Raw genomic sequence first — 115,343 nt, 5'->3', positions numbered from 1 at the left:
GCAGGAACACGATTCGTTCTTCGGCCGGGTAGCGCCTGTAGGTATCGAGCAATGCCTGTGCGAGCCACAACCGGTAAGAGTCGCCTTCCGTATTGACGTGCACAAGTGCACGCGAGCCATAGCGCGGGGTATTGTCCCAAGGCAGCATCACGGTGCGGAACCGGCGGTACTCCGGCGCGGGCCTACTCATGTGGAATCGCGCAAATCTGTCATAGTCAACGATTCGACCCGTGAAATTCTCCGGCAGGTCGAGCGAATCGGTCTCGCGACTGAGCACGTCGGGCGGCACAACATTCGAAGGAATCTCGTAGCTCGCATCGAAACCAAGTTGTCGCGGTTGCGGCGGCTCAGGCGTCCAGTCGTCGACCATCACCAGATAGATTCCAGGGAATCCGCGCCGAGCCATCTCGTCGCGCCAGATCTCGGTTGTGCTGAGAATGTCCGGGAACAAATGCGCCTTGTAAATGCACAGCACCGGCTTGCCGTTCACCTTCGTGTATCGGTCATCCTCAAAAACGGGCATCAGTTCCCGGATGAACGCAAGGTCGTCTTCCTTCGAGTGCTGCTGGGCAATGATGACCTCGTTGTCGCCGCCATCCCAGCGCTTGCTCCAGTTCTCGTTTGCCCAAAGGAAAAAGAACGGCATTTTCAGATCGGAATTGATGTAATTCTCGATCGGCTTGTAAAGCAGCTTCTTGCCATGGAAATAGTAGTAATAGAAGCACAGGCCCGAAATGCCGTACTCCGTCGCCAGTTCGACCTGCTGGCGCACGACGTCGAACGAGCGCAAATCGTAGTAGCCGAGTTCCCCGGGAATCTTCGGCTGGTAATGCCCCTTGAACAGCGGCTTTGCCTTGATGACATTGTTCCACTCGGTAAAACCGGGGCCGTGCGCCCAATTGTTCTCGGGAATCGGGTGGAATTGCGGCAGATAAAAAGCGAACGTGCGAGGCAGTTCGGCATCCGGCACCTGGGCCTCTCGCGACGACAGCACGATGGCGGGTTGCTCCAGGGCGTCCGAAAGGCGCGGCGGATCGGCGTACAGTGACCGGCCATTGCTCTCGAGCTTGAGGTCGTGATGCCCACCTGCCGGTTGCGTCTGCACTGCGCCAGCGCGCCCCTCGAGTTCGCCGAAACGAATGTAATGTAGCACCGGGTTCATGCCCGAGGCGGCTACATCCTCATTGCGCTTCAGGTACTGCTTCACATCGAATTCCGGGCCGGGGCGATATCCGAGCGCGCCGCCGATGGTCAGATAATGCTCGGCGGGATCCATTTTCGACGCCTCGACTTCTGGGTGGTGCAGCATGTACCAAGCCGCATCGTAAAGCGAAGACTGGCGCAGCAGCGCGATATCCGTGTCGTCAAAGGCAATAGATTTTGGTGGCGCCTTGGGCACCACCGGGCTGCTTTCCGAATTCTCGCCTCGTCCGTCAAGGATATTGGCCACATAGCGCGTGGCCTCGATGACATCCTGAGCCGGCAACTCGTGCGCGGGACCGAGCAGATTGCGGGCGAGCTTAACCTCCGGCGCGTCGCTGCCATAGAGGCCCGTATACGGCGTGTACTGACGAAATGCGCCCATACGGCCGAGCAGGACGACGCCAGGCGTGCATACGGCGTTCGCGAGATGCGACGGGCCGCTGTCGACGCCGATAAAGAAACGCGCACGGCGAATGATCTCTGCCGTTGCGAGGATGCTCGTACGGCTTCTCAGGTCGGTAGCCAGTGCGGCCAGCGGGGACGGTTCGCCCTCCTTGCTCACACCGACCTCCACGATCGGCAGCTTCAGCTCCGTCGCAATCCAGCGCGCCAGTGCCTGCCAGTTTTCACTGGTCCAGTCTTTGTCGACATTGTTCGACTCGCGGTGGATCACACAGTACTGCGCCGGAAGCCCCAGCGCGTCAACCGCACGGCGGTCTGCATCGCCGATGTAGAGCCGTGGAGCCGCCGAGAGCTTCGGCAGCCCGGCGCCCATCGAGAACGCTTCGAGCAACGCGCCATAGTCCAGCCACTCGTAGGCGTTAATGAATGGATTGCCGTGATCCTTGATCAGCGGAACCCGGCAATGCGAACAGACACGGTAGTTGACGTGCAGATCGACGACCTTGTCGTATCCCCCATGCCGGGAGATCTTGATCCAGTCCGTCAGGCAATCGACGGCCACCGTCTCATCGACGTGAGGATTCGAATCAATAAGCTCGCGATAGGCTTTGTTGACAACCCATGCCACCGTGCTGTCGGGGTGCCTCATCTTCAGGTAACGGGCAACCGGCTCACACGCGACGATGTCGCCGATATGCTCTACCAGACCGATAACGATTCTCATCCTTTCATCGCCTCAAAAACGTTCCTGCCAGCCCGAAGGCCCCGATGTATCTCTCAATCCCGCGATCGCATTCGGTCAGCGATCTGTATTCTTTTTACCTAACGCGCGTAGCGGTGCCGTTATGCGCCAGATCATCGACTGCGTGATCTGGTCGGTAGCCCTCTGTAGTTCCGCGGTGGCCTCCCGCGCCGAACGCTCCGACTCCATTGCGCGAGCTACTTCTGCCCGAAGTCGGTCCACCTCGGCCCGCAGTTTGCTGTTTTCTTCCTCCGCCGCAGCAATCTTGCGTTCACGGTCGTCGAGTTCTTGCGCGTGCTGCTCTTTCAACTCTCGCACAATTCGCTCTTCCTTCTCCGCTGCCTGCCGCGCCGACTCCCTCAATGCGACCGCAGCGTCCAGCACAGCAGTGCCACCTGAACGCGCCGCCGCGCTGGCGCGCAGCACCTCGTGGTCGTACTGCGGCTTGTTCAGCAGGGCAAGCGCCAGATCGTCAGCAGTTTCAATATCGAGCAACAGTTCGCACTGACGAACCTCGTAACCTTCGAGCGGATCCGACGCCTCAGGCGTTCCCACCAGAGCCACTTCGCGCGCGCCCATGAAAACGTTCTGACTGCAGTGCAGAAAGTTATCCTCATTGAAGGCTAGTACGACATGTGCCCGAACCCGATAACCGTATTCTCTCAACAGCCTGAAACAGCGCAGCCCGTCTTCGAGCGAGTTGCACTCCGCATAAATGGCAGGTCCATGGCGGCGTATCAATTCCCCGGCACCGCGCAAGACCATGTCCTCCATGCCCTCCACGTCGATCTTGATGAGCGCACAGGAAGCGACGGGCAGCTCGTCGAGGGCGATCGACTTCACGCGGAATTCCGATGCGCCGCTGGATTCGTGCTGCCGTGCCCCCGGTACGAAAACGTCCCGCAACGACGCGCTGCCGTAACTCGCCGGCGTTTTGATATCGATGGCAGGAATGTGTTCTTCCTTAGCCACCGCCGAAGCGATCGCATTTTCCGCGCGGACATTGGCGAGGCCGTTGTCGCGGATGTTTCGGCTCAACAAATCAAAACTGCGTGCCTGCGCCTCGATCGTAACGACCTGTCCATGTTCCCCAACGTGACGGGCGAACGCCAGGGTGTGCGTACCGATATAGCCACCCACATCGATCACAGTGTCGCCCGGATGCACCATGGACAACATGAAACTTAATTCGTTTTGCGCCCATTCGCCATACAGGCGTAACGAATCGCTGATAGCCCCCGTATCGTTAGCGAATAGTGTTACCTGCCCGTGACGGGTATCAACAGTTTCGAACAAATTGTCCGATTGCATCAGCTTCTCCAACACTTCTCTCGGCAAATTGTTTGCCTGTTATTTAAATACTCTGATTGCGCCACTGCGCAGCGGCGCAAATCAGGCTCACTCTTGCGCGAGCCAACGTACGTAACGATCCACGCCTTCCTGCACGGTCAGGAACGGCGCGTCGTAGCCCGCCGCGCGCAGCTTCGACTGGTCCGCTTGCGTGAAGCACTGATACTTGCCGCGCAGCGCGTCCGGGAACGGGATGTACTCGATCAGCCCTTCCTTGACCTGCTCCGCGAGCGAGAGCGCAGGCTTGCCTTCCATCGCACGCAGCGTGTTCACCACGGTCGTGGCGATGTCGTTGAACGGCTGGGCACGGCCGCTGCCCAGATTGAAGATGCCCGTCTTCTCCGGATGATCGAAGAAGAACAGGTTCACCTTCACCACGTCCTCGACGGAGACGAAGTCGCGCGTCTGCTCGCCAGGCGCATAACCGTTGTATTCGCCGAACAGCTTCACGCGGCCTTCGGCGCGGAACTGGTTGAAGTTGTGGAACGCCACCGACGCCATGCGCGCCTTGTGCGTTTCGCGCGCACCATACACGTTGAAGTAGCGAAAGCCCGCAATCTGGCTTTGCGCCGTGGGCAGCACGCGGCGGATCACCTGGTCGAACAGGAACTTCGAATAGCCGTACACGTTCAGCGGCGCTTCCACGTCGCGCTCCTCGACGAAGCGCGTCGAGCCGCCATAGATCGCCGCCGACGACGCATACAGAAACTGCACGCGCTGCGCGAGGCACGCGTCGAGCACGGCGCGGCTATAGCGGAAGTTGTTGTCCATCATGTAGCGGCCGTCGGTTTTCATCGTGTCCGAACAGGCGCCTTCGTGGAACACCGCGCGCACGTCGCCGAAATCGCCGCGCGTGAAACGCTCGACGAACTCGGTCTTGTCGATGTAGTCGTCAATCTCGCAATCGACGAGATTCCTGAACTTGTCCGCGCGGGTGAGATTGTCGACGGCGATGATGCGGTCTTCGCCGCGTTCGTTCAGCGCCTTGACGATGTTGCTGCCGATGAAGCCGGCCGCGCCGGTGACGATGAGGGTCATGATTGAGTCTCCAGCGCGGTGTCCTGCATATCGGTCACCGCATCGGGAAAGAGTTCGTTAAATTCGACTGTTGCCGTGCCCAGTTTCCCGACCACGATACCGGCCGCCCGGTTCGCAACGGAGACAGCATCGGCCAGCGACGCGCCGGCGCCGAGCATCGCCGCAAGCGTGGCAATAACCGTGTCCCCGGCGCCCGACACGTCATAGACTTCGCGTGCACGCGCCGACTCGTGCATCGCACCCGCATCGGTAAAGAGCGTCATGCCCTCCTCCGATCTCGTCAGAAGCAGCGCCTCAAGCTCGAGTTCCTCGCGCAAGCGTGCGACGCGTGCATGAAGATCGTCCTCAGACTTCCACTGACCAACGACTTGTTTGAGTTCGGCGCGATTCGGCGTAATCAGCGTCGCTCCCCGGTAGCGCTCCCAGTCGTCACCTTTCGGATCGATCAGCACTGGCTTGCCCGCCTCGCGCGCAGCGGCAATCATCTTCGTGACGTGCGTAAGGCCGCCCTTTGCGTAGTCGGACATGAGAATCACGTCGTGCGACGGCAACAGCGCCTCGAAGCGTGCCAGCACGGCAAGCAGCACCTCATGGGCCGGCGCGCTCTCAAAGTCCACCCTAAGCAATTGCTGATGACGCGACAGCACACGCAGCTTGATGGTGGTAGGCAACGAAGGATCGCGCTCAAGATGCGCCTGCACACGACTGTCGCGCAGCAAGGAAACGATCTGTTCGCCAGCCTCGTCAGTACCGACCACGCACAGCAGCCCCGACCGCGCATTCAGCGCAGCGATATTGCGGGCTACGTTTGCTGCTCCGCCGAGGCGATCCTCGGTGCTGGAAACATGCACGACGGGCACCGGCGCTTCTGGCGATATGCGATGAACGTCACCGAACCAGTACCGGTCCAGCATGACGTCTCCGACAACCAGTACGCGCGCCGCGGAGAGGTCGTCCGACAGCCGGGTCCTCGTCACTGCATTCATGGTCCCTTCGCGATCTGTGCTATTGCCCCGAATCGATGTCATCGTCATTCCGTTACTAGTTGCCCTTACGCCTGTTCCTCAAGCGCCGAGCGAAGCGCCAACAACGACGCGCCAGCGGTTTCATGCCCGGTACACGCAGCACGCGTTCTACGCCCGCCTCGACTCTCATGCCAACCCACTTCCCGGGGGTCGGCGCAACAGTGCCACCGCCGCTGATCGCGAGTCGAAGCTGGTCGAACTGGCGCAGGCGATCTACAAGCGTACCGTACCTCACAGTTCGTCGCGCCTCTTCCATCGTGGCGAATACCTCCCGCGCCGAGCGGTCCCAGCCTCCGCGTTCACCCGTCGTTTCCGGCGTCTTCCAATGCACACCGTTTTCGCGGATATCCGAGATCAGATCTTCGATCGTGCAAAAGAAATGAATGTTCTCCGCGCCTTCGGTACCTGCGGCCAACTCGCGATATAGCGCAGAATCCCGCACGTAAATTGGCCGTCTGCGTGCCAGCGCGTGCAGAACCGGAAAGCCGAAGCCTTCGTAGTGACTGGGGAACACAACTGCGCGGGCGTTTGAATAAAACTTCTCGAACGCCTCGTCCGAGAGATGTCCGGCCTGAAAAGCCTCGACGTTTGCGTACGGTGACGGCTTATCGCCATAGCCCACAGCAACAATGCGCTCGCCGGGAAACGCGGCAGCGATAGCGTCCACTGTCGGGCGTACGAACTTATGGTTGAAGTGGTTGCCAATCACGAAAATGTGCGACTTGTCCTCATCGCGCTTTTCGCTCGGCGAACCGTATTCGGTGATGTCAAGCGAGTGCGCCGACACCTTTTGGATCACCGTCGGTCCTATCTCGAAGCGGTTCGTAATGCGATCGAGGGTGAAGCGCGAGTTCGTGAACAGCACGTCGATATGGCGAAGTGCGAAGTGCCAGATACGCGCATCGAAGTTCAACGACAGATAGCCACAGTCATATGCGATCGTGTCCAGCATGAAGATGCCGACTACCGGGGCTCGGTTCACGAGCCGTGACATGGCATCGACATCGAACGGCTGCCCAATACGCACGATGGCGGTGACCTTTTCCGATTGTCCGTCGACTTCCAGCCGTGCCACGCCTTCCAGACGTGAGAGACCGTGGAAGTCCCACGCCGCCTTCTGCATGTACACGGCGATCTTGCAATGCGTGGGCCAGGTGCGTACGGCCGCCTCGAGCAGCTTGATGCCCGATTCGAAGGTTCCGTTGAAGTACGGACCAAAGCTGGAAAAATCGAACGCGTAGACGAGTTGTCCGTTCGTGCCGCCAGCGTATTCAATCAACGTTTCCGCCCGGAATTCCGGCGACGCGAAATACGAATGGATGAGTTGCGGATACTCCGGATAACGCGCATGAAGAACTGGCGCGTTTTTCGCCTCACGAGCGGCCTTGGCCCGCGAGGACTCGGCGAACGATTGCTCACCCATGTGCCAGACGAAGGCCCGATTCGCGAGAACCGCACGATAGCCGCAGCGGTTCGCGCGCATGACCAGATCGTTTTCTTCGTTGTATCCGGTTCCGTAGACAGGATCGAAACCACCCAGCTCGCTATGGACAGTCCACTTGATCAACAGACAAAAACCAACCGCCGTGGGTACGAATGAGTAACGCGGCAAAGTCGGTGCAGTCTGCACGAATGCCGCGTAACCCCGCTGCGGAGTCACGTCCTGATCGAGAAATGAATAAGGCAGCGTTGCGATGGTTGCATTGTTGCTCCGCGGCGAAACGAAGCCGATCATCGGATCGAGCGCACTTACATCGAGCAGTTCGCTCAACGCTCCAGGGAACACGATCGTGTCCGAGTTCAGCAGAACGACCTCCGCACGTGCCGCCTTCGCGCGCGCGAACGCCCGGTTGCAGGTTCCGATGAAGCCCAGGTTATTCTCATTCGTGACCACCTCGAAACTAATCGCGGGGTCATCGAAACGACAGATCTCGAGTGCTGCCTGGAGGGGTGCGTAGTCTGGACTGTCGTTGTAGAAGAAGACCTTTGCTCCGAGCCGGCGCAGTTCGTCGCCGATCGCATTGAGCGAACCGAACAGTTGCGGAACGAGTTCCTCTTTCTTGTAGAAAGGGACAACGATGTGCAATTCGCTCTTTGAGCAGACTGCCTCGTAAGGCGGAGAAAGACCGTCGTTGGCTGCTCCCGCGGCAGTCTCGCGCATCCCGGTCCAGGGCGTGAGGTGCCCGGCAAAGGTTGTCGAGCGTATACCGTTTGTTTGCGCCACCGCGTCCTGCACCCACGCGCGCAGATCCTCGAGGGATGTGACCGGGCGCAAATCCAGAGTAAGGAAACGCTCACCCTGCTCGTCCGGCACGAGGATCAGCATGCAATCGCGTGCGTCGCCATATATATTCTCGGTACAACGACGATAGTTTTCCGGATTGAACGCGAACGCGGCGTGTCCGAATACCGTGTAGCGCTCGCGCTTCGCAGCAACAAGCCAAGCCTCGCTATCCTGCACAGTAGTGGGATCGACGCATATGACCGGCCGGCATCGGCCGATGGTCCCTGTCGCCGAATCGAACAGCGCCGTCGGCGATACGGCCACTCCGCGACCGATGTGGACGAGATCGACGCTCGGTAGCGCCAGCGACTCGAACGCCCCCCAAAGCGCGTCGCCCGACGAAGCGTTTGCCCCACCGTCAACCTCGCGCGTCAGCACTACGTCCTGCAAGAAATTGCGCTCAACGTTGGCCTTCAACGCATCGGCTGTGGCGCCTCGCATCTCAAGTGCGTGAATGCGCCCCGTGTCCTGGGCGTCACGTGCGAACGCTACCGCGCACGCGCCAACATCGGCCCCGATGTCTGCGACGACGCTGCCCGGCGCCAAGAAGCGCTGCATCATGACGAGTTGACGCTCGGCGAACTCTCCGTATAGCCGTAGCGAATCCACCGCGAGTCCGCGGTTGCCGGATACCTCGAAGAAGCCGTACTTACATTGCATTTGCGCCATCGGACAGACTTTCAGATTGAGTCACATCGAAGGTAATGGAAAGCGACGGTGCACCGAACTTGCCATGTACGAGATTGCTTCCGAGGGCGGTCAGCACCATGACGTCATGCATCAGGTGGTGCTGCACGTGATCGTTACCCGGCCCTTCCGCGAAGGCGACGTCGATCGGGTATTCGCCTCGGATGAGCGCTGGGAAGCACATGGAAAACGTCGCCTCGATTTCCGAGCCTGCACTAGCGAAGATCGCGCGCTCGCGCAGATAACTGTCGGTACTCTCGGCGATCAGCTTTTGCCCATGGTTGTCTTTAACTACGAATCCGATCGCTGGATAAGTCATATCCGACTTCACGGCAGCCCGGATCACGAGGCTAAGCATTTCGTCGGAGTGGAATTCGCTGACTACCTCTCCGTCGCCATTCCGGAAGAAGACCGCGGTGATGGTCGCGCCACCGATACCGAAGCTCTCCGCCTCGGCCCGGAACTGCGATGCGTGGTAGCGCACGGGCGCAACGGATTCGACCTCATACCTGCGTGCCTGCCCTGCCCGCTCGCCCGACGAAGCAGCAGCCAGCAACGCGCCAGCGGATCCGCTCGATGCTCCGATTTCACCGACCTGCGAAGCAGCCTTCTCCGAGTAGAGATCGCGCAAATAGATCATTGCGATCTCTTTCGGCGTTCCCGTTTCGTAGTGGTATTGCGTTCCTTCGCGGCGCAACAGGATCGCATGCTCACAAAGCGCGTTCACCGCGCTCATGTCGTGGCTGACAAACAGCAACGTGCCGCCGTTCGCCTTGAAGTCGAGCAGGAAGCGCATGCACTTCTGCTGAAAGAACGCGTCACCTACGCTCAGCGCTTCGTCGACGATCAGGATATCGGCGTCGACGTGTGCGATCACGGCGAATGCGAGTCGTACGAACATGCCGCTCGAGTACGTCTTGACCGGTTGGTCCACATAGTCGCCAATACCTGCGAAGGCTGTGATCGCCTCAAACCGCGCATTGGTTTGCTCCCGGCTCAAACCGTGCAGCGAAGCCGCCAGATACACGTTCTCCCGGCCCGTGAATTCGGGATTGAAGCCTGCGCCAAGCTCCAGCAATGCCGCAACCCTGCCGCGAACTTCAATATTTCCCTCAGTAGGCGAGAGAGTGCCGCAGATCATCTGCAACAGTGTCGACTTGCCTGCGCCATTGCGCCCGATGATCGCTACCGTCGTACCGCGCTCCACCGTGAACGAAACATCGTGCACGGCCCAGAACTCGCGAAAGTAGGTGCGTCTGCCGCGAAACAGCATCTGCAGCAAGCGGTCCCGAGGACGATCGTAGATGTGATAGCACTTGCTCAGATTGTCGATCTTGATGGCGTAATCAGAGGACATCGGCGAATCCTTTTCGTGTCTTCTCGAACCACCAGAAGCCGCCCAGCAAAACGACGATCGACAGCACCAGCACTGGCACATACGCACGAAAGTCAAGGCCTTCATGCCACATCAAAACCCGGCGGACCTGCTCGATGAGTGGAACGAGCGGATTCAACTCTGCGACAGGGCGAAATCGCGGCGGGATGGAGTCTGCCGAATAGAAGATGGGCGAGAGAAACATCAACACGGTCGTGAACAGGCCAGTGATCTGCGCGGTATCGCGAATGAAAACACCAAGCGCGGAGAAAAACCAGGCGATACCGAGCGACAGGAAAACTAGCGGAAGCAGAGCAACGGGAAACAGCAGCACGGTGATAGACGGCACGCCAATCGCAATCAGATAAAACACCAGCCACACCAGGAAGCTGATGAAGAGATGAAAAAGCGCAACTGCGACGGCCACGAGTGGCAGGATTTCCAGTGGAAACACCACGCGCTTTACGTAGTTCACATTCGACAGGATGATGCTCGGCGCACGGTTCAAACATTCGGCAAACATGTTGAACACGAGCAGACCGGAGAACAGCACGAGCGCGAATTCAGCGCGCGACCCTGTGCCGCCCGGCCAACGCGAACGGAAAATCACGCCGAACACGAACGTGTACACGGCGAGCATGAGGACGGGTTGAAAGACCGCCCAGAACATGCCAAGCATCGAGCCACGGTAGCGGCCCAGCACTTCACGAACCGTCAGCGCGGCGATAAGGCCACGGTTCGTGACGATCATGCGGAGCATGCGTTTCGGATAGTCAATTAGACGCAGCATATTTCTTCAGGAAAAGACTGTCGGCTCCCCAGCGCGCAGACATGCTGACGGTGAAGGGAGCCGCGCAAAATCAGCGGTTGTGCATCCGGCCATAGTTATCTTCGAATCGGACGATATCGTCTTCCCCAAGATAGGCGCCGGATTGGACCTCGATCATCTCCAGGGGCACCTTTCCGGGGTTTTCCAGGCGATGCTGGGTTCCAAGCGGAATGTAGGTCGACTGGTTTTCCGAGAGAAGCAGGGTGGTGTCGCCGTTCACGACACGTGCAGTGCCTCGCACGACGATCCAGTGCTCTGCACGGTGGTAATGCATCTGCAGCGACAACGACGCCCCCGGATTAACGACGATCCTTTTCACCTGGAATCGATCACCGCTATCCACACCTTCGTAAGTGCCCCAAGGGCGTGCCACCTTACGATGCAATTCGGATTCGACGCGGCCAGCCGCATTGAGCCGGTCGACGATCTTCTTGACGTCCTGCGCCCGCTCCTTGCTCGCGACCAGCACAGCGTCGGCAGTCTCGACGACGACCAGGTCGTCGACGCCGAGTACGGCGACCATCCGGGACTCGCTACGCACGAACGTGTTGGTCGCATCGAACGCGATCACATCCCCCTGCAGGGTGTTGCCTTGGTCGTCCCGCGGACTGATTGCAGCAAGTGCGCTCCACGTACCTACGTCGCTCCAGCCAATCCCGGCCGCCGCGACTACCACGGCGTGAGAGGTACGCTCCATCACGAGATAGTCAATCGAGTCCGAACGGCTTGCGGCAAACGCGTCGCGATCGAGACGCAGGAAATCGAGATCCTGCTTCGCGAGGCCAACTGCCTGCGTGACCTGTTCGAGCACGTCCGGCGCATGCAGAGCCAGTTCGCGCAGGTACGCGTCGGCGCGGAACAGGAACATGCCACTGTTCCAGTAGTAGCCGCCTTCCGCCAGGAAGGCCCTGGCCCGCGCCTCGTCCGGCTTTTCGACGAACGAATCGACCTCGAAAACATTGCCGCTTGCTCCGCGAGCCGCTGCACGCCGGATGTAACCGTAGCCAGTGTGAGGCTCGGTGGGCTCGATGCCGAACGTGACCAGCTTTCCTTCGGCCGCCTGCGGCAGCGCCTTCTCGACAACCGCGCGGAACACATCGTCGTTTTCGATCATGTGATCCGACGGCAGCACCAGCAGGACCGCGTCAGCGTCGTCCTTCGATGCAATCAACGCGGCGGCTGCGATCGCGGGTCCCGTGTTGCGGGCGACGGGCTCGAGCGCCACACAACCCTGCACACCGATCTCGCGCAACTGTTCCGCAACGAGAAACCGTTGCTGCTCGTTCGAAATGACCAGCGGCGCTGCAGTGTCAGCGAGACCGTCAAGTCTCCTGGCCGTTTGCTGCAACAAGGTCAAATCGCCACAAAGGGACAGGAACTGTTTCGGATATCCACTGCGGGACAACGGCCACATGCGTGTACCGGAGCCGCCACAAAGAATGACCGGGGTAATCGTCATAGTCGTTACTGTTGAGCGTACGAGGGCACCGCCCGTGATGTTGTGGTCAAGGGCGGTAAACAGGTCATTATTACATGTACAAACGTCGCTCCCACCGCCCGTGGGTCCGAGTCGCGACAGCGAACCTCACCCTTGTCGGCAGCGGCGGAAGCAAATTGAGTCGGTCAACGTGCCGCCATACACAAACGCAATGCCTCCCGCCATTCCGGCGCCCGTACACCGAACACCTGCGCAAGCTTGTCGTTCGAGAGTTGGGAGTTGCGGGGGCGTTTGGCGGGCGTCGGATACGCAGACGCCGGAATCGCCTTGACTGTGGGCTTCTTCGGCAAGCCTGACGCCTCGAAGATAGCCTCGGCGAAGCCATGCCAGGAGGTCGTGCCGTCGGCCGTAAGGTGATAGACGCCAGAATGCCGCGCCCACCACTCGGCCCCATCTGGAGCAGCAATCAACTGTGCCAGCACATTCGCGGTCACTGCCGCTATCGTGCTCGACCAGGTCGGTGAGCCGATCTGGTCCGCTACGACACTCAGTTCATCGCGTTCAGCGCCAAGGCGCAGCATCGTCAGCAGAAAATTCTTGCCTCGCGTGCCATACACCCAGCTCGTGCGGAAGATGAGATGCGCGCAGCCCGACGCCACAATCGCCTGCTCGCCCGCAAGCTTGCTCTTCCCATACACGTTCTGCGGGTTGGCCTCATCCGTTTCGACGTACGCACCATCCTTCGTACCGTCAAAAACATAGTCGGTCGAGTAATGCACGAGGCCCGCACCGAGCTGTTTTGCTGCTTCGGCGAGCACGACGGGCGCGTGGGCGTTCAGGCGCATCGCTGCGTCCGGTTCGCTCTCGGCTTTGTCAACCGCGGTGTGTGCGGCCGGATTCACGATGAGTTGCGGCTTCACTTCCAGCACGACACGCCGCACTGCGTCCAGATCGGATAGGTCGAGCATGTTGCGATCGGCCGCGACGACTCGACCAAGCCCCTGTAGGCTGCGCGCCAGTTCGAATCCGACCTGGCCGTGCACGCCGGTGAGCAGAATGGTGGGTTGTTTGCGTAGCGCCATCGCACCCTCACGCAAACACTTCGGCTTCGGCAAGCCGCTTGCCCGCCGCGTCCTTCGCCGCCAGCAGCGGTTCGAAGTCGACTGGCCATTCGATGCCGATATCAGCGTCATTCCACACGATGCTGCGCTCGTGCTCGGGGAACCAGTAGTCGGTCGTCTTGTAGAGGAACTGCGCGGACTCCGACAGCACGACGAAGCCGTGCGCAAAGCCAGGCGGCACCCACAACTGACGGTGATTCTCAGCCGAGAGGTGCACACCCACCCACTTGCCGAAATTCGGCGAGCTGCGGCGTATGTCGACGGCCACGTCGAACACTTCACCTTCAACCACGCGCACGAGCTTGCCCTGCGCATGCTGGATCTGATAGTGCAAGCCGCGCAACACGCCCTTCGCGGAACGCGAATGGTTGTCCTGGACGAACACAACGCCAGGTTCGACCAGCTCTTCGAACTCGCAGCCGTTGAAGCTCTCGTAAAAATAGCCGCGCGCATCGCCGAAGACTTTCGGCTCGATGATCTTGACTTCCGGGAGTGCCGTTTCGGTTACCGTGATGGCCATGCGACCTGATCCATAAGAATGTTCAGCAAATATTTTCCGTAGCCGTTCTTGGCGAGCGGCTTGGCCAGCGCCTGAAGTTGCTCCGCGTCGATCCACGACTGCCGATACGCGATTTCCTCAGGACATGCGACCACGAGCCCCTGACGCTTTTGCAGCGTCGCAATGAACGTCGCCGCTTCGATAAGCGAGTCGTGCGTGCCGGTATCGAGCCACGCGTAGCCCCGGCCCATGATCTCGACATTCAGCGCGCCATCGCTCAAGTAGCGCGAATTGACGTCGGTAATTTCCAGTTCGCCGCGTGCGGACGGTTTGATGTCCGCCGCGATGTCGCACACACGGTTGTCGTAGAAGTACAGGCCAGTGACCGCGTAGTTCGAGCGCGGCTGTGCGGGCTTCTCTTCGATCGACAGCGCGCGAAAGCCCTTGTCGAACTCGACCACACCATAGCGCTCCGGATCGTGCACGTGGTACGCGAACACCGTCGCGCCCGACTCCTGCGAGCTGGCACGTTCCAGCTGCTTGGCGAGATCGTGGCCGTAAAAAATATTGTCACCAAGGATGAGCGCCGACGGATCGTTGCCGACGAATTCCTTGCCGATTATGAACGCCTGCGCGAGACCATCCGGCGACGGCTGCACCGCGTACTGGATGTTCATGCCCCATTGGCTGCCGTCGCCAAGCATCGACTCGAAACGCGGCGTATCCTGCGGCGTCGAGATGATGAGCACGTCGCGAATACCCGCGATCATCAGCGTCGAGAGCGGGTAGTAGATCATCGGCTTGTCGTACACCGGCAGCAGCTGTTTCGAGACTGCATGGGTGATCGGATAAAGCCGCGTGCCGGAGCCACCGGCGAGAATAATGCCTTTGCGCGCCATGTCTACCGCCCTTACGCGCGCCGCGCGTAGTTCGTTTCAACCCACTTGCGATAGTCGCCCGAGGCAACTTCGTCAGCCCACGCCTGATTGTCGAGATACCAGCGCACCGTCTTCGCAAGACCGGTCTCGAAGGTTTCTGCGGGCTTCCAGCCGAGTTCGCGCTCGAGCTTGCGGGCGTCGATCGCGTAACGCCGGTCATGGCCGGGCCGATCGGTCACGTAGGTGATCTGGTCGCGGTACGAACCGGCCGCCTTCGGACGCAGTTCGTCGAGCAGGTCGCACAGCGTGTGCACGACTTCGAGATTCTTCTTCTCGTTCCAGCCGCCGACGTTATACGTTTCGCCGCTCTTGCCGCGCGCGAGCACTTCGCGGATCGCGCTGCAATGGTCGCCCACGTACAGCCAGTCGCGCACGTTCTGGCCGTCGCCGTACACGGGTAGCGGCTTGCCGGCGAGCGCATTGGCAATCATCAGCGGAATGAGCTTTTCAGGGAACTGGTACGGGCCGTAGTTATTCGAGCAATTCGTGGTGAGCGTGGGCAGGCCATACGTGTGGTGATACGCACGCACGAGATGGTCCGAGCCTGCCTTGGTCGCCGAGTACGGGCTGTTGGGCGCGTACGGCGTAGTCTCCGAGAACTGCGGATCGGTTGCGGAGAGTGAGCCGAATACCTCGTCGGTGGACACGTGCAGGAAGCGGAATGCCGCCTTTTCTGCTTCGGGCAGACCGTTCCAGTACTGGCGAGCCGCTTCGAGCAGCGTAAAGGTGCCGACCACATTCGTCTGAACAAAATCGGCCGGACCATGAATCGAACGATCGACGTGGCTTTCTGCCGCGAAATGCAGCACCGCACGCGGCTTGTGTACAGCGAAGAGCGCGTCGAGCGCCGCACGGTCGCAGATGTCCACGCGCGAAAACACGTGCTTCGGATTGCCTTGCAGCGACTGCAATGTTCCCAGATTGCCCGCGTAGGTCAGCTTGTCTACGTTCAGAACGGCTTCATCCGATTGACGCAGCCAGTCAAGCACAAAGTTGGCGCCGATAAAGCCGGCACCGCCCGTCACGAGAATCATGGAACTCCTTTATAGCTCTGTTTGATAGCAACTCTGGCCTAACGCCCCCGGACGCAGAGTGCTCGAAAGAATGCTGTAAAAATGGCTGTTTGGCGAGCAAATGTCCGTCTTTTAACCACTTTGCATACTCTGGCTCTGATTTTATGCCCGACAATTATAAGGCCAGCGAGAGCGAAAACCATACCGCTAACATCTTGAAACAGCTTGACAAATTCCGATTCGACACTGTCAAGGGCATGTGCCTCCGGTTAATGCTTGCGCCTGTCGCGCGATAGCGACAAATCGGCCGCATCTCCGATGGTCACTTCGGGCCGCATCGATGACTCGCGTCACCTACTCTTCACACCACACGGCAAAACTATTCCTGTGATACCGTCATTCTCTCTTCCTGCGCCGTTCTGCAACTGATTCCGATTTAATGACCAAGCAAGCGCCGTTCACCGCTCCCCTCGCCTTCGGCGATCTCCAGGGCTGCCTCACACCGTTTCGCGAACTGCTCGCCAAGGCCGCGCCGTCGGCCCACACGCCGCTGTGGTTCGCGGGCGACCTGATCAATCGCGGACCCGAATCACTCGAGACGCTGCGCCAGGTCATCGCGCTCGGAGAGCGCGGTGTTGCCGTGCTGGGCAATCACGACCTGCATCTGCTTTCGGTGTCGGCGGGCATCCGCAAGTCGAAAAAGGGCGACACCATCGACGACATCCTGAACGCGCCCGACGCCGATGACCTGTTGCGCTGGGTGCGCCACCGTCCAGTCGCGCACTACGAGAGCGGCATGCTGATGGTGCACGCGGGCGTGCTGCCGCAATGGGATGTCGATCTCACGATGGAACTCGCGCACGAGCTTGAGAAAGCCTTGCGGCGCGACAACTGGAAGGAGACGCTCGCGGGCCTCTACGGTAACGAGCCGAACCGCTGGTCGAAGGACCTGAAGGGTATTGATCGGCTACGAGTGACCTGCAGCGCACTCACGCGCATGCGTTTTTGCGATCGCGATGGCACCATGGACTTCACCACGAGCGGCGGCCTCGATTCGGCACCGCCGGGTTATATGCCGTGGTTCGACGTGCCCGGGCGTAAGACCGCCGACGTCACGGTCGTCTTCGGCCATTGGGCGGCGCTCGGCCTCACCTTGCGCAAGAACGTGGTCGGGCTCGATTCGGGCTGCGTTTGGGGCGAACAGCTTTCAGCGGTGCACCTCCACGCAGATCCGTCCCAGCGCCTCCTCACCCAGGTGCCGTGCGAGAGCTGCCGCGCGACGAGCGGCTGAATCTCGCGCCGCCGCGTCCCTTCAGCGCTTCTTGTTGTACACGTGCGTGGTGCTCTTCACACCTTTGGGAAAGACGCGGCGTACGAGTCCGCGCGCCGCGGCGTCGGCCTGCAGCACGACGTCGCGTACAGGCTCGTCGGGTCGCCCCCGAAACGAGGTCGGGTGAAAGTATTCGGCGTCGCCCACCGGGTGATCCGAGAAGTAGTAGTTCGACACGCAGCAGCGCTGCTCCGCGCTCGCGTTCCTCGATACTGAATGCCACGAGTGCTGGTTGGTCACCATTACGGCAAGGCGGTTGAAGCGGCTCACGATCGTCGTCGGCTCGGCTTTCGTGCCCTGCGGCCAGACTTCCAGGTTGCCGCCCTTCTCCAGCGACCAGTCCGGCGAAACGTAATAGAGCAGATTCAGCACGCGATAACGTTCGCGGTCCTTGTCGTGCGAATTGTCGAGATGCGGGTTGAGAAAATGGCCCGGCCCCATCATTGAGATGCCGCCTGCGTAGAGATGCTCGTCTGGATAGAGCGAGCGCAGGCCGGTGATCTCTTTGACGAGTTCGACCACACGCGGCATCTGGAACGCGAAGATGATCTCTTCAAGCAGCGGCGCGTGCGCGTCCATTTGCGCCGACACGTACTTAAGCTCGCGCAAACTCTTGCGCAGCATCATCTTCGACGTGTCGGGAAAGGCCGCGCGAATTGCACGTGCAACGTCCTCCGGAAGTACGTCGTCGATATGGAAGTGGTTGACGGGCGCCGTCTGCGTCCATTGTTCGCGCAATCGCGTGCGTTCTGCTTCGAGGCGCTCCGCGACACGCGCGCCGAGTTCCGTGCGATCCATGATGACTGTCCTGCTTTCGATGTTTTATTTTCGATAACGCGTCGAGGCGTCACGATACCTGAACGGCCCCGGGCCCTTGCACATGCGCCGCCTCACCCCGCATCGTCTCCAACGCCTGCCCCACAGCCTCCTGCGCCCGCGCCGCCAGCTTGCGCCGGTCATCCCCCGCTTCGATCGCCTCGCCCACATAAACGTGAGCGGTCAGCGGCCCGGACTTAAGCATCGCGTCGAGCGAATCCTTGAGCGAGAGGTCGTCGATATACGCCGGCGCCACCGACTGCCGCCCCTGCGCATCCTCATACAAAATGCACAGCGGCTGCACCGGCCTCCCAGCCGATACCGCCGCCTGGAACATGTTCGAGTGAAACGGCTTGAGCGCGAGGCCATCCGAGGTCGTGCCTTCGGGAAACACGCACATCAACTCGCCGCGCTCGAGCCGCGCCGCCAGCTCATGCATGATGCGTTTCGCATCGCTTCGCTTCTCGCGCTCGACGAACACCGTGTCGAGATTCTGCGCGAACCAGCCAATGAGGGGCCAGTTGCGGATCTCGGCCTTCGAGACGAACGGCGTGGGCCGCCACGCGTTGATCACGTAGATGTCGATCCACGAGATATGGTTGCTCACGACGAGCGCGCCGGCATCGAGCCGAGCCGCGTCGTTGTGCACGACGAGCTTCAGGCCGCACAGCTCGAGCATCTTGAGGGACCATGCGCGGTTCATGGCGTGGCGCTGATCGGCGCTCGCGCGCGGAAAACGCAATGCGACGGTCAGGGCGCCGCGCAGCAGATGCGCGAGCAGGCGGGTCTTGCGGATGAAAAGGCTCATGTTTGACGATAGGCTGAATCGCGAAATCCTAGCAGACCTGCATGACACAAATCTGTCATGCGCTTGCAACTCGATCCAACCCGCGCTCAAAGCCCACCCGCCCCGCCACGAGCGTTGCGCGCACCACGGCGGGCAGTTCATAGCCGAGGAACGGCGTGTTGTGTCCCTGACTCTTGAGCGCGCGAGGCTCGACGCGCCAATGCGCATGGGGATCGAACACGCAGAGGTCCGCGCTCGCGCCCACGGCGAGCCGTCCCGCCGGGCTTGCCAGATCATGTTGCATCACGGCTGCGGGCGCCGACGTCACATGGGCGAGCGCTTTCGCGAGCGGCACGCGCGCTTCCTGCGCCCATTTCACCGTGAGCGAGAGAAGCAGTTCGAGGCCCGTCGCGCCCGGCGTCGCTTCGGCGAAGGGCAGCAGCTTCTCGTCGTCGTCCACGGGCGTGTGCTGCGAGCAGATCGCGTCGATCGTGCCGTCGGCGAGGCCCGCGCGAAGCGCCTCGCGATCGCGCTGCTGGCGCAGCGGCGGGTCGAGCCGGAACTGCGCGTCGAAATAGCCGATGTCCATGTCGATCAGATGGAGATGGTTGGCCGTCACGTCGCAGGTCACGGGCAAGCCCTCGGCCTTCGCCGCACGCACGAGCGCCACGCCCGCCGCAGACGAAAGATGCTGCACGTGCACGCGCGCACCGGTCACGCGCATCAGTTCGAACAGCGTATGCAGCGCGATCGTCTCCGCGCTCACCGGCACGCCGGAGAGGCCGAGGCGCGAAGCCAGCGCGCCGCTCGCGGCCACGCCGCCCTTCGAGAGATACGCGTCCTGCGGCCGCAGCCACACGGCGTAGCCATAGGTGCTCGCGTACTGCAGCGCGCGCAGCAGGACCTGGGTGTCGGCGATCGGCGTGTCGGCCTGCGTGAAGCCGATGCAGCCCGCCTCGGTCAGCGACACCATCTCGGTGATCACCTGCCCTTTCAGGCCCACGGTCAGCGCGCCCAGCGGATGCACGTGTGCCCGCGCGAGCTTCCCCGCACGGTACTTGAGCATTTCGACGAGGCCAGCCTCGTCGAGCACTGGGTCGGTATCGGGCGGGCACACGAGGCTCGTCACGCCGCCCGCAAGCGCCGCATTCATCTCCGAGTCGAGCGTAGCCTTGTGCTCGTAACCCGGTTCGCGCAGGCGCGCGCTCAGGTCGACAAGACCAGGCGCGATGACGAGGCCGCGCGCATCCAGCGTGCGGTCCGCCTGAAAGCCCGCGGGCGCCGCGCCAAGCGCCGCGATCTTGCCCGCTTCGATGTACACGTCCTGCTGCTGTTCCGTCCCAGCTACCGGATCGATCAGCGTGCCGCCTTGAATATGGATCTTCATCTGTTGCCCTGTCCTTCTCGCGGCTTCAATCGTTGTTACCGGCGACGATGCCCATCACCGCCATGCGCACCGCAATGCCGAAGCTCACCTGGTCGAGGATCACCGACTGCGGACCATCGGCGACCTGCGAGTCGATCTCGACGCCGCGATTCATCGGCCCCGGATGCATGACGATCGCGTCGGGCGCGGCGAGCGCGAGGCGCTCGGGCGTCAAACCCCAGCTCTTGAAGTACTCCTGCGCGGAGGGCAGCAGCGCGCCGCTCATGCGCTCGTTCTGCAGACGCAGCATGATGATGACGTCGACATCCTTGAGGCCTTCATCGAGGTTATGAAACACCCGCACGCCCATCTGCTCGAGGCCGCCCGGCAGCAGCGTGCGCGGGCCGATGGCGCGCACCTCGGGCACGCCGAGCGTGGTCAGCGCGTGGATGTCCGAGCGCGCCACACGCGAATGCAGAATGTCGCCGACGATCGCCACGCGCAGGTTCGTGAAGTCGCGCTTGTAGTGGCGGATCGTGTACATATCGAGCAGGCCTTGCGTCGGGTGCGCGTGGCGGCCGTCGCCGGCGTTGATCACGTGCACGTGCGGCGCGCAGTGCTCGGCGATCAGGTACGGCGCGCCGCTCGACGCGTGGCGCACGACGAACATGTCGGCGTGCATCGCCGAAAGATTGCCGATGGTGTCGAGCAGCGACTCGCCCTTGCTCGTCGATGAAGCGTTGATGTTCAGGTTGAGCACATCGGCCGAAAGACGCGTGGCCGCGATCTCGAACGTGGTTCGCGTGCGCGTGGAGTTCTCGAAAAACAGGTTGAACACCGACTTGCCGCGCAGCAGCGGCACCTTCTTCACGTCGCGGTCGGTCACGCTCACGAACTGCGTGGCGGTATCGAGCACATGCGTGAGGATCGCGCGCGACAGGCCCTCGATCGACAGCAGGTGTTTAAGCTCGCCATTCTTCGTGAGCTGCGGATTGCCCTTGAGGAAGCCGTAGCGAAAACGCGTGTCGTCCGCTGGGGACGCCGCGGGCGTGGGCTGGGTGTTCATCGCGTAAATCCTGGGTGTGATGGGCCGTGTGTGGCCGGCGTGCATGCCTGTGCTTCTGCCGTCGCTGCCGCCGAATGTATTCGATGCGCGCGTCAGCTACCGCTGCTCTGCTCGACTTCAAAAGCGAAGCGGCCGTCGGGGTTGTGTGCAAGCACGAGCGTTTCGTGTGCACCGACGCTCACCGCGCCGCCGGTGAAACGCGCAGACACCGGCAGTTCGCGCCCGCCGCGCTCGGCGAGCACCGCGAGTTCGACGGAGGCCGGCCGCCCGTAGTCATAAAGTTCGTTGAGTGCGGCGCGCACCGTGCGGCCCGTGTACAGCACGTCGTCGACGAGCAGAATGTGGCGGCCTTCCACCGCGAACGGCAGCGCCGTTGGGCTCGCCTTGCTGTGCAGGCCCTTTTTCGCGTAGTCGTCCCGGTGCAGCGCGACGTTGAGCACGCCCCATTCGTGCGTCCCAACGTCCTGCGCGAGCCGCTCGGCGATCCACGCGCCGCCGCTATGGATGCCGACGATCGCCACGCCGCCGGGCGCGCCGAACGCATCGGCGTGATACGCCGCGCGGATCTCGTCGAGAAGGGCGAAGTACAGCGCTTCAGCGTCGGAAATGATCATCGGGCAACTCGCGGGCAGGTCAGAGCGGGAGTTCGTCGAGGTACTGCTGGAGAATCACGGAGGCCGCTTCGGCGTCGACGTGTTCGACGCGTGCGCCGCGCTCGCGCAGCCGTGCTTCGGCATCGACAGACGAATAGCGCTCGTCCACCCACACCACCCGCAAACCGAAGCGGCCGTTGAGTTGGTTGCCAAAGCGCTTCGCGTGCTGCGTCATGATGTGTGGCGTGCCATCCGGATGACACGGCAAGCCGACCACGAGCACATCAGGCTGCCATTCGCGCAGCAATTCGCCTATCGCTTCGAAGCGATAGGCGCGACTCTTGTTGGGAATGACGGTGAGCGCCCGGGCGCTGCGCGTGAGCGCATTGCCGAGCGCCACGCCGATGCGCTTTTCGCCGTAATCGAACGCAAGCAAGGTGGCCTCGCCGGCCCCTCGCCCAGCGGCCACGCTCATGCGTGGCCCGCCTCGCCCGACAGCATCGTCGAGGAAATGCCGAGCAGCGCGAGCGCCGCCTCGAAACGCTCTTCGGCGGGCACGTCGAACACGATCTTCGGATCGGCCTCGACCGTGAGCCAGCCGTTCTTCGAGATTTCGTCCTCGAGCTGACCCGCGCCCCAGCCGGCATGGCCGAGCGTGAGCAGGAAGCGTTCGGGGCCGCTGCCGTTGGCGACGGCTTCGAGCACGTCCTTCGACGTGGTCATCTCGAGCCCGCCCGGTACCGACATCGAAGACGTATAGCTCGTTCCCTCGGCGGGCGCGTGCAGCACGAAGCCCCGCTCGGTCTGCACCGGGCCGCCGAAATAGACGGGCACGTGCAGGAGCGGCTCGATTTCGAGCTTCAGGTCGATGCGGGAAAAGAGTGCCTCGAGATCGATGTCGGTGGGCCGATTGATGACGAGACCGAGCGCGCCGCGCTCCGAATGATCGCAAAGGTAGACCACCGTTCCTGAAAACGTGGGGTCCGCCATGTTCGGCATGGCGATCAGGAACTGGTTGGTCAGATTGATGCGATCGGTACTCTTGGACATGGTTTGAATTCTAGCAAAGACGATGCTCAATGGCGGCGCGCTGCCAGGCCGGAAGTCGGGCGCCCGATGGCCGCCTCGCACTTTGCCAGCCGCTACGCGTCGCGCATTGCAGGGAATGGCTCACTCTAACACGCGCGCGCTGCGCCCTTGCAAGGCAATGGGCCAACGGCGCAAGGCCGGTGCCCGGCGCCTGGGCGGCCAGACGCGCGCCGCCGATCCGCCCGCCCGGTGCATTCAGTGCGCAATGGATTGCACTGCGGGCTGCGCTGCGGTTTGCGCCACGCCGCCAACGATCGCCGCCCCAAGCGCACGCACCGCGGGCGTGGCGTCGGGCTGCGCGATGCCCGCCGCGACCTTGTGCAGCATGGCGCGCAGCGCCTCACTGGCATGCTCGATCGCCTCGGCGCCGGGCGCCTGAACCGACGGCGCGCCGTGCGCCTCGAGCGTCGCGAGCGTTGCCGCGTGCGCGGTGCGCCGCCAGGCGAGGCCCAGCGCATCCGCGAGCTGGCCGACGTGACCGAGCCCGAGCGCCCAGGCCGCCGCACCGATGCGGTACGCCGCCTCGGCTGCGACCAGCGCGTCGGCAGGCTCCGGGCCCGCGCCCGCGCCCGCGCCGCGCAACGTCAGCGTGCGCGAATGCGTGCCGAGCGCGATCATCGCCGCATCGGCAGTCTGCAGAAAATCTTCATACGCGTTGCCGTTCACGACGAGCGCACCCAGCTCGCGCGTGGGCGCCACGCGCGCCGCGAGCGCGCCGGCCTGCGCGCTACCGGCTTCCCACAGCGCTTCCGAGGCTTGCGTGCCGGCGATATGCCATTCGACGGTCAAGCCGTAGTCGTGCAGCAAATCGACGTCGGCGGTGTCTTCCGCGGCGGCCCCGAAGAGCGCGTAGTCGCGCCATAGCAACGCCAGCGTCGAGCGCACGAGCGTTTGCGGCGCGAAGCGCAGGCCGCGCGCGTGCTCGCCGATCAGCAGATTGCAGCGCGCGTAAAGCCGCCGCACGCCCTCGTCGCCCCATGACGCCGCGCCGCGCCGCAGCGCGCGGCCGCACGCGGCGGCAAGTCGCCAGAAGTCGTAGGGATCGGGACTCGATAGCTCGGCCATGCAGGCATCCATCTCGTCGAATGCCGCGAGCGCGAGCGCGTCGGCCGCGCGGCTGCCGTTGCCGAACTGCGATTTGAGCGCATGCAGCAGCGCCTGCTCGAAGCGCGCGCGCACCTGGCCAAAGCGTTGCGCCGGCTGCGGATGCAGCGAAGCGGGCGCGAGCGGCCTGCCCTGCAGCGCCACGTCCTCGTAGGCGAGCGCGATGCCCGGCACGTGCTCCGCCAGTGCGGCCAAGAGCGCGTGCTGCCGCGCGAAAAGCGCAGGCGAACACGCCAGCTCGCGCAGATTACGGCGTTCGAGCGCGGCGACGAGATCTTCGAGCGCCTCGCTGAACAACGCGCGGATTTCAGCGCCCTGCACTTCCTCGGGTACATGAAGCGGCCGCGCGGGCAAGCCCGGCGGCGGTGCGACGGGCACCGGCGCGGCGAGCGCGAGCGGGGAAGCGAGGAGCAGCGTGTCGGCAAAGCGCGCGGCGGCAAGCCAGCCGGCGTCGTGCAGCGTGCGGGCAGCCTGGCGCAGCGGCCGGGCCACATCACGCTGCTCATCGAGCGCGGCAAGCGCCTGGGCGAGCGCGCCATGCGCGAACGGCACCGTGCCGCCGCGCGGATTCGGCAACGCTTCGAACCGCACATCAGAGCTTGAAGGATGACTCATAGGGCAGCGCCGAAAACGTTAGCGGGCCGACCAGGCGGGCAATCTCGACAATGGCGTCGACGAGAGCATCAACAACCGCGACGGCAAGCGCAAATACGGTGCCCGCTGTTGCGACACCGCACTCCGCACCCGCCACACTTCTGGAATCTGCAGCCAGACTGCGCGCCGGCTATCGCCAGCTATCCGGGCAACGCGCTCAGATCTGGACCATCTCGAAGTCTTCCTTGCGCGCACCGCACTCAGGACAGGTCCAGTTGATCGGGACATCCTCCCAGCGCGTGCCGGGGGCAATGCCTTCGTCTGGCAAACCGGCTTCTTCGTCGTAAATCCAGCCGCAGATCAGGCACATCCAGCTTCTATATTCCATTCTTATGCCGCGTCGAAAAGTCCGAAACCAGTCGGAAAAAAAATCGGGGAAACGAGAGCCATGATGGTACCTTGTTGCCGTTTCCATGCCTAGCAAGAGGAAATCTGGCCTGCACGGGATCAAACAGAATGCGTTGCCGCTAGCGGCTCGTGCAGCGCGGAAAAATCCTCGCGCGCGCCGGGGTCATCCGTCCCCCGGATTCGTCGATAAGCCGCATAATTGAAGCATTCTCTTATGACGGCGCGGTACGCCGCGCCCGAAGTCCAATCCATCTCGCCACGTTCATGCCCAGCGACACCCCTCCCATCGTCCTCACCTTCGGCCTCTCCGACCCGACCGGCGGCGGCGGCCTCCAGGCCGACCTGCTCACGCTCGCCAGCATGGGCTGCCACGGCGTCACCGCGCTGACCGGCTACACGGTGCGCGACTCCGCGGGCTGCGACGAAGTGACCGGCCTCGACCCGGAAACCGTCGCCACCCAGGCGCGCATGCTGCTCGAAGACATGCCCATCGCGGCGTTCAAGGTCGGCGCGGGTGCGCGCGCCGAGGTCGTGAGCGCGATCGCCGAAGTGGTCGCCGACTATGACGACTTGCCGCTCATCCTCGCCCCCGACTTCACGCTCGACGACGAGCACGTCCTCGCCGCCGACGAACTGCGTGAAGCGATGGCCGACCTGCTCGTGCCGCAGACCACGCTGCTCGTGGCCGACTCCGCCACGCTGATCGCGCTCGCACAGCCGGACGGCGACGCGGAAGCGCCCAGCGTCGACGCCGCCATCGCGCACCTGCTCGCCACCGGTTGCGAGTACATCCTGGCGATGGAAACGGGCACGCATCGCGTGGTCAACACGCTGTATTGCGAAGACGGCCAGTTGCGCCAGGATCTGTGGGACCGCTCCACCCAGCCGATGATGGGCGTGACGGACACGCTTGGCGCCGCCATTGCCGCGCTGCTTGCCAATGGGCAGGAGCCGCCCGAGGCCGTGCGCGAAGCGCAGGAATATGTGTATCAGGCCGTGCAGAACGCGTTCAGGCCGGGCATGGGCGCGTGGCTGCCCGACCGGTTCTTCTGGGCGCGCAGCAATGACACGGACGCGGACGAAGGCTCGCCGGGCGAAGCGAAGCAATAAATCTGCGGTTTGGCCTTCCACCCGGAGGCCAGCCGCGCAAACCGCACAGACGAAAAAAAGCCCGCATCGCTGCGGGCTCTTCTTTTCGGGCTAGGGGCACACGCCTCACGGCGCGTCCCCTGCACTTCTGAACTTCGATGTAATTTCGGCGTGAGCCTGGCTCTGCATGAGACCGGAGTAGGAGCTTTGCATGGGACCAAAGTAAGCGCTGAAGCGCTAACTCTGGTCGACAGCTGAAGCACCAACTCCGGATCGCAATTACATGTCCATGCCCATGCCGCCCATGCCGCCGGGCATGCCGCCAGGCATCGGAGCATCTTCCTTCGGCACTTCAGCAACAGCTGCGTCCGTCGTCAGAAGCAGGCCAGCAACCGAAGCTGCGTTTTGCAGCGCGGTGCGCGTGACCTTCGTCGGGTCGACCACGCCAGCTTCGACCATGTCGACGTACTCGCCGGTCGCTGCGTTGTAGCCGTAGTTGCCTTGACCAGCAGCAACTGCTGCCACGACGACCGAAGCTTCTTCGCCGCCGTTCGTGACGATCTGGCGCAGCGGCTCTTCCATTGCGCGCAGGACGATCTTGATGCCTGCGTCCTGGTCTGCGTTGGCGCCCTTCACGCTGGCGATTGCCGTGCGTGCACGGATCAGCGCAACGCCGCCGCCCGGGACGATGCCTTCTTCAACGGCAGCGCGGGTTGCGTGCAGCGCGTCTTCCACGCGTGCCTTCTTTTCCTTCATTTCGACTTCGGTCGCAGCGCCAACCTTGATCACTGCCACGCCGCCTGCCAGCTTGGCAACGCGCTCTTGCAGCTTTTCACGGTCGTAGTCCGACGTCGCTTCTTCGATCTGCGTGCGGATTTGCTTCACGCGCGCTTCGATGTTCACGGCTTCGCCTGCGCCGTCGATGATCGTCGTGTTTTCCTTGCCCACTTCGATGCGCTTGGCTTGACCGAGTTCGGCCAGCGTTGCCTTTTCGAGCGTGAGGCCGGTTTCTTCCGCGATGACTTGACCGCCGGTCAGGATCGCGATGTCTTCCAGCATGGCCTTGCGACGGTCGCCGAAGCCCGGAGCCTTGACGGCGACGGTCTTCAGGATGCCGCGGATGTTGTTGACGACCAGCGTTGCGAGCGCTTCGCCTTCGACGTCTTCAGCGATGATCAGCAGCGGACGGCCAGCCTTCGCGACTTGTTCCAGAACCGGCAGCAGATCACGGATGTTCGAGATCTTCTTGTCGAACAGCAGGACGAACGGGCTTTCCAGCACGGCGACTTGCTTGTCCGGGTTGTTGATGAAGTACGGCGAGAGGTAGCCGCGGTCGAACTGCATACCTTCGACGACTTCCAGCTCGTCTTGCAGCGACTTGCCGTCTTCGACGGTGATCACGCCTTCCTTGCCAACCTTGTCCATCGCTTCAGCGATACGGTCGCCGATCGACGTGTCGCTGTTTGCCGAGATCGAGCCGACTTGAGCGATTTCCTTGTTGGTCGTGCAGGGCTTGCTGACCTTGCGCAGTTCTTCGATTGCTGCTGCGACGGCCTTGTCGATGCCGCGCTTCAGGTCCATCGGGTTCATGCCCGATGCGACGTACTTCATGCCTTCGCGGACGATCGACTGGGCCAGAACCGTAGCCGTCGTCGTGCCGTCACCGGCGTTGTCGCTGGTCTTGGAAGCCACTTCCTTGACCATTTGCGCGCCCATGTTCTGGAGCTTGTCCTTGAGCTCGATTTCCTTTGCGACCGAGACACCGTCCTTGGTGACCGTCGGGCCGCCGAACGAGCGCTCGAGCACCACGTTGCGGCCCTTCGGACCCAGCGTGACCTTCACTGCGTTGGCGAGAATGTTCACGCCTTCAACCATCTTGGAACGGGCGGAATCGCCGAACACGACGTCTTTAGCTGCCATCTTCTAACTCCTTGAATTCTTGAATAGTGAGCGGTGGAATGAACTTACTTGTTCACCACGGCCATGATGTCTTCTTCGCGCATCACGAGCAGTTCGTTGCCATCGACCTTGACGGTCTGGCCAGCGTACTTGCCGAACAGAACGCGATCGCCGACCTTCACGTCGAGCGCGATCAGGGCGCCCTTGTCGTCGCGCTTGCCCGGGCCGATGGCCAGGACTTCGCCTTGATCCGGCTTTTCTGCCGCTGCGTCCGGGATCACGATGCCCGAAGCGGTCTTGGTTTCTTGATCCAGGCGCTTGACGATCACGCGATCATGCAAAGGACGAAGGTTCATGGATAGATCCTCTCTTGATTAGGACTTGAAGCGACTCAAGAAAACCTGGCTGCCGGTAGCCGCCAGCCAGAGATGTTGTTAGCACCAGAGTTGTTAGCACTCTCATGCGGTGAGTGCTAATTATATGGACGGGGAGTGACAAATTCAAGAAGGGGCGGAATGGGGAATTTCCGTTGAGATTGGTTCGACCCCGGAGGCACTTCTCCTAGTTCAGGTTAGAACCATTGGATGTCGGATTTAAGTGCCATATAAAAATATTCTTCAATATAAACAATAGGATAGATGAACTCAATACCCTATCCGACAAGAAACCGCATGACGCTGGAAGCAACGGCGTCCAGCAAGCGGGCCCCGGCCTCCCGAGTCATCCGGGACGCCTCTCGGGGAAATCCCCGATCTTGCCATGATCCGGTGCGATTTATACACACAACCGGTTTGTTGGCGCCCTACTGCTCGCAGGCAGCGCATATGTGCGGTAGGCAACACCGGCAATTAACGGATGAACGGAAAATCACTCATATGATCTTTCGAGCGGCTGCGCCCCGTCAGGCACCGCCGCTCTCCTGCGCATGCAGATCGTGGGTTCCGCGAGGCTTCGCCGATCGCTTCAACGACGATCCTGAACATGCCGAAATGGCGTCGCCATGACGGTGGAACGACAGCATGTCAGTTCAGATGACTCGCAACCAGAGTTTCCCCACACCATGCAAGTTCTGTGGCGGGACGCTCTATCAGTACGCCGATTCCTGTCCTTACTGCGGCACGGATCGCCCGCTCGACGCGCCTGCGCACGCGCGCCCGAAAGCCACCTTGAGAGTCATCGGTTCCGCGGCAGCGCCTATGCCTGCCGTTGCAAAGGTGTCGCTTGCCGGCGCGGCCGCATTCCATCGCCCGTCGGTGCACGCAGACTATTTGCACCACTATCAACTCAAGGAACACCGCCCGTTCTGGCGCACCGGTAAAGGGCTCTTCGTGAAGGGCGTTTTGCTCGCCTGGTTCATTGTAGCAATCGCATACGCTGCGTTTCTGCTGTACGGCGAAAGGCGCGGCCAGGAAAGAGAAGTTCGTGCCACGCGCGCGAGCCTCGCCGAGAAAAGCTTGCTAAACACGAATGCCACACTTCCACGTGGCGCGAACAATCAGGCGGCGCGCGAGATACAGCGCTACAGCGCACCAGCGGAGCAACGCTGCGATAACGCGCTGCAAAGCGCGGACCGATGTGCCTCGGAACGTGCCTGGGATTGCGTGCGAGAACAGGCATCGGAGGCGCTCGCGATTGATCCGGGCAGCCTGCGCGCGCGCTCGCTGATGGAGCGCGCCATCCTCGCGACGGGCTGGTCGCCGCTACGTACGCCGAACGGCCCCGCCCAATCGGACGCGGCTGTGCCGCGGCCGCGCGATGCAAGCAGCGTTCCGCTGCCGTCGTCGCGGGATTGGGGCGCCACCGCGCCGGCCGCGCCGAACGCCCCGGCCACAGTCGCGTCACCTCCCCCGCTGCCGAGCGCGACCAGCACGCCAGCTAACGGACGTCCAACGGACGTCGAAAGTGCGGATACGAGCGTCACGTCGGCAGCTGCGAATCAATCCGCTGCCGCCGGCGCCACCGTCCCTGGCAGCAACGACGACGGCGTCGATACCCAGGAGCGCGCGATTCGCCAACTTGGGTGGAAGGACAGCCCATCCTCCGAAGGCACGCATTGAAAACGATTACAGATTAAATCGAAGTCTGCCGTAGAACGTATCCAAGGCGGGAGAGAGACCATGCTGAAAACGATGCTCGCAGGACTGGCGGCGCTGATTGCCCTGCTCTTTTCGACACTCGCGCTCGCCGCTGCCGCAGACGCGAACTACAAGATCGTGACCGGCCAGGAGCGCGGCACCTACATTCAGATCGGCCAGGACCTCGCGAAATGGGTCGCGCAGCCGGCGGGCATCGATCTCGAAGTGATCCCATCGAAAGGCTCGGCCGAAAACGTGCAGCGTATGCGTTTCGAGCCCGGCGTGAAGCTCGCGCTCGTGCAGTCCGACGTCTACCAGGCCTACGTCGACATGGCCAATTCCGGCAACGAAGAGGCCGGCACGCTGATACGGCCGCTGCGGCTCATCATGCCGCTCTACGACGAAGAGATTTACTTCGTGGTGCGTAACGACTCACCGATGAAGACGATCAACGAGATCAAGGACAAGGTAATGAGCGTCGGGCTGATCGGCAGCGGCACCGCGCAGTCGGCGACGACGCTGTACCGACTCATGTTCGGCCAGCCGATTCCGGAGCAGTACGCGCAGCACCTGAGCAACGAGGACGCACTTGCTGCGCTCATCGTCAAGAAGATCGATGTCGCTATCATCGTTGCCGGGCAACCCGCCAAGCTCTTCACCGACATGAACCCCGAACTGCTGCAGCAGATCCGCTTCCTGCGCGTCGATCCGAACGCGCCGGAAACGGCGCGCGCGAAGCAGACTTACTACCCCGCGACGATCCACGTGTCGAGCTACCCGAACTGGCTCAAGGAAGACGTGCCGACGTGGACGGTCAAGGCCTTTCTCGTCACCTATGACTACAACCTGCGTGATACGGTCGGCAACCTGAAGCGTTTTGCCGATTCGCTCTGCGCGAACTTCGACAACCTGCAGGAGCACGGCCATCCGAAGTGGAAGCAGGTGAAGCTCGAACTGCCGGGCCTCGGCAAAGGCTGGCAGTACTACCCGCCTGTTGAGCGACGTCTGAAGACCTGTTTCGCGCATCGCGCCGCGATGCAGGCGGCCGCGCCGCCACGCGCCGCCGCCACGGCACAAGTCAATGCACGGCCGTGTTCGGACCAGGAGCGCTTGCTGCTGCTTTGCAAGTAATTTGACACGGAACGGACATCTTCCACCAGGCCGCGGACCGCGCACATCCAACCGCGCGACGACCTAAGTGCTCCAATGATGTGTATTAGCCGGGACTCGATCTGACAGGTAGTCGGGCCGATAGAGAGGAAGCGGTCAATGGGGAATGAGTTTCTCCTTGGCGAGTTCCAGCGAATCGAGAAAGGTGCGCATCGGCGTCTTGCCGTAACACCACCGTCCCTGATGCTCCCGTTCATTGTTGTACTGGTCGAGCCACGCATCAAGGTCCGTCTGCAAGGTGGCGATCGATTCGTAGATCTTCTTGCGGAAGGCGATGCGGTAGAACTCGTTGAGCATGGTCTTGTGCAGTCGCTCGACGATCCCGTTGGTTTGCGGCGACTTGGCCGTCGTTCGGGTATGGTCGATGTCTTCCAAAGCCAGGTACAGCTCGTATTCGTGATGCTCGGGGGTGCCGCAGTATTCGGTGCCGCGGTCTGTCAGCACGCGTAGCAGCGGGATGCCGAAGCCGTCGAAGAACGGGACCACGCGATCGTTGAGCAGGTCCGCCGCCGGCAAGGGCGTCTTGCGATCATAGAGCTTGGCGAATGCAACTTTCGAGTAGGTGTCGACGAAAGTCTGCTGGTAGACACGGCCTACGCCCTTGAGGTTGCCGACATAGAACGTATCCTGCGCGCCGCAGTAGCCTGGACACTCTGACTCGAATTCGCCGTGCACTTCCTTCTCGTGCTTGGCGCGTTCGAGCGCGACGAGCTGCGCCTCGGTCAACACCAAACCCTCCTGGGCGGATTTGGCTTCCAGGGCCTTCAGGCGCTTCGACATGGTCTCCAGATCGTGGCGCAACCAGATGCTACGGACGCCTTGGGGCGAAACGGACAGGGCATGTCGTTTGAGGACTTCGTTGGCGATACGGATCTGGCCATAGGCTGGCAATTCGAGGGCCAGCTCGACAACGGCGGCCTCGATCTGCGGATCTACGCGGTTCTTGAGCAACGGCCGGTGATGGGAAATCTCCTGCAGCGCAGCCTCACCGCCTCGATCGTACAGTTCCTTAAATCGGTAGAAGCTGTCGCGCGAGTAACCCATCACGCGACAGGCCTGGCTGACGTTGCCGAGCTGCCGGGCCAACTCAAGTATGCCGACCTTGGCACGAGTTACCTTCTGCTCCTGAGTCATGGCGGACTCCTTGCTGTTCGCGGCGCGCATTGCCGCTACGGGCTACGCCCTCCGCGCCAACGCGCGCCAGCATGCGAAACCAACCACTGTCAGATTTAGTCTAGTCCAGAGCAAATGATGCGCATCCGAGTCGCGATCTCGTATATCTGAAATGCGATCCTTCTTGTTCGCGAGAGCGATAGACGCCATGTTCACTGGTCGTCGCTCCGGAATCACTTTCAGCTATGCAGTCAGCATACCCCCATCCCTATCGACCCGCTACCGGTTAGAGCGTTTGGCAGCGGCCCCGCGGTGCTGCTTTCGCCGCAGGCACAGTCGCGATCACCTGCGTCCCGACAAATGACAGGCTTGTTCCGCCACGTAACGCAGCTCCGCTCACGGATGCGATAGAAATACTGCGCGCTGACCACGAAATCGCCGCGTATTCGCTCGCCTCTCGGGTCTGCGTCGCCACGCATCGCTTTTCCTGAATACGCATCCCGTTCGAATCTGACGCTGCACGTATTCAAGACGCGGCCGACAAGGATGAGCGCGTATGCAAGAAGGCGAGCTTTGTGCTCCGGCGAACGGTGGTTCCGGGGCAGTTTGCTTAACATGCGTCGACCGTTATTCCTTTGTCCGGCGAGCACACATCATCAGCATCCCGATGCCTGCTTTCTGGGGCCATTGCGATCACTTCGTCGCGATGAACTGGAAAGCCGGCGTCGTGCGTGGTAAGGCGAGCGGTTCCCGTGCCGAGTACACGCTTGTCATCCGCGCGCTGCCCTGCGCGGCGTTCAAGAGGAGTACGCTATGAGCAGCACCGCTGCTAGCATGTCACTGAGCCGCTCGCGGCTCGTGTTCTGGTACGCGACGTTCGCCGCCATTTCTATCGGCGCCAATCTCGGTAGTCAAGGCCTCGCCTTTCACTTATACCGCGGCCCGTTTGCGGTTCCACTTTCAGTGTGCGTAGGCACAGGTGTTGGGCTTGTCGTCAAATATCTGCTCGATAAGGCCTGGATATTCCGCTACGAACACCAAAGTGTTGCACACGGCGTGCGCACATTCTCGCTGTACGTTGCCATGGGGCTCGGCACCACGCTCCTTTTCTGGTCCGTGGAATTCATCGCGAACGCACTCTTTCATGGCGAAGCCGGACGGCTTGCCGGTGGCGCAGTCGGTCTGGTGATCGGCTATTTCACAAAGTACCAGCTGGATAAGCGCTTTACGTTTGCTTGAGTTCGATTGCAGCAGTACAGAGGCTGCAGGCAGTCCATAGTCTCGGTTGCGCCAAGGATCACCGACCGCGCATGTGAGCCCGGTGGCACGTATCGATCGGCGCGCTCGCGAGCGAACCATTCGTTTCCGCGCTGGTACCGTGCAAGACACTCACAAGTCGAGCGGAGTTTCGCATTTACATGGTCGGGTGACGTACGCTGGCGTACAGACCCACTCACGACCGTGCTCTATGGTTGTCCACTGAATCCCGCAATGCGCGTGTGCGGCCGTCCAACGAGCCCAAGGACAGTGCTCGCGCTTTCGCTCTATGGGCGAAGTTATAGCTGGTTCCTCACGTTTTCCCAACGCATGCACGACTACGCGAATCGTATTCACGGTCAAGACCTGCGTGAGCTGCGCAACGACCGTTTGGGAACGCGAAGACGGGACTCATGTTCGGCCGTTAGTCCGCCATAGAGTTTGACGGCCATTAACCGAGAAGGGGGTGGACTTGAAGCTAGATATAGCAGGCGCTAACGACGACAAGACATGGCCTCTCTGGAGCTTATCCGCAGCCGCGTGTTTCTTATTGGTTCTCGCATTCAGCGGAACAAGCGGCTCGTTTTTCTGGGACTACCATGTCTATGAGAAAGGCTTGAGTTGCTATTTGCAGGGACCGAACCCCTACACGTGCGCATCCGGTGATTTTCCATTCGTTTACCCTCCGGCTTTCCTCAAGGTGTTTTCCGTCGTCGACTTCCCGACAGCATTTGCCTTCCTGGTTCTAGCCTCGGCCGCAGGAATTGCCGGCGTTACGCTGAGTCTCAAGTCTCTGACTCCCTATCATCGCCTCGCTCCGTGCCTGATTCTTGGCTTCCTGATAGGCGGATCTGGCTTTGCTTCGATCCAGACGGGAAACATAAGCGTCTTCGCACACCTGCTCCTCGTATCGCTATCCTATTTTCTATACACGAAGCGGTCGGCCTACACGTTGGCACCACATGCGATCGCGATCATACTGTTTTCTGCCATAAAGCCTTACTTCCTTGCCTACGCCTTGCTCTATCTCTTTCTGCCCCGTCGCAGTTTTTTCGTATTTGTTGGGCTGCTGCTATCGGTTGCTGGCATCTACCTAGTGCAACCTGCCCTTTACCCGCAACTGTGGGCGGGATTCCAAGGTGCCATCTACAATCAGATCGTTCAGCATGGGGACGCAGGGCTGACAATTTTTGGCGTGTTCTCCAGATTTGGGATGGGGAAATTCGGCTTCATTCTCCATTTTCTCATGATGCTTCTCGTTATATTGATTTCGGCAGTTTTTCGGTACAGGCATGGGCAACGCTCTTTGCAGATCAACTCGACGAGCGAGTTGTTTTATTTCCTCGCCATTCTCATTCTGCTCAATCCGAGGTTGATGTCGTATGATTTCAGCGTTTTCGCGGTTTGCCTCTATTTGTCCATGATCCTCTCGTCACGAGGTGATGGGTGGGTGGGGCTGTTCTTAAAGATTTTCCCTTTCCTGACCATCCTGCCTCTATGCCTCGAAGGATTGTCTGATATTCGAGTGCATTCTCTAACGTACTACTTCCTGGCAACCTACGTCCTGCTGTTTGCGGCAGTTGCCTGCCATTGGCCCTTGCGTACCACATGGACTAAAGCACCTGGCAGCGTTGCGCAAGAGAAGTAATTTCGTACAAGCGGGAATTGGTCCGCCGCCAGCTCAGTCCTCCGAACCAGCGGCAGGCCAATATCCCGCACAGATTCGAACGCCACAGCTTGCTGCTAGTTTCCGTCAACGTGGAACCACGCCAACGCATTCAAAGCGACTCTTCCAACGCGCCACGCTTCGCAAATATGACCTGGCGTACCCACTTGCTAACACTTTCGGTGTATTGCATAGCGGGCTTCTCGATCAATCGAAAAGTCGTATAGCTGACAAGAACCAGGACCGGGGTGGTCAGCAGGATCGTGAACCAGTGCTCCAGAGGGGTGAATACGCGCGCGCTTTGCTTTCCAACGACAACATTGAAAAGCGCAAACAAAATGAAACCGTGCAGCAGATAGATGCTGTAAGCGAGTTCCCCTAGCATGCGGGACAGCTGGCTGGTCAAGGCGCCGAACAAGGTGGCGCCGCCGGCAATCGCCGCAAAGCTCAGGGAAAGCAACGCTAACGGGATCCACGCATAGGTCGTTGTAAACAAAGTGACCGCCACGGTGATCGCGGCGACTGCAACGATCGAGACAATCCTCTTCTGTGAAAGGTGGCGGAACCAGGCGTGACGACAAAGAAGTGCCGCAATGATTCCCCCAAGAAACGGTGCGAGGAATCTCGGTTCCGCATGAAAATGAACAAGATCCAGCACGCCGATAAATCCGATTATCAATACCGCAAGCGACGGAATAGCTCCAATCACCACCGCCAGCAGAGGGAGGCAAAGATAGAATCCCCATTCATAGGCGAGCGTCCACGGCACCCCCGACAAAATGAGGTTCGTGCCCTTGAGCCCGTTGAGATCCGGCTCACCAAAACTTGAAAACGCTAACCATCTCAATGCGTTGGCCGTTAGCGTCAAAGGAGATTGCGCTAACGCGAAACGTGACATGAAAGCGACCGCGACGAACAGCAGCAGCATGGCGAACAGATACAACGGAGTCAGCCGCAGGACTCGGGAGACGTAAAGCTTGATCCAGTCAACTCCGTTCTCTTTATCATTGATTATTTTTGTCGAAAACAAAAATCCGGTAATCATGAAAAACAGGGACACGCTGGCTCGTCCGATATTTGCCATGAAATTCGACGGGGGGGAGTCAAACTGTGAGGTTCTGATGTAGTAGTACCATATGCAGGAATGGTGCAGAAAAACGAAAAACGCCAGGTACCCTCTCAATCCGTCAATCGTAGCAAAGCGTCCTGCAGCGTTGGGGGCACCGAATCGCCAGATCAAAACTCTGGCAGTGACGAGTGCAAGGAGCACCGCGGCAAACACCGGGAAAGGACTAGTCGGGCTTATCATTTGTTCTGACCTCTTGGTAGAACCGGCGCTGTGTCAGTAGCCGAATCTTACCGAGCCTTACCGCCCAGAGGTCAGCGAGTTGTCTTGAAGTGTTGCCGAACGCTCATTGAGTCTCAGTCGCGTTCAAAGGGCGCGCATGACTGCCGTAGGCAGACGAAATACAGACGACTGCGTTTCGTGTTGGCGAGATTGCGTAAAGCGGAGCGCGCGAGCCGCGTGTGAATACACGATGCGCGGAAGGAACAGCGCCAAAATACGCATGATGTCCGGCCGCCCGGAGAGGTCCATTGACGATGGCAGGCGACCCGTGGATGCTGACCGAGACGAACGAACACGACCTTGCGTTGTTTGGCAGACTTCCCAAACAAGCGCTGCGCTAAATCCGCACAGGCGGAAACTCGGCCGCGCCCAGATTCTCGATCTCGATATAGGACGGCAGCTCGTTCGCGGTTCGCGAGTACAAACCCACGGCCGTTTCGGCGAACCCGAGCCGTTTGAAATAGTCGTGGCAGGTCGCATTCCTTCCGGTATCAACCAGCTCAGCACGAACTTCAGATCCGGATTTCAGCGCCAACCGCGTAGCAATCGCCCCAACGACCAACTCTGCGCCGAGCCCAAACACGCGGCACGACAGGACGACCTGGACAATCTTCTCGCCTTTGATCAGGCAAACAGAGATGATGCCGTTGTCGATCAATTTGTCGCGCAGCGAAGAGACCACGCAGTACCCGCCGTGGCTGATGAACGCCTCGAACTCCGACCGTTCCCATCTTTTCCCGGTCGTATTGAATTGGTTCGTCTTGTTGATAAGCTCGAACGCGCGATCGAAGTGTCGGGATTGCGGCGTCTTGATCAAGAAGAATGACTGGCGAAGCTGTAACGAAGCTAGCCACTCTTCCCGCGAAACACCATTGTTCGCGTCGGCACTCGCTTCGCGCTGCGAGATCGCGCGCACGAGTTCGGTGCGGCGCGCTGACTCTTCGGTGACGATGGGGACCTGCGTTTCGGCCGATCGTAGAATGATTCGCCGCCAGTCGTAGTGATTGCCGCCGAGGCAGCGGATGGCAGGAATCGCCGCCTTCACCTCCGACAACTCACGGTCGTTGTCATCGATGAAGACACAGTTGCCCGGAAGCAGGTTCACCTCCTTGAGGATTTCAAGGATGTTCTGCGACTTGGGCTTCCAGTTGATGCGTACGCACGCGAAGTCGTCCATGGTGATGGCGCCGCGCCAGATGGCGTTGAACCGTTCAATGGTGGGCGCTTCTTCATTCTTGCTGCAGATCGCCAGCAATCCGCCACGCTTCTTGAAGTACAGCAAGGCCTCAGCGAGGCCGATAGGCCAGCCTTCGATGCGCTCTTCCTGGCTCACGCTCTCGCCTTCCGCTGCCACGCCGCGCCACATGGTGTCGTCGAGGTCGACGATAATCAGCTTCACTGGGTCTCGCTGCTCGATGACCTTGACTATCGCTTCGATCCGGGAAAGGAACGCGAGGGTAAATTCGCGCGACGCGACCTCATATGTCAGGATATTGCCAATCGCTTTGGGCGCAATCAGCCGATTCGCGTCCAGCTTGAAGTCCCAATCGTTGATGAACGAGGCGTGGGAGCTACTCAACAGGACATCGTCCTGCAGGTGCCGGCGGCCGACAAAATTCAGTATCTCGTTGGCGTCGAGAAAGTAGCAATTATTCGTCTTGCGCACGGCTTCCGACAAAAGCCGGTTGATCTCGCGCACCAGATTTCCTGGCGATGTCGTACCGAATGGATCGATGAGATCGCCGTCGTAATTGAAGCTCGGCTCGAAAAACGACATGAAGACAATCGGAGCGGTCGTGATCTGCGCGGCGACCTGCGCCACCTTCTGCGCGAGATATTCCCCTGTTTTTTGCAGAAAAGCGCGAGCTTCATCGTCTGAACGCAGGCGCGAAAAAACCATATCCACTATGGGTTCGGGCGTTTGCGTCACTTCGCCCAGAATGTGGCGGAGCGTGAGATTCACGACGACGACGTCATCGGTTGGCGCGGCTTCCGGGATCGGGGCGTGGCGTCTCGAGCCCATCAGTATGTGCCGGATGTTGTGCCCGGAGTTTGCGCTTCGCTTGACGAGCATTTCCACTGAGCACGTGCCCAGCAGCAATATATTGAGCTTGCGCGAATGGATCGCGAGCGACGTCGGCGGCAGCGGTAAATTGACCTGTTTATCGGCGACGGATGAGTAAAACAAATCGCGGACAAATTGACGCATTGGGGACCTCGAAGTCGAAACGTTCTCCACACGCTGCCGGTTTCGGCCTTGAGATTAGAGCAGAGCGCAGATACACCATCTGTGCGCCGACAGACACAACCCCAAATGGGTGCAGCGCGCGAGTCGCCGCGGCGACTCGCGCAACGTTCATAAACGTCGTCAACGTAGCAGGGCCGATCTCGGGAATTCAAAAGGGTAGGAGCCAGCCCTTGGCGAGAGCTTCGAACTTCAGGGGTCAAACTGGCGGGGGAGAGACAGGATGTGCAGGATCGCCGCGTCACCGGCTATAACTTTTATTTTTCGAGGCCAATGCAACTCAAATCGAATAATCCTCAGCATGGATTATCCGTCTCAACTGCTTGATTAAATTCACCCCTCCCCAGCCGATAACCAGCCTCGCAAACAGTGCCGCCCAATCCTTGCTGGGAATCTCGATCTCCCTAAACAAAACTCGCTCGACAATGGCAAGCCTCAAGGCAATACTCAGTTTCTTGTAAATCAGAACATTAAATATAAATGATGAGATATGCCCTTTTGACATCATCTTGTTATATTTTTCAAAAAACACGAGACTGGGTTCGCAACTGACCGCCTTCGATATTCTGGCGGGACTTTCGCTCAGGGAGTACTCCACCAGTGCATCGTGCAAATAAACGAAGACGCAACCAGCCATTTCAGCTCGAATGGCGAAATCCCAATCCTGATGACGACGCAGCGATCCATCGAAGCTGATCAGCGGGTACTGATGACGCCACATCATGATCGATGAAGTCTGAATATAGCCCCCCTCCAGCAGGATGAAGTCGAGCATCGACTGTCCATCGTAGGGCGCGCGGTTACCCAGGACGCGCCGGTCAGCGTCCGTTAGCACGACGTTGCTGAAGAGCACCTTCGCTTCGTTCCCGTCAGGCTTGGGACCGAACGCGGCGATACAGCGCTCGAGTTTGTTCGGGAGCCATCGGTCGTCGGCGTCGAGGAAGGCGATCAGATCACCGGTGGCCTCCTCGATGCCGCGGTTTCGACACCACGCCGCACCATGGTTCTCGCTTTCGCGAATCAGCCGCAAGACAATGTTGTCTCCGCAACGACTCGGCAATTCGAAATGCAGCCCGGATGCGTCATCTACGACAATGATTTCCTGCGGAACAACGGTTTGGCTAGAAATCGATTCTATTGCCAACCAAAGCAAATCAACGCTGTCGTAGTGTGGAATGATCACACTAACGTTGTAGCCATTGTCCAAATCACACCGCATCCCGCACCTCGAATCTGAATTTCGATAACTTCCTCGTGCAAAGAGTAGGACTATCGTTCCTGATCTGGTAGCACGTCAATCGCACATATTCTTACCGATCCTTACCAGAGACCGATCTATCCGCTGGAAATCGATCGATGTTTCTTACATTAAAATTAAACATACTTTCCAAGTCCATACAGAGTCGATTGGCAAACCTTTACCAAAAGGGGTCTTGGACCAGTCTTTTCAAAGACCATGGAGCAGACTCAGTTCTATAGCGAACGCAATCGACCGGTGTTCTGGAAGCCAAAGCAATAGATGATTCCTCCGGCGCCGCATCGAGTCGCAAAGGACCATGCAGCCCAGCTACTTTCGGAGAGCCTCACAGGTTTTGTGTCGACGCCTTGTTTCGGCATTTGCCGCGTCGACTTGTCGATCCCCGTACGGATGCGCGCACGCAGTGCAGCGTAATTGCATCATTCTTTGATGAATCGTAGGCCGTATCGCAAGTGTCGTTCCGTGGGTTGCCCAACAATTCCGCGAGAGTTGTATCTGTACATTCACTCCTGCGTGTGCCACTCGTTGCGCACTCAACCGGGTGGCGCGCGATGTTCCGTGCCGCACCGGCACTGCCCTCCGCAAGCCGAACCAGGCCCTCAATGTCTTCTTCGCCACTCACACCGCCAACCACGCAAGAAGTCCATGTCTGGCAATGGGACCTCGACGCCTGCGGGAGTGATTTTGATCGGTACTGGGAGACGCTTTCCGCGCAGGAGCATGAACGGGGCGGCAACTTTCGCTTCGAGTTGCATCGCTGCCGCTACGTGACCGGGAGGGGAAAACTCAGACAGATCCTTGGCCGCTATGCTGGGCTCCCTGCACGCGCGGTCGCACTCGAGTATGGGCCGGAAGGCAAACCGATTTGCACTAGCCAACCTACGGGATGGACGATTTGCTTCAATCTGAGCCATAGCGAAAATACGGCGGCGCTGGCCGTTTCGAGCGGGTTCGAGGTGGGCATCGACGTAGAACATATTCGTCCGATCGAAGAGAGCATGCCGATCCAAGTCTTCTCCGCTCGCGAGCGCGAACAATTCGACGCGCTCCCTGCATCAGAACGGCAAACGGTTTTTTTTGAAACCTGGGCGCGCAAGGAGGCCTGCCTGAAAGCGCTCGGCACGGGCTTCATCCTGCCGCCGGAGCATTTCGAATTCGATCTTGCCGTTCACGGCGACACGACACCGCGCTTCGTCGGCGGCGAGGCGGCGGAAGCCTCGCATTGGTGCATTCGGGCCCTGTCACCCAGTCCGACCTGCGCGGGAGCCGTGGCGGCCCGCCACAGCGGCTGGTCGATCGTCGACATGAACTGACCTGGCAAGGTCCGGGCGCGCCTTCATCGTCTCTCCGGTGGCTCGATCCTGTTGCTGCCACGCACAACACCACGCCCGAATCGCCAGTCTTCGCATCGAAACAACGCACACAGCACCCACGCCGCGATTGCCGCCAAACCCGCCCGCATGGCGGGAAGCGGGCCGCAGCCTGCGCGCGGATGCCCCCGCGCAGCCCCAGCGCGACGTGTTGCTGCAGCACATCGTGTGTGCGACGGCGAACGGATAGGCATCCCGCGGAAGATTAACTTCCTCCTACAGCAAATTTCAAACTTGGGATACGAGCCAGGTGCGCAAAGCCGCCTGGCGCTTGTGCTTCCTGTGACCGGCTGCCGTTCTGCGCAAGTGCTGCGAGCTCGTCGCCAGGCCTTGCCCAGCAGCGGACCTTCGTCAAAATTGTGGGGGAGTAGCAAATGTCACACAGAGATGGACTTTCAGGCGTTTTGCCGGGCGGGACCAATCATGTGCCTGGCGTGGCAGCGCGCTTCGATGCCATATGTGCCGAGTTCGGCAATCATCTTGCTGTGTTTGACGCCACGGGCGAGGAAGACTACGCCGCCCTCGGCGAACGTTCGGCGCGGCTCGCAACCGTCCTGCACGAAATGGGACTGGAGCCCGGCGAGCGCTGCGCGATCATGGTTTCGCGCAGCCGCGACACGCTCGCTTTGATGCTGGCGATCCTGCGGCTGGGCGCCGTCTACGTGCCGCTGGACCGCGCCTACCCGAAGGCGCAGCTCGATTTCATCGTTTCCGACTGCGCGCCCAAGCTCATCATCGCTGAAGCGGCCGCGCTCGCCAGCGTTGGCGAACTGAACGGCGTCTCGGTCGATCTCGAACATGTCGTGGCGGCGGCCGAAGCGGCCGAGCCCGCACCGCTCCACGCTAGCCGTCGTGACGACGCCGCCTACGTGATGTACACCTCAGGCTCGACCGGCAAGCCCAAAGGCGTGATCGTGCCGCAGCGCGCGATCCTGCGCCTCGTGCAGAACCAGACGTTCACCGAGCTTTCACCCGACACGCGCTTCCTCAACCTCGCGCCGCTCGCGTTCGATGCGAGCACGCTGGAGATCTGGGGACCGCTCCTGAACGGCGGCTGTGCCGCCATCATCAACGAGGTCCAGCCCTCTCTCGACACGATCGCGTCCGAGATAGCGCGACTTGGCGTTACCAGCGCCTGGTTCACGGCTGGCCTCTTCAATGCGCTCGCCGACTATCGGCTGGAAGCCTTTCTTCCGCTCAAGGAAGCGCTGACGGGCGGGGACGTGCTGTCTCCCGTCCATGTTCGGAAGGTCATGGAGGCTCATCCGGGTCTGCAGATCATCAATGGCTACGGCCCGACCGAGAACACGACCTTCACTTGCTGCTACCGCATTCCGCGAGACGGCGAGGCGCTCGCGCATGGCGATGCCATTCCCATTGGCTACGCCATCGCGGGCACGAGCGCCTACATCGTGGACGACAAGCTCATGCCTGTTGCCGATGGAGAGGTCGGCGAACTGGTCACGGGCGGCGACGGCGTCGCGCTCGGCTATCTCAACCGCCCCGAACTGACGGCAGAGAAGTTCGTCGACGACGTTTTCGCTCCCGGCGCGAAGCTCTATCGCACGGGCGACCTCGTGCGCCGCCGCGCGGACGGCGCAATCGAATTCCTCGGCCGCAACGACCGGCAGATCAAGATTGCAGGCAAACGCATCGAACTCGATGAAATCGAACATGCGCTGCGCGTGGCGCCCGGCGTGGCCGATGCGGCCGTAGCCGCATTCGATGGCCGTATGGGCAAGGCCATCGCTGGCTTCGTGAAGGCCGATGCGGCGGACGCTGACGTCCTCCTGAAAGAAATCCGCGCTTATCTCAAGTCCGCCCTGCCCGACTACATGATGCCGTCGGAACTGCGCGTCCTGCCCGACTTTCCGCTGACGCCCAACGGCAAGATCAACCGCAAAGCGTTGCTTGCCACAATCGATACGCAATCCGAAGCATCGGCAGCGCCCTCGCCCGTTGACGACGACATCGCCGACAAGCTCGCGTCCGTATTCGAAGGGCTTCTCGGCAAGCCCGTCGACCGCCGTGCGAACTTTTTCGACCTCGGCTTGCGCTCGCTCGATCTGATGCGCGCACACGCCATCATCGCGCGCGACGTCGCGGCCAAGGTCGCGCTGGTGGATCTGTTCCGTCACCCCAACGTCGAGGCGCTGGCTGCGCAACTGCGCACGACGCTGCCGACAATGAACAAAGACGCCATTCGTCAACGCCGGGCCGTGCAAGGCGGAGCCATCGCGGTCGTCGGCATGTCCGGGCGGTTTCCGGGCGCGCGCAATGTCTCCGAACTCTGGGCGAACATCCTCGCCGGGCGCGACTGCATCACGCATTTCGACCTGGCGGAACTGGAGGACAGTTTCGACGACAAGTCGCGCCGCGACGTGAGTTACGTCAAGGCGCGGCCGATTCTGGCCGATGTCGATCACTTCGATGCGGGCTTTTTCGGCATGCTCGCGCGCGAGTCCGCACTCACCGACCCGCAGCAGCGGCTGTTCCTCCAGATCGCCTGGGAAGCATTCGAAGACGCCGGCTACGACCCGGCAACGATCGCCGGCGCCGTCGGGGTGTTCGCCGGCACCTCGATGAACACCTACTTCCTCAAGCACATCCTGTCCGATCGCGCGGTCATCGACGAATTTACGAGCCAGTTCCAGATCGGCGAGTATCAAAAGCTCGTTGGGGCCGGTGATTTCGTCGCCACCCGCACCGCCTACAAGCTCGGGCTCACGGGGCCGGCCATCTCGGTGCAGACGGCATGTTCCACCTCGCTCACCGCGATCAGCCTCGCCGTCGAGAACCTTCGCGCCGGACGCTGCGACATGGCGCTGGCCGGCGGCGTCTCGATCACCTTCCCGCAAAAGCGCGGCTACTTCTATGAAGAAGGCGGCATGGGCGCACCCGACGGCGTGTGCCGTCCGTTCGATGCCGATGCGAAGGGCACGGTATTCGGCAGCGGCGCGGGCGTGGTCCTGCTCAAACGTCTCGAAGACGCCATCGCCGATGAAGATCCGATCTACGCCGTGATCCGCGGCGTGGGTATCAATAACGACGGTTCCGACAAGGTCGGCTTCACCGCCCCGAGCGTCGACGCCCAGGCCCGCGCGATTGCCATCGCGCACGCCGAGGCCGGCATCGACCCGGCCTCGATTGGCTATGTCGAGGCCCATGGCACGGCGACGCCGCTTGGCGATCCGATTGAATTCGCGGGCCTCGTGCAGGCGTTTCGCCTGGGCGGCGCCGAGGGCGGCCAGTTCTGCGCGCTCGGCTCGGCGAAGGCCAATGTCGGGCACCTCGACGCGGCCGCGGGCGTGACGGGCTTCATCGCCGCGTCGCTCGCGCTGCGCAACCGCACCTTGCCGCCGCTCACGCATTTCCGTTCGCCCAACCCCGGCATCGACCTGACCGACAGTCCGTTTTTCTTCAATACGGCCGTACGGCCCTGGACTGATGGCGCCACGCCGCGCCGCGCCGGCGTGAGTTCTCTCGGTGTCGGCGGGACGAACGTCCACGTGGTGCTGGAGGAGGCGCCGTGCCGTAACGCCTCGGCCGAGCAAAGCGAAGGACTGCAGATCCTGCCGCTGTCGGCCCGCAGCACTGCGGCGCTCGAACGCGCGAAGGCGAATCTCGCCACCCACCTCGCCAGCCATCCGGAGATCGCACTAGCCGACGTGGCCGCGACGCTGCAAACGGGCCGCCGCGATTTCGCGCACCGCGCCGTTGTCGTCGCCGAGAGCGTGGAGCAGGCCCAGGCCAAACTGCAGAAAGGCGCGATCGAAGCACAAGCGCCACAGGCAGCGCCTGCGGTCATCTTCATGTTCCCCGGCCAGGGCGCGCAGTATCCGGGCATGGGCGCCGCGCTCTATCGCACCGAGCCGGTCTATCGCGCGTGGATCGACAAGGGCGCCGAGGCGCTCGCCCCCCATCTCGGCCTGGACATCCGCACGCTGCTGTTGAGCGAAGCCCCGGAAGGCGATGACACCCCGCACCCCATCCGCTCGACGATCTACGCACAGCCTGCGCTCTTCCTCGTCGAATATGCGCTGGCGCAGTTGTGGATCTCGCGCGGAATCAAGCCGACAGCCATGATCGGCCACAGCGTCGGCGAGCTGGTCGCGGCGTGCGTGGCGGAGGCGATCGCCTTTGAGGATGCGCTGTGCCTCATCGCGCAACGCGGCGCGCTCATGCAATCGGCCGAACCGGGCGTGATGCTGGTCGTGCGCCTGTCGGAGGCCGAACTCAGCCCCATGTTGCCGGCGGATGTCGATCTCGCCGCGATCAATGCGCCGACGCTCAGCGTCGTGGCCGGCCCCTTCGCAGCCATCGAGGCATTCGAGGCCACGCTCAAGGCACGCGATATCGAGCATCGACGTCTGCACACTTCGCACGCGTTCCACTCGCGCATGATGTCGGGCGTCGTCGACGATCTGGCCAAGGTCGCGAACAGCCTTTCTTTCGCGCGGCCGAAGATTCCGTACGTCTCCTCCGTGACCGGGCAGTGGGCGGCGATGGACCAGCCGGTCTCGGGACAGTACTGGGCCAGCCATTGCCGCAATGTCGTGCGCTTTAGCGACGCGCTGGCCACCGTCACGGCAGAGGGCAAGCCGCTCCTGCTCGAAATCGGCCCCGGCCGCACGCTCTCGACCTTTGTCCTGCAGGGCTTGCCCCGCGACCGGCATCAGGGCGCGATTGCCTCGCTGCCCGACTTCGCGACGCGCGAGCGCGAGCTTGCCGTCCTCGCCGAGGCGACCGGGCGCCTGTGGCTGAACGGTGTCAAGCCGAACTGGACAACGCTGCGGGCTGAGACCGGCCGCCGCGTTTCGCTACCGACCTATCCCTTCGAGCCGGAACGGCACTGGATTGACGCCCCGGCAACCGCCTCTTCACGCCAGCCGACGACCGTTGCCCCAGCGATTGCCGCACAAGCCCCGTCCGAAGCCCTAATCGATATTCCTCAGACCGCCATGGCCCAATCCGTCCAAATCGACCGCAAACCGCGTCTCATTGCCGAACTGGCGTCGCTGCTCGCCGAAATGTCCGGCGAAGCACCGGATACGTCCAATCCGGACGTGACCTTCTGGGATCTCGGTTACGACTCGCTGTTCATGGGGCAGGTGTCCCGGCAGCTGCGCCGCCGCTACGACGTCACGATCAGCTTCCGGCAGATCATGAGCGACTATCCGACGCTGCCCGCCCTCGCGCAGTTCCTCGATGGCGCCATGCCGCCCGATCCGGAAGTGCCGGCTGAGGCTGCGCCTGCTGCTGCGCCGGTCGCTGTTCAAGCAGCGGCCGCGCCGGTCGCCATTGCGGCAGCACCGGCGGGTACGCCGGCGGCCGTGCAGATGGCCATTGCGCCGGCCACGGGCGACCTCCAGTCGGTGATCCGCGACCAGCTCGCCGCGATGCAGTCGGTGATGGCGCGTCAGCTCGAGGTGCTGCAAGGTGCGCCGCTGGCCGTGCAGCAGCCCGCCGCGGCCCAAATCGTGGTGCCCGCAGCCGTCGCAGCCGCCCCGGCCGTTGCCGCCGCAGCACCCGCACCGGCCGCCGCGCCTGCGCACGCCGCCGGCCCCGAGATCAAGTTCGAGGAGAACCGCCCGTCGCGCTTCACCGCGTACAAGCCCGGTGCCTCGCACTCGGCCCAGATGACCGACGCCCAGAAGGCGTTCATCACCGATCTGGCGACGCGCTACTCGGCCAAAACCGCCACTTCCAAGTCTCGTACGCAGTCCTATCGCGCCGTGCTTGCCGATCCGCGTACCGCCAGCGGCTTCCGCGAGGAATGGAAGGAACTTGTCTATCCGATCGTCGCCCAGCGCTCGAAGGGCTCGAAGATCTGGGACGTGGACGGCAATGAATACATCGACGTGGTCAACGGCTACGGCCAGACCGCGTTCGGCCACACGCCCGATTTCGTGGTTGCCGCGGTCAACGCGCAACTGGCGGAAGGTTTCGCTATCGGACCGCAGTCGCCGCTCGCGGGCGAAGTCGCGCAGATGTTCTCCGAGATGACCGGCCATCAGCGCGTCACCTTCTGCAATACCGGCTCGGAAGCCGTGATGGCGGCGATGCGTCTCGCGCGCACGGTGACCGGCAAGGACAAGGTGGTCTGCTTCGATGGCGACTATCACGGCCAGTTCGACGAAGTGCTCGTGAAGCCGGGCAGCGAAGCGGGCGTGCCGCGCGCGTTCCCGCTCGCCCCGGGAATTCCGCAGACCTCCGTGGGCAACATGGTCGTGCTGCCGTACGCGCGTCCCGAAAGCCTCGAATGGATCAAGGCCAACATCGACGATATCGCGGCCGTCCTGATCGAGCCGGTGCAGTCGCGCCATCCCAATCTGCGTCCGAAGGAGTTCGTGCAGCAGTTGCGCGACGTGACGGCGGCCAATGAATCGGCCCTCATCTTCGACGAGGTCGTGACGGGCTTCCGCGTCCATCCGGCCGGCATGCAAGGCCTGTGGGGCATCCAGGGCGACATGGCGACCTACGGCAAGGTGGTCGGCGGCGGCCTGCCGATTGGCGTGCTCGCCGGCACCACGCAGTACATGGACGCGCTCGACGGTGGTCAGTGGCAGTTCGGCGATGCTTCGGTACCCGAAGTTCCGCCCACGTTCTTCGCAGGCACGTTCGTGCGCCACCCCGTCGTACTGGCCGCGATGAAAGCCGTGCTCCTGCACCTCAAGGAAGCCGGCCCGGCGCTGCAGGAAGGGCTCGGCGAACGCATGAACGGCCTCGTGCAGCGTGTCAACGCGCATCTGGAGAAGGTCGGCATCGCCACGCGGGCGGAGTCCTTCTCGAGCTGGTTCTATGTGAATCTCGCGGGCGAGGATCGCCTCGGCAGCCTCTTCTATCCGTATATGCGCTACCTCGGTGTGCATATCATGGAAGGCTTCCCCTGCTTCCTGACCACGAGCCATTCGGACGAGGACATCCGCAAGATCGGCGACGCCTTTATCGCGAGTATCGACGCGCTCCAGCGCGTCGGCATTCTCGGCGGCGCGCAGGACGCCGCGGCGCTGACGCAGGCCGAGCCGGCGCTCACGCAGTCCGCACTCACCGAGCCGCAGAAGGAAATCTGGATGTCGGCCCAGCAAGGCCACGAAGCCTCGCTCGCGTTCAATGAGTCGTTCACGCTCGAACTCAATGGCAAGCTGAACGAGGCCGCCTTCGAACGCGCCTTTGCCGCGACGGTCGCCCGCCACGATGCGCTGCGCGTGCACTTCTCGCGCGTGGGCGACATGATGTACGCTGAACCGACGACGACCGTGCCGCTGGTGCCGATCGACCTTTCCACTCACGCCGATCCGGCGGGCGAACTCAAGGCCATCATCGACGCGGAAGCCCGCGAGGTCTTCGACCTGACCCGAGGCCCGCTCGCGCGCGCCGCACTGGTGCGCCTCGAAGCGCAGAAGTGGGCGTTCGTGTTCACGGCGCATCACATCGTCTGCGACGGCTGGTCGATCAACATCATCCTGCGCGATCTGGCTGCCCTCTACGCCGCAGAAGTCTGGGGCACGCAGCCGGAACTCGACGAGGTGCAGAGCTTCCTCGCGTTCGCCAAGGCGCAGGACGAGATCGGTGTCGAAAAAGAAACGCGCGAGTTCTGGATGAACGTCCATCGCGAACCGGCGCCGCAACCCGATTTGCCCGGCGACCGCCCGCGCCCGGAACGCAAGAGCTTCAACGGCGCTTCGACGACCCGCCATCTGGGAGCCGATCTTCTCAAGCAGGTGAAGACCGCTTCCTCGAAGCAGGGCTGCTCGCTGTTCGCCACGCTGTTCGGCGCGGCCCAGGTGCTGTTCGGCCGTCTGTCCGGCAATGACGACGTGGTGATCGCCGCACCGATGGCTGGCCAGTCGCAAGCGGGCGAAGCGCTGCTGGTCGGGCACTGCGTCAACTTCCTGCCGCTGCGCGTGAAGTTCGACCGCGAGAAGCCTTTCGCCACGCACATGAAGGCGGTGCGCGATCACCTCTACGACGCGGGCGACCGCCAGAACTACACCTACGGAGCACTCGTGCGCGATCTCGGCATCAAGCGCGATCTCAACCGGCTGCCGCTGACCGATCTGCAGTTCAACCTGGAAAAGGTCGACGGCGAACTCGACATGGCCGGCGTCACCACGCACTTCGCGCCGAACGCGAAGGCCTACAGCAACTTCGATCTGTTCCTGAACGTGATCGAATCGGCTCAGGGCCTGCGGCTCGATTGCGACTTCAACACCGACGTCTATGACGAAACGACGATCCAGCGCTGGCTCGGCTACTACGAAACCTTGCTGACGGCGATCGCACGCGATGCCGAAACGCCGGTCGCAGCCCTGCCGCTCTTGAGCGATGCGGAAGTCCACCATCTGCGTGACGAGCTGAACGCGTCCCAGCGCGACTACGATCTCTCGCAGACGACCCCGGCGCTGATCGCCGCGCAGGCCTGGCAGGCTCCCGATACGACGGCCGTATCTGACGACTCGACGAGCCTGACCTATGGCGAACTCGATGCGCGAGCCAGCCAGATCGCGCGCCGGCTCATGGCGGCGGGTATCGCGTCGGGCTCACGCGTCGCCATCGCGATGGAACGCAGCGCCATGATCGTGGCCGCGATGATCGGCGTGTGGCGCGCGGGCTGCGCCTACGTGCCGCTCGACATGACGATGCCGCCCGCACGCCTGCGCCAGATTCTCGATGGCGCTGGCATCGCCGCCATCCTCAGCGATGAGCAAAGCCTCACGGTGCTGGAACCGGGCACGCATCGCGTGCTGGACGTAGAGGCGCTCCTCGCACAGGACGACGACGAAACCGTGGCGCTGCCCGCCGTCACGGACGCGGATTCGGCCTACGTGATCTTCACGTCGGGCTCGACGGGTCAGCCCAAGGGCGTGGAGATCGGCCATCGCGCGCTGAGCAACTTCCTGCTCTCGATGGCGCACGCGCCGGGCTTTACGGTCAGGGACAGCATCGTCGCGGTGACGACGTTCTCCTTCGATATCTCAGGTCTCGAGCTGTTCCTGCCGCTCATCGCCGGCGGGCGGACCTTCATCGCCGGCCACGCGGAAGTGCGCACCGGTTTCGAGCTGGTGACCCGCCTGAAGGAAGAAGCCGCCACCGTGCTCCAGGCGACGCCTTCGCTGTGGCGCATGCTGCTCGAGGCCGGCTTCAAGGCGCCGAAGGGCTTCAAGATCCTGTGCGGCGGCGAGCCGTTGCCGCGCGATCTCGCCGACGACCTGCTCGCGACCGGCGCGGAGGTGTGGAACCTCTACGGCCCGACCGAGACGACGATCTGGTCCTCCGCCTCGCGTGTCGTTGTGAACGCACCGGTGGTGATCGGCGCGCCGCTCGCCAATACCGACCTGCACGTGCTGACCGACGACCTGCGTCTGGCGCCCGAAGGCGTGAGCGGCGAACTGTGGATCGGCGGTGAAGGCCTGGCGAAGGGCTATTTCAACCGCCCCGACCTGACCGATGCCGCCTTCAAGTCGGTTGCCATCGAAGGCGCCGCGCCGCGCCGGCTCTACCGTACCGGCGATCTCGCGAAGCGGCTCGCCGACGGCTCGCTCCAGCACCTGGGCCGTCGTGACCAGCAGATCAAGCTGCGCGGCTTCCGCATCGAGATCGAGGATATCGAGGCCACCCTGCGCAAGGCTCCCGCTGTTGCCGCGGCCGCCGTCGCTCTGCATACCGTCGCCGACAGCGCGCGTCTCGTGGGCTATCTGGTCGGTGCGGGATCCGACAAACTGGATCAGAGCGCAGTCGCAGCGCATGTCGCCGGGCAACTGCCGTCCTACATGGTGCCGACGCTGTGGATGACGCTCGACGCGCTGCCGCAGACCAGCAACGGCAAGCTCGACCGCAAGGCCCTGCCCGTGCCGACGGCGGACATGGTGGCCGCGCCGGTGCGCCAGCCGCATGCTGCGCTCAAGGTCGTGCCGCAAGCACCGGCGCCGGTCGAACCGGCGGCGAGCGAACCCGCGCAAATCGTGGTCGCAGCAGCCGAACCCGCGGCCATGACGCCGACGCAGGCCACCATCGCCGCGATCTGGGGCGAGGTGCTCGGCCTGCAGCAGGTGGGCATCGACCAGAAGTTCTTCAGCCTCGGTGCAGACAGCCTGCAGCTCTTCCGCATCGTCGCGCGAATGAACGAGCGTGGGCTGGGCGTGGATGCCCGTCAGCTCATGAAGAACGTCACGATCGAGCAGCTCGCCGCGAGCCTTGACGGCACGCAGACGGACGAGCCGGTCGAGGCGCCTGCCGTGGCGCGGCCGTCGATCCTCAACTTCAAGCGCAGGATTGCCGAAGGAGCCTGAGCGATGAACTCGATAGCCTTGAATATCGCACCTGTGCAGGAGGTCGAGGCGGGCCACGCCCTGTTCCCGGCGACCGCCTGCCAGGTACGCTACTGGCACGAGCAGAAGGCGTCGCCGAAGGCCTCCGCGCTCAACATCGCCTTCCGGCTGCAATTGTCGGGGCCGCTCACTGCCGCGAGCATCGAACAGGTGCTCGGCGAACTGGTTGCGCGGCACGAGATTTTGCGCACCGGCTTCCTGATGACGGGCGCCGGGCTGCGCCAGCAGGTCTGGAGTCGCGCCCCCTTCCGGCTCGAGGTGGTGGATCTCGGCAGTCTGGACGAACAGGCCGCGCTGGCCGAGGCCCAGCGCGTAGGTCAGGAGCAGGCACGCACGCCTTTCGACTTGTCGTCCGCGTCATTCTTCCGGGCCGTGTGGCTGCCAAGGTCGAGCACGCAAGGCGAGTTGCAGCTGACCTTCCATTCGCTCGTGATGGACGGCTGGTCCTTCGCGATCCTCGTGCGTGAACTCGTGGAAGGACTCACGGCGCTTCACGCGGGCCACGATCCCGATTACGCCGACGTCGACCTGCACCATGGCGACTACGCGCTATGGAAGGGCGAGTTCCTGGCCAGCGGCGCCATCGACCGCGCTCGCGTCCATTGGCGCCAGGAGCTTAAAGGGTTCAGCCGCTTCGACGTAAAGGGCGACCGCCCCCGGCCACCGGAGCGGCGCTTCCAGGGCGTCATTCGCTCCATCCTGTTGCCGGGCGAGATGAGCGAGCGTCTGATCGCGGCCGCCAAGGCACAAGGCGTGACGCTCTTCAGCGTGGCGGCCGCGGGCCTCGCGATGTCGCTCCAGAAGACGACCGGGCAGCCCAACGTCGCCATGGGCACGCAGATGTCGGTGCGCGATCAGCAGGAACTCGAAGGCGTAATCGGGCCGCTCATCAACACGGTGATCCTGCGCCTCGGTGTGACCCAGGGCAGCACGCTTGCCGATGTCACAGCACAGTGTGGCGCGAAACTCAGCGACGCTATCGAGCATCTGCACGTGCCGTTCGAAGAGATGATGGAAATGGCCGGCGAAGTGTCGGATATGAACCGGCCGCCGCTATGCTCGGTCAACTTCGCGTTGCAGCAAAGCTTCGTCGGCATGGGCGACGAGGTGCGCCGCGAGGATTTCGCCGCGACGACTTCGCCCTCCTTCAACGCGGGCGCGCTCTACGACCTCAACTTCTTCATGGTGCGGCGCCCGGAAGGCTGGCGCATCTCCTGTGAAGGCGACACGGACCTCTACGACATCGAGACGATCGACCGGTATCTCGCCCAATGGCGCGAGGTGCTGGAAACCGCCGAAGTCACGCCGCAGCGAGCGCTCGCGCCCGCCCCCGGAAACGACACGGCGCAAGTCGCGGGCGGCGTGGGTGTCAGCGGTTTTATGAGCCGGGCGGAGCTGGAGGCGAAAGCGCACAACGTCGTGCACTTCAACGAGGAGGGTTCGCAAACGCCCGTCATCGTGCTCAACAACATCGCGGTCCTCTATGAACTGGCCAAACAGGTCGGCGACGAGCGGCCCATCGTCGATGTTCCGATGGTGCCGAAGACGCCTCAGCCCAACTTCCCGTTGCGCGCTTTCGAGGATCTCGCCGCGGACGCCGTGCGACTCATCAGACTGATCCAGCCGAGCGGCCCTTATATTCTCATGGGCTACTGCGTGCTGGGCGCGATGGCGCTGGAGGCAGCCCACCAGCTGCGCCGCGAAGGCGAAACGGTGGAGCTCGTCGTCCTCACCGACTCGTGGTGCCCGGGGTATCGGGAGTCGATGCCCTGGTACGATCGCCTGTTGCGCAAATTCCAGGTGCGCATGGACGACATCCCGCGCGACTTCCGCCTTGCGAGACGTGGCGAGATGTCCATGATTGCGTTCCTCCAGCAGTTTCGGACCGTTCGCTGGCTTCGTCTCACCCAGCTCGCCGAGAAGTTCGGCTTCCTGAAGAACGACAGCGCGAACAACATGATCGACGACAACCTCTGGTATGGCCGCAATATCGGCTATCTGCGCGAGCAGCAAGTGCGATATCGTCCGAAGCCCTACGACGGCAATGTCCAGATCTTCCGCAGCGGCCAGGTGCTCAAGGGTCGCCTGTTTTCGCACGACATGGGCTGGGGTGAAGTGATCAGCGGCAAACTGGTCGTCACCGAGGTTCCTGGCATGCACAACCAGATGTTCCGCGCGGCCGGCGCGGCGGTCATGGGCAAGCAGCTGCTCGACCGCTTTGCCGAAACCGCGCACGACGAACGGGAAAGCGCCCTTGAAGGGCCATGATCTCGGTGCGCCACAACAGGGCAAAAGGCCTATGTCCCGTTCGCGTAGGGTGTTGCTGGTCGCGCTTTTCGGCGCACTGTCCGTCACCGGCCTTTTTGTCAGACTGGCCGTTCCCGGCCTGTTGCGCCGTGTGCCGGCCGCCGTCGCCAACGCGTCGGAGCCGCCCTCGGGAAGGGTGCGATTAGCCGTGCTCGGTGACTCCAACAGCCAGGCCTACCACGACACTGTCATGTTGAGCGATCCGCATGCGCGAGGAGGCCAGTGGCGCGCGACCACGTGGCAGTGGACCGAGGTGCTCGCCCAGTTGCGGGGAGACCAGATCGACCAGGGCAAATGGGGCGTTTGGGGAACGGGGAAGTATCACGCCATTGCCAGCGAAGCTTTGGGTGCGCTCGCGCGCACGCCCCCCAAACAGGACTACCGCTATAACTTCGCGGTTAGCGGCGCGACCTGCAGCCAGTTGATGGGGCAATCGCAGCGCCAGGCGATCCGTCTCGTCGACTTGATGGACACGGAACCGCAAGCCTGGCGAGGTGGCATCGTGTTGATCCAGATTGGCGACAATGATCTCAGCAGCCATGAGCTATTTGATGAGTTGTCACGCGATCCAGCTGCATCGCACCCCGCGGCCGTGATCGACGCTTGCATCAAGTCAATTGGCGCAGCCGTCGCGCTAATCCGCAAATATCACCCGGATACCTATGTCGTGCTCGTAGCCGGGGGCAGCGACGCCGATTGGCCTGGCGAGTTCGACAGTTGGCAATCCGCCAGGGAGATAGCCAATATCGATGCCGGCATAGATCGCTTCACCAATGGTTTGCGCGCGCTCGCCGCGGCGGACCACCATGTCTACGTTCTCGACTTTGGCTTGTGGTTCAGCACCCTGTGGGGCCATCGCGACGATCACGGCCGCCCGAATTACCAGACCGTGCACCTGGGGCCTGGCTGGGCCATCACCAATACGTCCGGCGACGATCCGCACAACACCTTCCTTTCAGACACTCATGCCGGCGTGGTCTGGAATGCCCTTTGGGCACAGCACCTTGTCGCTTCGCTAAACGCCGCTTTCGGGCTGCATATCAAACCAATCACGGACGCCGAGGTCGTCGATTTTCTCCGGCCAAGCTTCGGAGCCGCAGCCACAACATCGGTGACTAGCCAGGAAGCTGTCAAGTAGACCGATCTTGCCCGGGTAAACGCGAAAACCGGCTTGGATGTTCGTCAACGCACATCTGGCCCACAGACGCGATAGTAGCCTGCAAGCAATACCCTCTAACCTGCAAAGGTGTGCCATGTCTGTGACTAGCAATGGTGCGGCGTTGGCCGATGCATCCCCCCACCTCACCCCAGACGGAAAAATCCTGCACGCTTGCAATAAGGAATTCAAAAGCAACTTCAATCTGCATCCGTTCAAATTCAATCATCTGTTGCATGAAAGCGGCTTGTTCGATATCCCAAGGATCGAGGAGGTCGCCCTCCGCATGCTTGAAAAGAATGGCAACGTCCGTGCGATCAACTTCAAGAATAGTTCGCTGGAATCCAGGTTCAGCGCCATGCCCCACAGCACGCGGCTGAAAGAAGCGTTTGCGAGCGTTCACGAAAACGACTCATGGATCAAGCTGACTCAGGCACACCTTTACGACGCGGACTACGCCCAGGTCCTTGACACGATTACCGCCGAACTCGAGGAGTTGTCCGGTTACCCGCTGCGCAGCGACATCACCCTGGTGACGATGACCTTGCTGGTCTCGTCACCCAATATCTCGACGCCCTTCCATATCGATCACGAAACCAACTTCCTCTTCCAGCTGCAAGGCTCGAAAGACGTATGCCTCTTTCCGGCTACCGATCGCGAGCTGGTGCCGGACCAGGAAGTGGAGCGCTACTACGCCGGCAACTTCGAGGCCGCGCGTTATCGCCGTCAACTGCAGAGTCGCGGCACGATCTTCCGGCTCAATCCGGGCGATGTGGTGCATCACCCCTCATTGGCGCCGCATTGGGTCAAGAACGACGACAACATTTCGGTGAGTATCAGCATCAACTACTGCATGAGGTCGCTCGAGCGGCGCGCGCGGGTTTATCAGGCCAACTACGTTCTGCGCATGATGGGGCTGAAGCCGTTGCCGCCCGGTGTCTCGCCACTGCGCGACAGCTTGAAAAGAAAGGTCATCTCGACGCTCGAACACCGCCATCCCAAGACATTCGCGGAAGTCGTTCACGCGCCGGTAACCCGCTTGAAGTCCCCGCTGAACGCGGTTCGGCGTCTGGTCAAACGCTGAACGCCCGCGATTCGATCAATACGCCAATCGCACAACCGCGGCATCTGCGCGAGGTAATCATGGACTATATCGGCCGCCCTCACTTTCTGGCTCCGGAGCCTCTCCTGAGGGAAGCGTCAACCTCGCCGGCAGGCGCACGCGAGACGACTGCGCGGTCCAATCCTGCGCTTGCGGAGGTTCCCTCGGTCAGTGAGCCCTGCCTGTTGTCGCTCGTCGTGCCGTTCTATAACGAGGAGGAGATGATCGGCGCGTTTTTCAGCACGGTCATTCCTGTACTCGAATCGATCGACGGAACCGAGTTCGAAATCGTCTGCGTAAACGACGGCAGCCGCGATGACACGCTGGGCATGCTGATCGGCATGTCGAAAGAAGACAGCCGCATCCGTGTCATCGACCTGACGCGCAACTTCGGCAAGGAGGCCGCACTTTCGGCAGGGCTCGACGAAGCGCGCGGCGCCATAGTGATTCCTTTCGACGCGGACTTGCAGGACCCGCCGAAAATCATTCCGCTATTGGTCGAGAAATGGCGTGAAGGCCACGATGTCGTCGTTGCCAAACGTGTGAGCCGGCTCACGGATTCCTTCCTCAAGCGCCAGACCGCGGCGATCTTTTATCGCATTCACAACGCGATGTGCGACACGAAGATCCCCGAGAACGTGGGTGACTTCCGTTTGATCACACGGGAGGTCGTGGACGCGCTCAAACAGCTCCCCGAGACGCGCCGCTTCATGAAGGGGCTGTTTGCCTGGGTCGGCTACCGGACCGCAGTCGTCGAGTATGTGCGCGAGCCTCGCCTTGCCGGCAGGTCGAAGTTTTCGGGCTGGAAACTGTGGAACTTCGCGCTGGAGGGCTTCACGAGTTTCAGCACGCTGCCGCTTCGCGTATGGACTTACGTCGGCACCTTCGTGGCATGCATCGCGATGATGTATGCATCGTTTCTCATTGTGCGAACCTTGATTCAAGGGGTCGCCGTACCCGGCTACGCGTCATTGATTTCGGCCGTGCTCCTGCTCGGCGGGGTCCAGTTGATCGGTATCGGCGTACTTGGCGAATACATCGGCCGCATCTACTACGAATCGAAGAATCGGCCGGTTTATCTGATCCGCCGTCGCTATCAATCTGCAGGCACGAGCGATGCCTGATCTGCGCGCGGCAAGAAGGTTTGTGGTCTATGCGGGCGTCGGTGCGATCGGCACCGTCGCACAGTATTCGATTTTGATTGCGATGGTCCACTCCGGTCTTGCCTCCCCGGCGGTCAGTTCCATGGCCGGGGCTACCTTCGGCGCGATCGTCAACTACAGCCTCAACCGCCAGATCACGTTCCGAAGCAAGAGCAATCCCCTGTCGACCGCGCCGAAGTTCGCCATCATCGCCTTGCTCGGCGTATTGATGAACGGTGTGTGCATGAAGTTCTTCGCGACGGTTCTTGGGTTGAACTATCTGATTGCCCAACTGATTACGACCGCGCTCGTTTTGGGCCTGACTTATCTGCTCAATTCGAAGTGGACGTTTAAGGAACACGGGCGCCACTCCAATCCGAGCTCGAATGCGTCTCTCACCGCGACTTTCGATAAGGTCCCGTCGCCGGACGATGCTCGGTCGACCTAAACGCTGCAAATCGATCACGACGCAGGCCAATGCTTGCTGCGGAGGACACGACCGCGCTGCTGGCCCATTTCCTTTTCGTGGCAGCAGGGCATCCGGCTTGACACTGCCCCTGGCTCATTCAGGATGCGCACGTCCGCAGTGCCAATGCGTACTGGAGCCGCCGCGAGCCATCCGCGCGAGCACGCAAGCGACGCCCGGCGCACCAGCGTGTCGTAATTCCGGTTGGATTCCCCTCGTACAGACGGCTGCTTTGCGTAACTTGAGGATACGTTTCCAGATCTGGATGACGGCTGGCAACGCATGGTCCGCATGTGAGGGTACCCTGACGAAACGGCTTCGTTCGAGCGAACACCGCGTTGCCCAACGCACAGAGAGCTTAGCGCTCCCCGGCTACATTCGTCGCATGTCCTGGAATTTGCGTTGACCATAGGGCTGATCGGACCACAGGGCGACTAACGCCCTTATCTATTGGTCTTCTTGCCGCGAACGTGGAGGTGCTAGATGACAATAAAATGGCCGCCGGGGAGCGTGCATCTCGCCATTTCCTGGATCATTATCGGCATACTCGGTATGGTCGAAGGACTTTACGGGCGGACGCAATATTACGGCGACTGGATATCCTATCTGAACGTCAGCTGGGCCGTTTCAAACGTTGATTGGCGAGAAATTTTCAACCCATTCTGGAATCCTGGATATCCAGCGCTAGTTGCCGTGGGGCGCGCGCTAGCCGCCCCTACTCCGGAGGGTGAATGGTATGCGATAACGGTAGTCAATTGGCTGATCTATCTGGTTGCATATGCAGCCTGGCGTAGCCTGATCAAGAATGCCCTCGCGCTCTATTGGCCACAGTCTCTCGCGCTGATCAGACATCCATTTACGATCTGGATTGGAGTGTGCGTTTTTCTTGGTGCCTGCCTGGCGCTTAACCCTGTTTCAGCCGCGTGTCCGGACCTGCTCGTGACCACGGGCTTCCTCCTTGCTTCGGCTCAGCTTCTATCCCTTATCCGGCGGCGGGACGTGTTAGCAGCGATCTTGCTTGGCTTGATCCTTGGTATCGGCGTATGGGTAAAAGGCGTATTCACTCCATTTTCTTGCTTGTTTATTCTGACGCTGTTCATTTATTGCTGTGCGAGGGGTAGCCTGTGGCGACCATTCGGTGCGGTTGTGGGAACCTTCGGGGTGTTCTTCGCCATCTATATCGCCGGGATCTCGTGGTCGAATGGCGGATTGACTCTTGGTGCATCCGGTGCCCTAAACTTCGCCTGGCACGTGAACGAGTTACCTCACTTTACCAATTGGCAAGGGGGACCGGAGCAGTTCGGCCGGCCAATTCATCCAACCAGTCAGCTCGTAGCGGGCTTGCCAGCTTTCGGCTTTGGAACAACGTTCCGTACGACCTACCCTCCCTACAATGACATCGCATACTGGTACCAAGGTTTTCGGCCATTCTTCAATTTAAAACTCCAGGTAATCGCACTGGGGCGATCACTTTGGAGCTTGCAACAGATACTCAGGCAACATCCGGCTGTACTAGCTGTGGCCGCGGCCTTTTTACTATCCCTTGCCAGGCGATCATGGCGAGCGTCGCTCGCTAAGATAGTGATCCGAATCTGGCCATTGCTATTACCAACCGTCGGAGGCTTTGGCACGTACTTTCTCGTGCATGTCGAAGATCGTTATCTCAGTGCCTTCGTCATGATTATGGCGCTTCTGTCCTTAGCGCCATTGGTTGAGGCGACGCTGCCTTCCCGTCGCGTGCTCGCCATTGCTTTAGCCGTAATCTATAGCGCAGGTGCTCTCGGCGAACTTGTGTTTGCCGATGCATCTACGCTCAAAACGGCGTTTCGCCATACGGACTTTCACGACGACCCGCAATGGCGCATCGCCACCGCTCTTACTGCCTCCGGGTTACGGCCGGGCGACCAGGTGGCCGTTATCCGGAATTCCATTCATGCTGTCAAGGTCACCTGGGCCTATGTGTCACGCTTGCGCATCATCGATGAGTTCGGCGGTCTCCCGTATCGGATTGAACCTACAGATCGCACCCGGTTTGATCCTGTCGACGCAAACCCTTTTCCGGACTACGGTGAAATATTTTGGACACAACTTACTCCACAACAGCGTGACCAGGTCATGAAGGCGTTCTCTCAAAGCGGGGCGCGAGCGGTCGTGTCGCTATCGATGCCAAAAAGTCGGCCCGATCCCGGCTGGGTCCCGCTCAAGGGAACGTCTGCCTGGATTTACACCTTTTCCAGTGTGACCAAATAGGTCGAAAGCCATAAATCGGACTAGTTTCATTACTTGCAAAAGTTTCGCAGATTTCCCGCGACTGGGTACCTTCTTGCCAAAGGGTTTTGCTTTTCCCAAACCAAATCAGACTGCTAGGAGCGATCACATGGAGACGTCGACGTTTCCCCCTGTTCTCGAAGCGGAATTGCCTGACAAGTGGATCAACGCGGATTCCTCGGTGTTTCGGGAGAATTTCGAGCGCAAGAGCTTCGACGTCTCCCACCACCTGGCGTCTCATCCGCTCTTTCAGCTTCCTCAATTGATGGAACTGGCGGAGCGAACCCTGAAAACACGTCCCGATGACCTCTATTTCGATATGGGTGACGTCGCGCCCGGTCAGAAATGGAAAGATACGAATCGTGCGTTCTCGCCGCTCAATGCATTAAAGCAGCTGGAAGACTCCAACGCCTGGTTCATTTTCAGAGGCCCGCAACAAGATCCGGCCTACGCCGAGCTGTACAGGCATGCGATGGCGGAGATCAAGGGTATGGTCGGCGGCGACATCGAATCGCAGATCAAGCGGGAAGACCTCATCATTTTCGTGACGTCACCGAAGCGTGTGACGGCGTATCACATCGATCGGGAATGCAATTTCATTCTTCAAATCCACGGGCAAAAGGATTTGTACGTCTTTGATCGGGAAGACCGGCAGGTGCTTCCGGAAGAGGAACTCGAGCGATTCTGGACGATCGATCACAACGCGCCGAACTATAGACCCGAGTTGCAGGACAGGGCGAAGACATACAGACTGGCCCCCGGAAAGGGCGTTCACGTTCCTGTCAATTGCCCCCATTGGTTGAAGAACGGCGACAATATCTCGGTAACGTTGAGCGTAAATTTTCAGTTTCTCAACACGCTGCGTGCGGATGTCTATCGGGCCAACTATTACCTCCGGAAGCTTGGACTCAGCCCCACGCCGCCTGGACGAAGCGCGGTGCGCGATCGCGCCAAGGCCGCGGCGTTCTCGGCGGTGAATACCGCCCGCCGCGTCGCGAAGTCGACCCTGCAAGGAAGCGACTAGTCTTACGTGTTGCCCTGGCCCGCCCCGGCCCACCGTGGCGGGCCTTGTTGTTGTACGCACGAGCAATGGGGATCACCAGCTGCCCTGTTGGCTTCCCCGAATGCGACCAGCTCGAGTCAGCGAATCACCCGACCTTTTCAACCAGCGCTCTCCAGCTGGCGAGTATCGGTTCGCGCGCAAACATCTGGAGGTGCACGCGCGCCTCGGAAATCCGCCGACCACGCTCCTCGTCCGGCATTTCGGCTAGCGAACGCATACCGAACGCGATGGACTCGCGGGCAAGCGGATCGGCGCACAGCATCGCGCCGCCGCCGACTTCCGTCAGGATGCTCCCGCGAGAAACGAGGCATGGCAAATCGTGCTCTATCGCCTCGATCACCGGCATTCCGAATCCTTCCAGCAGACTCATCAGCACGAAACCCGATGCGTTGCGATAAAGCCAACGAAGCTCGTCATCTTTGGTATAGCCCGGCATCACGACACCTGGAGATTGCCTCGCGAGTTCAATAGCGGCGTCGGCGCCAGACTCGCGCCCTCCGACAACAACATACTGCCACCCTTTCTCCACAAGCCCGCTTGCCGAGAACGCCTCGATACAACGGGCCTGGTTCTTGCGGTCGCCGATATTCCCCACTGTCAGCAGAAAACGGCGCGAAACGCCTTCCACCGGACGCCCCTCTCCTTTCTTGACTCCCAGACGTGTTGGAATATAGATGACATTCGACGAGGCAAAGTCATTGCCGTACAGCGCGTGAAATTCCCGCTGCGACGTCTTGCTGACGAAAACCATATGGGGCTTCATCCGCCGGATCTCGTCATAAGCCCGAACATACAATTCATTGACACCGGGCGCGAAATACTGAGGATGTGTGATCGGACCCACATCGTGGCAGAGCACGATGTCCCGTGCTTCCAGTCGATGGCGCACGACGCTGAGCGGGTCGAGATGCAGCGTAGGGCGTGGATCGCGGATTACCGGCAAAAGAGCAACCAGCGGCGACCTGTTGACCCGCGCAATGGTTTCCTTGTGGGTCAAGCGGCCCGCGATCCGGCGCATCAGATCATTATGGGGAAATTCGTGAAATCGTCCGTAGTGGACCGTCGTCACCCTGGTCCCGAGCGTCGAAATGATGTCCTTCCCCAAAAAGAGCTTGCCGGTTCGATCATTGAGCGCCAATGAGAAGTCGACATCAATAGACATTACGTGCCCCCATCAGCCGCTCACGGCCTTCACGGTATCGAACATGCTGCGCGCCGCCTGTCTCCAGGTGAAGCCGCCAGCCTGCCGGAGCCCGGCGGATATCAGCGACTCCCGCACAGGTTCATCGTTGAGTACGGTCAAAATATTCATCCGCCAGGCGTCCGGGTCGAACGGATCGGCATAAAGCACCGCCTTGCCGCAAACTTCCGGAAGCGCGCCATACGGCGCAGCGACGACCGGGCAACCCAGCGCCATCGCCTCCAGCGGCGGCAGACCAAACCCTTCCGTAAGCGAGGGGAACGCAAGTGCGCCGGCATGGGTCATCAGCCCAACGAGCTCGGCGTCGCTAATGCGGCCGGTAAATCGCACGTTGGGCGGCAAGACATGCCCAACGCTTTCGAAGTCGGCCTGCGTCGCATTGCCGAACAGCACGAGTTCGACGTCGCTCAGCTGTGCGCCGGCGAAGGCCTTGAGCAAAATGCCGATGTTCTTGTGTTTCTGGGTGTTCGCGAGTGCGAGCACGTAGCGCCGTGGCTTCAGGCTCAATACAGCAAGCTGCCGTGCGTCGGGCTGAACCTGCAGAACATGGTCGCAGCCGTTATGCACAACGACAATCTTGTCGGCGCTGGCAACGCCATAGCGCACAAGCTCGCCCTTGGAAAACTCGGATACGGTAAAGATGATCTTGTGCCGTTTGCCGATGAAAAAGTAGAGCGATTTGTACCAAAGCCGAAAAGGAAGTGAATAGGATTCCGGGGCCGAATACACCTGTGCGTCGTGGATCATCGTTGCCGAATCCCGATGAATCAGTGGCCCGAGATTGCACAGATTAAGAATAAAGTCCCTTCTGCGCGCCAGTGGAAAATAGCATTGCTCCCACGCGATCCGGTGAATCTTGCGAACCCAGCGACTCTCGCGAACGCACGAAATATTGCGGTAAAGCGGAATCTCGACGCGGTCTCTAACGACGAGCGCGCAATCGAGGCCACTGCCGGCTTGCCCGGCAATCAGCGCATCGGTCGCAGCAACGAGTTGCTCGGCCACCTTGTGCACGCCCGTCGGCGCTGCCCCGAAGAACTTGCCATTGAACGCTATCGTCTTCGACGCTATCGTCTTCATAACCCTCTCCACGTTCAAGCGTCAATGCTTTTCAGTCAATGGCCCGGCAACCGATCAGATGGCCGCTCAAGCGGCAGCAACGATAGCTCCAGAGGTTTCGCGCAGGGTTCGCGCAACGCGATGTCCGTCCTGACTCAGGACAGTGCGGCTTTCTCCGACGGGTATGCTATCGACCCAGCCGGCGCAGCACTGCTGGATACCGCACGCAAACGCGTGCGTATTCAGCCTGCGCACGGGCGAGTGCTACGCACGGCCTCAAACGGGTGTATCGGCCGCCGTGGTGTCGAGAACCGCTTTAGGCGTCGATCGGCCAAATCGGGATACGAGCCAGGCACGGATGGGCGTATCGATGAAACGCATGATGAGATAACTGGTCAGCAGGATCGCGGGCAAGAACACGGCGGCCTCCAGAATCGGATCCTTTCTGTGCATCAACTCCTGATAGATGCCGTTGAGCCAGACGAACGTGGGGTAATGCAACGCGTACACGGGATACGACAGTTCCCCAAGAACGAGCGCGGCCGTGCGCACAGGCCCGGTGAGCGCAATCGACGATCCGCCGAGGATCAACAACGGCATCACGGCGGCAGCCCACAGCCACTGGACAAAGAAGGGGATCTGGCCATTCCACCCCATGATGACCAGGGTTGCGACGCACGCTGGAAGAAATAGCGATTTCCAGATCTTCAACGAGAGCAGCCCGAATTTCACGTGACAGTGATAAAGCAGAACGCCCAGATAGTAAGCGCCGAATACACGTGGAAAGCCAGAAAGGAAGGTCTGCGGCGTATCGCCTCCCATGCCAGCTACCGCCGTAAGCGCGTAGCCCGTGATCGCCACGACGAGCGCGAACTTCATTCCGTCGAATCGCCGTGTGAGCATCCAAAAGAGGTTGACGACCAGCTCGAGGAACAGCGTGTATTCGGGGCCATTGAGCGGAAACACCTGCGGCCCGCCAATTGCATGCGGAGCGCCGAAGGTCGGAATGCACGATAGTCCAAGGAGCGTGGCGGCCGCGAGCCAGCCTGGAGAGATATCGGAATCGTGAAGCAGAACATATCTCGCCGCCAGATACGATGCACTCAACAGGGTTCCGATCACGATCATCGGCATCAGCCGTATGAGTCTGATACGCGCGAAAAGCGCACCGCTTAGTCCTCTTTCGAAGCGGCCACGATACGCCACGCACAGGACATAACCCGACAGGCCAAAGAAAAAGTCGACGGCAATACCGGCGTTGGGGGCCAACCATGGGATCCCCAGCCAATGATTAAGGTGAAAGAGCAGGACCGAGAAGGCTGCGAGGCCACGCAGGCAATCGGGCACCGCCAAATGGGAGTCTCTTTTCATCGCGTGCGACTAACACCAGCTCTCTAGAAAACCTTCTCCGCTACTAATATGTTGTCCGAATCGGAAGTACCTCAGAGGCTTGATTGCTAAAAGCTCTCGGGTCGCTCAGGCGTCAGCTTTCCACGAAAGAAGTCCCACAAGCCGATCAGATTCCCCATCAGACGCCCTCGCCGGTCGATCCATGGCTCCGGCGCAAAGCTTCGCACGACGTTGCTCGCGATATTGCGTATGACATGATCGACCGCCGGGCGCAAAGGCATCGTCTTCTTTTTCACCAGATAAAGCGGATTGATCACCTGCGAATAACCCAGCTTGCATCCCGACACCCTGCCGCGTTTGACGCCCAGGTGCACGCCGAGCGCCGTGTTGATACGCACGACGAGATAGCCCCGATTCCAGATCTGGCCTCCGAAATCGCGATCCTCCTGCCAGCCATAGAGAACGAGGCGCTCATCGAAGCGCAGGCCCGCGATGCTGCTGGCGCGGAACGCCATGTTGCACCCGTAGGGACCACCGGTCGGCGCGACGATCAACCGTTCCGGAAGATCGCCGATCCTCGCAACGATGGCGCGCCCTTCTTCGACGGAATAACCTGGCCCATGAATGCCATCCGCGATGACGGTTCCGGTGACACAGGCAATGGATGGATCGCTGTCAAGCGCCCTGAGGACTTCCGCAGTCCACTCGCTATGCATCAGAAAGTCATCGTCCAGGAAAATCACGACGCCGACATCGTCAGGCACATGGTTCAATGCATGATTGCGTTGCGTCGTGAGCCCAGGTCGCCCCTTCAGGACGATCATGCCGGGTTGGACTGACAGGTCGGCAACGTCCTCGTCCGAGACGCAGGAGACGATGATCAGATCAGGTTTAACCGTTTGCAAATCGACGAAGGCAACGACATCCCTGAGAATGTCTGCTCGACCACGAGTGGCAAAGATCAGGCAGATTTTCCGATCTCCGCCGGGCGAAGGTTGACTCACTGGCTCGGCCATCGTGACTCGCGAACTGAAGCTCGATTCCATCATTGACCTCATCGATCATTGCCCGCAGGAATGTGGAGGACGCTGCATCGGCACGCGAGGCATCGCACTCGTGCCTGCCACACGCACCCGCAGATCTCACGCGTACACCACAACGCATGCCAAAGCGATTCGCGGAGTTCGTTATTCGAGCCATCTGCCAAATCTCGCCGGCAAGGAGACACCTTCGTCGATTCCGAGAATCTCTCGAAACAAGCCTGCTTTCCAGATTCCGAAAATCAGCATGACCAGCAATGATCCTTCCGCGAGGATTCGCGCGTAGACCATACCTGTGGCCCCCCAGTGGCTGGCAAGGGGAATGGCCACCATCAGGTTCACCACCGCGCTGATCACACCGCTCCAGGCAAGCTGCCTTTCGAGTTTTCGGGGAATCAGGAAATAGATACCGAGTACCCGCGTGCAAACGGTAAGCGGCAGAATGAAGATCATGATATTCAGAACCGGGACGGCATGGCGGAGCTCCGGTCCAAATACCAGCGGTATGAGCCATTCAGAGAGCAGTCTCGTGAGGATCACTCCCGCAACCGCGCCGACAAAGAAGACGGCAAACGTGCGCCGGGCAAGCAGATTCGCCCGGGCCGGGTTACGGGTAACCAGATACATGACCTTCGGCGCCAGAACCTGGGCGGCGGGCGCCATGATGCTCAATGCGGCACCCACCAGGCGCTCGGAGAGACCAAAGGCACTCACTTCCTGGGCCGCGGCCAGCAGCGACAGAATGTAGGTGGAAGCATCCAGCACCAAAACCGCTGTTCCACTGTAGATGAAGATCGTAGCCGACCGTTTGATCAGACCCATGGCCGCACGCACGGGTGAAAGGAAGCCGCTGTATTCTTTTCGGACAAGCCAATACGCCACCAGCGTCTGGATCATGCTGGAGGTAAAAATCACGGGAAACGCCCGGTCGACATCAGCCGGTTTGCGAATGAAGGTAAAGATCAGTGCGAGCGAAAGCAGGAGCCCCAGCACTTCGATCAGGACATTCGTGCGCGGGCGTCCCGTGCTGGTGAAATACCAGCCAATGTTAAAGGCGGACAGCAGCCCTCCCGCAACGACGAAAAACCCCGCAAGCGGCACATTGGCAATGATGTCCGACCTGCAAACCGCGATGCCTCCGACGATCGCACCGGGAACGGACAATAGCAGCCGGGCCGTGAATTGATCCCGAAAAATCGTATCGCGTTCGCTCGCGACTTCGGTGTGGACGATATCCCGTCCCCCGATGGTAGAAAATCCGAAGTTGACGAGCAGCCAGAGAGCACTGGAAAGCGACAGTCCGGCCAACACCACGCCGTAACCACTCGAGCCCAGCACTCTTCCGTAATAAGGAATGAGAACGAGTGGGTAGAGGTAGCGAATTGCGTACGAAAAATAAACAGCCAGCAGTTCCAGCTTTGACAGCGACGAATGCACCTTATTCATGAGCCCCCCCTGGCAACCCATCCGCCACGCGCGGGCACACGTCGCAGCACACGCGGCGAGAGTGCGCCCGCTGCGGCCGCAAATAAATAAAAACACGTACCGAGTTCGAAGACGCTAAGCGAAGCCGAGGCGACGATCAAAGTGGCGATCATGGCGTGACGCGCCGCATAGGCGATGGCCCGCTCCGCGAACGGGTAATGGCCAGGCACCGGCGTCAGCAGCGTCTTGCCAAGGAACGTCCCGTAACACACCACACCCACGACGCCAAGGCTCGCCACCAGCACCACCAGAAAGCTCGACGCACGAATGCTTCCCAGCCCAACGCCTATTCCATACGTATCGAAGAAGTTGGTGATGCCCTGAGCATTCCAGCCCATTCTCTCGACGCCGGAGTCACTGCCCGCCTTGCTCAGGATCGCGGCATCGACGAAATCGCCGAGCACTTTCACCACGCCCGGCAAAAAGACGATCACGTAGAGCACGCCCAACAGACCCGCGCATGCCGAAATAACAGACAGCCGTTGCTTGCGTACCGGGGCGAAACGCGAGATCACCGCGGGCCGGCTAAAGAACAGTACGAGCTGATACGCGCCTAACCCGACATAGGCGGTTCCCGAAGTCGACAGCAGCAGGAGGCATCCTGTCGCAATCGAAAGCGGACCGGCCAGTTTCGGGCGATAGCCGACGAGCCAAAGATTCAGGCAAAAGACAAAGATCGGCAGCGTAAAAGCCGCAAAGCCGGACGTTTCACTGAACGTGCCGCTGATGCGGACCATCCCGGCCATTTCCTGGCCGGTCAAATCGGCGAACTGCGCCGTCTTGATAGCCGAGAGAACGTCGAGGCCCGCCGCGTGCGCAACGATATCGATCACGCCGGCAAGCGCGTCGAGCGAGGCGAGCAGGAAGATGGCGTTGGCGAACGTCCGGTATACACCGCGATATTGCAGGAACGCAAACATGGAGCAATACACTATGACGTCGGCGATGCAATAGATCGTCTGGGACAAATTGCCGGACACAGGGCCAAGCGGCTGCAACACGATGAACTGGCTGCTGCGGTCGACAGGGAACACGAGTGTCGCGCCGCTCAGCAAACGCGGCAGCAGGATGGCACCCGTAACACCCCAGAGGCAGGTGCAGAGCAGCCAGAAACCGGGCTTGCCCTGCGCGACTGCGTCAGCGAGCCCCTTCCCGCCCACGAGATTGAACGCTCTGAGTGCGAAGAACGCGAGAAAGACTTGCGCCGGCAAAATGCCGATGCCGCCCAGTCCGAGCGCGAGCGTACATCCAAACAGCGAAAACGCCGCCATGCCGTATATCGCGCCGCGATACGACACGTAGAGCGCCGCCAGTCCGGCGACGAACACGATGACTCCGAATATCGTCAGTTCCACTTGCCGAAACCCCTATGCGTTCACCCCGCCTTCGCGCGTGAACGATCTCGTTATTGCACCGACTCAGGCTGAGTGCCAACGCCGCACCACAGGCGGCCTGTCGGCGAGCATCTTGTCGGCGTCCATCGCGCGTTCCACGACACTGAGAAACTCCTGCTTGAACCGCTCTTCCGTAAAGCGCATAGCATTACGGCGGCAAACTTCCGCTTTGGGCTGGGGTTGCCGCTCGAAGCGCTCCACCGCATCGACAATCGATTCCACGCTTTGCTCGCTGAAGAAGAGCCCCGTGCCGCGCTCGGGATCCGGCGAATCCACCACGATCTCCCGCGATCCTCCGCGACCCAGCGCGATGACCGGCGTGCCGCAGGCTTGCGCCTCCACCACGGATATGCCGAAGTCCTCCTCGGCGGCGACGACGAACGCACGCGCACGCTGCATGTAGTCCACCAGTACCTCATCGGGCTGATAGCCAAGCAACGTCACATTGGGCGAAGCACACGCCTTCACACGCGCAAAGTCGGCGCCGTCACCGATCACCACGAGGCGCCTCGACGGCATCGTGGCAAATGCCTCGACGATGAGCGGTATCCGCTTGTATGGCACCATGCGCGAGGCAATCAAATAGAAGTCTTCGTGCTGGTCACCCAATTCAAACCGCTCCACATCGACCGGCGGGTAGACCACCGTGGCTTCGCTGCCGTAGGCCTTGCGAATGCGCCTCCCCACGAAAGCAGAATTGGCGACGAAAGCGTCCACCCCATGCGCCGTTCGCTGGTCCCAGATACGCATGTAGTGAAGCAACGCACGCACGATCCAGCTTTTCATGCCGCGCTGCAGCCCGGCTTCGCATAGATATTGATGCTGCAGATCCCACGCATACCGGATCGGCGAGTGCACATAACTGACATGCACCTGGTTCGGACCGGTCAAAATGCCCTTGGCCACGGCATGGCTCGAGGAGATCACGAGATCGTAGGACGAGAGATCGAACTGCTCGATCGCCAGCGGCATGAGCGGGAGATAAGTGCGAAACGATTTGCGCGCCCGCGGCAAATGCTGAATGAACGAAGTCGTTGCGTGCCTGCCGCCCAGCACGCCCCGCTGCGACTCCGGGAAGAAGTCGACAACGCTGTATAGGTCGGCCTGTGGAAAGAGCTGAAGAATCTGCTCCACGACCTTCTCCGACCCAGCGTAAGTGACAAGCCACTCATGCACGAGCGCGACGCGGCCGAAACGGCGAGTGTCGTTCGCAAGATTGGACGCAAGCGTCACATTAGCCACGGCGAGATCTCCTCGATCAACCTGGTGGCAGTGGCTCGCCAGGTGAGTTCCGCTGTCCGTGCACGGCCCCTCTCGCGCAGATTCTCGCGTAACGCGGCGTCGCTCGTGATCCGTTCGAGCAAGCTCGCCAGCTCCGCAGGATCATCCGGCGAGGTGTAGAGCACGGCGTCGCTGCACGCTTCCTGGACGGCCGGCAGCCGCGAAGCGATCACCGGGCAGCCGAGCGCCAGCGCCTCGACGGGCGGCAACCCGAAGCCCTCGTAGCGCGACGGATACACGAAGCATGCCGCGCGCCGATAAAGCGCAGCGAGTTCGCTATCGCTCACGTAGCCGAGATGCTTCACAAAGGCGGGCAACGCATCCTGGCCCGTTCCGTAGACCCGTGCGTCGCCTCCGCCTACCACGATGATGTCGAACTGCGCTTCACGAATGAGGCGCGCAGCCTCGGCCACGAGCTGAAAATTCTTGTGACGATTGAGGCTTCCCACCGCAAGCACGAATGGACGTTCGTCGAGCGCAACCGACGCTGGAGCCGCATCCTGTTGCACACGCAACATGTGCTCGCCGCTCTCCGGCACAACCCCGATCTTGTCTGCAGGAATCCGGTAAGCGTCACACAGCTCACGCCGCGAGAACTCCGACACGGTAATCACGCGCCGCGATATGCGGCCAAGACGCGGCGCCATCAGGCGATACCAGGCAACGAAAGACCGGCTGTAGCTGTCCGGCACGCGCGCGGGCGCCGCGTCGTGCAGCACCGTGATTTGACGGCGATACCACAGGGGTCCGGAATTGCAGAGATTGAGCAGCAACCGGCCGCGTGCGGCTTGCGGCAGCGCCAGTTGTTCCCAACGCAGGCCACCGCCCTTTCCGCTCGCGCGCAACGAGACGTGCCGGAACGGATTCGGCATGGCCGCCAGCGCTTCGGGAACGATGATCTCGGTGCGCAATCCAGCGACGCGCGGATCTCGCAGCTCGATCAACTGGTCGAGCGCCCGGATCGTCTCGAACGCAAAGCGATCGACACCCGTCGCGCGGCGACCCAGGAAGCGGCCGTTAATCGTCAGATTGGGGGCAAGCACGTGTTTCATCCCAAGGTGGAAGGCATCGCTCACGGCCGGATTCGACGGGCGACGCCATGCAATTCATATGTCTTGAAGTGTGGCCGGTCTTCGCACCGGCGAATGTTCGCCGTCGCTCATGTCACGCCAACTCACGCATCCAGAGCCGGTTTAGGAGAGTCAGTTGCGACTTGCGATGCAAAGTCGCCGCTAATGCGATTGACGGATCCGGTCAAACGAACGATGACTGAAGGGGCGTGAAGCGTTCGCGTCTCTTGCGGGCGGACAGTCACACTGCCGCCGGTGAGGTGGGCTGAAGCAGGGCGCATGCGCTCCAGCCCACGAGTCCAAACCATAAGGCCCCGCTCGACCGGCAATTCGATGGACCACGGCGCTGCTACCGATGAGCACACGACTGCCGGCGGTACCCAGCTACTCTGCCTTCGCGCTCCCCGTATCCTTGGCAAAGCCGTAGCTCGAATAGCCGTACGCGGCATATTCGTTGCCATAGCGTCCCGGACGCGACGTCATGTCATTGAAGATCACGCCGCGAATGGGCACGCCAACCTGTTCGAAGCGTCGCACGGACTCGCGCAGATCGGCCACGCTCGTCGCGCCCTGGCGCGCGATCACGAACACGGTGCCCGCCAGTCTCCCGATGATCCCGGCGTCGGCCACCGGCAAAATCGGCGGCGCGTCGATCAGCACGAGCTCATAGGTCGAATTGGCCCATGCCACGAAATTCCTGAAAGCGTCCTTCTGCAGCAGCTCGCTGGCATTGGTCACATAACCCCCGGTCGCGACGAAGTCGACGCCCGGCATCACGTCGTGATTCACCACGTGGTCATAGCTTTGGCAGTGGTCGAAGATGTTGGTGACGCCTGGCATACTCGACACCGCCATATGCTGGTTCAGCGAGCCCCGCCGCAGATCCGCGTCGATCAGGAGCACACGCTTGCCCGACGCACCGAATACGGCCGCCAGATTGACCGAGACGAACGACTTGCCGACCATGGGTGTCGGCCCCGCCAGCAGCACGATACGATTGGCTGCGTCCTCCAGCGAATGTTCGAGCGCGGTGCGGAAGCTGCGCAGGCTCTCGACTGCCGGGTCGAACACGGCCGTGTGCGCGAGCACCGTGTTCGCGCCCGGCGCGCCGTGGGGCAAATGACGCGCAAGCGAATGCTGAATGCGGCTGCGCGGTACGGCCGCGAAGACCGCCAGCCCGGTGCCCGTTTCGATTTCGTCCACGACGGAGACGCCGCGGTTGAGCCTCTGACGCAGCAGCACGAGCGCAGCGCCGGCAAACAATCCGGTAAACACGGCCGCGACCACGATAATTGCGCGCTTCGGCCGAATCGGTCCTTCAGGCGGCACAGCGGCGTCGATCATGCGCACATTCGACACGCGCCCTGCCTTGATCAGACGCAACTGCTCGCGGCTGTTCAAAAGATTGGTGTAGATGTTCGTATCGACGGTCACTTCACGCTGCAGGCGCACGAGCTCCTGCTCCACCGGCGGCAGCGCGCGGGTCTGGCCGGCGAGGTGTTCCAGCGACTTCTGCGCTTCGGACAGTTGCCCGTTGATGGCGACAAGAGCGGGGTTGTCGTCGGTGAAACGCGCCATCGCCTGCGCGCGTTGCTGTTGGAGATCGGCGATACGCTGCTGCGCCAGCGCCGAGCTTTGCAACAATGCCGACGCTTCGGCATCCAGATTGACGGCGCCGTGCGCCGAGCGGAACGTGTTGAACTCGTTCTCGGCTTTCTCGAGCTGGGCCTTGAGCAGAGGCAACTGCCGGTCGAGGAAGGCAATCTGCTTTTCCGCTTCTTCCTGCGTGCGCTGGGCATTCTGCCGGATGTATTCGTTGCCGATCGCATTGAGAATGGTGCTGGTGAGTACCGGGTCTTCGCCATCCAGCGCAACACCAATGACATCGGATTCCTTGCCCTTTTCCGTAATGGCGATTGCCGTCTGCAGCCCCTGGATGGCGCTCAGTTCGGACAGGCGCATCACGTTGAAGACCGTGCCCGGTTGCCCATCGATCCGGCCAACGACGAGGTCGATTGCGCCGCCCACCGTCGGCGCGTGCAACGCCTCTCCCACTTTGCCTTCGAGCGTGATGCCGCCCCCCTCGAGCGTGTAGGCGCCCTCGCCCCGGTAGGTCAAGACGAATGGCCTGCCTTGCAGGCGCGTCGGCACGTTGAACTGCGTTACCTCGATTGCCTCGTCGCCCCATGCGTAACCGCCCCATCCCGACCAGTGGTCGAGGCTCAGATGTCGCGCGGCCCAGCGGCCCACGACGGGAAAATAGCGCGGCGTTGCCTTGATGTAGAGCTTGGTCGCATCGACGGCGGAAGACACGACCATCCGCGAACGCAATACCTCCATTTCCGCCGATGCCTGGGTCTTGACCGCGAACTGGGAGGAAAGATCGGCCAGCGCCGACTTTGCCCCGTTCGGGCTCTCCTCCACCTGAATGAGCATGTCCGATTGATAGACAGGGGACGCCAGTACCGCGTAGAGGGCGCCGAAAAGCGTAAAGATCAGCGTAACGATCAGGATCGTCTTGCGGCCCGCATAAAGGGTATCCAGCATATTGCCCATATGTCCGCCGTCGGGGGCGATCGGCATGATCGTCTCCGCAGGCCCTTCGAGCAGATAGTCGCGGTTATTCATCTTGTTCCCCCGAAAGCGAACAGGTCGACTGACGCGGTTCGTGTGGTTTGTATTGTTCATGTGCACATCAGTATCCAATCGCACGGCTCGCCGCCGCGGCCTGGGTCGTCGGCAAAATCAGGCTGATGACACGACTCCACTTCACGAGAGCAGACGTATCGACGAACACGACATCGTTGGGCTTCAGCTCGAACGAGTCGGCCGTTGCCATCGCAGAAGCACTGCTCGCGTCGAGATGGAAAACGGTCGGCTGGCTGGTATCGCGTCCACGCACGACATACACCTGCGAAGCATCGCCCGACGACTGGTTGATCCCCCCCGCGTTGCCAATTGCCTCATTGAGCGACATACGTCCGTTGTTGAACATCACGCCGCCAGGACGCTCGACCTCGCCGACCACGAAGACCTTGCTGTCCGTCTGTGCAAAGATCCGCACGAGGTCACCATCGTGCAGAATGATCCGGTCGGGATTGAACCCCTTGCGGATCATCGCCGGCATATCGATATCCACGGTGGCGTCGCCACGCGTCACAGACACATGCGAGCGGTCGGCGTTGCTCGTGAAGCCACCGGCCCGGTTGATCGCCTCGGGCAACGTCATCGGTCGGTCGTTGAGCACCTGCACGCCCGGCGTCTTGACTTCGCCGTCGAGATACACGCGCTTGCTGCGATAGGTCTCGATGCGTACGGTGATCTGCGGCTGACGTACGTATTTCGCGAGCTTTCCCGCGAGAATGTCGCGCACGCCCATTTCCGAAAGACCGGCGACTTTCAGCGGGCCAATATAGGCATACTGAATAAAGCCGTTGGTATCGACGGTGTAACCGGACGCAACCGAACTGGCGCCCGAAGGGGCGTCGCCACCGCCGCCGCTCGCAGGCAGGTTGAGTTCGGGATGATCCCAGACGACGATGGTGAGAATATCGCCGGGGCCGATTTCATATGGAGTGGCCTTGGCAAACATCTTCTCCACGTCTGCGGGAATGCCCTTGGGTCGCGCCGCGGCTTCCTTGTCCACCAGGTCCCTCGTGATCTCGACGAGCGTACCGGATGGCGCACCCGCGATGCCCTTGGCCACCACACTATCGGGCACTGCCGCGCCAGTTGCCGCAGCGGCGCCCGGGTTCGCGCCGGTGCCGGCCGCGCCGGATGTGTAAGTCATGCCCGGCGCCAGGGCACAGCCGCTCAGCGCCGTGAGCGCCAGGCAAGCGGCACACGCGGCCGCGCGGCGCAGCGCGCCCGCCAGTCCAAAATCCCGCACGACACGCGCGTGCGCAGTCCCGATCCAGTTCATCGCGTTCAGCCCCATCGCAAATACCCCCAATCGCTCTACACGCGTTCCAGGCCATGCCGTGTGGCCCGGATACCCGAAATGCCAGTCGCTCGCCCGCTCCGTTTTCGACTCAATACGCGCCAGTTCCGCGAATCACGACAAACAACGTCTTGAACAGAATCCCGATGTCCTTCCGGAAGGTCCAGTTCTCCACATAGGAAACGTCGAGCAAAACACGCGTTGCATAGTCGATGTCGTTGCGCCCGCTCACCTGCCACAGGCCCGTGATACCCGGCGTGGCCATCAGGTAGTACTTTCTCGCCTCGCCATAGCGCTCCAGTTCCTGGTCGATGATCGGCCGCGGGCCGACAAAACTCATCTGGCCGCGCAGGACGTTCCAGAGCTGCGGCAGTTCATCGAGGCTCGAGCGGCGCAGAAAGTGGCCGATCCGCGTGACGCGCACATCGTTCTTCAGCTTGAATTCACGCTCCCATTCGGCGCGGGCTTCGGGGTCCCGCTCGAGCAGATCCTTGAGCACCTGCTCCGAGTTCACCACCATCGAGCGGAACTTGAGACAGCGGAATTTCTTGCCATGGCGGCCTACGCGCGTATGGCCGTATAACGCCGGACCACCGTCGCGCTTGACCAGCAGCGCGAGCACGGCGAGCAGCGGCGAGAGCAGCACGATCGCACTCACCGCCGCCACGATGTCGAAGACGCGTTTCAAGGCGTGCCCAATGACGGCGCTGCGAACCTTGTCGCGCGCACCGACCTCATAAGCTTCCCGGCGCCACCATTCACGGGTCAGCCGCAGCACGCTGAATTCCGAAAAGAACAGCGTGTGCGACAGCAGCAGGGAAATACCCGTCGTCAACGTCCAGTACATGAACCACGGCAACGCCAGCAGATGATCGTGATGAATCGCATACAGCAGCACGAGTCCGCAAAGCTGCACCGCGAGCCAGGCGAACGCCGTGCGGCCCGCGACGCTGAAAAGCGACCGGCTGCCACGCGTGCCATAGGTCCCGCAGGCGGGAAAGACCGAGAGTGCGAGCGCCGCGCAAAATGCCACCAGCGTCGGATCGGGGTGATGCACCTCGGCCACCTGTCCGGAATTCAGATTCAGGTGTACGGCGCAAATGGCGCCCAGCACGATCAGCACGACATCGACCGTACGTTGCAGCACGATGTCGACCGTACGTTGCGCAAACTCTGACCGTTGCGTTAACTCTGACATTTCCCTACCCCAGTGCGTGTCGTGTTCGCCAGACGTTCATGGGCTGGTAGTCGTCCGCCACCGGCGAACGCACGGAAATCCCCGTCTCAGGCGATCCATACGCCACGTGCCGCCTGCCCCGATAACCCACGACAACACATTACGGCGCGAGCGACGCAGGAACCGTGCGCAATCCCACCAACGGTTTCTGATCGTCGCTGCCTCATGATGCGAACCACGCTGGGGGCGCTCTGCAAGTCACAATGCGAGCGTTGCGTTATGTGCGTAACCGCACATAACGCAACGTCTCTCGGACCCGGTTCGGCTGATTAATATGAAGGATCCCTAACTGTTTACCCTGAAAATCGCGACAATCGACTCTATTTTCATTATTCGATCGCGACATCTGTGATAGACGGAATCTAATCTCCTGTGGAGTGTCTATCCGTTCGCCGTCGCACACATGATGTAGCCAATGACGCGGCAAAATGCTTTCTGGCTGCGCCTCCAACGTGGGTAAGCCAATTGAAAATGCCGGCGTGGAGCGAGCAAGCGCGCGTAATCGGTAGCCGGCAACCGCTCCACGCGAGGAATACGCCGTGATGCATTCCGTAGCAACCACCCATCGTCTGCTCACCGGTACCGCCCGTTCGCGAGACGCGAGCCACGCGAAACGGACCTGGCCGTTCGGCATGCGTGCCATTAAAAGCTTCGCAGCAGGTATCTGCGCACTCGCGTGTGCAACGGCGGTGCACGCGGGCGACGCTGTGCACGCCATGCCAGCCGACGAATTCCTCCAGACGCTCGCTGTCGACACCCACGTCAGCTATACCGACGGCGCGTATGTCAACGTGCACAACGTCGCCGACGATATGGCGTGGCTCGGCATTCACCACGTCCGCGACTACCCGCCCGGCTCTTCCATTCCGTTCTCCAGCTATGTCTATCTCGCGCAGCGCGGAGTGAAATTCAACTTCCTGATGGGCGCGGACTTCGAGAAGCACATCGGGCAGGTTGCGCAGTTGAATACCGAGGTGCCCGGCAGCGTTGCGGCCATCGAAGGCCCCAACGAACTCAACAACTTTCCAGTCGCTTACCAGGGGCTTACCGGCGCGGCAGCCGGGCTCGCTGTGCAGCGCGACCTCTACGCACGCGTGCACGGCATGCCGGAGCTCAAGGCGGTGCCCGTCTACGACGCGACCGGCTTCGACCCCAAGTCAGTCGAGACGCGTGCAGCTTCGGCCGACTTTGCGAATCAGCATGTCTACCCGCAAAACGGCGAGCAGCCCCTCTGGAACGCGAACGGCGACAAGTGGATGCTTGCGGCCATTCACCTGGGCCAGAGATTTCAGTTGCCGCTCGTCATCACCGAGTTCGGCTACTTTTCATTGCCGCAGGCGGGTTGGTACATGCTCGGCGTCGACGAGGACACGCAGGCCAAGGGCGTGCTCAACGGTTATATGGATGCGGCGGCGTCGGGCGTGAGGCGGCTCTATGTTTATGAACTGCTCGACGAAAAGCCCGACCCGGCGCACAAGAACGATGAAATGCATTACGGGCTCTTTCGCAACGACAACAGTCCCAAGCCGGTGGCCTACGCCATTCGAAATCTCACGTCGTTCCTGAACGCCAACTCCACGCGACGCGCAAGCGCAGCCGCGCGCAACACGCTCGCCTATACGCTTTCGGATATGCCGCAATCGGCGAATAGTCTGCTGCTGCAGAAGAAGGACGGCCGCTTCGTGCTGGTGCTCTGGAACGAAACGCTCATCTGGGACCGTGCGACAGCAAAGCCGCTCACCAGCCCGCCCGCGCGCGTCGGTCTCGACTTTGGCGAGACAGCGAAACGTGTCGAGATTTACGATCCGCTCGCTCCGGCGGAACCGCGCAAAATCCATCGCGACTTGCGCCAACTCACCGTGGAAGTACCCGACCACATCATCCTGCTCGAAATCACGCCCGCGAACACACCGGGAACCTGAGCGCAGCGCCGAGCGCATGAGCTTCGGGCGGGCAGCCTGTCCGCCTTTGTATAATCGCGCATTCCTCCTTCCGGTCGCGGTTTCCTTTCATGCTCAGTTTTGCCCTCGGCTTTCTCGTTTCCTTGCTGGTCACGCTGCTGATCGTGCGTTACGCGCATCTGCATGAAAGGTTCTCCGTCGATTCCGATCTCGCGGGCGTGCAGAAATTCCACGTGCGTCCCGTGCCGCGCATCGGCGGAACGGGCATCCTCGCGGGGCTGATCGTCGCAGCCGCGCAGTTGCACGGCGCGTATCCGGCCGTCTCGGGCGGCATACTCGGGATCGTCGCGTGCGGGCTGCCCGCGTTCGCCTCGGGGCTCATCGAAGACCTGACCAAGCGCGTCTCGCCGCTCGCGCGCCTCATCTGCACGATGGCCGCCGCCGCGCTCGCGTTCTGGTTCCTCGGCATCGCGGTTACACGCATCAGCGTGCCGCCGCTCGACTTCCTGCTTTCCTACGCGGCGATTTCGTTCGTCATCACCGTGCTCGCGGTCGCGGCGCTCGCCAACGCGATCAACATCATCGACGGCTTCAACGGCCTCGCCTCGATGGTCGCGTTCATGATGTTCGCCTCGCTCGCCTACGTGGCCTTCCAGGTGCACGACCCCGTGGTGCTCTCCGCGTCGTTCATCATGATGGGCGCCGTGCTGGGCTTTTTTATGTGGAATTTCCCGGCGGGCCTGATCTTCCTCGGCGACGGCGGCGCGTATTTCATCGGCTTCATGCTGGCCGAGCTGTCGATCCTGCTCGTCATGCGCAACCGCGACGTGTCGGCGTGGTATCCGGTGCTGCTTTTCATGTATCCGATCTTCGAGACCTGCTTCTCGATTTACCGGAAGAAGTTCGTGCGCGGCATGTCGCCCGGCATTCCCGACGGCGTGCATCTGCACATGCTCGTCTACAAGCGTCTCATGCGCTGGGTCGTGGGCGCGCGCAACGCCCGCGAACTCACGCGGCGCAATTCGCTCACTTCGCCCTACCTGTGGCTGCTCTGCCTGATCGCCGTGATTCCGGCCACGCTGTTCTGGCGCCACACGCTGCATCTGTTCTGCTTCGTCGTGCTGTTCGCGCTCACCTACGTGTGGCTCTATGTGAGCATCGTGCGCTTTCGCTCGCCCAAGTGGCTCGTCGTGCGCAGGACGCGCAAGCGCTGAACACGGCTTGATGTCACGCATGCGCCGCTGCACAGCCTCGGCGCATGTGACCCCGCTTCGCGCGTAGAATCGAAAGAAAAGACGGCGCGCATGCCCCATGCCCGCCGCCGCTTCCATTCGACGCTATTTGCCGTCTATTCGATTCAGGGAGAGAGCCGATATGAGCCGTTATCTCGCGTTTGCGCTTGCACTGTTCGCCGTGACGCTCGCCGCCTGCAACACCATCGCAGGCGCGGGCCAGGACATTTCGAAGGGCGGTCAGGCCATCACCAACACAGCGGACAAGGTCAAGTAAGCCGGTTGCGGGCGCGTCGCGCTGCGAGCGCCCGCTTACGCCGCGGCGCCCTCGCGCAGGCGCGCAACCTCTGCCTCCAGTTCGCGCACGCGGGCCTCGCGTTGCGCGGCGGCCTCTTCCAGTTCGCGTATGCGCGCCTCGCGCTCGTCTAGCGCCGACTTCACGTCCGCTGCCTCGAAACGCTGCGGAATGTGCTGCGGGCAGTTCATGTCCCACGCGTGCACCGTGAAGACGATCACCCGCTCGGCGCGCGCCTGGTAGCCCGCGGGCATCAGCTCCGCGACCAGCGCCGGGTCTTCGACGACGCGCGCGCGGCCCCAGAGCTTCACGCGCCGCCGCCGTGCGTAGTCGATCACGAACAGATGCGCCTTCGGGTTGTCGGCCAGGTTGCCGAGCGTGATGTATTGCTGGTTGCCGATGAAATCGGCGAAGGCAATGGTGTGTTCGTCTACCACGTGCAGAAAGCCCGCCGGGCCGCCGCGATGCTGGATGTACGGCTGCCCTTCGGTATTCGCGGTGCCGAAGAATACACTCGTCTGCGCACCGATGAACTCCTGGATCTTCGGCGTGAGCGCCACGCCCCACGCGTGATCGCGCTCCACGCGTGCATAGAGTTCGCGCGAACCCAGGCGCTCCTGCATCGCCTTGACCGTCGGCGTGAAAGCGACGTCGCTCGGATAACGGAGGATGCGATCGGCATTCGACGCGGTCGAGTCGTTCGGGATCATGGCGGACTCCTGTGCAGCGCGCTGCGGAGTCTAAAGGCTAGGCGCTTGCGCAGAAAAAGATAATCCAGCGCCGGCAAGAATCATCCTCCCAAATACTGGAAGGGCAAGCCGCCAGCGGGCACGCGGCTCGCTGTTCCGACACTTTCGCGTCTCGCGCGAGCGCCAGCGGCGCGCCGACGAGCGCGGCGGCACTTCCCGCGCCGCGCGGCCCGAAGCGCGCTACCCTTGATGTTTACGCCGCGAGGCCCGCGTCCACTCAACCGCCCGGCGGCCGCATGCGCCGGGTGCCATGGCAGGGAGTCGAACATGTCGAAAACGATCTGGATTGTCGTCGCCAACCGTGTGACCGCGCGCATTTTCGCCGCCGAAAGCCCGCTGGGCGCCATCGATGAGGTCGAGACGCTGCTCCATCTGCAAGGCCGCATGTCGGACGAGAACCTCGTGACCGACAAGCCGGGGCGCACCACCGACCGCGTCGGCTTCGGCCGCAGCGCGACCGATCCGGACACCAGCCAGCACGACCACGAAGCCACCGTGTTCGCAGCGGAGATCGCGACGACGCTCGCGAAGGCCCGCAACGACGCGCGCTACGGCACGCTCGTTCTCGCGGCGCCGCCCGCGTTCCTCGGCGCGCTGCGCAAGGCGATCGACGCGCAAACGCGCAGCCTCGTCACGCTCGAACTCGACAAGGATCTTGCGGCGCTCGACGCACGCGAACTCCGCACGCGTCTGCCTGAGCGGCTCGTGCGGGCCGAGGCGTGAGCCAGCCTGTCGGCACAATCCGCGCGGAGCGATATCCGGCGCGGTGAGTAAGGATTGCCCCGCTCACCCCGCGAGATGCGCGACGCATGCGCGCACGACGCCGATGACGTTCTCGCCCGCCAGCATGCCGAGCAGCCCGACGAGTGCGATGGTCGGCGGCGCGGGCGATTTCACCTGCAGCACGTTGTAGAGCAGCCCCGCGAGCGCGCCGACCGCGAACGACACCAGATAGCCCTTCATCTTCGTCTCCCGTTCGTCGTTGCGCGCTCACGCCATGTCGATCACGACGCGCCCAGGCGTGCCCGCGGCGACCGCCTCGTAGGCTTCGCGCGCCCGCGCGAGCGGAAAGTGCGCGGCCACGACGGGCGGCTCGAACTGGCCCGCGCCGAACGCTTCGGCAATCGCGCGCATGAGCGGCGCGGATTCGGCCACGCCGAGCTTCGCGCTATCGGCGCCGAGCAGCTGCGTCTCGTTGTGATAGAAGTCGATCAGGTCGAACTCCACGCGGCGCTTGCCCGTCGCGCTGATTTCGACCACGCGGCCGCGCCGCTTCGCAAGCGAGAGCGCCAGCTCGAACGCCACGCCGCCCACGGCGTCGTAGACCACGTCCGCGCCGGCTCCGCCCGTCAGCTCGCGTACGCGATCTGCGGTGTGCTCGTTCATGGGCACGAAGGCGTCGATGAGACGCGCAGCCGGCGAACCGGCAAGCGGCGCCTCGCGGCCCACGCCGATCACGCGTGCGCCGCGCGCCTTGGCGATCTGCGTGACCGCGCCGCCCACGCCGCCCGACACGCCGATCACGGCGATCGTTTCGCCCTCGGCGAGGCGCGCGTAATCGACGGTACCGAGCCACGCCACGACGAAATTCACGCCGATCGACGCGGCCTGTGCGTGCGAGAGCGCCGCGGGCTTGCGCACGAGCGCGGCCTCGGGCACCTCGATGAATTCGGCATGCGTGCCGTCGTGCGTGAAGCCGATGTCGCCGCCCGTGCCCCAGACTTCGGCGCCGAGCCACTCAGCGGGGCCCGCCACGACCACACCGCTGAAGTCGCGCCCCGGCACGCGCGGCGGCACCGTGTGCTCGAAATGGCCGGCGACGTTCTTCACGTCGCTCGGGTTGATCGAGGCGGCGCGCACCTGCACGAGCGCGCTGCCCGCTTTGGCCGCGGGCGTGGGCAGATCGACGTACTCGAGCACCTCGGGCTTGCCGAAGGTCTTGAACTGGATGGCTTTCATGGGGGGACTCCGTGCAATCAGGTTTCGCGCAACGCCTTACGTGAACGCGGTATCGAACTGAAACCCAATGTAGTTTGCTGCAGCCCGGTTGTGTGGACAGACGCTTTCGAATTTCGGACAAGGTAACTCTTTAACTAATTGCTGGCTTCTGTACGGGCGCACACAAAACTACGCATTCGCATACCTTTCCGCGATGTCAGAATAGCCCCGATCAAACGCAGCACATCCCGCTCAGGCCGCCATTGGCGAACGCGCAGACCGCGCATCCACCATGCAAAAGCTAAAGTCCCTTACCGTGCTGCGCGCTGTTGCAGCGACAACGGTCATCTTCTTTCACATCATGTCGCCGACTGGACACACGTTCGGTGAATTCGGCGTCGACATTTTCTTCGTGATAAGCGGTTTCGTCATCGCGCTCGTGCTGGACAATCCAGAATTGACCACCCAGCGCTTCCTCGCGGACCGCATCGCCCGCATCGTGCCGCTGTACTGGGTATTGACGTTTGGCGTATTCGCTGGGGCACTCATTGCGCCTGAGTTGTTGAATTCAACGACGGCCGACCTCGGGAATCTGCTGAAGTCGCTCTTTTTCATTCCTTATCGCAAGGAAAGCGGCCAGATATTCCCGATGTTGTTCGTCGGCTGGACGCTGAACTACGAAATGCTGTTTTACGTAGTCACAGCCGTTTCGTTGATGCTGGTGCGCCGTCACCGCCTGCTGTTCACTTCTGCGCTGATCCTTGCGATTTTTTGCACGGCGAAGGCATCGCACTCGCATGGCGTGTTTGCCGCGTTCTATACGAATCAGCGCTTATTCGAGTTCCCGCTCGGCTTCATGGCCTACCAGCTTTGGAAGTCCGGAATCCGGATCAAGCTGCCGCTTGCGGGATGCATCGCGGTAGCGGCCTATGCGTGGATGGCCTACATCAACTGGCACGATCTTTCCAACGCACCGCTGCTCTACTACGGCCTGCCGGCTTTCGTGCTGATCGGCAGCACACTGAGCCTGGAACCGGCGATGGGCTCGGGCTCGTTGACTCGCGCAGCCATATTCATCGGCAATGCGAGTTATGCCATCTATCTGAGCCATCCATACTGTGTGGAAGCTGCACGCAAGCTGCTGCCGGACGCTATCGAGGGCTTCGACCCGACTGCGCCGCTCGGGGTGGCGCTCACGATGATCGTGGCGACGGCGATGGGCGCCGCGCTCTACCAGTTCGTCGACTGGCCGCTGCACAGGCACGCGCGTCGTCTGTTGCACGCCGTGCCGGCCATACGGTTGCGCAGATCGCGCACTGCCGGCGCGAACGATACAGGCATGGGCTCGCAGGAGGAACCGGCCGGCGACTTGCCAGTCAACGAAGACGCGAACTGAACAGCAAAGTGCGCGGGCAGCGAGCGATCAAAGACGTTTTCCCGCGCTCCCGGACGCACATTGCGGAGCTAACGCCGCAAAAATTCACAGCGCGTCGATCGGAATCTTCAGATATCGCACGCCGTTGGCTTCGGGCTCCGGCATGCGGCCCGCGCGGATGTTCACCTGGACCGACGGCAGGATCAGGTTCGGCATGGCGAGCGTGCGGTCGCGCGCGGTGCGCATCTGCACGAATGCCGCTTCGCTCACGGTCTCGTTCAGGTGGATATTGCCGCTGCGCTGCGCGCTGACCGTGGTCTCGAAACACGGCCCGCGCGAAGCGGGCGGATAGTCGTGGCACATGAAGAGCCGCGTGTCGCCCGGCAGGTCGAGCAGCTTGCGCGCCGAACGGTAGAGCGTGTGTGCGTCGCCGCCCGGGAAGTCGCAGCGCGCCGAGCCCACGTCGGGCATGAAGAGCGTGTCGCCCACAAACACGGCGTTGCCGATCTGGTACGCGAGGTCGGCAGGCGTGTGGCCGGGCACGTGCAGCGCGCGCGCCTCCAGGGCGCCGACCTGAAACGTCTCGCCGTCCCGGAACAGCACATCGAACTGGCTGCCGTCCGGGCTGAGCGTCTCGCCCAGATTGAACACCGCGCGGAACACGCCCTGCACCGCGCGAATGTGCTCGCCAATCGCAATGCGTCCGCCCAGTTGCGCCTTCAGATACGGCGCCGCCGAAAGATGATCGGCATGCGCGTGCGTTTCCAGCAGCCACTCGACGCGAAGCCCGTAGTCGCGCACGAACGCGATCACGCGTTCGGCCGATTCCGTGGCGGTGCGGCCCGATTTGGGATCGTAATCGAGCACCGGGTCGACGATCGCGCAGGCGCTGCCGCGCCCGGCGTGCACGACGTAGGTGACCGTGGCCGTGACCGGGTCGAAAAAGGGCTCGACGGTGGGCTCGGGTGTTGGTTGCTGGGCTGGGTTGGACACTGGCTTGGACATCGAGGACTCCGCAAAGATGACCCTCTATTGAAACACATATTATAAATTTATATAATGTTTTTAGACAAAGTATAATCTGGATCATTGACTTGCAACCTCGTCCCACGAGGCGACCCATGAACTCACCACTCACGCCCGAAGCGCTCGCGGCCCTGCGCGAATCCGCCGAAAAGTGCTGCGCGCTGCTCAAGGCGCTGGCCCACGAAGACCGTCTCCTGCTGCTTTGCCAGCTCACTGAAGGCGAGCGCAACGTCGGCGAGCTCGAGGAGCTGGTGGGCGTGCATCAGCCGAGCCTTTCGCAGCACCTCGGCAAGCTGCGCGACGAAGGTCTCGTCGATACGCGCCGCGAAGGCAAATACATCTACTACCGCCTCGCGAGCCCCGAAGTCATCCAGGTCATGCAAACGCTCTCGAGCCTCTATTGCGGGCGGCTCAAGGTCCATCCAGCATGAGTCTCGACCTCGCTCACTTCACGCCCTACGCCTCGTTCGCAGGCGGGCTGATGATCGGCGCGGCCGCCGCGCTCTTCGTGCTCGTGAACGGGCGCATCGCCGGCATCAGCGGCCTGCTCGGTGGGTTGCTGCCGGGCGCGGGTGGGGAGCGCGGTGTGAATGCCGCGTTCGTCATCGGCCTCGTTGCCGCCCCGTTGCTGTGGCGGCTGCGCGCCGCGCTTCCGGCAACGCAGATCGATGCGTCGATGCTCACGCTGGTCGTGGCGGGCCTGCTGGTCGGCATCGGCACCCGTTACGGCTCGGGCTGCACGAGCGGCCACGGCGTGTGCGGGATCGCGCGCGGCTCGCGCCGCTCGTTCGTCGCCACGGGCGCGTTCATGGCGGCGGGCTTCGCCACCGTGTTCGCCGTGCGTCACCTGATCGGAGGCTGAAATGCGAAAACTCAGCGCGTTCGCGTGCGGTTTGCTGTTCGGCATCGGCTTGCTCGTCTCGGGCATGGCCAACCCGGCCAAGGTGCTCGGCTTTCTCGATCTCGCCGGCAACTGGGACCCGTCGCTCGCCTTCGTGATGGCGGGCGCCATCGCAGTCGCCGCGCCCGCCTTCTGGCTCGCGCGCAAGCGAGCGTCGAGCCTCGCCGGCGCGCCGATTCAACTGCCAACCTCGCGCCGAATTGACGGCCGGCTGATTGGCGGCGCCCTGCTGTTCGGCGCGGGCTGGGGACTCGCGGGCTTCTGCCCCGGCCCCGCGCTCGTCGCCGCGGGCGGAGGACAGCCGCGCGCCTGGCTCTTCGTCGCCGCCATGCTCGCGGGCATGGCAATTTTCGCCGTGCTGGAGCGGCACCGCCGTTCGCAGGAAGCCACACGAATCAGCACGAAACCGCAATAAAGCAGCACTACGCCGCACCAGCCTCGGGACCAAAATTACATGCAAATCACGCAACACGACGCGCGCTTCGCGAGCGCCGACCAGATCACGCCCGACGACCTCGCCGCCCTCCAGGCCGCGGGCTATCGCTCGATCATCTGCAACCGGCCCGATGGCGAGGGCGGCGACGCGCAACCCACGTCGCAGGCGCTGCGCGCTGCGGCCTCGGAACTCGGTCTGCAGTTCGCGTATCAGCCGGTGAAGCCCGGCCAGATCACCGCCGAAGACGCTGCGCGTTTCGCCCAGTTGCTGATCGACCTGCCCGGCCCCGTGCTCGCGTACTGCCGCAGCGGCAACCGCGCCACGAGCCTCTATCGGCTCGCGCAGCAAGGCGCGCCCACCCAGGCCGCGCAAACCGCGAACGCCGCGCGCGCCGCGACGGCGGCCTGCACGTGGGAGGGCGAAACGTGGGACGTCGTCGTGATCGGCGGCGGCACGGCGGGCATCGCCGTCACCGCGAGCCTGTTGCGCCGCGAGCCGAACCTGAAGATCGCCATCGTCGAGCCGAGCGATCACCACGACTATCAGCCCGCATGGACGCTGGTCGGCGGCGGCGCGTACGACGTGACGAAAACGCGCCGGCCCATGGCGAGCGTTATGCCCGCGGGCGTGAAGTGGTTCCGCGCGGCCGCCACGCGCGTCGAGCCGGACGCGAACGTCGTGCAACTCGACAGCGGCGTGCGCGTGGCCTACCGCCAGCTCATCGTGGCACCGGGACTGCGGCTCGCGTGGGAACGCATTGCGGGCCTCACGGAAACGCTCGGCAAGCATGGCGTGACCTCGAACTATCGCTACGACCTCGCGCCCTACACCTGGCAGCTTGTGCAGCAGATGAAGGGCGGCACGGCGCTGTTCAGCCAGCCCGGCATGCCGATCAAGTGCGCGGGCGCGCCGCAAAAAGCCATGTACCTCGCGTGCGACCACTGGCAACGCCAGGGCGTGCTCGGCCAGGTCAACGTGGAGTTCAATCTCGCGGGCGCCGTGCTGTTCGGCGTGGCGACCTTCGTGCCGCCGCTCATGGCGTATGTGAAGCGCTACAACGCGAACCTCGCGTTCTCGTCGAACCTCGTGGCCGTGGACGGCCCGGCGCGTATCGCCACCTTCGAAGTGAAGGATGCGAACGGCAACGTCACGCGTGTGGAGAAGCGCTTCGACATGCTGCACGCCGTGCCGCCGCAAGTCGCGCCCGACTTTATCCGCGACAGCCAGCTCGCCGACGAAGCCGGCTGGTGCGAAGTCGATCACGCCACGCTCCAGCATCCGCGCTATCCGAACGTGTTCTCGCTCGGCGACGTGTGCTCGGCGCCGAACGCCAAGACCGGCGCGGCCGCGCGCAAGCAGGCCGTGATCGTGGCCGAAAACCTCCTCGCGGCGCGTGCGGGGGCGCCGCTCGCGTATCGCTACGATGGCTACGGCTCGTGCCCGCTCACCGTCGAGAAGGGCAAGGTCGTGCTGGCCGAGTTCGGTTATGGCGGGCGCCTTTTGCCCACCTTTCCGCTCGACCCGACGCGGCCGCGCCGCCTCATGTGGCTGCTCAAGGCGAGCGTGCTGCCGAGCTTCTACTGGTGGGGCATGCTCAAGGGCCGCGAATGGCTCACGCGGGCTGCGCGCAACTGATGACACTCGAGGGCCAAGGCGCGCTTAGCCCTCGAAATCGAGCCCGCCGAGCAGCACCTCGGGCTCGCCTTGCGTGCGCGAGGCGAAATCGACAGAGCGCGCCGACTCCCATGACGCCAGCTTGCGCCCGGTCGCTTCGAGGTAGTGCTCGAAGCGCGCTTCGCCGCCGGGCTCCATGAGGCGCTCGATCTCCTCGGTGTCCCAGGTCAGCGAGACGTTCAGCGGATACACGTACGGATGCCGGTGCTCGTTCGCGACGCCGCGCAGGCGCACGCGCGTAGGATGCCCGTGACCCGCGTTGGGCACGACATCGACGTGCACCGAAGGGCCGAACTGTTTCGCCAGCTTCGCCGCAATGCGCGGCGCGAATTCTTCCTCGAACCGGCGAACGGCTTCGATACTCATGCGCGGACACTCCACTGAGGATTGACTGCGGATCAAGGCACTGCCGGTCACGACTGGATCGCGCAACCGGCACGCGATTCACCACGACCGTGCAGCGCGTCGTCCTGGCATCCTACCGCGCCGCCGGCAGGTCAGCCAATGCCCGGCAGCGCACCGCCGCCCAGCCCCCCTCACGCCGCGCGGCGCTCCCGCGCGGCCACGAGGCTGCGTACGCCTTCGAGCGAATACACGAAGAGCGCGACCCAGATCGCGCCGTAGCCCACGGCGCGCACCGCGCCGAACGGCTCCCCGTAGATGAGCACGCCGGTGAGCAGCTGCAGCGTGGGCGTCACGTACTGGATCAGACCGAGCATCGACAGTGGAATGCGCCGCGCGGCCGCGCCGAACAGGAGCAGCGGCACCGCCGTGATCGGGCCGGAGGCCGCGAGCAGCAGTTGCAGCCCGCGCGAGGCATGCGTGAAGTGGCTCGCGCCGGCCAGGCCCACGATCGTCAGATAAACGACCGCAACGGGAAAGAGCAGCACGGTTTCGAGCGCGAGGCCTTCGAGCGCGCCGAGCTGCGCGGTCTTGCGCAAAAGCCCGTAGCCGCCGAACGTCACGGCGAGCGCGAGGCTGATCCAGGGCGGCGCGCCGTTCTGCCAGGTGAGCCAGACTACTCCCGCGGTGGCCAGCACCACGGCGGCCCATTGCAGTGGGCGCAGGCGCTCGCGCAGGAACGCATAGCCAAACAGCACGTTGATGAGCGGATTGATGAAGTAGCCGAGACTCGCCTCGACGATATGCCCGGCATTGACGGCCCAGATATAGATGCCCCAGTTGGCCGAGAGCAGCACGGCGCTCGCCACGAAGCGCCCGAGCAAACGGCGGTCGCGCAGCGTGGGTCCGAGCCAGCGCCAGTGGTGGCGCACGACGAGCACGGCGACCACGAACACGAGCGACCACGCCATGCGGTGCGCGAGCATTTCGAGCGCGGGGATCTGGTGCAGCGTCTTGAAGTAGATGGGGAAGAGCCCCCAGAGAACGAATGCAGCGAAGGCGTAGAGGATGCCGGGATTCATGTTCGATTCGGATTATGGTGGCGCCGGTTCTGCGCGGCGCTGTTCGGCACGTGCCTGCGCGCGAAGGGACGCGCAAGGCACGTGAAGCTGCGAGCCGGCATCTGGCCCGCATCCTGCCTGTGGGACCGTGCGAAGGCAATTGAAAGCCAGGCGCAACGCGCCTGATTTCGCTAAACCCTGCGCCAAGCCGCCGGTTTTGCGACAATAGCGGATTTTCGCCGCCAGCCCTGGCCGTTGTCCAGCCTGTCGCGCCGCTTACGGCGCGCGCTGTTCTCAACGCGGCAGGCGCGGGCGTAGCCCCCTGAACCGGCCTCTTCGCGCGCGATGTCCTTCCCCCATATCGATCTGCTGTATTCGCTGTCCGGCCTGTTCGTCGGATTTCTGGTCGGCCTGACCGGCGTGGGTGGCGGCTCGCTGATGACGCCGATCCTGGTCCTCGTCTTCAACGTGCATCCGGCCACGGCTGTCGGCACCGACCTGCTCTACGCAGCGGCGACCAAATCCGCGGGCACGCTCGTGCACGGGCTCAAGGGTTCGGTGGACTGGCGCGTGACGCTGCGGCTCGCGGCCGGCAGCGTGCCCGCCGCGACGATCACGCTGATCCTGCTGCACCGCTATGGCATGGACACGCCGCGCGCCGGGCATCTGATCCAGGCCGTGCTGGGCGTCGCGCTGCTCATTACGGCCGTGGCGCTCATTTTCCGCCCGCAGCTCGCTGCGTTCGCTTCGCGCCACCGCCACGGGCCGGGCGAAGCGCGCACGCTCTTCTTCACGATTCTCACTGGCGCGGTGCTCGGCGTGCTCGTCTCGCTGACCTCGGTGGGCGCGGGCGCCATCGGCGTGACCGTGCTGCTGCTGCTCTACCCGGCGCTGCCCACGGTGCGCATCGTCGGCTCCGATGTCGCGCACGCCGTGCCGCTCACGCTCCTCGCGGGCGCCGGCCACTGGCTGCTCGGCTCGATCGACTGGCACATGCTGCTGTCGCTCCTGTGCGGCTCGCTGCCCGGCATCGCGATCGGCAGCCTGCTCTCCACCAGGGCGCCCGAAAAGCTGCTGCGCGTGCTGCTCGCCGCGACGCTCACGCTCGTGGGCGTACGGCTCGTGCTCTCCTGAACGCGGCGCACGCCACGCGCGCCGCGCATCTCGCGCGCGTCAGGCGTGGGGCGCCTGGCGGAAAAATCTCCCGTTGAGATCGACCTCGAACTGGCGCAGCCATTGGCCGCGGGCGTCGATGCGATATGCCTGCGCCCAGGCGCCGCGCCGCACGACCAGCATGTCGCCGTGCTCCGGGTCGTTGGGATCGGCTTCGCCGCGAATGTCGAACTGCATGGGCGCAAAGCCGTGCCGCGCACAGGCCAGCTCGAAGGCCGCCCGATCGACGAGCGGCAAGTCGGTGTAGGTATGAATGGTCATGGCGATTTCCTGCTTTCCAGCGATGAGGCCGCGCTCGACCTCGGGAAAGACGCGCGATACCCACGGTATACCCCCAACGGCGGGAAGACTGTGTGTCAAACTACACTTTGGCGGCTGCAGTGCAACATGACGCAATCGCATGCCGCTTGCGTTTGCGGGCTGCAGGTTCACGCGCTACGCGTACAAGCTGCCGGCTTCGAGCGATAACTGCCCCCAAGCACACGCCAACCGTACGCCTGCGAGACCTATGCGCACAAAAAAAGCCCGGCCTGTAGCGGCCGGGCTTTTTGCTGTCGCTTGAGCACAGGCGCCCCGTTTCCAGGGTGCGCTGCTGCGTTTATTGCTCCACTCTGACCGTCAGCTTGTTCGACACCGACGTCACGCCAGGCACACCCTTCGCGACTTCTCCAGCCTTGTCGATTTGGCCCTGATCCGGCACCGTGCCGGTCAGCGTGACAGCGCCACCGTGCGAGCGCACGTTGAGCTTGGAAACGTCGAGGCCTTGGGTCTTCGAGAGCGCCTTGCGCACCGTGTAGCCCAGCTTGCGGTCGGCCTTCTTGGCCGAGGTGGCCGGAGCGGCCGTGGTGGCGGCGGGAGCACTTGCCGACTCGTCCTGCGCGTACGACGCGCTGCAAGCTACCGACAGGCACAGTGCCACGCCCAGCGTCTTCAGAATAGCGACCGATTTCATGTTTTCTCCTTGTGTCTTCGCGTTGTTGCGAGTTGTTGTCTGCAATAGGACCGCCTGCCTTGCCGGAGGACGGCTCGAAGGCCGCCCGTCAGCCATGGTCCGACGGCTTTGTTACCACTACCGATGGCAGCGCACAGCGCGCACTGCGCGCGTACACGGCCAGGGTCTGGACGCGATGCGAGAGGCAAAAGGATGAAAGGACGTCGAATGACACCCGCCGGAACAGGTCCGTGCCCGTTTCCCGTTGTTATGAATTGATGCTCGCGCGAGCCCGCTCGTTCAACTTCTCCACCACTCCCGGGCTCCGGCGCGCCTTGCGAAGCGCAGCAGGCGAATCACAATTTAGCCTGGCTGTGGCGCAAGCGCAAAGAGTTTAGCTCAGGCGCATGCAGCATGCGCTTAAGGTGTTCGCGGGGCACCCGGGCATGCCGCCGCAACGCCGAATCTCATGTACCATCGGCACCACAGAGCCCGCGCGGCGCGCGCGCCTGAGCCGACCCGGCGCCAGCGCCGGACCCGACGCGGCCCCGACCCGCACTCCCCGAACCACCCGAGGCCCGCCCCACCCCGATGAAGTCCCGCACCGGCCGCAAACCTCCTCCCCGTCTCGTCGCGCGTTTCGTGGCGATCTCGTGGCGCGACCTGGCCGTCACGTTCGGTCCCATCCTGCTCGTAAGCGCGGCGGCCATCTGGCTCGCGGTGCGCCTCATCCAGCCCGCGCCGCCCAACACGCTCACCATGAGCGCGGGGCCCAAGGGCAGCACCTTCTGGAACGCCGCGGAAAAATACAAGGCCATCCTCGCGCGCAACAACATCACGCTGAACGTGCTCGAATCGGAGGGCTCGGCGCAGAACCTGCAGCGTCTCGCCGACCCGAAGTCGAACGTCGACGTCGCGTTCGTGCAGGACGGCCTCGCGAGCAAGGTGCCAGGCGGCCTCGTCTCGCTCGGCAGCGTGGCTTACGTGCCGCTCGTGGTCTTCTATCACGGCCCCGTCGCCACACGGCTATCGCAGTTCGAAGGCCAGCGCATCGCCATCGGCGCCGAGGGCAGCGGCACGCGCGAGCTCGCGCTCACGCTGCTCAAGGCGAACGGCATCGAGCCAGGCGGCCCGACCAAGCTTTTGCCGCTTTCCGGCGACGACGCCGCGCGCGAACTCGTGGCAGGCAAGATCGACGTCGCGATTCTCGCGGGCGACTCCGCACAGCCGCCCGTGATGGGCCGCCTCATGCGCATGCCGGGCGTGCGCTTCTTCGACTTCGTCCAGGCCGACGCCTACGCGCGGCGCTTTCCGTTCCTCACGGCCATCATGATCCCGATGGGCGCGTTCGACTTCGGCCGCAACCTGCCGGCCGCTCCCCTGCATTTCATCGCGCCCACGGCCGAACTGGTCGCGCGCGACTCGCTGCATCCCGCGCTCTCCGACCTGCTGATCGAAGCGGCCAAGGAAGTGCACGGCCGCTCCACCCTGCTGCAGCGCGCCGGCGAATTCCCGGCGCCGCGCGCCCAGGACTTCCCGATCAGCGCCGACGCCGCGCGCTACTACAAGTCGGGCAAGAGCTTCCTCTACCGCGTGCTGCCCTTCTGGGTGGCGAGCCTCGCCGACCGGCTCGTGGTGCTGCTCGTGCCGATCATCGTCGTGCTGATTCCGGGCCTGCGGATCGTGCCTTCGCTCTACGCCTGGCGGGTAAAATCGCGCATCTACCGCTGGTACGGCTCGCTCATCGCACTCGAGCGCGCCGCGATGGCGGACAACTCGCCCACCGAGCGCCGGGCGCTGATCCGCCAGCTCGACAAGATCGAGGAATCGGTGAACGGCATGAAAATGCCGCTCGCCTATGCGGAACAGTTCTACGTGCTGCGTGAGCACATCGGTTTCGTGCGCGCGCGGCTTACCGGGACGCGCGAAGCGCCGGACGCAGGCGCCGGGGCTGAAGAACAGCAGACAACGGAAAGCGCCGAAGACGCAGAGGCGCCGGAAGGCGGTAGCAACGAGGCAGGCACAGCAGGTACAGAGGCGAGCCATGCAAACGAAAGCGGCGGCAATGAAACAGGCGAGCGCACGCATTAGCGCCGCTGCACGCATTTTGAACCGAACAATGGGCCATGCAGGCAATGGCCCGGATATCGCCCTGGAGAGGAGGAACAGCATGATCGACGGCATCGACGCCAGCCAGCCGGCCTGGTTTTACGACTTCGTGTCGCCGTTTTCGTATCTGTTGCTGGAACAGCAGGAAAAGTGGCCCGGCTTCGATTTCGTGCCGACGCCCGTGCTGCTTTCCGAGCTATACCGCCACTGGGGCCAGCCGCTCAGTTCCGCGGTCCCGGCCAAGCGCGTCTTCACCTACCGGCACGCGCTGTTTCGCGCCGAGCAGCTCGGCATTCCGTTCAAGATGCCGCCCGCTCACCCGTTCGACTCGGTCAGGCCGATGCTGCTCGCCATCGCGGCGGGCGGCGAATTCGCGTGCGTGCGCGAGATCTTCCGCTTCATCTGGCGCGAGGGGCGCGACCCGTCGAGCGACGAGGGCTTCGAGCAGCTTTGCGAGCGCGTGGGCATTCCGCACGGCGAGTCGCTGATCGAGGAAGAAGCCGTGCGCGCGCAGTTGCGCCGCAACACCAACGACGCGATCGCGATGGGCGTGTTCGGCGTGCCGACGTTCTGGATGAACAAGCAGCTCTTCTGGGGCGAGGACGCCTTGCCGATGGTGCTCTACTGCGCGCGCAGCCCGAACTGGCTCGACTCGCGCGAGGTCAAGCGCATCACCACGCTGCCTTCGGGGCTCCCGAAGCCGGTTACCGAGTGACGGGCAGCGCGCGGAACCCTCCAGCGCGCGTCCTTCTGATGCCGGTCATGCCGTGCGCCCTATGGCGGTAGCGCGCGAGCAGGCTTATGGTTATGGCTGAATCCGTGCGCGCAGCGCTGTTCGTCTGCGCGCACGCGCCCTTGCCCGCCACACCCCATGGACGACGATAACGCCCTCACCCTCGACATCTGGCTGGTGCGCGTGCTGCGCACGCTGCTGGTCGAGCGCAGCGTCACGCAGGCCGCGCTGCGCCTGAACCAGACCCAGCCCGCCATCAGCACGGCGCTGCGCCGGCTGCGCGAGATCCTGGGCGATCCGATCCTCGTGCGCGGCAAGGCCGGCATGGTGCCGACCGAGTACGGCGAGTCGCTGCTGCAGCACGCACAGCGCGTGCTGCGCGACGTGGAGTTCGTGGCCACGCCGCACGGCGACTTCGACCCGGAGCGTTCGAAGCGCACGTTCCGCCTCGCCGCCCCCGACTACCTCAACGACTTCTTCATGCCGACGCTGATCGCGCGCTTTCGCGAGACGGCGCCGGCGGCGCGGCTGGAAATCCTCTCGCTCTCGCCCACACTCGACCATCACGGCGCGCTGGACGCGGGCGAACTCGACATCGTGATCGGCAACTGGCCGAAGCCCGAGGCGCGTTTCGCGCGCAGCGACCTCTTCTCCGACAAGGTTGTCTGCATGATGCGCGCGGACCATCCGCTCGCGCGCCGCGAACTCACGCGCGAGGCATATCTCGCCGCGCCCCATCTCGCGCCCACGCCCTATACGGGCTCGCATGCGAGCGCGATCGATCTGGGGTTTGCGAAGGCGAAGGCCGAGCGCCGCATCGTCGCGACGCTGCCCTACTTCGGGCTCGTGCCGCAGGTCTTGCTGCAATCGGATCTGATCTTCACGACGACGCGCCGCTTCGCGCAGCATTACGCGAAGCTCATGCCCATTGCCGTCGTCGAGACGCCGTTCGCGTTTCCGCGCATTCACTGCTATCAGATGTGGCATCCGCAGCCGGACCGGCCGAGCGATCTGGGATGGCTGCGCGGGTTGATCGAGGAGGTGTCGGGATCGCTGACCGCCGAGCGCGGCACGAAGCGCGCCGGCGCGAAGAGGGCCGCGAGCGCGGCAAGCGAAGCGACGCCCACACCGCCGCTCGAAGCGGCTTGAACCAAAACAAACGGGCGCGCTCGTCATCGAGGCGCCCGTTTCGCTTGCGCGGCGCGTGGAATCAGGCGCGCTCGAGCGCGACCGTTCTCACCACCGCCGGGCGCTGCGCCACCCGCATCTGCATGAGTTGCGCGGCGACCGCCACCGCAATCGACGAAGGCGCCTTGTCGACGATCCCCGTCACGCCGATCGGGCACGTCATCTCGTCCATGCGCCCGCTTTCCACGCCGCGCTCCATGAGGCGCCGCTCGAACTTCACGCGCTTCGTTTTCGAGCCGATCAGCCCGAACCACGCGAAATCGCGCCGCCGCATGATGCGCTCGGTCAGCTCGAAGTCGAGCGCGTGATTGTGCGTCATCACGAGGAAATACGCGCCCGCCGGCGCTTCGTCGACGATGGCCGCCGGCGTGTCCGTCGCTTCGATCTGCACGTTGGCGGGCACCTCGTCCGGGAACAGCTCGTCGCGCTCGTCCACCCATTGCACGACGCACGGCAGCATGCCGAGCAGCGTGACGAGCGCGTGGCCCACGTGGCCGGCGCCGAACAGCACGATGTGCATCGGCCCGTAGTGCGGCACCGGCGTGCTGCGGCGGCCGATGATCACGCGCCCGGTTTCGTCGACGCGCACGCAATGTTCAGGATGGCGATTCATTTCCCAGCCCCCTCGCGCGCCATCGCCCGCACCGCGCGCACGCCCTTGAGGATTTCCTCGGCGGTGGCCGGCGCATTCATCGGCGGATTGAAGCGGTAGTCGGCCACGCTCGCCACGGCGTCGCGGATTGCGAAGAACACCGAGAACGGCAGCAACAGCGGCGGCTCGCCCACGGCCTTCGAACGATGGATGCTGTCCTCCGCATTGCGGTTCTTGAAGAGCCGCACGTTGAATTCGGCAGGCGTGTCGTTCACGGTCGGAATCTTGTAGGTGGACGGCGCGTGCGTCATGAGCTTGCCGTCCGGCTTCCACCACAGTTCTTCCGTGGTGAGCCAGCCCATGCCCTGGATGAAGCCGCCTTCCACCTGGCCCACGTCGAGCGCCGGGTTCAGCGACGCGCCCACGTCGTGCAGTGCATCGGCGCGCAGCACGCGCATTTCGCCCGTGAGCGTGTCGATCACGACTTCCGAGACCGCCGCGCCATACGAGTAGTAGTAGAACGGCCGCCCGTGCAGCGTCGCCTGATCCCAGTACAGCTTGGGCGTCGTGTAGAAACCATCGGACCAGAGCTGGACGCGCGCGAGATAGGCCTTCGACACCAGCGTCTCGAACGGCACGATCGTCTCGCCCACGATCACGGAGTCGTTGGCGAAGCCCACCTCGGCGGCGCTGATTTCGCCCTTGCCGTAGGTCGTCGCCGCCAGCGCGGCGAGGCGCTGGCGCAGCTGGCGCGCGGCGTCCTGCGCCGCCTTGCCGTTCAGGTCGGTGCCAGTCGATGCCGCCGTGGCGGAGGTGTTCGCGACCTTGCTCGTGTCCGTCGCGGTCACGCGCACACGGCCGAACTCGATGCCCAGTTCATGCGCCACGACCTGCGCGACCTTCGTGTTCAGGCCCTGGCCCATTTCGGTGCCGCCGTGGTTCACGAGCACCGAGCCGTCGGTGTAGATGTGAACGAGCGCGCCCGCCTGGTTGAAGTGCGTGACGTTGAACGCAATGCCGAACTTGACCGGCGTGAGCGCAATGCCCTTCTTGAGCACATCGTTGTTCGCGTTGAATTCGCGAATCGCGGCGCGCCGCACGTGATAGCCGCTCGTTTCCACCAGCTCGTCGATCAGCTCGTGAATGACGTTGTCCTCCACGACCTGGCCATAGGGCGTCTCGTTGTTCTGTGTCTTGCCGTAGAGATTGCGGCGGCGCACGTCGAGCGAATCGAGGCCGAGCGAGCGCGCCACATCATCCATGATGTACTCGATCGCGAACGCGCCCTGCGGGCCGCCGAAGCCGCGGAACGCGGTGTTCGACTGCGTGTTGGTCTTGCCGCAGAAACCGGCGATCGACACGTCGGGCAACCAGTAGGCGTTGTCGAAGTGGCAAACGGCGCGTGTCATCACCGGGCCGGACAGGTCGGCGGAAAAGCCGCAGCGCGAGGTCATGTCGACCGACACGCCTTCGATCGTGCCCTGGTCGTCGTAGCCCACTTCGTACGTGTAGTGGAAATCGTGGCGCTTGCCCGTGACCATCATGTCGTCGTCGCGGTCGGGGCGCAGCTTCACGGGGCACAGGAGCTTCCAGGCGGCGAGCGCGGCGCAGCAGGCGAAGAGGCCCGACTGCGATTCCTTGCCGCCGAAGCCGCCACCCATACGGCGGCATTCCACGAGCACGTTGTGCGAGGCGACGCCCAGCACATGCGCAACGAGGTGCTGCATCTCGCTCGGGTGCTGGGTGGAGCACCACACGTGCATGCCGTCGTCGTCCTTCGGCACCGCGTAGGCAATCTGGCCTTCGAGGTAGAACTGCTCCTGGCCGCCCAGCAGCATCTCGCCTTCATGCCGATGCGCGGCGCGCGCGGCGCGCGTGGACGCCTCGCCGCGCGCAAGCTTCATCGGCGGCAGCACCGACTGCTGCGCGGCGCGCGCCTGCTGCGCCGTGAGCACGGCGGGCAGCTCTTCGTACTGCACCTCGGCGCGGCGCGCGGCGAGGCGCGCCGTATCGTGCGACGTCGCCACCACGATGAACATGGGCTGGCCCACGTACTGCACGACGCCATCGGCGAGCACCGGATCGTCGTGGATGATCGGGCCGCAGTCGTTCACGCCGGGAATGTCCTCGGCGGTGAGCACCGCCACGACGCCCGGCGTCGCGCGCACCTTGGCGAGGTTCATCGAAACGATGCGGGCGTGCGGCTTCTGCGAAAGCCCGAGCGCGGCGTGCAGCGTGCCGGCCACGACCGGAATGTCGTCGGTATAGGTGGCGCGGCCGCTCACGTGCAGATGCGCGGATTCGTGCGGGCGCGAGACGTGCACTTGCGCGAAGGGCTCGCGTGCCTTGAGTTCGTCCAGGAACGGTTCGGCTTGCTGGTTCATTGTTTCGTTCTCCGTATGTCTTTTCCGATTCCTGAACGGCTCAAGCGGTTTCTGCGGCTACGTTGCGCACATTGAGCGCTTGCGGCGCAAGCGGGTTGTGCGGACGCGTTTCGAGCCAGAAACGGTACAGCGTGTTCTTCGCGGCTTCGAGGCGGTAGTCGCTCGTCGCGCGCATGTCGGACAGCGGCGCGTAGTCCTTGGCGAGCGCGATCATCGCAGCCTGGGCCGTGGCTTCGTGCCATTGCGCATCGGCGAGCACGCCTTCCGCGTGGCTCGCGCGCTTCGGTGTAGCCGCCATGCCACCGAACGCAATGCGCGGCTCGCGGATCACGTCGCCATCGGCGATATAGGCGTAGGCGGCGCACACGGCCGAGATGTCCGAGTCGAAGCGCTTCGAGACCTTGTAGGTGCGAAAGCGCAGGTTCGCGCGCGCGCCGGTGCGCGTGGGCGCCTTGAGCGCGAGCACGAACTCGTGCTCGGCCATGTCCTTCTTCTGGTAGGCGAGGTAGAGGTCTTCGAGCGGCATCTCGCGTTCGATCTCGCCGCCACGCAGCACCACGCGCGCGCCGAGCGCGATGAGCCCCGGCATCGAGTCGCCGATGGGCGAGCCGTTCGCGACGTTGCCGCCGATCGTGCCCGCATTGCGGATGGGCAGCGAGGCGAAGCGCTGCCACATCTCTTCGAGTTCCGGATAATGCTTCGCGAGTTCCGCATAACCGCGCTCGACGCTCACGCCCGCACCGATCTCGATCCATGCGTCGCTCACGTCGATGCGGCGCATCGCATCGACCTGGCCCACGTAGACGATGTCGCCAAGTTCACGCATCTGCTTCGTGACCCACAGTCCGATATCGGTGCTGCCCGCGAGAATGCGCGTGTCGGGGCGCGCGGCCTTGATGGCGGCGAGCGCGTCGACGGTGCGCGGCGCGTCGTACTGCTGGCCGCGGCTCTCGTAGTGGAAGGTGTCCTGGCGTTCGAGCGTGGCGAGCGTCTGGGCGAGCGCCTTCACGTCGATGGGCTGCTTCGGCGCATCGGCCTTGAACATCCGCTCGGCGGCGTCGAGGATCGGCCGGTAGCCCGTGCAGCGGCACAGGTTGCCCGTGAGCGCATTGGCGATCTCGTCGCGCGACGGCACGCTGCGCGCGCCCTTCGCCGCACAGGCGTGGTTGGGCTGGCCCGCGTGCTCGTGGCCATGCTTCTCGTAGAGCGCCCACATCGACATCACGAAGCCCGGCGTGCAAAAACCGCACTGCGAGCCGTGGCAGTCGACCATGGCCTGCTGCACGGGGTGCAGCGAGCCGTCGGGCTGGCGCAGGTCTTCGACGGTGAAAAGCGCCTTGCCGTCGAGCGTCGGCAGGAACTGGATGCAGGCGTTGACGGCCTTGAAGCTCACGCCGCCCGCCTCGTTGCGCTCGCCCACCACGACCGTACAGGCGCCGCAGTCGCCTTCGGCGCAGCCTTCCTTGGTCCCGGTGCAGCGCGCGTCTTCGCGCAGGTACTGGAGAACGGTGCGAGTGACGCCCGCGTCGCTGACTTCGCGAATCGCGTTGCGATGGTAAAAGCGGATCGGCTGGCTCATGGTTTCTGGCTCGTCGTTGGCTGCGGCTCGCAAAAGGCGTGTGCCGCTCGAGTGGACGGTTCGAAAACTATCACTGCCAATATTGGCAACCCATAGCTACAGGAGCATGGGGGATATATCGTTGAATCGATAAATCGCCGTGCTGCAGTGCGGCTGTGCTTATGTTGAAGCGTCTCAATTGCGCGATTTCACAGCCGACTTGCGAATATCGGACAGATTCGACTGATGATTTACCCGTTTAAATGCCGATTTCCCAGCACGAACGGTCGGACCGGCACGGCGCCATTGCACCAATTGTCGCCAACGTCGCGCAATCGCAATGGATCTTCGCGACTGGGCTATCGGTTGCAAAAGGCCGTCATCAGCGCAGAAAACGCGTGTTCCGCCGGCCGGAACAGCTTTTCAGTTTCTGCATAAAAACCGGTTCCATGGGACAATCACGCCTTTCCCGCCGTTTTCCATCCGCATTTTCCCCATGTCCGCTGATTTGGCGCCCCCGCGCAAAGCCGCGTCGACGACCCTGCAGATCATTCCGGTCGTCTTTTTCACCTTCCTCTGCTACCTTACGATCGGCATTCCCCTCGCCGTGCTGCCGGGTTACGTGCACAACGACCTCGGTTTCAGCACCGTGGTGGCGGGCGCCGCCATCAGCGTGCAGTACATCGCCACGCTCTGCTCGCGCGCGCTCGCGGGCCGCTCGGCCGATACGCTCGGCCCCAAGAAGACCGTGACGATCGGCCTGACGATCTGCGGCGCGAGCGGCGTGCTGCTGCTGCTCGGCACGCTCGTCGATCACTGGCCGGGCCTCTCGCTCGCGCTGCTGGTGGTGAGCCGCCTGTTGCTCGGCTGCGGCGAAAGCCTGTGCGGCACCGGCGCGATCCTCTGGGGCATCGGCCGCGTGGGCACCGCGCACAACGCGAAGGTGATTTCGTGGAACGGCATCGCCACCTACGGCGCACTCGCGATCGGCGCGCCGCTGGGCGTCGTGATGGCGCACGCCCTCGGCTACTGGGTGCTCGGCATTTCGGTCATCGCGTTGGCCGCGCTCGGCTTCTGGCTCGCGCGACCGATCGCGCCGGTGCCGATCGTGCACGGCGAGCGCATGTCGTACCGCAGCGTGTTCACGCGCGTGCTGCCGCACGGCATCGGCCTCGCGCTCGGCTCGGCGGGCTTCGGCTCCATCGCGACCTTCATCACGCTGTTCTACGCCGCGCGCCATTGGCCCAACGCCGCGTTCACGCTCACGGTGTTCGGCCTGATGTTCATCGGCGCGCGCCTGTTGTTCGCCAACACCATCAAGCGCTTCGGCGGCTTCCGCGTCGCCATCGTCTCGTTCTCGTGCGAATGCGCGGGCCTCTTGCTGCTGTGGCTCGCGCCCACGCCCCAAGTCGCGCTCGCGGGCGCGGCGCTCACCGGCTTCGGCTTCGCGCTCGTCTTCCCCGCGCTCGGCGTCGAGGCGGTCGGGCTCGTGCCGCCCGCCAGCCGCGGTGCGGCGCTCTCGGCCTACTCCGTGTTCCTCGACCTCTCGCTGGGTATCACCGGCCCGCTCGCAGGCTACGTGGCGAATCTGTTCGGCTATGGGTCGGTGTTTCTCTTTGCAGCCATCGCGGCGGCTTCGGCCGTGGCGCTGTCGGTTTCGCTTCATCGCAAGAGCGTGCGTGCGCGCGCCGCGCAGGGCGCACAACACGCGAGCGGCGCGAGCGCGCCCGCCGGGCAACGAGCCGAATAAAGAAGGTTTCTCGCGGATTTCCGGGGAGCGACGACTACGGTCTTTCAGTCATCTGGACCGGTCGGGGAGTGCGGCACGCGTGTCACGCGCCGACGCTTTCCTCAAATTCGAATAGCGCGCCCTCATGAGCCTCGAGCATGGTGCGTACCTCGGGCAACGCACGGCGAACCATCGGGCGCGCAGACCTCGGGAGATCCGAGCAGGCGAGCTCGATATCGCCGCTTCTGTGCTCGCCGAGCATCGCGAGCATCACGCACGCCTGCTGGATATCTTTCTGCGACTTGACCCGCATGTTGGTGCGCAAGCGTGAAACGAGGATCTTGTGGATCGCGAAGCGTGCGGGGTCCGGCACGCGAACCGGCACCGCGCCGTGCCTTGAAAGCAGCGTGCCCATGTAGGACTGGCCGAGCAGGTAGGCGAGATAAGGCATGCCGCTCGCATGCGCACCGAGCTCCGGAACGGCGACGGTCGGAAATCTGTTGTCCTTCGAGGGCACAAGCAGATCAACGTGAAAACGCGTCCGACCCGCCTGCTTGAACGACGTGGACGGATCGCCCCTGTTGAACCCCGGCACCGGCACGAAGTCGATTCCCGTCTCTTTCAGGATTTCGAGCAGGCCGCCCGAAGGTACCCCCTGCAGCGCGAGCTGGCGGGCGCGCGCGATATCGATGTCCTCGGTCTCGTAGGCAAGCGCCTTGATGCCAAGGCTGTTGAGCAGAACCGCATACGCGTGAGAACCCACGAGCACCGCGCCGGCCTGGAAAAGTCCGTAGTTGTGGAGGACTGCCATAGTCGCGTAGGTCTTGTTGTCGGCAATCTGGAAACCGAGCTTCGCGAGCTCCCGGATGCGGCTGATGAGGTCTTTGGACTGCTCGATCTGTGTCATCACCGCAGCGACGCGTTCGTCGGCCGCCGGATCGCCCTTGGGTCCGCCAAGACTCTCCTGCTGCCGCTTGCCCTCCGCGTTCATGAACTGCCGATAGTAGTAGACAGCGTTCCCGCGATGGTGCTCGGTGATCGTGCCCGGCGCACCCACGAGAACCCGCCCCTGGCTGGCGGCAGCCTGCTCGACGTTCGCGTACTGGGAGCAGAATGCCTGATCGTGTCGCTGGTAAAGAGGTAGTCCGTGCATGCCAGAGAATTGCAGTAATTTTTTGAATTTTACTGCAAACGGTGAAGCCGTGATTGCAGTAATTTTATGAAAATTACTGCAATGACCATGAGATGCCTCGCGGCCGGGAGCCCTCGACTGTCCGACTGTCCAATACGCCAGGCGAGAGAGCCCTACCCCGGAACTCTGCGAAGAACCATAAAAAAACCGCACCCGGCAAACTGAACTGCACGCCGGATGCGGCCCGGACTTCAAACGTATCGAGGCTCGAGGCGGCTGCGCGCCGCCTGCGCTTACTTCTTCACCGCAGTCGGATCGAGGTTCTTGCCCGTGGCCTCGTTATACCGCTGCACATATTCCTCGGTGAGCTTGCGCACCGCGCGGCCGATCTTGCGATAGTCCGACTCGTTGAGGTTCGCGAGCGACACGCGGCCCGACGGATGCGGTGTACCGAAGCCCTTGCCCGGCAGCAGCACCACGCGTGCTTCCTCCGCGAGACGGAACAGCAGTTCGTTGGGCTTGACCTGCTTGAGCAGCCAGTCGACGAATTCGCGGCCGAAGCGCTTCTCGCCCATGTATTCCATGTCGAGGATCGTGTAGTAGTCGACCTGGTTCGGATCGCCCTCGCCGTAGGGCACGCCCATTTCCTCGAAGAGCGCGCGCTTGCGGTTGCGAATGAGGCGCTTGAGCGCGTTCTTGTACGCGTCGGGCGTGTCCATGAGCGAGAACAGCGAGAACAGCACCATCTGCACCTGTTGCGGCGTCGAAAGACCCGCCGTGTGGTTCAACGCGACGGTGCGGCTGTCGGCCACCAGACGGTCGATGAACTTGAGCTTGTCCGGCTCCGTCGTGATCGACTCGTAGCGCTTGTGCAGTTCCTTCTTCTCGTCCTTCGGCAGCTTTGCGAGCGTGTGGTCGAGCACGTTGTCGCGATGCGTGGCGATCGCACCCAGACGCCAGCCCGTCGCGCCAAAGTATTTCGAATAGGAGTACACGAGAATCGTGTTTTTCGGCGCGAGCGCGAAGAGCGAGACGAAGTTGTCGGCGAAGGTGCCGTACACGTCGTCGGTCAGGATGATGAGGTCCGGACGCGCTTTCACGATCTCGGCGATGTACTCGAGGCTCGCGTCGTCGATCTTCACCGAAGGCGGGTTGCTCGGGTTCACGAGGAAGAACGCCTTGACCTTCGGGTCGCGCAGCTTGTCGAGCTCCTTGTTCGAGTACTGCCAGTTGTTTTCCACCGTGGCGTTCAGGTGCACCACGTTGAGCTGGTAGTCGTTGAGTTCCGGAATCTCGATGTACGGCGTGAAGATCGGCATGCCAAGCGCAATGGTGTCGCCCGCCTTGATCAGGAAGTTCTCGCGCATCGTATTGAAGATGTACGTCATGGCAGCCGTGCCGCCTTCCACCGCGAACACGTCGAACTCGCCGACGAACGGATGCTTGCCGATCATCTCGCGGCGCAGGTACTGGCCGACGATGATCTCCGAAAGCTTGAGCATGCGGTCCGGCACCGGGTAGTTGCAGGCGAGAATGCCTTCGCACATCTCATAGAGGAAATCGCCCGCCGAGAGCCCCAGCTGATCGCGCACGTACGACACCGCGCCCGCGAGGAACCTGATGCCGGGCTGCCCCTTGTTCTCGCGCACGAACAGGTCGAAACGCTCGACGATGCCGTCGCGCTGCGGGAAGCCGCCCACGCCCTCGGGCATGTAGGCAAACGAGCGCTCCGACTCGCGCATCGCGAACAGGCCGAGTTGCCAGAAGCCGTGACGCGGAATCGTGGCGAGGAAGTTGGGGTTGCCGCGGCCCGCGTTGAGCATCGCGAGATTGGCAGGGCGCGCGGTCGCGCCGCCGCCGGCCGCCTTGATGAGTTCGTCCTTCAGCTCGAACGGGCTCAGTGCATCGAGACCCGACTTTTCTTTCGCGCCGCTACCCTTCGCTTTCGTTGCCATGGTGTTCTCCATTGGAAGACGTTGCGTGTGCCGCGCGCTTTTTTCCTCGCGCAGCACACGTTGGATGCATGTCATGCAAGACCGACCACGAGCGGCCCGAGCAGCGTGAGCAGCACGTTCGCGATCGCGTAGGTAATGGCGAACGGCACGGTGGGCACCGCGCTCTCCGCCTTGTCGAGAATGCCGCCGAAGGCCGGGTTCGCACTGCGCGCGCCGGACAGCGCACCCGCCAGAATGGCCGCGTTGTTGTACTTGAGCACGTAGCGGCCAAACAGCATCGTGAGAATGAGCGGCACGATCGTCACCACTACGCCGAGCAGGAAGATCGTGATGCCGCTTTGCTTGATCGTCACGACGGCCTGCAGGCCCGAGTTCAGCCCCACCACCGCGACGAACGCCGCAAGCCCGAAGTCCTTGAGCAGTTGCGACGCCGCGGGCGGCATCACGCCGTACATGGGGTGCTTGCCGCGCATCCAGCCGAACACGAGACCCGCGAGCAGGCAGCCGCCGCCCGAGCCGAGCGTAAGCGGAATGCCCGCCACGTTCACCACGATCAGGCCCACCAGCAAGCCGAGCACGAGGCCCACGCCCATGTAGATGAAGTCGGTCTTGTTGCTGTATGCGAGTTCGTAGCCGGCGGCCTGCACGGCGCGTTTCGTATCCGTTGCGGTGCCATAGATCGTCACCACGTCGCCGTGCTCGAGCTTCGTTTCGGGCAGCAGCGGCACGGGCTGGCCCACACGCTCGATCTTTTCGATGTACACGCCATGACGCAGATCGCGGTCGACGTTCTTGCGCACTTCGGCGATCGTCGTGTGGTTCATGCCCTTCTTCGTGAAGACGAGCTGGCGCGTTTGCATCACGAGGCTCATGCCGCCCGAGTCCGGCACTTCCGGCCCGATCAGCGCACCCACTTCGACCATCTGCTCGCGGCGGCCCACCACCAGCACGACATCGTCGCGGCTCAGCACGAAGTCGGGGGTGGCGTCGAGCAGCTTGCCCGCGCGGCGAATCTTCTCGACCGCCACCAGGTCGCTCTCGGCCAGCTCGATCTGCTTGACGGTCCTGCCCGCCGCGTTCTCGACACGGAACACACGCCCGAACAACTCGGGCAGCGCCGTGATCTGGCCCGGCCCCGCGGCGGCGTTGCCGCCCGACATCTCGCGCTCGGCGTCCGCGGAAGCATCCTTGAGACTGCGGCCCATGAACTTCGGCAGGATGTTCACGCAGACGATGATCGCGCCGAGCGAGCCGAACACGTAGGTGACGGCGTAGCCGATCGCGACGTCGGCCTGCATGGCCTTGACCTGGTCGGGCGGCAGCCCGAGGCGCGCGATCGCGTCGCCGGCCGTGCCGATGATGGCCGACTGCGTCATGCCGCCCGCCGCGAGACCGGCCGCGAGGCCCTTGTTGAGGTGAAAGAGCTTCGCGCAAATCAGCACGGTGGCGAGACCCGCCAACGCCATGAACACCGCCATGGCGATTTCGCGCAGCGTCTTGCGGTTGAGCGAGTTGAAGAAGCCCGGGCCCGAGTCGTAGCCCACGGCATAGATGAAGACGGCGAACATCACCGACTTCACGCCGTTGTCGACGGTCACGCCCACCTGGCTCACGACGACGGCCGCGAGCAGCGAGCCGCCCACGCCGCCTAACTGGAACTTGCCGAAGTTGATCTGGCCGATCCAGTAGCCTACCGCCAGAGAAAGAAATAGCGCGATTTCCGGGGATTTGTGAAAGATGTCATGCAACCATTCCATCGTGTCCTCGCTTTGGAAAGAACCCCGTTGCTGCCGGGGATGGCCGGCAATGGAACACCGCCGGCCAGATCGAGCCGAAAACACCAGCCAAGATTCGTCAGCCAAACTTCGCCGCGAGCCCTACCACCACGGGGCCCATGAGCGGCAAGAGGATGTTCGACAGCGCGTAGGTGATCGTGTAGCCGATCACGGGAGTCGAGTTGCCGGCTACGCCGACGAGCGCACTGATCGCCGGCGTGCTGCACTGCTGGCCCGCAATGGCGCCGAGCAGCATCGGCGCTTCGAGCTTGAGGAACATGTGCCCGATCCACAGTGAGAGGAGCCCGGGAATCAGCACCATCAGAATGCCGGCGAGCGGCAGCGCGAGACCGTACTCGCGCACGAGCTTGATGGCGTCGGGGCCGGCGGAAAGCCCGACGGCCGCGATGAAGGTGGCGAGACCAAAGTCCTTGAGCACCTGCGCGGCGGCCGAGGGCAGCGAGCCCACCAGCGGGTAACGCGAACGCAGCCAGCCGAAGAACAGACCCGAGAGCAGGCACCCGCCGCCCGTGCCGAGCACCAGCGTGACGCCGCCCACGTTCACGCCGAAACGCCCGATCATCATGCCGACCAGCACGCCGAGGCCCAGATAGACGAAGTCGGTCTTCCGGGTGTGCTGGATCACGTAGCCAAGACGCTTCGCGCCGCGCGCGACGTCACTGGGCGTGCCGACCAGCGTCAGCACGTCGCCGCGATGCACGACCATGCCGGGCAAGGCGGGCACCGTGTTGTCGAGCCGCGTGATTGCGCCGACGTAGATGCCGCGGCCCGCTTCCGGCGCGGCGCGTTCGCGCATTTGCGCTAGCGTGAGGCCGTTGACGTCGCGCTGCGTGACCATCACGTCCACGCGTCTGGCGAGCAGCTTGAACAAGCCCTCGCCCGGCATCTCTTCGCCAAGACTGCCTGCCGCTTCGATCACGGCTTCGCGGCGCCCGGCGATCAGCACGATGTCGCCCGCCTGCAGCACGGACTGCGCGTTGGCGTCGAGCTGGCGTCCATCGCGCAGCACGTATTCGATCGTGAGGTTGTTGCCAAAGCGCGCCTCGAAGGCGGCGACTGCGGCGCCGGCTGCGGGACCCACCTTGAACGCACGACCTTCGAGCGGCGCGAGCGCGAGACGCTGCCCTTCGTCGAGCGCGCCGTCGCCGCCGAGCTTGCGATACAGGCGCGCGGCCTCTTCGCGCAGGTTCACGCGCAGGATCAGCGGGGCGATCTGGCTCGTGAAGAGCACGATGGTGACGAGGCCAAAGAGGTAGCTCACGCTGTACGCGGTCACGATATGCGCCTGCAGCGTGCTCACCTGGGCGTCGGTGAGGCCGAGCCGCGTGATCGCCTCGGAAGCCGTGCCGATCACGGCCGATTCGGTCGCCGCGCCCGCGAGCAGGCCCGCCGCGGTGCCCGCATCGAGCTTCATCACGACGACCGCGATCATGATGAGCGCCATGACCGAGACGATCTCGACGATCGAAAGAAGTCCGTAGCGCCAGCCACGACCGACGTTCGCGAAGAATTGCGGACCGCCCGTGAAGCCGAGCGCAAAGATGAAGAGTGCGAAGGCAATGTTCTTGAGGTCCGGCGAGAGGCGCGCGCCGGTTTGCCCGAGCACGAGCGCGACGATCAGCGTGCCGCACACGCCCCCGAGGGAGATCGGGCCAAAGCGGATCGAACCGATCAGATAACCGAGCGCGAGGCTCACGAACAGGGCAATCTCGGGTTGCGACTTCAGCAATTCGACGATCATGTCTGGTCTGCCGATTTACGTTGTAGTTAGCCCGAAAGCGTGCTCAAAAAACGAGCGGTAATGCACATTAAATAACATGCAGCGCTAATTCCCGGTCGTTATTTTCCCCACGCGCAACAATTCATTCACGCAGAAAAATCATCAACGTGTGCTTAATGCCGGCTTGTAAATGACGGGGAATTCACCGACCGCAATGACTCACAATTCGCCGCAGGCAAAGGGCGGGCCGCCATGAATCTGGCAGTTCTGACAGATTTCCGATGCTTGCGTGAATTACGCAAACAGGTTATCCGCAATGCACAATATTTAGATAGTGGCAAAAACGCACAACGCATTCCTCACTCAATACATGCCGATTGCGTATTGGATCTTTTACAAGTAAGAAATGCTGCCGTGTGTTGAGATAGATATTGTAATTCTCACGGACTGTCAATATTATTTTTGTTAGATTCCCGCAGTCGTCGATCGCAGTAGTTCATTCGAGGCACATTGACCATAACAACGCGACACGCCGCTTCGCTCCTCAACTTCGCCAGCAGTTGCAGTGTCCCTCAACCGGTCCATGCATCGAGCATACGAGGCTACACATGAACCAGATACACGCCATGCGCGTCTTCGTCAGGGTTGCGGAAACCGAGAGCTTTCGTCGCGCCGCGCAGCAGCTCGACGTCTCCAACGCGCTCGTCACGCGCTCCGTCGCGATGCTCGAGGCGCACCTGAATACACGCCTCATCAATCGCACCACACGCAATCTCGCGCTGACCGAGGCAGGCCAGCGCTACCTCGAAGGCTGTCGTTGCGTGCTGGAGGAACTCGATCATCTGGAGCGCTCACTGGCGCACACGGAAAGCGAGCCGAGCGGCACGCTGCGCGTGGTGGCCGCGGGTGCGCTCTCGCTCGCCACGCTCACGCCGCTCATCGACGGTTACCGGCGTCTGTATCCGCGCGTGAACGTGCGCCTCACGCTCGCCGAACGGCCCGTGGATCTCATGGAAGACGGCTTCGACGTGGGCATCGTCGGCGCCACGCCCGCACGCAACGGCGAGTGCGTGGAACGCGCGCTCGGCACCACGACGTTCGTCCCCTGCGCGGCGCCCGCGTGGCTCGCCGAGCACGGCGAGCCGCATACGCCTGAGGAGCTCGCACAGTGCGCGGCGGTCGCGCTGCCCCCCGAGGAGCGCAGCGCGACGTGGCAGTTCGCGAAGCCCGGCGAGCGTGCCCGGCAGGTCACGCTGGAGCCCGGCTACGCCGTCAACAACATGCTGATGGTGCGGCTCGCCGCGCTGGCCGGCATGGGCGTGGCGGTCGTGCCCGCGCCGCTCGTCGCCGACGACTTTACCGCGGGCACGCTGCGCCGGCTGCTGCCCGACTACGACATCGACGATCCCGACTCGCGCATGTCCATCGTCTATCCGAGCCGCCAGTATCTGCCCGCGAAGACGCGCCGCTTTGTCGACTACACGGTCGAGCATTTCGAGCATGCACGTCATGCATCGCCGGTGGCGGCGAGTTCCAATGGCGCACCGAGCCGGCCGCTGAGCGTGGCATGAGCACACACATCGGGCGGGCGATGTGTGCCCGCCCGATGGTTTGAGAACATGCCGCTTGCAAACGCGCCGTTAGCGAACATGCCGTTCGCGCGCGACGGCGCATCAGAGCCGGGGCGAGCTGCCGTCGACCGGAACCAGCAGGCCCCCGTCGCCCGCGCCGCACAGTTCGCGCAGCAATGCCGCTTCGCGCTCGTGCACTTCCACCGGTAGCCACAACGCCCCTGCCCATGCGAGGTAGCGCGCGCGATGCTGGCCGTTGCGAAACGCCACGACCCCCTCGTGCGCGAGTCCGAGCCATCCGGCGAGCCCCGCCACGCGGCGCTTGCTGATCGTCACGTAGGGCATCTGCGGCACGCGCTCGTTGTCCGGATCGAGAAACTCGCGAATGCCGCGAATCTTGCCGCTATGCCAGTCGTCGACGGGCTTGAGCACGTAGTCGGTGTCGTCGCGGTCGGCGCAGAGAAGCAGCTTGTGCAGATCGACGATCACGACGACGTGGCGCGTGCCGTCGGTCGTGAAGACGCGCTTGAAGCGCACGTGGTCATACGCGTCGTGGTCGGGCAACGGGACGGTCCACAAGGGTCCACAAGCGGGATACGGCGAGGATTCCGAAACGGAGGTGATGCTGGACATGGACGTCGATTGCATGCGTGCGGTGGGGAAAGCGCAGTTCAGGAAATGAAACCGGCCTAAGCTACGGATGGACCATTAAATTTTTATGACGAATGCGGGGCGCATCGAGGAGCCACAAATGACGATCGAAACTTTCGGCGAGCACGTCCGTATCGAGACTCAGGAACGCGTAGCAATTCTCGTGCTCGACCGCCCGGCGCAGCGCAACGCCATCGACCGGCCCGTTGCGAACGCACTCGCTGCCGCCTTTACGCGCTTCGAGGAAAATCCCGCATGGCTCGCGGGCGTGCTGTACGGCGCGGGCGGCACGTTCTGCGCGGGCGCGGACCTCAGCGCGCTCGCCGACCCCGCACGTCGCAATGAAATCCACGCCGACGGCAGCGGCCCAGGCCCGCTCGGCCCCACGCGCATGTCGCTCAGCAAGCCCCTGATCGCGGCGATCTCAGGCTATGCCGTTGCGGGCGGGCTCGAACTCGCACTGCTGTGCGACCTGCGCGTGGTCGAGGAAGACGCCGTGCTCGGCGTGTTTTGCCGCCGCGTGGGCGTGCCGCTCATCGACGGCGGCACGGTGCGCTTGCCGCGCCTGATCGGCCTGTCGCGCGCACTCGATCTGATCCTCACGGGGCGCGCCGTCGATGCGCAGGAAGCCCTCGCATTCGGCCTCGCCAATCGTGTGGTCGCAAAGGGTGGCGCGCGCACGGCCGCCGAGCAACTGGCCGCGCAGCTCGCAGCATTGCCGCAGGCAGCGTTGCTCGCGGACCGCCGCTCGGCGCTCGAGCACAGCATGCTGCCCGACACCGCCGAGGCGCTGCGCCGCGAAGGCGCGCTCGGCTATCGCGCGGTACTCGACGAAGGGCTCGCACTCGCGGCGCGCTTCGCGGCCGGCGCGGGCCGTCACGGTGAACCGCTCGATCCACGCGAATCGTAGTCCGCTAAACGAAAGTCGCACGCGAACCCTCGCGACGGTCGATTGAGTCGATCGACGTGCCGGTGGCCACTGTGCGCAGCGCTTGACGCTTGAAGGCGCGCGCGCGACCCACTACATTGAAATTGATCCGCGCCGCTGCCCCCGCCCCTGCCGCCATGTGTCATGACGCTGAGTCCTGCTGCGTCGTCTAACGGCAATCTTCAGACGAACCGCCCCGGCGTCCCCTTCCCTGATGCCGCATCACGGGAGAGCTCTCATGCCGACGGATCGAATCATCCGCTTCGCGGACTTCGAACTCGACGTCGAGCGGTACCAGTTGCGCCGAGAAGGTACGGAAGTCAAGCTGGAGCGGTTGCCCATGGATCTGCTGATCCTGCTGGCCTCGCGCCGCGGCGAGCTGATCTCGCGCGCGGACATCGTCGACCGGCTGTGGGCCGGCAGCCCCTTTCGCGACACCGACAACGGCCTGAACACGGCGATCCGCAAGATCCGCATCGCGCTCGCCGACGACCCCGCCAAACCGCGTCACCTCATCACCGTGAAGGGCAAGGGCTACCGGTTCGACGGCGTCCTGCCCGCACTTGCCGACGCTCACGATGCGCCGGCTGCCGCGCGCGACCCGCACGCGCCGCGCGAGAGCGAGCACGCTCCGCCCGCCGTGCGCATGCTGGTGCTGCCGTTCACCAACCACACCGGCGACGCGAGCCAGGACAGCCTGTGCAGCGCGCTCGCCGACGAGATCTCGGTCACGCTCGGCGCGCTCAACCCGGAGCGCCTGCTCACGATCGCACGCACCACGGCGGCGCGTTACCGCGCGACGCAAAAAAGCATCGGCGAGATCGCGCGCGAGTTGAAGCTCGACTACGTGCTCGAAGGCTCGCTCACGCGCGCGGGGCAGCAAACCCGCATCCTCACGCGTCTGATCCGCTGCGCCGACGAAGCGCAGATCTGGAGCCGCGCGCACGAAAGCGCCACGCAAGGCGCGCTCGACATCCTCAAGGAAGCGGTCGCGGCGCTCGCCGAGAACCTGGCGTCCACGCTTTCCGAGCAACAGCGCACGCGCCTCGAGCGGCGCCTGCCCGTCGATCCCGCCGCGCACGACGCGTATGTGCGCGGGCGTTTCTTCTGGTATCGCCGCGTGCATTTCGAAGCGGGCTTTTGCGCGCATCACGGCATCGACGGCGAAGACTTCGTGCGCAGCCGCACTTACTTCGAGTCCGCGCTCGAACACGACCCGAGCTATGCGCTCGGCTATACGGGCCTTTCGAACTACTACGGATCGACGGTGGTGCATGGCTTCGTCGCGCCCGACGATGGCTGGCCGGTCGCGCGCTCGCTTGCCGAAAGCGCGCTCGAACTCGACCCGGACCTGCCCGAGGCGCATCACGCGCTCGCGGCCGTGCGTTACTTCTACGACTGGGACTGGGACCAGGCCGAGGCCGGCTTCAAGGCTGCGCTGCGGCGCAATCCGAGTTACCCGGAGGCGCATCGGCTCTATGCGCGCATGCTGGTGGCGGCGGGCCGCCGCGCGGAAGGCGACGCCGCGATGGAGCGCGCCGAACGCATCGATCCGCTGGCGTTCCAGGGGTCGCGCGCGTTCGGCATGGTGATGTCGGGCAGACATGCGGAAGTCGTGAGCGAATATCTCGCGCCGGGGCACATGGACCATCCGCCGCTCGTCTATCAGTTGCTCGCTACCGCGTTCGAAGTGAAAAAGCTCTACGCGCAGGCCGTGGACGCCACCGTGGAGGCGCTCGAACACTGCAGCCAGCAGGCGCGCGCGAGCACCATTCGCGCTCGCTGGGAAACGGGCGGCTATGACGCGGTGTTGCGCTGGTATCTGGAAGACCTGCTCGCGCGACGGCGGGCCCGGTACACCTCGCCGCTGCTCATCGCCGAGGCCTATGCGCGCCTCGCGCAACCCGACGAAATGTTCCGCTGGCTCGAAACGGCGCTGGCCGAGCGCAGTTCGCGGCTATGCGAGTTGCGCACGAATCCATGGTTCGCGCCCTGGCGTCCGACGGGGCGCATGCGGCTCATCGAAAAACATATTGGCGGCGGCCCGACACGCTGAGCGCCGGGCGCAGATCGCGAGAGCGCGTCGGGTCGCCGTCCTGATACCTGGGTCTCCCTGTTGACTCAGTTCCCGTGATAGAGCCCTTCGCTCAGCGCCTTCTGCTGGCCCGATTGCTCGGAGCGCACCAGGTCCTGGTAGACCTGCGCGTGCGTGAGCGCCATCGGCGCACCCGAAGCGCTCGTCGACATCGGCGCGCCGCCGACGTCCTGCGCAGCCGGCGGCGTGCTGGCCTGTTGTGTCTGGTCGTCGCTCTGCGCTTGCGCCAGCGCGCTACCTGCGAATAAGGCGGCCGCTGCGGCCACCGCGATGCGTACTGTGTTCAGCGTGTTCATGTCATCGCTCCAGGAGGGTTGCGCATGTTCGGTTCCGTCATGCGCGAGACGGACGATGCGAGGGCGGCGCCTGCCGGCGGGCGGGCCGGCGGGCGGACTGTTTCGCTCGTTGAATCGTGTGGGTATCGTGCGGCCCGCGAGCGCGTTGCGCCATGCACGTAACCTGTAGAAATCGTCAAGAAAAATGTAGGTATGGTGAACGGGGTCCAGCGAGAAAAGCTGTTGTTTTCCCAACAGCTTTGAAAAGCGTGCCGTATGCGTTGCGTCAGGTTTCAGTACAATTCCGCGTTGACTTAAATAAAACGGCTTCGCGCTCAAGGCCCGTCGCCGTCCTGCGCCGACCCCACGCCATGCCCCTGCCTCTTCTCGCCCTTGCCGTCGCCGCTTTTGGTATCGGTACCACCGAATTCGTCATCATGGGCCTGCTGCCCGACGTCGCGCGCGACCTGAGCGTCTCGATCCCGGCGGCGGGCATGCTCGTCTCGGCCTACGCGCTCGGCGTGACGATCGGCGCGCCCATCGTCGCCATCGCCATTGCCAATGTGCCGCGCAAGCAGGCGCTCATGCGCCTGATCGGCATCTTCATCGTCGGCAACCTGTTGTGCGCGCTCGCCCCGAACTACTCGATCCTGATGGCCGCGCGCATCGTCACCGCGTTCTGCCACGGCGCGTTCTTCGGCATCGGTTCGGTGGTCGCGGCCGGCCTCGTCGCGCCGAACCGCCGTGCCCAGGCCATCGCGCTGATGTTCACGGGCCTGACGCTCGCCAACGTGCTGGGCGTGCCGCTCGGCACGGCGCTCGGCCAGATCGCCGGCTGGCGCACGACGTTCTGGGCCGTGACGGCCATCGGCATCCTCGCGGCGGCGGCGCTGCAGGTGTGCCTGCCCGCGAAGATCGAAATGCAGAAGGCGAGCCTCGTGCATGAGTTCGGCGTGCTGAAGAACCCGCAGGTGCTGATGGTGCTCGGCATGAGCGTGCTGGCCTCGGCCAGCCTCTTTGCGGTGTTCACCTACATCACGCCGATTCTCGAAGACGTGACCGGTTTCTCGCCGCATGAAGTCACGTTCGTGCTGCTGCTGTTCGGCCTCGGGCTCACGGTAGGCAGCACGCTGGGCGGCAAGCTCGCCGACTGGAAGCTCATGCGCTCGCTGCTCACGTTCCTCGCCATGATTGCCGTGGTGCTCGCCGCGTTCTCGCTGACGATGCACGACCCGATCGCGGCGATGGCGACGATCTTCGTGTGGGGCATTCTCGCGTTCGCGATCGTGCCGCCGCTGCAGATACTGATCGTCAACCGCGCGAGCGACGCGCCGAACCTCGCCTCCACGCTCAACCAGGGCGCGTTCAATCTTGGCAATGCGGGCGGCGCGTGGATCGGGGGCGTGGCGATCAG

90 protein-coding genes (2 of these 90 cut by a window edge) are annotated in these 115,343 nt (G+C 62.8%); 35 read left to right on the top strand and 55 right to left on the bottom strand.

The annotated features are described in order from the left end of the window. The 12 genes from AB4Y42_RS29510 to rfbB all read right to left on the bottom strand — a co-directional run. Positions 1–2,329 carry the 5' portion of a glycoside hydrolase family 99-like domain-containing protein gene (locus AB4Y42_RS29510; protein WP_368696119.1) on the bottom strand. The gene continues 371 nt to the left of window position 1, outside the view, so only the first 2,329 of its 2,700 coding nucleotides appear in the window; the start codon lies at positions 2,327–2,329; the stop codon falls past the left edge of the window. 75 nt (positions 2,330–2,404) lie between these two features. Further along, positions 2,405–3,670, bottom strand: coding sequence for an FkbM family methyltransferase (locus tag AB4Y42_RS29505; protein WP_368696118.1), 1,266 nt, complete (start codon positions 3,668–3,670; stop codon positions 2,405–2,407). Positions 3,671–3,745: 75 nt separating this feature from the next. After that, entirely contained in the window at positions 3,746–4,735 is a 990-nt protein-coding gene (gene rfaD / locus AB4Y42_RS29500) for an ADP-glyceromanno-heptose 6-epimerase (protein ID WP_368696117.1), read from the bottom strand. Next, complete coding sequence (gene rfaE1, locus AB4Y42_RS29495) at positions 4,732–5,721, bottom strand: D-glycero-beta-D-manno-heptose-7-phosphate kinase (RefSeq protein ID WP_368696116.1); 990 nt, start codon at positions 5,719–5,721, stop codon at positions 4,732–4,734. Before rfaE1 ends, rfaD begins: the two co-directional genes overlap by 4 nt. A gap of 55 nt (positions 5,722–5,776) precedes the next feature. Continuing rightward, entirely contained in the window at positions 5,777–8,713 is a 2,937-nt protein-coding gene (locus AB4Y42_RS29490; protein ID WP_368696115.1) for a glycosyltransferase, read from the bottom strand. Beyond that, the gene (locus AB4Y42_RS29485) at positions 8,694–10,088 is read right to left on the bottom strand and encodes an ABC transporter ATP-binding protein (protein WP_368696114.1); all 1,395 of its coding nucleotides are present in this window, start codon (positions 10,086–10,088) and stop codon (positions 8,694–8,696) included. Before AB4Y42_RS29485 ends, AB4Y42_RS29490 begins: the two co-directional genes overlap by 20 nt. Then, on the bottom strand, positions 10,078–10,857 hold the full coding sequence (locus AB4Y42_RS29480; protein ID WP_368696113.1) for an ABC transporter permease: 780 nt from the start codon (positions 10,855–10,857) through the stop codon (positions 10,078–10,080). The genes AB4Y42_RS29485 and AB4Y42_RS29480 overlap by 11 nt, the downstream gene beginning before the upstream one ends. Before the next feature lie 109 nt (positions 10,858–10,966). After that, positions 10,967–12,394 (bottom strand): mannose-1-phosphate guanylyltransferase/mannose-6-phosphate isomerase, encoded by a 1,428-nt coding sequence (locus AB4Y42_RS29475; protein ID WP_368696112.1) that lies wholly within the window; start codon positions 12,392–12,394, stop codon positions 10,967–10,969. 164 nt (positions 12,395–12,558) lie between these two features. After that, on the bottom strand, positions 12,559–13,455 hold the full coding sequence (gene rfbD, locus AB4Y42_RS29470) for a dTDP-4-dehydrorhamnose reductase (protein ID WP_368696111.1): 897 nt from the start codon (positions 13,453–13,455) through the stop codon (positions 12,559–12,561). Between the two features lie 7 nt (positions 13,456–13,462). Beyond that, the gene (rfbC, locus tag AB4Y42_RS29465; RefSeq protein WP_368696110.1) at positions 13,463–14,014 is read right to left on the bottom strand and encodes a dTDP-4-dehydrorhamnose 3,5-epimerase; all 552 of its coding nucleotides are present in this window, start codon (positions 14,012–14,014) and stop codon (positions 13,463–13,465) included. Further along, positions 13,999–14,892 (bottom strand): glucose-1-phosphate thymidylyltransferase RfbA, encoded by an 894-nt coding sequence (gene rfbA, locus AB4Y42_RS29460; protein ID WP_368696109.1) that lies wholly within the window; start codon positions 14,890–14,892, stop codon positions 13,999–14,001. The genes rfbC and rfbA overlap by 16 nt, the downstream gene beginning before the upstream one ends. Before the next feature lie 11 nt (positions 14,893–14,903). Continuing rightward, positions 14,904–15,965, bottom strand: a complete 1,062-nt coding sequence (rfbB, locus tag AB4Y42_RS29455) for a dTDP-glucose 4,6-dehydratase (RefSeq protein WP_368696108.1) — start codon at positions 15,963–15,965, stop codon at positions 14,904–14,906. A gap of 418 nt (positions 15,966–16,383) precedes the next feature. On the opposite strand from rfbB, the gene AB4Y42_RS29450 reads away from it, so the two are divergent. Then, entirely contained in the window at positions 16,384–17,235 is an 852-nt protein-coding gene (locus AB4Y42_RS29450; RefSeq protein WP_368696107.1) for a symmetrical bis(5'-nucleosyl)-tetraphosphatase, read from the top strand. 21 nt (positions 17,236–17,256) lie between these two features. Here AB4Y42_RS29450 and AB4Y42_RS29445 read toward each other — a convergent pair whose 3' ends face one another. From AB4Y42_RS29445 to AB4Y42_RS29405, 9 genes are all read right to left on the bottom strand, one after another. Further along, a complete protein-coding gene (locus tag AB4Y42_RS29445; protein WP_368696106.1) occupies positions 17,257–18,072 on the bottom strand; it encodes a 2OG-Fe(II) oxygenase in 816 nt (271 codons plus the stop codon). A 49-nt stretch (positions 18,073–18,121) separates the two neighbouring features. Further along, positions 18,122–18,898 carry a lysophospholipid acyltransferase family protein gene (locus AB4Y42_RS29440; RefSeq protein WP_368696105.1) on the bottom strand — a complete coding sequence of 259 codons (777 nt, stop codon included), beginning with the start codon at positions 18,896–18,898 and terminating at the stop codon, positions 18,122–18,124. 55 nt (positions 18,899–18,953) lie between these two features. Next, positions 18,954–20,264 (bottom strand): dihydroorotase, encoded by a 1,311-nt coding sequence (locus AB4Y42_RS29435; RefSeq protein WP_368696104.1) that lies wholly within the window; start codon positions 20,262–20,264, stop codon positions 18,954–18,956. A gap of 25 nt (positions 20,265–20,289) precedes the next feature. Then, positions 20,290–21,309: an aspartate carbamoyltransferase catalytic subunit gene (locus tag AB4Y42_RS29430; RefSeq protein WP_324140716.1), complete on the bottom strand. Its 1,020-nt coding sequence runs from the start codon at positions 21,307–21,309 to the stop codon at positions 20,290–20,292. Between the two features lie 92 nt (positions 21,310–21,401). Beyond that, a complete protein-coding gene (gene pyrR, locus AB4Y42_RS29425; protein ID WP_368696103.1) occupies positions 21,402–21,923 on the bottom strand; it encodes a bifunctional pyr operon transcriptional regulator/uracil phosphoribosyltransferase PyrR in 522 nt (173 codons plus the stop codon). A gap of 19 nt (positions 21,924–21,942) precedes the next feature. Beyond that, on the bottom strand, positions 21,943–22,377 hold the full coding sequence (gene ruvX / locus AB4Y42_RS29420) for a Holliday junction resolvase RuvX (RefSeq protein ID WP_368696102.1): 435 nt from the start codon (positions 22,375–22,377) through the stop codon (positions 21,943–21,945). Then, entirely contained in the window at positions 22,374–22,952 is a 579-nt protein-coding gene (locus AB4Y42_RS29415) for a YqgE/AlgH family protein (RefSeq protein ID WP_028202127.1), read from the bottom strand. The genes ruvX and AB4Y42_RS29415 overlap by 4 nt, the downstream gene beginning before the upstream one ends. Before the next feature lie 234 nt (positions 22,953–23,186). Continuing rightward, complete coding sequence (locus AB4Y42_RS29410) at positions 23,187–24,710, bottom strand: hypothetical protein (RefSeq protein ID WP_368696101.1); 1,524 nt, start codon at positions 24,708–24,710, stop codon at positions 23,187–23,189. A gap of 196 nt (positions 24,711–24,906) precedes the next feature. Beyond that, entirely contained in the window at positions 24,907–25,077 is a 171-nt protein-coding gene (locus AB4Y42_RS29405; RefSeq protein WP_008342674.1) for a rubredoxin, read from the bottom strand. Between the two features lie 284 nt (positions 25,078–25,361). On the opposite strand from AB4Y42_RS29405, the gene AB4Y42_RS29400 reads away from it, so the two are divergent. Continuing rightward, positions 25,362–26,207 carry a hydroxymethylpyrimidine/phosphomethylpyrimidine kinase gene (locus AB4Y42_RS29400; RefSeq protein WP_368690332.1) on the top strand — a complete coding sequence of 282 codons (846 nt, stop codon included), beginning with the start codon at positions 25,362–25,364 and terminating at the stop codon, positions 26,205–26,207. Positions 26,208–26,465: 258 nt separating this feature from the next. On the opposite strand, the gene groL is transcribed toward AB4Y42_RS29400, so the two are convergent. Both groL and groES read right to left on the bottom strand, forming a co-directional pair. Then, a complete protein-coding gene (gene groL / locus AB4Y42_RS29395) occupies positions 26,466–28,106 on the bottom strand; it encodes a chaperonin GroEL (RefSeq protein WP_042262253.1) in 1,641 nt (546 codons plus the stop codon). 44 nt (positions 28,107–28,150) lie between these two features. Next, positions 28,151–28,441 carry a co-chaperone GroES gene (gene groES, locus AB4Y42_RS29390; RefSeq protein ID WP_028202123.1) on the bottom strand — a complete coding sequence of 97 codons (291 nt, stop codon included), beginning with the start codon at positions 28,439–28,441 and terminating at the stop codon, positions 28,151–28,153. 858 nt (positions 28,442–29,299) lie between these two features. Here groES and AB4Y42_RS29385 point away from each other — a divergent pair. After that, the gene (locus AB4Y42_RS29385) at positions 29,300–30,142 is read left to right on the top strand and encodes a hypothetical protein (RefSeq protein ID WP_368696100.1); all 843 of its coding nucleotides are present in this window, start codon (positions 29,300–29,302) and stop codon (positions 30,140–30,142) included. Positions 30,143–30,202: 60 nt separating this feature from the next. Then, positions 30,203–31,291: a TAXI family TRAP transporter solute-binding subunit gene (locus AB4Y42_RS29380; protein WP_368696099.1), complete on the top strand. Its 1,089-nt coding sequence runs from the start codon at positions 30,203–30,205 to the stop codon at positions 31,289–31,291. Between the two features lie 135 nt (positions 31,292–31,426). Here AB4Y42_RS29380 and AB4Y42_RS29375 read toward each other — a convergent pair whose 3' ends face one another. Beyond that, entirely contained in the window at positions 31,427–32,464 is a 1,038-nt protein-coding gene (locus AB4Y42_RS29375) for an IS481 family transposase (protein ID WP_368696098.1), read from the bottom strand. Positions 32,465–32,999: 535 nt separating this feature from the next. Between AB4Y42_RS29375 and AB4Y42_RS29370 the strand changes: the two genes are divergently transcribed. From AB4Y42_RS29370 to AB4Y42_RS29360, 3 genes are all read left to right on the top strand, one after another. Beyond that, on the top strand, positions 33,000–33,260 hold the full coding sequence (locus AB4Y42_RS29370; RefSeq protein ID WP_368696097.1) for a hypothetical protein: 261 nt from the start codon (positions 33,000–33,002) through the stop codon (positions 33,258–33,260). Further along, entirely contained in the window at positions 33,257–33,682 is a 426-nt protein-coding gene (locus AB4Y42_RS29365; RefSeq protein ID WP_368696096.1) for a GtrA family protein, read from the top strand. Before AB4Y42_RS29370 ends, AB4Y42_RS29365 begins: the two co-directional genes overlap by 4 nt. 484 nt (positions 33,683–34,166) lie before the next feature. Continuing rightward, a complete protein-coding gene (locus AB4Y42_RS29360) occupies positions 34,167–35,348 on the top strand; it encodes a hypothetical protein (protein WP_368696095.1) in 1,182 nt (393 codons plus the stop codon). Positions 35,349–35,478: 130 nt separating this feature from the next. Here the strand turns inward: AB4Y42_RS29360 and AB4Y42_RS29355 are convergent, their stop codons facing one another. From AB4Y42_RS29355 to AB4Y42_RS29345, 3 genes are all read right to left on the bottom strand, one after another. After that, positions 35,479–36,675: an acyltransferase family protein gene (locus AB4Y42_RS29355; RefSeq protein WP_368696094.1), complete on the bottom strand. Its 1,197-nt coding sequence runs from the start codon at positions 36,673–36,675 to the stop codon at positions 35,479–35,481. A gap of 376 nt (positions 36,676–37,051) precedes the next feature. Then, entirely contained in the window at positions 37,052–38,923 is a 1,872-nt protein-coding gene (locus AB4Y42_RS29350; protein ID WP_368696093.1) for an HAD-IIIC family phosphatase, read from the bottom strand. Positions 38,924–39,239: 316 nt separating this feature from the next. Further along, entirely contained in the window at positions 39,240–40,166 is a 927-nt protein-coding gene (locus tag AB4Y42_RS29345; RefSeq protein ID WP_368696092.1) for a glycosyltransferase family 2 protein, read from the bottom strand. Positions 40,167–40,819: 653 nt separating this feature from the next. Here AB4Y42_RS29345 and AB4Y42_RS29340 point away from each other — a divergent pair. From AB4Y42_RS29340 to AB4Y42_RS29300, 9 genes are all read left to right on the top strand, one after another. Next, positions 40,820–41,530 carry a 4'-phosphopantetheinyl transferase superfamily protein gene (locus AB4Y42_RS29340; RefSeq protein WP_368696091.1) on the top strand — a complete coding sequence of 237 codons (711 nt, stop codon included), beginning with the start codon at positions 40,820–40,822 and terminating at the stop codon, positions 41,528–41,530. Between the two features lie 431 nt (positions 41,531–41,961). After that, entirely contained in the window at positions 41,962–51,879 is a 9,918-nt protein-coding gene (locus AB4Y42_RS29335; protein ID WP_368696090.1) for an amino acid adenylation domain-containing protein, read from the top strand. 3 nt (positions 51,880–51,882) lie between these two features. Beyond that, entirely contained in the window at positions 51,883–54,186 is a 2,304-nt protein-coding gene (locus AB4Y42_RS29330) for a condensation domain-containing protein (RefSeq protein WP_368696089.1), read from the top strand. Further along, on the top strand, positions 54,173–55,363 hold the full coding sequence (locus AB4Y42_RS29325) for an SGNH/GDSL hydrolase family protein (protein ID WP_368696088.1): 1,191 nt from the start codon (positions 54,173–54,175) through the stop codon (positions 55,361–55,363). The genes AB4Y42_RS29330 and AB4Y42_RS29325 overlap by 14 nt, the downstream gene beginning before the upstream one ends. A gap of 115 nt (positions 55,364–55,478) precedes the next feature. After that, on the top strand, positions 55,479–56,465 hold the full coding sequence (locus AB4Y42_RS29320; protein ID WP_368696087.1) for a cupin-like domain-containing protein: 987 nt from the start codon (positions 55,479–55,481) through the stop codon (positions 56,463–56,465). A 59-nt stretch (positions 56,466–56,524) separates the two neighbouring features. After that, on the top strand, positions 56,525–57,607 hold the full coding sequence (locus AB4Y42_RS29315) for a glycosyltransferase family 2 protein (protein WP_368696086.1): 1,083 nt from the start codon (positions 56,525–56,527) through the stop codon (positions 57,605–57,607). Next, the gene (locus AB4Y42_RS29310) at positions 57,600–58,073 is read left to right on the top strand and encodes a GtrA family protein (RefSeq protein ID WP_368696085.1); all 474 of its coding nucleotides are present in this window, start codon (positions 57,600–57,602) and stop codon (positions 58,071–58,073) included. Before AB4Y42_RS29315 ends, AB4Y42_RS29310 begins: the two co-directional genes overlap by 8 nt. Before the next feature lie 501 nt (positions 58,074–58,574). Continuing rightward, the gene (locus AB4Y42_RS29305; protein WP_368696084.1) at positions 58,575–60,341 is read left to right on the top strand and encodes a hypothetical protein; all 1,767 of its coding nucleotides are present in this window, start codon (positions 58,575–58,577) and stop codon (positions 60,339–60,341) included. Between the two features lie 127 nt (positions 60,342–60,468). Then, on the top strand, positions 60,469–61,383 hold the full coding sequence (locus AB4Y42_RS29300) for a transcriptional regulator (RefSeq protein WP_368696083.1): 915 nt from the start codon (positions 60,469–60,471) through the stop codon (positions 61,381–61,383). A 124-nt stretch (positions 61,384–61,507) separates the two neighbouring features. Here AB4Y42_RS29300 and AB4Y42_RS29295 read toward each other — a convergent pair whose 3' ends face one another. The 11 genes from AB4Y42_RS29295 to AB4Y42_RS29245 form a co-directional block, all read right to left on the bottom strand. Then, positions 61,508–62,584: a glycosyltransferase gene (locus AB4Y42_RS29295; RefSeq protein WP_368696082.1), complete on the bottom strand. Its 1,077-nt coding sequence runs from the start codon at positions 62,582–62,584 to the stop codon at positions 61,508–61,510. A gap of 12 nt (positions 62,585–62,596) precedes the next feature. Then, the gene (locus tag AB4Y42_RS29290) at positions 62,597–63,703 is read right to left on the bottom strand and encodes a glycosyltransferase family 4 protein (RefSeq protein WP_368696081.1); all 1,107 of its coding nucleotides are present in this window, start codon (positions 63,701–63,703) and stop codon (positions 62,597–62,599) included. Positions 63,704–63,958: 255 nt separating this feature from the next. Continuing rightward, positions 63,959–65,029: an acyltransferase family protein gene (locus tag AB4Y42_RS29285; protein WP_368696128.1), complete on the bottom strand. Its 1,071-nt coding sequence runs from the start codon at positions 65,027–65,029 to the stop codon at positions 63,959–63,961. Between the two features lie 110 nt (positions 65,030–65,139). Next, a complete protein-coding gene (locus AB4Y42_RS29280) occupies positions 65,140–66,081 on the bottom strand; it encodes a glycosyltransferase family 2 protein (protein WP_368696080.1) in 942 nt (313 codons plus the stop codon). Positions 66,082–66,219: 138 nt separating this feature from the next. Further along, positions 66,220–67,518 (bottom strand): oligosaccharide flippase family protein, encoded by a 1,299-nt coding sequence (locus AB4Y42_RS29275; RefSeq protein WP_368696079.1) that lies wholly within the window; start codon positions 67,516–67,518, stop codon positions 66,220–66,222. Beyond that, a complete protein-coding gene (locus AB4Y42_RS29270; RefSeq protein WP_368696078.1) occupies positions 67,515–68,912 on the bottom strand; it encodes a hypothetical protein in 1,398 nt (465 codons plus the stop codon). Before AB4Y42_RS29270 ends, AB4Y42_RS29275 begins: the two co-directional genes overlap by 4 nt. Before the next feature lie 63 nt (positions 68,913–68,975). Further along, complete coding sequence (locus tag AB4Y42_RS29265; protein WP_368696077.1) at positions 68,976–70,193, bottom strand: glycosyltransferase family 4 protein; 1,218 nt, start codon at positions 70,191–70,193, stop codon at positions 68,976–68,978. Then, positions 70,181–71,284 carry a glycosyltransferase family 4 protein gene (locus AB4Y42_RS29260; RefSeq protein ID WP_368696127.1) on the bottom strand — a complete coding sequence of 368 codons (1,104 nt, stop codon included), beginning with the start codon at positions 71,282–71,284 and terminating at the stop codon, positions 70,181–70,183. Before AB4Y42_RS29260 ends, AB4Y42_RS29265 begins: the two co-directional genes overlap by 13 nt. A 402-nt stretch (positions 71,285–71,686) precedes the next feature. After that, positions 71,687–73,930, bottom strand: a complete 2,244-nt coding sequence (locus AB4Y42_RS29255; RefSeq protein WP_368696076.1) for a polysaccharide biosynthesis tyrosine autokinase — start codon at positions 73,928–73,930, stop codon at positions 71,687–71,689. A 67-nt stretch (positions 73,931–73,997) separates the two neighbouring features. After that, complete coding sequence (locus AB4Y42_RS29250; RefSeq protein WP_368696075.1) at positions 73,998–75,092, bottom strand: polysaccharide biosynthesis/export family protein; 1,095 nt, start codon at positions 75,090–75,092, stop codon at positions 73,998–74,000. 241 nt (positions 75,093–75,333) lie between these two features. Then, complete coding sequence (locus AB4Y42_RS29245; RefSeq protein ID WP_368690301.1) at positions 75,334–76,440, bottom strand: sugar transferase; 1,107 nt, start codon at positions 76,438–76,440, stop codon at positions 75,334–75,336. A gap of 581 nt (positions 76,441–77,021) precedes the next feature. On the opposite strand from AB4Y42_RS29245, the gene AB4Y42_RS29240 reads away from it, so the two are divergent. From AB4Y42_RS29240 to AB4Y42_RS29230, 3 genes are all read left to right on the top strand, one after another. Further along, positions 77,022–78,401, top strand: a complete 1,380-nt coding sequence (locus tag AB4Y42_RS29240; protein WP_368696074.1) for a calcium-binding protein — start codon at positions 77,022–77,024, stop codon at positions 78,399–78,401. A gap of 89 nt (positions 78,402–78,490) precedes the next feature. Further along, on the top strand, positions 78,491–79,594 hold the full coding sequence (locus AB4Y42_RS29235) for a glycosyltransferase (protein WP_368696073.1): 1,104 nt from the start codon (positions 78,491–78,493) through the stop codon (positions 79,592–79,594). A 160-nt stretch (positions 79,595–79,754) separates the two neighbouring features. Beyond that, positions 79,755–79,889 (top strand): entericidin A/B family lipoprotein, encoded by a 135-nt coding sequence (locus tag AB4Y42_RS29230; RefSeq protein ID WP_368690298.1) that lies wholly within the window; start codon positions 79,755–79,757, stop codon positions 79,887–79,889. Positions 79,890–79,924: 35 nt separating this feature from the next. On the opposite strand, the gene AB4Y42_RS29225 is transcribed toward AB4Y42_RS29230, so the two are convergent. Beyond that, a complete protein-coding gene (locus AB4Y42_RS29225) occupies positions 79,925–80,617 on the bottom strand; it encodes a pyridoxamine 5'-phosphate oxidase family protein (protein ID WP_368696072.1) in 693 nt (230 codons plus the stop codon). A 306-nt stretch (positions 80,618–80,923) separates the two neighbouring features. Here AB4Y42_RS29225 and AB4Y42_RS29220 point away from each other — a divergent pair, with 306 nt between their 5' ends. After that, positions 80,924–81,379: a host attachment protein gene (locus tag AB4Y42_RS29220; RefSeq protein WP_254318411.1), complete on the top strand. Its 456-nt coding sequence runs from the start codon at positions 80,924–80,926 to the stop codon at positions 81,377–81,379. A gap of 63 nt (positions 81,380–81,442) precedes the next feature. Here AB4Y42_RS29220 and AB4Y42_RS29215 read toward each other — a convergent pair whose 3' ends face one another. Together AB4Y42_RS29215 and AB4Y42_RS29210 are read right to left on the bottom strand one after the other, a co-directional pair. Beyond that, a complete protein-coding gene (locus AB4Y42_RS29215) occupies positions 81,443–81,619 on the bottom strand; it encodes a DUF1427 family protein (protein WP_035512139.1) in 177 nt (58 codons plus the stop codon). 27 nt (positions 81,620–81,646) lie between these two features. Beyond that, on the bottom strand, positions 81,647–82,615 hold the full coding sequence (locus tag AB4Y42_RS29210) for a zinc-binding alcohol dehydrogenase family protein (RefSeq protein ID WP_368696071.1): 969 nt from the start codon (positions 82,613–82,615) through the stop codon (positions 81,647–81,649). 271 nt (positions 82,616–82,886) lie between these two features. Here AB4Y42_RS29210 and AB4Y42_RS29205 point away from each other — a divergent pair, with 271 nt between their 5' ends. Beyond that, positions 82,887–83,990, top strand: coding sequence for an acyltransferase family protein (locus AB4Y42_RS29205; RefSeq protein WP_368696070.1), 1,104 nt, complete (start codon positions 82,887–82,889; stop codon positions 83,988–83,990). Positions 83,991–84,074: 84 nt separating this feature from the next. Here the strand turns inward: AB4Y42_RS29205 and AB4Y42_RS29200 are convergent, their stop codons facing one another. Continuing rightward, positions 84,075–84,974, bottom strand: coding sequence for an MBL fold metallo-hydrolase (locus AB4Y42_RS29200; RefSeq protein WP_368696069.1), 900 nt, complete (start codon positions 84,972–84,974; stop codon positions 84,075–84,077). A 116-nt stretch (positions 84,975–85,090) separates the two neighbouring features. Here AB4Y42_RS29200 and AB4Y42_RS29195 point away from each other — a divergent pair, with 116 nt between their 5' ends. The 4 genes from AB4Y42_RS29195 to AB4Y42_RS29180 are packed head-to-tail and all read left to right on the top strand — an operon-like array spanning position 85,091 to position 87,967. Continuing rightward, entirely contained in the window at positions 85,091–85,426 is a 336-nt protein-coding gene (locus tag AB4Y42_RS29195; RefSeq protein ID WP_028202089.1) for a metalloregulator ArsR/SmtB family transcription factor, read from the top strand. After that, complete coding sequence (locus tag AB4Y42_RS29190) at positions 85,423–85,857, top strand: YeeE/YedE family protein (protein WP_368696068.1); 435 nt, start codon at positions 85,423–85,425, stop codon at positions 85,855–85,857. The genes AB4Y42_RS29195 and AB4Y42_RS29190 overlap by 4 nt, the downstream gene beginning before the upstream one ends. Before the next feature lies 1 nt (position 85,858). Next, positions 85,859–86,311, top strand: a complete 453-nt coding sequence (locus AB4Y42_RS29185; RefSeq protein WP_368696067.1) for a DUF6691 family protein — start codon at positions 85,859–85,861, stop codon at positions 86,309–86,311. Between the two features lie 39 nt (positions 86,312–86,350). Further along, a complete protein-coding gene (locus AB4Y42_RS29180) occupies positions 86,351–87,967 on the top strand; it encodes a TIGR01244 family sulfur transferase (RefSeq protein ID WP_368696066.1) in 1,617 nt (538 codons plus the stop codon). A 24-nt stretch (positions 87,968–87,991) separates the two neighbouring features. Here AB4Y42_RS29180 and AB4Y42_RS29175 read toward each other — a convergent pair whose 3' ends face one another. Together AB4Y42_RS29175 and rarD are read right to left on the bottom strand one after the other, a co-directional pair. Then, a complete protein-coding gene (locus tag AB4Y42_RS29175; protein WP_069267732.1) occupies positions 87,992–88,372 on the bottom strand; it encodes a DUF5594 family protein in 381 nt (126 codons plus the stop codon). A 170-nt stretch (positions 88,373–88,542) separates the two neighbouring features. Beyond that, positions 88,543–89,430, bottom strand: coding sequence for an EamA family transporter RarD (rarD, locus tag AB4Y42_RS29170; RefSeq protein WP_368690290.1), 888 nt, complete (start codon positions 89,428–89,430; stop codon positions 88,543–88,545). 324 nt (positions 89,431–89,754) lie between these two features. Here rarD and AB4Y42_RS29165 point away from each other — a divergent pair, with 324 nt between their 5' ends. Continuing rightward, on the top strand, positions 89,755–90,543 hold the full coding sequence (locus AB4Y42_RS29165) for a sulfite exporter TauE/SafE family protein (protein ID WP_368696065.1): 789 nt from the start codon (positions 89,755–89,757) through the stop codon (positions 90,541–90,543). 39 nt (positions 90,544–90,582) lie between these two features. On the opposite strand, the gene AB4Y42_RS29160 is transcribed toward AB4Y42_RS29165, so the two are convergent. Then, the gene (locus AB4Y42_RS29160; protein ID WP_368696064.1) at positions 90,583–90,843 is read right to left on the bottom strand and encodes a hypothetical protein; all 261 of its coding nucleotides are present in this window, start codon (positions 90,841–90,843) and stop codon (positions 90,583–90,585) included. A gap of 337 nt (positions 90,844–91,180) precedes the next feature. Next, positions 91,181–91,534 (bottom strand): BON domain-containing protein, encoded by a 354-nt coding sequence (locus tag AB4Y42_RS29155; RefSeq protein WP_069267735.1) that lies wholly within the window; start codon positions 91,532–91,534, stop codon positions 91,181–91,183. Between the two features lie 570 nt (positions 91,535–92,104). Here AB4Y42_RS29155 and AB4Y42_RS29150 point away from each other — a divergent pair. The 3 genes from AB4Y42_RS29150 to AB4Y42_RS29140 all read left to right on the top strand — a co-directional run bounded on the left by AB4Y42_RS29150 (position 92,105) and on the right by AB4Y42_RS29140 (position 95,504). After that, positions 92,105–93,604 carry a TAXI family TRAP transporter solute-binding subunit gene (locus AB4Y42_RS29150; protein ID WP_368696063.1) on the top strand — a complete coding sequence of 500 codons (1,500 nt, stop codon included), beginning with the start codon at positions 92,105–92,107 and terminating at the stop codon, positions 93,602–93,604. A 79-nt stretch (positions 93,605–93,683) separates the two neighbouring features. Further along, a complete protein-coding gene (locus tag AB4Y42_RS29145; RefSeq protein WP_368696062.1) occupies positions 93,684–94,337 on the top strand; it encodes a 2-hydroxychromene-2-carboxylate isomerase in 654 nt (217 codons plus the stop codon). A gap of 156 nt (positions 94,338–94,493) precedes the next feature. Further along, entirely contained in the window at positions 94,494–95,504 is a 1,011-nt protein-coding gene (locus AB4Y42_RS29140) for a LysR family transcriptional regulator (RefSeq protein WP_368696061.1), read from the top strand. Positions 95,505–95,565: 61 nt separating this feature from the next. Here the strand turns inward: AB4Y42_RS29140 and xdhC are convergent, their stop codons facing one another. The 3 genes from xdhC to xdhA are packed head-to-tail and all read right to left on the bottom strand — an operon-like array spanning position 95,566 to position 100,098. Continuing rightward, positions 95,566–96,156, bottom strand: coding sequence for a xanthine dehydrogenase accessory protein XdhC (gene xdhC / locus AB4Y42_RS29135; protein ID WP_368696060.1), 591 nt, complete (start codon positions 96,154–96,156; stop codon positions 95,566–95,568). Continuing rightward, a complete protein-coding gene (gene xdhB / locus AB4Y42_RS29130) occupies positions 96,153–98,519 on the bottom strand; it encodes a xanthine dehydrogenase molybdopterin binding subunit (protein WP_368696059.1) in 2,367 nt (788 codons plus the stop codon). The genes xdhC and xdhB overlap by 4 nt, the downstream gene beginning before the upstream one ends. A 40-nt stretch (positions 98,520–98,559) precedes the next feature. Further along, on the bottom strand, positions 98,560–100,098 hold the full coding sequence (gene xdhA / locus AB4Y42_RS29125; protein WP_368696058.1) for a xanthine dehydrogenase small subunit: 1,539 nt from the start codon (positions 100,096–100,098) through the stop codon (positions 98,560–98,562). Positions 100,099–100,573: 475 nt separating this feature from the next. On the opposite strand from xdhA, the gene AB4Y42_RS29120 reads away from it, so the two are divergent. Continuing rightward, on the top strand, positions 100,574–101,827 hold the full coding sequence (locus tag AB4Y42_RS29120; RefSeq protein WP_368696057.1) for an MFS transporter: 1,254 nt from the start codon (positions 100,574–100,576) through the stop codon (positions 101,825–101,827). Positions 101,828–101,909: 82 nt separating this feature from the next. Here AB4Y42_RS29120 and AB4Y42_RS29115 read toward each other — a convergent pair whose 3' ends face one another. From AB4Y42_RS29115 to aspT (AB4Y42_RS29100), 4 genes are all read right to left on the bottom strand, one after another. Continuing rightward, positions 101,910–102,959 carry a GSU2403 family nucleotidyltransferase fold protein gene (locus AB4Y42_RS29115; RefSeq protein WP_368696056.1) on the bottom strand — a complete coding sequence of 350 codons (1,050 nt, stop codon included), beginning with the start codon at positions 102,957–102,959 and terminating at the stop codon, positions 101,910–101,912. A 272-nt stretch (positions 102,960–103,231) separates the two neighbouring features. After that, complete coding sequence (locus tag AB4Y42_RS29110; protein WP_368696055.1) at positions 103,232–104,893, bottom strand: bifunctional aspartate transaminase/aspartate 4-decarboxylase; 1,662 nt, start codon at positions 104,891–104,893, stop codon at positions 103,232–103,234. 71 nt (positions 104,894–104,964) lie between these two features. Next, a complete protein-coding gene (gene aspT, locus AB4Y42_RS29105; RefSeq protein WP_368690280.1) occupies positions 104,965–106,650 on the bottom strand; it encodes an aspartate-alanine antiporter in 1,686 nt (561 codons plus the stop codon). A 97-nt stretch (positions 106,651–106,747) separates the two neighbouring features. Beyond that, positions 106,748–108,430: an aspartate-alanine antiporter gene (gene aspT / locus AB4Y42_RS29100; RefSeq protein ID WP_368696054.1), complete on the bottom strand. Its 1,683-nt coding sequence runs from the start codon at positions 108,428–108,430 to the stop codon at positions 106,748–106,750. Positions 108,431–108,661: 231 nt separating this feature from the next. On the opposite strand from aspT (AB4Y42_RS29100), the gene AB4Y42_RS29095 reads away from it, so the two are divergent. Both AB4Y42_RS29095 and AB4Y42_RS29090 read left to right on the top strand, forming a co-directional pair. Next, positions 108,662–108,832 carry a hypothetical protein gene (locus tag AB4Y42_RS29095; protein WP_368696053.1) on the top strand — a complete coding sequence of 57 codons (171 nt, stop codon included), beginning with the start codon at positions 108,662–108,664 and terminating at the stop codon, positions 108,830–108,832. A gap of 185 nt (positions 108,833–109,017) precedes the next feature. Further along, positions 109,018–109,980, top strand: coding sequence for a LysR family transcriptional regulator (locus AB4Y42_RS29090; protein WP_368690278.1), 963 nt, complete (start codon positions 109,018–109,020; stop codon positions 109,978–109,980). Positions 109,981–110,082: 102 nt separating this feature from the next. On the opposite strand, the gene AB4Y42_RS29085 is transcribed toward AB4Y42_RS29090, so the two are convergent. After that, positions 110,083–110,613, bottom strand: coding sequence for a hypothetical protein (locus tag AB4Y42_RS29085; RefSeq protein WP_368696052.1), 531 nt, complete (start codon positions 110,611–110,613; stop codon positions 110,083–110,085). 118 nt (positions 110,614–110,731) lie between these two features. Here AB4Y42_RS29085 and AB4Y42_RS29080 point away from each other — a divergent pair, with 118 nt between their 5' ends. Together AB4Y42_RS29080 and AB4Y42_RS29075 are read left to right on the top strand one after the other, a co-directional pair. Next, complete coding sequence (locus AB4Y42_RS29080; RefSeq protein WP_368696051.1) at positions 110,732–111,541, top strand: crotonase/enoyl-CoA hydratase family protein; 810 nt, start codon at positions 110,732–110,734, stop codon at positions 111,539–111,541. A gap of 256 nt (positions 111,542–111,797) precedes the next feature. Beyond that, positions 111,798–113,615 carry a winged helix-turn-helix domain-containing protein gene (locus AB4Y42_RS29075; RefSeq protein ID WP_368696050.1) on the top strand — a complete coding sequence of 606 codons (1,818 nt, stop codon included), beginning with the start codon at positions 111,798–111,800 and terminating at the stop codon, positions 113,613–113,615. Between the two features lie 65 nt (positions 113,616–113,680). Here the strand turns inward: AB4Y42_RS29075 and AB4Y42_RS29070 are convergent, their stop codons facing one another. Then, a complete protein-coding gene (locus AB4Y42_RS29070; protein ID WP_368690275.1) occupies positions 113,681–114,268 on the bottom strand; it encodes a hypothetical protein in 588 nt (195 codons plus the stop codon). 32 nt (positions 114,269–114,300) lie between these two features. On the opposite strand from AB4Y42_RS29070, the gene AB4Y42_RS29065 reads away from it, so the two are divergent. Continuing rightward, on the top strand, positions 114,301–115,343 hold the 5' portion of the coding sequence (locus tag AB4Y42_RS29065; RefSeq protein ID WP_368690274.1) for an MFS transporter. 142 nt of this gene lie beyond the right edge of the window; only the first 1,043 of its 1,185 coding nucleotides appear in the window; its start codon is at positions 114,301–114,303; its stop codon lies beyond the right edge, outside the window.

It is taken from the genome of Paraburkholderia sp. EG286B (genome assembly GCF_040965655.1).
Lineage (GTDB): Bacteria > Pseudomonadota > Gammaproteobacteria > Burkholderiales > Burkholderiaceae > Paraburkholderia.
This window is presented reverse-complemented; position numbering and strand designations above follow the sequence as displayed.

Bases quoted from the DNA above. Each gene is read 5' to 3' on its own strand.
- rfaD (WP_368696117.1), bottom strand. From the start codon at position 4,735: ATGACCCTCATCGTCACCGGCGCGGCCGGCTTCATCGGCAGCAACATC.
- rfaE1 (WP_368696116.1), bottom strand. From the start codon at position 5,721: ATGAATGCAGTGACGAGGACCCGGCTGTCGGACGACCTCTCCGCGGCG.
- AB4Y42_RS29490 (WP_368696115.1), bottom strand. From the start codon at position 8,713: ATGGCGCAAATGCAATGTAAGTACGGCTTCTTCGAGGTATCCGGCAAC.
- AB4Y42_RS29485 (WP_368696114.1), bottom strand. From the start codon at position 10,088: ATGTCCTCTGATTACGCCATCAAGATCGACAATCTGAGCAAGTGCTAT.
- AB4Y42_RS29480 (WP_368696113.1), bottom strand. From the start codon at position 10,857: ATGATCGTCACGAACCGTGGCCTTATCGCCGCGCTGACGGTTCGTGAA.
- AB4Y42_RS29475 (WP_368696112.1), bottom strand. From the start codon at position 12,394: ATGACGATTACCCCGGTCATTCTTTGTGGCGGCTCCGGTACACGCATG.
- rfbD (WP_368696111.1), bottom strand. From the start codon at position 13,455: ATGGCGCTACGCAAACAACCCACCATTCTGCTCACCGGCGTGCACGGC.
- rfbC (WP_368696110.1), bottom strand. From the start codon at position 14,014: ATGGCCATCACGGTAACCGAAACGGCACTCCCGGAAGTCAAGATCATC.
- rfbA (WP_368696109.1), bottom strand. From the start codon at position 14,892: ATGGCGCGCAAAGGCATTATTCTCGCCGGTGGCTCCGGCACGCGGCTT.
- rfbB (WP_368696108.1), bottom strand. From the start codon at position 15,965: ATGATTCTCGTGACGGGCGGTGCCGGCTTTATCGGCGCCAACTTTGTG.
- AB4Y42_RS29450 (WP_368696107.1), top strand. From the start codon at position 16,384: ATGACCAAGCAAGCGCCGTTCACCGCTCCCCTCGCCTTCGGCGATCTC.
- AB4Y42_RS29445 (WP_368696106.1), bottom strand. From the start codon at position 18,072: ATGGATCGCACGGAACTCGGCGCGCGTGTCGCGGAGCGCCTCGAAGCA.
- AB4Y42_RS29440 (WP_368696105.1), bottom strand. From the start codon at position 18,898: ATGAGCCTTTTCATCCGCAAGACCCGCCTGCTCGCGCATCTGCTGCGC.
- AB4Y42_RS29435 (WP_368696104.1), bottom strand. From the start codon at position 20,264: ATGAAGATCCATATTCAAGGCGGCACGCTGATCGATCCGGTAGCTGGG.
- AB4Y42_RS29430 (WP_324140716.1), bottom strand. From the start codon at position 21,309: ATGAACACCCAGCCCACGCCCGCGGCGTCCCCAGCGGACGACACGCGT.
- pyrR (WP_368696103.1), bottom strand. From the start codon at position 21,923: ATGATCATTTCCGACGCTGAAGCGCTGTACTTCGCCCTTCTCGACGAG.
- ruvX (WP_368696102.1), bottom strand. From the start codon at position 22,377: ATGAGCGTGGCCGCTGGGCGAGGGGCCGGCGAGGCCACCTTGCTTGCG.
- AB4Y42_RS29415 (WP_028202127.1), bottom strand. From the start codon at position 22,952: ATGTCCAAGAGTACCGATCGCATCAATCTGACCAACCAGTTCCTGATC.
- AB4Y42_RS29410 (WP_368696101.1), bottom strand. From the start codon at position 24,710: ATGAGTCATCCTTCAAGCTCTGATGTGCGGTTCGAAGCGTTGCCGAAT.
- AB4Y42_RS29405 (WP_008342674.1), bottom strand. From the start codon at position 25,077: ATGGAATATAGAAGCTGGATGTGCCTGATCTGCGGCTGGATTTACGAC.
- AB4Y42_RS29400 (WP_368690332.1), top strand. From the start codon at position 25,362: ATGCCCAGCGACACCCCTCCCATCGTCCTCACCTTCGGCCTCTCCGAC.
- groL (WP_042262253.1), bottom strand. From the start codon at position 28,106: ATGGCAGCTAAAGACGTCGTGTTCGGCGATTCCGCCCGTTCCAAGATG.
- groES (WP_028202123.1), bottom strand. From the start codon at position 28,441: ATGAACCTTCGTCCTTTGCATGATCGCGTGATCGTCAAGCGCCTGGAT.
- AB4Y42_RS29380 (WP_368696099.1), top strand. From the start codon at position 30,203: ATGCTGAAAACGATGCTCGCAGGACTGGCGGCGCTGATTGCCCTGCTC.
- AB4Y42_RS29375 (WP_368696098.1), bottom strand. From the start codon at position 32,464: ATGACTCAGGAGCAGAAGGTAACTCGTGCCAAGGTCGGCATACTTGAG.
- AB4Y42_RS29370 (WP_368696097.1), top strand. From the start codon at position 33,000: ATGCAAGAAGGCGAGCTTTGTGCTCCGGCGAACGGTGGTTCCGGGGCA.
- AB4Y42_RS29365 (WP_368696096.1), top strand. From the start codon at position 33,257: ATGAGCAGCACCGCTGCTAGCATGTCACTGAGCCGCTCGCGGCTCGTG.
- AB4Y42_RS29355 (WP_368696094.1), bottom strand. From the start codon at position 36,675: ATGATAAGCCCGACTAGTCCTTTCCCGGTGTTTGCCGCGGTGCTCCTT.
- AB4Y42_RS29350 (WP_368696093.1), bottom strand. From the start codon at position 38,923: ATGCGTCAATTTGTCCGCGATTTGTTTTACTCATCCGTCGCCGATAAA.
- AB4Y42_RS29340 (WP_368696091.1), top strand. From the start codon at position 40,820: ATGTCTTCTTCGCCACTCACACCGCCAACCACGCAAGAAGTCCATGTC.
- AB4Y42_RS29335 (WP_368696090.1), top strand. From the start codon at position 41,962: ATGTCACACAGAGATGGACTTTCAGGCGTTTTGCCGGGCGGGACCAAT.
- AB4Y42_RS29330 (WP_368696089.1), top strand. From the start codon at position 51,883: ATGAACTCGATAGCCTTGAATATCGCACCTGTGCAGGAGGTCGAGGCG.
- AB4Y42_RS29320 (WP_368696087.1), top strand. From the start codon at position 55,479: ATGTCTGTGACTAGCAATGGTGCGGCGTTGGCCGATGCATCCCCCCAC.
- AB4Y42_RS29315 (WP_368696086.1), top strand. From the start codon at position 56,525: ATGGACTATATCGGCCGCCCTCACTTTCTGGCTCCGGAGCCTCTCCTG.
- AB4Y42_RS29310 (WP_368696085.1), top strand. From the start codon at position 57,600: ATGCCTGATCTGCGCGCGGCAAGAAGGTTTGTGGTCTATGCGGGCGTC.
- AB4Y42_RS29305 (WP_368696084.1), top strand. From the start codon at position 58,575: ATGACAATAAAATGGCCGCCGGGGAGCGTGCATCTCGCCATTTCCTGG.
- AB4Y42_RS29300 (WP_368696083.1), top strand. From the start codon at position 60,469: ATGGAGACGTCGACGTTTCCCCCTGTTCTCGAAGCGGAATTGCCTGAC.
- AB4Y42_RS29295 (WP_368696082.1), bottom strand. From the start codon at position 62,584: ATGTCTATTGATGTCGACTTCTCATTGGCGCTCAATGATCGAACCGGC.
- AB4Y42_RS29290 (WP_368696081.1), bottom strand. From the start codon at position 63,703: ATGAAGACGATAGCGTCGAAGACGATAGCGTTCAATGGCAAGTTCTTC.
- AB4Y42_RS29280 (WP_368696080.1), bottom strand. From the start codon at position 66,081: ATGATGGAATCGAGCTTCAGTTCGCGAGTCACGATGGCCGAGCCAGTG.
- AB4Y42_RS29275 (WP_368696079.1), bottom strand. From the start codon at position 67,518: ATGAATAAGGTGCATTCGTCGCTGTCAAAGCTGGAACTGCTGGCTGTT.
- AB4Y42_RS29260 (WP_368696127.1), bottom strand. From the start codon at position 71,284: ATGAAACACGTGCTTGCCCCCAATCTGACGATTAACGGCCGCTTCCTG.
- AB4Y42_RS29255 (WP_368696076.1), bottom strand. From the start codon at position 73,930: ATGAATAACCGCGACTATCTGCTCGAAGGGCCTGCGGAGACGATCATG.
- AB4Y42_RS29250 (WP_368696075.1), bottom strand. From the start codon at position 75,092: ATGACTTACACATCCGGCGCGGCCGGCACCGGCGCGAACCCGGGCGCC.
- AB4Y42_RS29245 (WP_368690301.1), bottom strand. From the start codon at position 76,440: ATGTCAGAGTTAACGCAACGGTCAGAGTTTGCGCAACGTACGGTCGAC.
- AB4Y42_RS29240 (WP_368696074.1), top strand. From the start codon at position 77,022: ATGCATTCCGTAGCAACCACCCATCGTCTGCTCACCGGTACCGCCCGT.
- AB4Y42_RS29235 (WP_368696073.1), top strand. From the start codon at position 78,491: ATGCTCAGTTTTGCCCTCGGCTTTCTCGTTTCCTTGCTGGTCACGCTG.
- AB4Y42_RS29230 (WP_368690298.1), top strand. From the start codon at position 79,755: ATGAGCCGTTATCTCGCGTTTGCGCTTGCACTGTTCGCCGTGACGCTC.
- AB4Y42_RS29225 (WP_368696072.1), bottom strand. From the start codon at position 80,617: ATGATCCCGAACGACTCGACCGCGTCGAATGCCGATCGCATCCTCCGT.
- AB4Y42_RS29220 (WP_254318411.1), top strand. From the start codon at position 80,924: ATGTCGAAAACGATCTGGATTGTCGTCGCCAACCGTGTGACCGCGCGC.
- AB4Y42_RS29215 (WP_035512139.1), bottom strand. From the start codon at position 81,619: ATGAAGGGCTATCTGGTGTCGTTCGCGGTCGGCGCGCTCGCGGGGCTG.
- AB4Y42_RS29210 (WP_368696071.1), bottom strand. From the start codon at position 82,615: ATGAAAGCCATCCAGTTCAAGACCTTCGGCAAGCCCGAGGTGCTCGAG.
- AB4Y42_RS29205 (WP_368696070.1), top strand. From the start codon at position 82,887: ATGCAAAAGCTAAAGTCCCTTACCGTGCTGCGCGCTGTTGCAGCGACA.
- AB4Y42_RS29200 (WP_368696069.1), bottom strand. From the start codon at position 84,974: ATGTCCAAGCCAGTGTCCAACCCAGCCCAGCAACCAACACCCGAGCCC.
- AB4Y42_RS29195 (WP_028202089.1), top strand. From the start codon at position 85,091: ATGAACTCACCACTCACGCCCGAAGCGCTCGCGGCCCTGCGCGAATCC.
- AB4Y42_RS29190 (WP_368696068.1), top strand. From the start codon at position 85,423: ATGAGTCTCGACCTCGCTCACTTCACGCCCTACGCCTCGTTCGCAGGC.
- AB4Y42_RS29185 (WP_368696067.1), top strand. From the start codon at position 85,859: ATGCGAAAACTCAGCGCGTTCGCGTGCGGTTTGCTGTTCGGCATCGGC.
- AB4Y42_RS29180 (WP_368696066.1), top strand. From the start codon at position 86,351: ATGCAAATCACGCAACACGACGCGCGCTTCGCGAGCGCCGACCAGATC.
- AB4Y42_RS29175 (WP_069267732.1), bottom strand. From the start codon at position 88,372: ATGAGTATCGAAGCCGTTCGCCGGTTCGAGGAAGAATTCGCGCCGCGC.
- rarD (WP_368690290.1), bottom strand. From the start codon at position 89,430: ATGAATCCCGGCATCCTCTACGCCTTCGCTGCATTCGTTCTCTGGGGG.
- AB4Y42_RS29165 (WP_368696065.1), top strand. From the start codon at position 89,755: ATGTCCTTCCCCCATATCGATCTGCTGTATTCGCTGTCCGGCCTGTTC.
- AB4Y42_RS29160 (WP_368696064.1), bottom strand. From the start codon at position 90,843: ATGACCATTCATACCTACACCGACTTGCCGCTCGTCGATCGGGCGGCC.
- AB4Y42_RS29155 (WP_069267735.1), bottom strand. From the start codon at position 91,534: ATGAAATCGGTCGCTATTCTGAAGACGCTGGGCGTGGCACTGTGCCTG.
- AB4Y42_RS29150 (WP_368696063.1), top strand. From the start codon at position 92,105: ATGAAGTCCCGCACCGGCCGCAAACCTCCTCCCCGTCTCGTCGCGCGT.
- AB4Y42_RS29145 (WP_368696062.1), top strand. From the start codon at position 93,684: ATGATCGACGGCATCGACGCCAGCCAGCCGGCCTGGTTTTACGACTTC.
- AB4Y42_RS29140 (WP_368696061.1), top strand. From the start codon at position 94,494: ATGGACGACGATAACGCCCTCACCCTCGACATCTGGCTGGTGCGCGTG.
- xdhC (WP_368696060.1), bottom strand. From the start codon at position 96,156: ATGAATCGCCATCCTGAACATTGCGTGCGCGTCGACGAAACCGGGCGC.
- xdhB (WP_368696059.1), bottom strand. From the start codon at position 98,519: ATGAACCAGCAAGCCGAACCGTTCCTGGACGAACTCAAGGCACGCGAG.
- xdhA (WP_368696058.1), bottom strand. From the start codon at position 100,098: ATGAGCCAGCCGATCCGCTTTTACCATCGCAACGCGATTCGCGAAGTC.
- AB4Y42_RS29120 (WP_368696057.1), top strand. From the start codon at position 100,574: ATGTCCGCTGATTTGGCGCCCCCGCGCAAAGCCGCGTCGACGACCCTG.
- AB4Y42_RS29115 (WP_368696056.1), bottom strand. From the start codon at position 102,959: ATGCACGGACTACCTCTTTACCAGCGACACGATCAGGCATTCTGCTCC.
- AB4Y42_RS29110 (WP_368696055.1), bottom strand. From the start codon at position 104,893: ATGGCAACGAAAGCGAAGGGTAGCGGCGCGAAAGAAAAGTCGGGTCTC.
- aspT (WP_368690280.1), bottom strand. From the start codon at position 106,650: ATGGAATGGTTGCATGACATCTTTCACAAATCCCCGGAAATCGCGCTA.
- aspT (WP_368696054.1), bottom strand. From the start codon at position 108,430: ATGATCGTCGAATTGCTGAAGTCGCAACCCGAGATTGCCCTGTTCGTG.
- AB4Y42_RS29095 (WP_368696053.1), top strand. From the start codon at position 108,662: ATGAATCTGGCAGTTCTGACAGATTTCCGATGCTTGCGTGAATTACGC.
- AB4Y42_RS29090 (WP_368690278.1), top strand. From the start codon at position 109,018: ATGAACCAGATACACGCCATGCGCGTCTTCGTCAGGGTTGCGGAAACC.
- AB4Y42_RS29085 (WP_368696052.1), bottom strand. From the start codon at position 110,613: ATGTCCAGCATCACCTCCGTTTCGGAATCCTCGCCGTATCCCGCTTGT.
- AB4Y42_RS29080 (WP_368696051.1), top strand. From the start codon at position 110,732: ATGACGATCGAAACTTTCGGCGAGCACGTCCGTATCGAGACTCAGGAA.
- AB4Y42_RS29075 (WP_368696050.1), top strand. From the start codon at position 111,798: ATGCCGACGGATCGAATCATCCGCTTCGCGGACTTCGAACTCGACGTC.